111 protein-coding genes and 3 pseudogenes (2 of these 114 only partly in view) are annotated in these 114,786 nt (G+C 54.3%); 44 read left to right on the top strand and 70 right to left on the bottom strand.

Annotation, left to right across the window (positions count from 1 at the left end; translation table 11 throughout):
* Window positions 1–293: the start of a 3-phosphoserine/phosphohydroxythreonine transaminase gene (gene serC / locus GXP72_RS07555; RefSeq protein ID WP_024907796.1), read on the bottom strand. 796 nt of this gene lie to the left of the window's left edge; 293 of the gene's 1,089 nt are visible here — the first part of the coding sequence; the start codon lies at window positions 291–293; its stop codon lies off the left edge, out of view.
* Between the two features lie 162 nt (window positions 294–455).
* On the bottom strand, window positions 456–1,148 hold the full coding sequence (locus GXP72_RS07550; protein WP_023310994.1) for a DUF421 domain-containing protein: 693 nt from the start codon (window positions 1,146–1,148) through the stop codon (window positions 456–458).
* A gap of 127 nt (window positions 1,149–1,275) precedes the next feature.
* On the opposite strand from GXP72_RS07550, the gene ycaO reads away from it, so the two are divergent.
* The 4 genes from ycaO (at window position 1,276) to pflA (ending at window position 7,578) form a co-directional block, all read left to right on the top strand.
* A complete protein-coding gene (ycaO, locus tag GXP72_RS07545) occupies window positions 1,276–3,036 on the top strand; it encodes a 30S ribosomal protein S12 methylthiotransferase accessory factor YcaO (protein ID WP_208763689.1) in 1,761 nt (586 codons plus the stop codon).
* 406 nt (window positions 3,037–3,442) lie between these two features.
* Window positions 3,443–4,300, top strand: coding sequence for a formate transporter FocA (gene focA / locus GXP72_RS07540; RefSeq protein WP_008499974.1), 858 nt, complete (start codon window positions 3,443–3,445; stop codon window positions 4,298–4,300).
* A gap of 51 nt (window positions 4,301–4,351) precedes the next feature.
* Window positions 4,352–6,634: a formate C-acetyltransferase gene (pflB, locus tag GXP72_RS07535; RefSeq protein WP_024907798.1), complete on the top strand. Its 2,283-nt coding sequence runs from the start codon at window positions 4,352–4,354 to the stop codon at window positions 6,632–6,634.
* 203 nt (window positions 6,635–6,837) lie between these two features.
* Window positions 6,838–7,578 (top strand): pyruvate formate lyase 1-activating protein, encoded by a 741-nt coding sequence (gene pflA / locus GXP72_RS07530; RefSeq protein WP_024907799.1) that lies wholly within the window; start codon window positions 6,838–6,840, stop codon window positions 7,576–7,578.
* Window positions 7,579–7,613: 35 nt separating this feature from the next.
* Here pflA and GXP72_RS07525 read toward each other — a convergent pair whose 3' ends face one another.
* The 10 genes from GXP72_RS07525 to lrp all read right to left on the bottom strand — a co-directional run bounded on the left by GXP72_RS07525 (window position 7,614) and on the right by lrp (window position 21,631).
* Window positions 7,614–8,135, bottom strand: a complete 522-nt coding sequence (locus tag GXP72_RS07525) for an anti-virulence regulator CigR family protein (protein WP_090417534.1) — start codon at window positions 8,133–8,135, stop codon at window positions 7,614–7,616.
* Between the two features lie 123 nt (window positions 8,136–8,258).
* Window positions 8,259–9,407 carry an MFS transporter gene (locus GXP72_RS07520; RefSeq protein WP_208763688.1) on the bottom strand — a complete coding sequence of 383 codons (1,149 nt, stop codon included), beginning with the start codon at window positions 9,405–9,407 and terminating at the stop codon, window positions 8,259–8,261.
* Window positions 9,408–9,682: 275 nt separating this feature from the next.
* On the bottom strand, window positions 9,683–10,546 hold the full coding sequence (locus GXP72_RS07515) for a dimethyl sulfoxide reductase anchor subunit family protein (RefSeq protein ID WP_157188856.1): 864 nt from the start codon (window positions 10,544–10,546) through the stop codon (window positions 9,683–9,685).
* A gap of 1 nt (window position 10,547) precedes the next feature.
* Window positions 10,548–11,165: a DMSO/selenate family reductase complex B subunit gene (locus tag GXP72_RS07510; protein ID WP_048990987.1), complete on the bottom strand. Its 618-nt coding sequence runs from the start codon at window positions 11,163–11,165 to the stop codon at window positions 10,548–10,550.
* Between the two features lie 10 nt (window positions 11,166–11,175).
* The gene (gene dmsA, locus GXP72_RS07505; RefSeq protein ID WP_208763687.1) at window positions 11,176–13,620 is read right to left on the bottom strand and encodes a dimethylsulfoxide reductase subunit A; all 2,445 of its coding nucleotides are present in this window, start codon (window positions 13,618–13,620) and stop codon (window positions 11,176–11,178) included.
* A gap of 210 nt (window positions 13,621–13,830) precedes the next feature.
* Window positions 13,831–15,123 carry a serine--tRNA ligase gene (serS, locus tag GXP72_RS07500; RefSeq protein ID WP_208763686.1) on the bottom strand — a complete coding sequence of 431 codons (1,293 nt, stop codon included), beginning with the start codon at window positions 15,121–15,123 and terminating at the stop codon, window positions 13,831–13,833.
* 92 nt (window positions 15,124–15,215) lie between these two features.
* The gene (rarA, locus tag GXP72_RS07495) at window positions 15,216–16,559 is read right to left on the bottom strand and encodes a replication-associated recombination protein RarA (protein ID WP_029739490.1); all 1,344 of its coding nucleotides are present in this window, start codon (window positions 16,557–16,559) and stop codon (window positions 15,216–15,218) included.
* 9 nt (window positions 16,560–16,568) lie between these two features.
* Complete coding sequence (gene lolA / locus GXP72_RS07490; RefSeq protein WP_024907806.1) at window positions 16,569–17,183, bottom strand: outer membrane lipoprotein chaperone LolA; 615 nt, start codon at window positions 17,181–17,183, stop codon at window positions 16,569–16,571.
* Between the two features lie 128 nt (window positions 17,184–17,311).
* Complete coding sequence (locus GXP72_RS07485; protein ID WP_208763685.1) at window positions 17,312–21,001, bottom strand: DNA translocase FtsK 4TM domain-containing protein; 3,690 nt, start codon at window positions 20,999–21,001, stop codon at window positions 17,312–17,314.
* Window positions 21,002–21,136: 135 nt separating this feature from the next.
* Window positions 21,137–21,631, bottom strand: a complete 495-nt coding sequence (gene lrp / locus GXP72_RS07480; protein WP_000228469.1) for a leucine-responsive transcriptional regulator Lrp — start codon at window positions 21,629–21,631, stop codon at window positions 21,137–21,139.
* Window positions 21,632–22,176: 545 nt separating this feature from the next.
* On the opposite strand from lrp, the gene trxB reads away from it, so the two are divergent.
* From trxB to infA, 5 genes are all read left to right on the top strand, one after another.
* Entirely contained in the window at window positions 22,177–23,145 is a 969-nt protein-coding gene (trxB, locus tag GXP72_RS07475) for a thioredoxin-disulfide reductase (protein WP_024907808.1), read from the top strand.
* Between the two features lie 114 nt (window positions 23,146–23,259).
* Window positions 23,260–25,026 (top strand): cysteine/glutathione ABC transporter permease/ATP-binding protein CydD, encoded by a 1,767-nt coding sequence (gene cydD, locus GXP72_RS07470; RefSeq protein ID WP_208763684.1) that lies wholly within the window; start codon window positions 23,260–23,262, stop codon window positions 25,024–25,026.
* Window positions 25,026–26,747, top strand: a complete 1,722-nt coding sequence (gene cydC, locus GXP72_RS07465; RefSeq protein WP_208763683.1) for a cysteine/glutathione ABC transporter ATP-binding protein/permease CydC — start codon at window positions 25,026–25,028, stop codon at window positions 26,745–26,747. Before cydD ends, cydC begins: the two co-directional genes overlap by 1 nt.
* A 45-nt stretch (window positions 26,748–26,792) precedes the next feature.
* On the top strand, window positions 26,793–27,497 hold the full coding sequence (gene aat / locus GXP72_RS07460) for a leucyl/phenylalanyl-tRNA--protein transferase (protein ID WP_024907811.1): 705 nt from the start codon (window positions 26,793–26,795) through the stop codon (window positions 27,495–27,497).
* Between the two features lie 284 nt (window positions 27,498–27,781).
* Window positions 27,782–28,000 (top strand): translation initiation factor IF-1, encoded by a 219-nt coding sequence (infA, locus tag GXP72_RS07455; RefSeq protein WP_002211347.1) that lies wholly within the window; start codon window positions 27,782–27,784, stop codon window positions 27,998–28,000.
* A 71-nt stretch (window positions 28,001–28,071) separates the two neighbouring features.
* Here the strand turns inward: infA and GXP72_RS07450 are convergent.
* From GXP72_RS07450 to clpS, 3 genes and pseudogenes are all read right to left on the bottom strand, one after another.
* Window positions 28,072–28,520: pseudogene (locus tag GXP72_RS07450) on the bottom strand (hypothetical protein).
* Window positions 28,521–28,771: 251 nt separating this feature from the next.
* A complete protein-coding gene (gene clpA / locus GXP72_RS07445) occupies window positions 28,772–31,051 on the bottom strand; it encodes an ATP-dependent Clp protease ATP-binding subunit ClpA (protein ID WP_023335109.1) in 2,280 nt (759 codons plus the stop codon).
* A gap of 27 nt (window positions 31,052–31,078) precedes the next feature.
* Window positions 31,079–31,399 (bottom strand): ATP-dependent Clp protease adapter ClpS, encoded by a 321-nt coding sequence (gene clpS / locus GXP72_RS07440; protein ID WP_006174393.1) that lies wholly within the window; start codon window positions 31,397–31,399, stop codon window positions 31,079–31,081.
* Window positions 31,400–31,666: 267 nt separating this feature from the next.
* Here clpS and cspD point away from each other — a divergent pair, with 267 nt between their 5' ends.
* Complete coding sequence (cspD, locus tag GXP72_RS07435) at window positions 31,667–31,888, top strand: cold shock-like protein CspD (protein ID WP_006809408.1); 222 nt, start codon at window positions 31,667–31,669, stop codon at window positions 31,886–31,888.
* Window positions 31,889–31,958: 70 nt separating this feature from the next.
* On the opposite strand, the gene macB is transcribed toward cspD, so the two are convergent.
* Window positions 31,959–33,899 (bottom strand): macrolide ABC transporter ATP-binding protein/permease MacB, encoded by a 1,941-nt coding sequence (gene macB, locus GXP72_RS07430; RefSeq protein ID WP_208763682.1) that lies wholly within the window; start codon window positions 33,897–33,899, stop codon window positions 31,959–31,961.
* Entirely contained in the window at window positions 33,896–35,011 is a 1,116-nt protein-coding gene (gene macA, locus GXP72_RS07425) for a macrolide transporter subunit MacA (RefSeq protein WP_032649222.1), read from the bottom strand. Before macA ends, macB begins: the two co-directional genes overlap by 4 nt.
* A gap of 159 nt (window positions 35,012–35,170) precedes the next feature.
* Here macA and GXP72_RS07420 point away from each other — a divergent pair, with 159 nt between their 5' ends.
* Complete coding sequence (locus tag GXP72_RS07420) at window positions 35,171–36,127, top strand: VirK/YbjX family protein (RefSeq protein ID WP_148769492.1); 957 nt, start codon at window positions 35,171–35,173, stop codon at window positions 36,125–36,127.
* On the opposite strand, the gene GXP72_RS07415 is transcribed toward GXP72_RS07420, so the two are convergent.
* Entirely contained in the window at window positions 36,124–37,782 is a 1,659-nt protein-coding gene (locus GXP72_RS07415) for an ATP-dependent endonuclease (RefSeq protein WP_061715652.1), read from the bottom strand. The two genes, GXP72_RS07420 and GXP72_RS07415, sit on opposite strands and share 4 nt — an antisense overlap.
* Window positions 37,783–38,073: 291 nt before the next feature.
* Here GXP72_RS07415 and aqpZ point away from each other — a divergent pair, with 291 nt between their 5' ends.
* The 4 genes from aqpZ (at window position 38,074) to hcr (ending at window position 42,616) form a co-directional block, all read left to right on the top strand.
* Window positions 38,074–38,769, top strand: a complete 696-nt coding sequence (aqpZ, locus tag GXP72_RS07410; protein ID WP_023335104.1) for an aquaporin Z — start codon at window positions 38,074–38,076, stop codon at window positions 38,767–38,769.
* 171 nt (window positions 38,770–38,940) lie between these two features.
* The gene (locus tag GXP72_RS07405) at window positions 38,941–39,840 is read left to right on the top strand and encodes a lysine exporter LysO family protein (protein ID WP_024907818.1); all 900 of its coding nucleotides are present in this window, start codon (window positions 38,941–38,943) and stop codon (window positions 39,838–39,840) included.
* A 144-nt stretch (window positions 39,841–39,984) separates the two neighbouring features.
* Window positions 39,985–41,637: a hydroxylamine reductase gene (hcp, locus tag GXP72_RS07400; protein WP_061715653.1), complete on the top strand. Its 1,653-nt coding sequence runs from the start codon at window positions 39,985–39,987 to the stop codon at window positions 41,635–41,637.
* Between the two features lie 10 nt (window positions 41,638–41,647).
* On the top strand, window positions 41,648–42,616 hold the full coding sequence (gene hcr, locus GXP72_RS07395; RefSeq protein WP_061715654.1) for an NADH oxidoreductase: 969 nt from the start codon (window positions 41,648–41,650) through the stop codon (window positions 42,614–42,616).
* Window positions 42,617–42,675: 59 nt separating this feature from the next.
* Here hcr and GXP72_RS07390 read toward each other — a convergent pair whose 3' ends face one another.
* Window positions 42,676–43,110 carry a DoxX family protein gene (locus GXP72_RS07390; protein ID WP_061715655.1) on the bottom strand — a complete coding sequence of 145 codons (435 nt, stop codon included), beginning with the start codon at window positions 43,108–43,110 and terminating at the stop codon, window positions 42,676–42,678.
* A gap of 151 nt (window positions 43,111–43,261) precedes the next feature.
* Between GXP72_RS07390 and poxB the strand changes: the two genes are divergently transcribed.
* The 4 genes from poxB (at window position 43,262) to GXP72_RS07370 (ending at window position 48,574) form a co-directional block, all read left to right on the top strand.
* On the top strand, window positions 43,262–44,980 hold the full coding sequence (gene poxB / locus GXP72_RS07385; protein WP_024907822.1) for a ubiquinone-dependent pyruvate dehydrogenase: 1,719 nt from the start codon (window positions 43,262–43,264) through the stop codon (window positions 44,978–44,980).
* A gap of 38 nt (window positions 44,981–45,018) precedes the next feature.
* On the top strand, window positions 45,019–46,020 hold the full coding sequence (ltaE, locus tag GXP72_RS07380) for a low-specificity L-threonine aldolase (protein ID WP_048990963.1): 1,002 nt from the start codon (window positions 45,019–45,021) through the stop codon (window positions 46,018–46,020).
* A 10-nt stretch (window positions 46,021–46,030) separates the two neighbouring features.
* The gene (locus GXP72_RS07375) at window positions 46,031–47,467 is read left to right on the top strand and encodes an SDR family oxidoreductase (protein WP_208763681.1); all 1,437 of its coding nucleotides are present in this window, start codon (window positions 46,031–46,033) and stop codon (window positions 47,465–47,467) included.
* 93 nt (window positions 47,468–47,560) lie between these two features.
* Entirely contained in the window at window positions 47,561–48,574 is a 1,014-nt protein-coding gene (locus GXP72_RS07370) for an NAD(P)-dependent oxidoreductase (RefSeq protein ID WP_024907825.1), read from the top strand.
* Window positions 48,575–48,692: 118 nt separating this feature from the next.
* Here the strand turns inward: GXP72_RS07370 and GXP72_RS07365 are convergent, their stop codons facing one another.
* The 15 genes from GXP72_RS07365 to gspC form a co-directional block, all read right to left on the bottom strand.
* Window positions 48,693–50,513, bottom strand: coding sequence for a chitinase (locus GXP72_RS07365; protein WP_208763680.1), 1,821 nt, complete (start codon window positions 50,511–50,513; stop codon window positions 48,693–48,695).
* A gap of 133 nt (window positions 50,514–50,646) precedes the next feature.
* Entirely contained in the window at window positions 50,647–51,087 is a 441-nt protein-coding gene (gene iagB / locus GXP72_RS07360) for a type III secretion system invasion protein IagB (RefSeq protein WP_024907827.1), read from the bottom strand.
* Between the two features lie 106 nt (window positions 51,088–51,193).
* Window positions 51,194–53,905 (bottom strand): glycosyl hydrolase family 18 protein, encoded by a 2,712-nt coding sequence (locus GXP72_RS07355; RefSeq protein WP_208763679.1) that lies wholly within the window; start codon window positions 53,903–53,905, stop codon window positions 51,194–51,196.
* 256 nt (window positions 53,906–54,161) lie between these two features.
* Window positions 54,162–54,959: an A24 family peptidase gene (locus GXP72_RS07350; RefSeq protein WP_208763678.1), complete on the bottom strand. Its 798-nt coding sequence runs from the start codon at window positions 54,957–54,959 to the stop codon at window positions 54,162–54,164.
* Window positions 54,956–55,441, bottom strand: coding sequence for a type II secretion system protein M (locus GXP72_RS07345; protein WP_208763677.1), 486 nt, complete (start codon window positions 55,439–55,441; stop codon window positions 54,956–54,958). The genes GXP72_RS07350 and GXP72_RS07345 overlap by 4 nt, the downstream gene beginning before the upstream one ends.
* On the bottom strand, window positions 55,438–56,565 hold the full coding sequence (gene gspL / locus GXP72_RS07340; RefSeq protein ID WP_208763676.1) for a type II secretion system protein GspL: 1,128 nt from the start codon (window positions 56,563–56,565) through the stop codon (window positions 55,438–55,440). Before gspL ends, GXP72_RS07345 begins: the two co-directional genes overlap by 4 nt.
* A 15-nt stretch (window positions 56,566–56,580) precedes the next feature.
* Window positions 56,581–57,591: a type II secretion system minor pseudopilin GspK gene (gspK, locus tag GXP72_RS07335; protein WP_208763675.1), complete on the bottom strand. Its 1,011-nt coding sequence runs from the start codon at window positions 57,589–57,591 to the stop codon at window positions 56,581–56,583.
* Window positions 57,588–58,199 (bottom strand): type II secretion system minor pseudopilin GspJ, encoded by a 612-nt coding sequence (gspJ, locus tag GXP72_RS07330; RefSeq protein ID WP_208763674.1) that lies wholly within the window; start codon window positions 58,197–58,199, stop codon window positions 57,588–57,590. The genes gspK and gspJ overlap by 4 nt, the downstream gene beginning before the upstream one ends.
* Window positions 58,196–58,576, bottom strand: coding sequence for a type II secretion system minor pseudopilin GspI (gene gspI / locus GXP72_RS07325; RefSeq protein ID WP_208763673.1), 381 nt, complete (start codon window positions 58,574–58,576; stop codon window positions 58,196–58,198). Before gspI ends, gspJ begins: the two co-directional genes overlap by 4 nt.
* Window positions 58,569–59,054 (bottom strand): type II secretion system minor pseudopilin GspH, encoded by a 486-nt coding sequence (gene gspH / locus GXP72_RS07320; protein WP_208763672.1) that lies wholly within the window; start codon window positions 59,052–59,054, stop codon window positions 58,569–58,571. The genes gspI and gspH overlap by 8 nt, the downstream gene beginning before the upstream one ends.
* Entirely contained in the window at window positions 59,054–59,503 is a 450-nt protein-coding gene (gspG, locus tag GXP72_RS07315; RefSeq protein ID WP_024907836.1) for a type II secretion system major pseudopilin GspG, read from the bottom strand. The genes gspH and gspG overlap by 1 nt, the downstream gene beginning before the upstream one ends.
* Window positions 59,504–59,506: 3 nt before the next feature.
* Entirely contained in the window at window positions 59,507–60,715 is a 1,209-nt protein-coding gene (gspF, locus tag GXP72_RS07310; RefSeq protein ID WP_090417572.1) for a type II secretion system inner membrane protein GspF, read from the bottom strand.
* Window positions 60,715–62,193, bottom strand: coding sequence for a type II secretion system ATPase GspE (gene gspE, locus GXP72_RS07305; protein WP_157188833.1), 1,479 nt, complete (start codon window positions 62,191–62,193; stop codon window positions 60,715–60,717). Before gspE ends, gspF begins: the two co-directional genes overlap by 1 nt.
* 15 nt (window positions 62,194–62,208) lie before the next feature.
* Entirely contained in the window at window positions 62,209–64,134 is a 1,926-nt protein-coding gene (gene gspD / locus GXP72_RS07300; protein ID WP_208763671.1) for a type II secretion system secretin GspD, read from the bottom strand.
* 13 nt (window positions 64,135–64,147) lie between these two features.
* Entirely contained in the window at window positions 64,148–64,879 is a 732-nt protein-coding gene (gene gspC, locus GXP72_RS07295; RefSeq protein WP_208763904.1) for a type II secretion system protein GspC, read from the bottom strand.
* 300 nt (window positions 64,880–65,179) lie between these two features.
* On the opposite strand from gspC, the gene GXP72_RS07290 reads away from it, so the two are divergent.
* Window positions 65,180–66,730, top strand: a complete 1,551-nt coding sequence (locus GXP72_RS07290; RefSeq protein ID WP_208763670.1) for an ExeA family protein — start codon at window positions 65,180–65,182, stop codon at window positions 66,728–66,730.
* Complete coding sequence (locus GXP72_RS07285) at window positions 66,730–67,353, top strand: hypothetical protein (protein ID WP_208763669.1); 624 nt, start codon at window positions 66,730–66,732, stop codon at window positions 67,351–67,353. Before GXP72_RS07290 ends, GXP72_RS07285 begins: the two co-directional genes overlap by 1 nt.
* Here the strand turns inward: GXP72_RS07285 and GXP72_RS07280 are convergent, their stop codons facing one another.
* The 3 genes from GXP72_RS07280 to GXP72_RS07270 all read right to left on the bottom strand — a co-directional run bounded on the left by GXP72_RS07280 (window position 67,354) and on the right by GXP72_RS07270 (window position 69,396).
* A complete protein-coding gene (locus GXP72_RS07280) occupies window positions 67,354–67,977 on the bottom strand; it encodes a helix-turn-helix domain-containing protein (RefSeq protein WP_148768982.1) in 624 nt (207 codons plus the stop codon). It abuts the gene before it with no gap.
* Window positions 67,978–68,245: 268 nt separating this feature from the next.
* Window positions 68,246–69,076 (bottom strand): N-acetylmuramoyl-L-alanine amidase, encoded by an 831-nt coding sequence (locus GXP72_RS07275; protein WP_061715670.1) that lies wholly within the window; start codon window positions 69,074–69,076, stop codon window positions 68,246–68,248.
* Window positions 69,073–69,396, bottom strand: a complete 324-nt coding sequence (locus GXP72_RS07270) for a heavy metal-binding domain-containing protein (protein ID WP_023310944.1) — start codon at window positions 69,394–69,396, stop codon at window positions 69,073–69,075. The genes GXP72_RS07275 and GXP72_RS07270 overlap by 4 nt, the downstream gene beginning before the upstream one ends.
* Before the next feature lie 97 nt (window positions 69,397–69,493).
* On the opposite strand from GXP72_RS07270, the gene GXP72_RS07265 reads away from it, so the two are divergent.
* The 6 genes from GXP72_RS07265 to artJ all read left to right on the top strand — a co-directional run bounded on the left by GXP72_RS07265 (window position 69,494) and on the right by artJ (window position 74,013).
* A complete protein-coding gene (locus tag GXP72_RS07265) occupies window positions 69,494–70,012 on the top strand; it encodes a lipoprotein (RefSeq protein ID WP_208763668.1) in 519 nt (172 codons plus the stop codon).
* A 226-nt stretch (window positions 70,013–70,238) separates the two neighbouring features.
* Window positions 70,239–70,967 carry an arginine ABC transporter ATP-binding protein ArtP gene (gene artP, locus GXP72_RS07260; RefSeq protein ID WP_023310942.1) on the top strand — a complete coding sequence of 243 codons (729 nt, stop codon included), beginning with the start codon at window positions 70,239–70,241 and terminating at the stop codon, window positions 70,965–70,967.
* 19 nt (window positions 70,968–70,986) lie between these two features.
* Window positions 70,987–71,718, top strand: a complete 732-nt coding sequence (artI, locus tag GXP72_RS07255) for an arginine ABC transporter substrate-binding protein ArtI (RefSeq protein ID WP_048990934.1) — start codon at window positions 70,987–70,989, stop codon at window positions 71,716–71,718.
* Between the two features lie 6 nt (window positions 71,719–71,724).
* The gene (gene artQ, locus GXP72_RS07250) at window positions 71,725–72,441 is read left to right on the top strand and encodes an arginine ABC transporter permease ArtQ (protein WP_024907846.1); all 717 of its coding nucleotides are present in this window, start codon (window positions 71,725–71,727) and stop codon (window positions 72,439–72,441) included.
* Entirely contained in the window at window positions 72,441–73,109 is a 669-nt protein-coding gene (gene artM / locus GXP72_RS07245) for an arginine ABC transporter permease ArtM (protein ID WP_208763667.1), read from the top strand. Before artQ ends, artM begins: the two co-directional genes overlap by 1 nt.
* Before the next feature lie 172 nt (window positions 73,110–73,281).
* Window positions 73,282–74,013: an arginine ABC transporter substrate-binding protein ArtJ gene (artJ, locus tag GXP72_RS07240; RefSeq protein WP_208763666.1), complete on the top strand. Its 732-nt coding sequence runs from the start codon at window positions 73,282–73,284 to the stop codon at window positions 74,011–74,013.
* Between the two features lie 79 nt (window positions 74,014–74,092).
* Here the strand turns inward: artJ and GXP72_RS07235 are convergent, their stop codons facing one another.
* The 11 genes from GXP72_RS07235 to nfsA form a co-directional block, all read right to left on the bottom strand.
* Window positions 74,093–75,562 carry an ATP-binding protein gene (locus GXP72_RS07235; RefSeq protein ID WP_208763665.1) on the bottom strand — a complete coding sequence of 490 codons (1,470 nt, stop codon included), beginning with the start codon at window positions 75,560–75,562 and terminating at the stop codon, window positions 74,093–74,095.
* On the bottom strand, window positions 75,546–76,253 hold the full coding sequence (locus tag GXP72_RS07230; protein WP_024907851.1) for a response regulator transcription factor: 708 nt from the start codon (window positions 76,251–76,253) through the stop codon (window positions 75,546–75,548). Before GXP72_RS07230 ends, GXP72_RS07235 begins: the two co-directional genes overlap by 17 nt.
* 72 nt (window positions 76,254–76,325) lie before the next feature.
* Window positions 76,326–77,453 carry a 23S rRNA (uracil(747)-C(5))-methyltransferase RlmC gene (gene rlmC, locus GXP72_RS07225; RefSeq protein WP_208763664.1) on the bottom strand — a complete coding sequence of 376 codons (1,128 nt, stop codon included), beginning with the start codon at window positions 77,451–77,453 and terminating at the stop codon, window positions 76,326–76,328.
* 40 nt (window positions 77,454–77,493) lie between these two features.
* Window positions 77,494–77,967, bottom strand: coding sequence for a YbjO family protein (locus tag GXP72_RS07220; RefSeq protein WP_024907853.1), 474 nt, complete (start codon window positions 77,965–77,967; stop codon window positions 77,494–77,496).
* A 65-nt stretch (window positions 77,968–78,032) separates the two neighbouring features.
* Window positions 78,033–78,878 (bottom strand): putrescine ABC transporter permease PotI, encoded by an 846-nt coding sequence (gene potI / locus GXP72_RS07215; RefSeq protein WP_023310934.1) that lies wholly within the window; start codon window positions 78,876–78,878, stop codon window positions 78,033–78,035.
* Window positions 78,875–79,828, bottom strand: a complete 954-nt coding sequence (gene potH, locus GXP72_RS07210; protein ID WP_208763663.1) for a putrescine ABC transporter permease PotH — start codon at window positions 79,826–79,828, stop codon at window positions 78,875–78,877. Before potH ends, potI begins: the two co-directional genes overlap by 4 nt.
* 9 nt (window positions 79,829–79,837) lie before the next feature.
* Window positions 79,838–80,971 (bottom strand): putrescine ABC transporter ATP-binding subunit PotG, encoded by a 1,134-nt coding sequence (gene potG, locus GXP72_RS07205; RefSeq protein ID WP_148768830.1) that lies wholly within the window; start codon window positions 80,969–80,971, stop codon window positions 79,838–79,840.
* 102 nt (window positions 80,972–81,073) lie between these two features.
* The gene (potF, locus tag GXP72_RS07200) at window positions 81,074–82,186 is read right to left on the bottom strand and encodes a spermidine/putrescine ABC transporter substrate-binding protein PotF (RefSeq protein ID WP_024907856.1); all 1,113 of its coding nucleotides are present in this window, start codon (window positions 82,184–82,186) and stop codon (window positions 81,074–81,076) included.
* Between the two features lie 351 nt (window positions 82,187–82,537).
* Window positions 82,538–83,014, bottom strand: a complete 477-nt coding sequence (locus tag GXP72_RS07195) for a YbjN domain-containing protein (RefSeq protein ID WP_003858385.1) — start codon at window positions 83,012–83,014, stop codon at window positions 82,538–82,540.
* A gap of 63 nt (window positions 83,015–83,077) precedes the next feature.
* Complete coding sequence (gene rimK / locus GXP72_RS07190; RefSeq protein ID WP_024907857.1) at window positions 83,078–83,980, bottom strand: 30S ribosomal protein S6--L-glutamate ligase; 903 nt, start codon at window positions 83,978–83,980, stop codon at window positions 83,078–83,080.
* Between the two features lie 69 nt (window positions 83,981–84,049).
* A complete protein-coding gene (nfsA, locus tag GXP72_RS07185; protein ID WP_121425696.1) occupies window positions 84,050–84,772 on the bottom strand; it encodes a nitroreductase NfsA in 723 nt (240 codons plus the stop codon).
* 184 nt (window positions 84,773–84,956) lie between these two features.
* Between nfsA and GXP72_RS07180 the strand changes: the two genes are divergently transcribed.
* Window positions 84,957–85,226 carry a GrxA family glutaredoxin gene (locus GXP72_RS07180; protein ID WP_006809455.1) on the top strand — a complete coding sequence of 90 codons (270 nt, stop codon included), beginning with the start codon at window positions 84,957–84,959 and terminating at the stop codon, window positions 85,224–85,226.
* A 34-nt stretch (window positions 85,227–85,260) separates the two neighbouring features.
* Here GXP72_RS07180 and GXP72_RS07175 read toward each other — a convergent pair whose 3' ends face one another.
* Window positions 85,261–85,635, bottom strand: coding sequence for an inner membrane protein YbjM (locus tag GXP72_RS07175; protein ID WP_032649308.1), 375 nt, complete (start codon window positions 85,633–85,635; stop codon window positions 85,261–85,263).
* 273 nt (window positions 85,636–85,908) lie between these two features.
* On the opposite strand from GXP72_RS07175, the gene GXP72_RS07170 reads away from it, so the two are divergent.
* From GXP72_RS07170 to GXP72_RS22605, 3 genes and pseudogenes are all read left to right on the top strand, one after another.
* Entirely contained in the window at window positions 85,909–87,594 is a 1,686-nt protein-coding gene (locus GXP72_RS07170) for an aspartate:alanine antiporter (protein ID WP_014169303.1), read from the top strand.
* 333 nt (window positions 87,595–87,927) lie between these two features.
* Window positions 87,928–88,527, top strand: a complete 600-nt coding sequence (locus tag GXP72_RS22610; protein WP_244319945.1) for a GIY-YIG nuclease family protein — start codon at window positions 87,928–87,930, stop codon at window positions 88,525–88,527.
* Between the two features lie 143 nt (window positions 88,528–88,670).
* Window positions 88,671–89,337 (top strand): annotated as a pseudogene (locus GXP72_RS22605) (capsid portal protein); the annotation flags it as partial.
* Window positions 89,338–89,406: 69 nt separating this feature from the next.
* Here GXP72_RS22605 and GXP72_RS07160 read toward each other — a convergent pair.
* Entirely contained in the window at window positions 89,407–90,078 is a 672-nt protein-coding gene (locus tag GXP72_RS07160; protein WP_208763662.1) for an HNH endonuclease, read from the bottom strand.
* 2 nt (window positions 90,079–90,080) lie between these two features.
* Window positions 90,081–91,307, bottom strand: a complete 1,227-nt coding sequence (locus GXP72_RS07155) for an AAA family ATPase (protein WP_208763661.1) — start codon at window positions 91,305–91,307, stop codon at window positions 90,081–90,083.
* A gap of 523 nt (window positions 91,308–91,830) precedes the next feature.
* Here GXP72_RS07155 and GXP72_RS22600 point away from each other — a divergent pair.
* From GXP72_RS22600 to GXP72_RS07135, 5 genes and pseudogenes are all read left to right on the top strand, one after another.
* A pseudogene (locus GXP72_RS22600) lies at window positions 91,831–92,100 on the top strand (hypothetical protein); the annotation flags it as partial.
* 480 nt (window positions 92,101–92,580) lie between these two features.
* Entirely contained in the window at window positions 92,581–92,901 is a 321-nt protein-coding gene (locus tag GXP72_RS07150; RefSeq protein ID WP_208763660.1) for a metalloregulator ArsR/SmtB family transcription factor, read from the top strand.
* Between the two features lie 40 nt (window positions 92,902–92,941).
* Window positions 92,942–94,231: an arsenic transporter gene (locus GXP72_RS07145; RefSeq protein ID WP_208763659.1), complete on the top strand. Its 1,290-nt coding sequence runs from the start codon at window positions 92,942–92,944 to the stop codon at window positions 94,229–94,231.
* A gap of 12 nt (window positions 94,232–94,243) precedes the next feature.
* A complete protein-coding gene (gene arsC, locus GXP72_RS07140; protein ID WP_208763658.1) occupies window positions 94,244–94,675 on the top strand; it encodes a glutaredoxin-dependent arsenate reductase in 432 nt (143 codons plus the stop codon).
* Between the two features lie 117 nt (window positions 94,676–94,792).
* Complete coding sequence (locus tag GXP72_RS07135) at window positions 94,793–95,563, top strand: SDR family oxidoreductase (protein WP_208763657.1); 771 nt, start codon at window positions 94,793–94,795, stop codon at window positions 95,561–95,563.
* Here the strand turns inward: GXP72_RS07135 and GXP72_RS07130 are convergent.
* Window positions 95,560–96,111, bottom strand: a complete 552-nt coding sequence (locus GXP72_RS07130; RefSeq protein WP_208763656.1) for a TetR family transcriptional regulator — start codon at window positions 96,109–96,111, stop codon at window positions 95,560–95,562. The genes GXP72_RS07135 and GXP72_RS07130 overlap by 4 nt on opposite strands.
* Before the next feature lie 81 nt (window positions 96,112–96,192).
* Between GXP72_RS07130 and GXP72_RS07125 the strand changes: the two genes are divergently transcribed.
* Together GXP72_RS07125 and GXP72_RS07120 are read left to right on the top strand one after the other, a co-directional pair.
* Window positions 96,193–97,407 (top strand): MFS transporter, encoded by a 1,215-nt coding sequence (locus tag GXP72_RS07125; RefSeq protein WP_208763655.1) that lies wholly within the window; start codon window positions 96,193–96,195, stop codon window positions 97,405–97,407.
* The gene (locus GXP72_RS07120; RefSeq protein WP_208763654.1) at window positions 97,397–98,209 is read left to right on the top strand and encodes a Cof-type HAD-IIB family hydrolase; all 813 of its coding nucleotides are present in this window, start codon (window positions 97,397–97,399) and stop codon (window positions 98,207–98,209) included. Before GXP72_RS07125 ends, GXP72_RS07120 begins: the two co-directional genes overlap by 11 nt.
* Window positions 98,210–98,695: 486 nt before the next feature.
* Here GXP72_RS07120 and GXP72_RS07115 read toward each other — a convergent pair whose 3' ends face one another.
* Complete coding sequence (locus tag GXP72_RS07115; RefSeq protein ID WP_032649341.1) at window positions 98,696–99,928, bottom strand: MFS transporter; 1,233 nt, start codon at window positions 99,926–99,928, stop codon at window positions 98,696–98,698.
* A gap of 168 nt (window positions 99,929–100,096) precedes the next feature.
* On the opposite strand from GXP72_RS07115, the gene GXP72_RS07110 reads away from it, so the two are divergent.
* From GXP72_RS07110 to deoR, 3 genes are all read left to right on the top strand, one after another.
* The gene (locus GXP72_RS07110; protein ID WP_032649342.1) at window positions 100,097–100,825 is read left to right on the top strand and encodes a phosphatase PAP2 family protein; all 729 of its coding nucleotides are present in this window, start codon (window positions 100,097–100,099) and stop codon (window positions 100,823–100,825) included.
* Between the two features lie 7 nt (window positions 100,826–100,832).
* The gene (ybjG, locus tag GXP72_RS07105; RefSeq protein ID WP_024908675.1) at window positions 100,833–101,441 is read left to right on the top strand and encodes an undecaprenyl-diphosphate phosphatase; all 609 of its coding nucleotides are present in this window, start codon (window positions 100,833–100,835) and stop codon (window positions 101,439–101,441) included.
* A gap of 67 nt (window positions 101,442–101,508) precedes the next feature.
* Entirely contained in the window at window positions 101,509–102,267 is a 759-nt protein-coding gene (gene deoR / locus GXP72_RS07100) for a DNA-binding transcriptional repressor DeoR (RefSeq protein ID WP_008503427.1), read from the top strand.
* Window positions 102,268–102,334: 67 nt separating this feature from the next.
* On the opposite strand, the gene dacC is transcribed toward deoR, so the two are convergent.
* Window positions 102,335–103,540, bottom strand: a complete 1,206-nt coding sequence (gene dacC / locus GXP72_RS07095; protein ID WP_047653218.1) for a serine-type D-Ala-D-Ala carboxypeptidase — start codon at window positions 103,538–103,540, stop codon at window positions 102,335–102,337.
* A gap of 241 nt (window positions 103,541–103,781) precedes the next feature.
* Between dacC and GXP72_RS07090 the strand changes: the two genes are divergently transcribed.
* Complete coding sequence (locus tag GXP72_RS07090; RefSeq protein WP_024908678.1) at window positions 103,782–104,408, top strand: glutathione S-transferase family protein; 627 nt, start codon at window positions 103,782–103,784, stop codon at window positions 104,406–104,408.
* Here the strand turns inward: GXP72_RS07090 and GXP72_RS07085 are convergent, their stop codons facing one another.
* The 5 genes from GXP72_RS07085 to GXP72_RS22590 all read right to left on the bottom strand — a co-directional run bounded on the left by GXP72_RS07085 (window position 104,409) and on the right by GXP72_RS22590 (window position 107,426).
* On the bottom strand, window positions 104,409–105,527 hold the full coding sequence (locus GXP72_RS07085; RefSeq protein WP_208763653.1) for a PQQ-dependent sugar dehydrogenase: 1,119 nt from the start codon (window positions 105,525–105,527) through the stop codon (window positions 104,409–104,411).
* Window positions 105,528–105,633: 106 nt separating this feature from the next.
* On the bottom strand, window positions 105,634–106,017 hold the full coding sequence (gene bssR, locus GXP72_RS07080; RefSeq protein ID WP_024908680.1) for a biofilm formation regulator BssR: 384 nt from the start codon (window positions 106,015–106,017) through the stop codon (window positions 105,634–105,636).
* A 371-nt stretch (window positions 106,018–106,388) separates the two neighbouring features.
* Entirely contained in the window at window positions 106,389–106,610 is a 222-nt protein-coding gene (locus GXP72_RS07075) for a DUF2188 domain-containing protein (protein WP_072051591.1), read from the bottom strand.
* A gap of 91 nt (window positions 106,611–106,701) precedes the next feature.
* A complete protein-coding gene (locus GXP72_RS22595) occupies window positions 106,702–107,118 on the bottom strand; it encodes a hypothetical protein (protein ID WP_228117509.1) in 417 nt (138 codons plus the stop codon).
* Window positions 107,119–107,195: 77 nt separating this feature from the next.
* Entirely contained in the window at window positions 107,196–107,426 is a 231-nt protein-coding gene (locus GXP72_RS22590; RefSeq protein ID WP_228117510.1) for a hypothetical protein, read from the bottom strand.
* 41 nt (window positions 107,427–107,467) lie between these two features.
* On the opposite strand from GXP72_RS22590, the gene GXP72_RS07065 reads away from it, so the two are divergent.
* Entirely contained in the window at window positions 107,468–108,154 is a 687-nt protein-coding gene (locus GXP72_RS07065) for a hypothetical protein (protein ID WP_090417608.1), read from the top strand.
* Between the two features lie 71 nt (window positions 108,155–108,225).
* Here GXP72_RS07065 and tnpA read toward each other — a convergent pair whose 3' ends face one another.
* The 3 genes from tnpA to GXP72_RS07050 form a co-directional block, all read right to left on the bottom strand.
* Window positions 108,226–108,660 carry an IS200/IS605 family transposase gene (gene tnpA / locus GXP72_RS07060; RefSeq protein ID WP_090417610.1) on the bottom strand — a complete coding sequence of 145 codons (435 nt, stop codon included), beginning with the start codon at window positions 108,658–108,660 and terminating at the stop codon, window positions 108,226–108,228.
* Between the two features lie 153 nt (window positions 108,661–108,813).
* On the bottom strand, window positions 108,814–109,107 hold the full coding sequence (locus tag GXP72_RS07055; RefSeq protein ID WP_090417612.1) for a hypothetical protein: 294 nt from the start codon (window positions 109,105–109,107) through the stop codon (window positions 108,814–108,816).
* A 47-nt stretch (window positions 109,108–109,154) separates the two neighbouring features.
* Window positions 109,155–109,439 carry a hypothetical protein gene (locus tag GXP72_RS07050; RefSeq protein WP_090417614.1) on the bottom strand — a complete coding sequence of 95 codons (285 nt, stop codon included), beginning with the start codon at window positions 109,437–109,439 and terminating at the stop codon, window positions 109,155–109,157.
* A gap of 501 nt (window positions 109,440–109,940) precedes the next feature.
* Here GXP72_RS07050 and GXP72_RS07045 point away from each other — a divergent pair.
* Entirely contained in the window at window positions 109,941–110,693 is a 753-nt protein-coding gene (locus tag GXP72_RS07045; protein WP_090417616.1) for a hypothetical protein, read from the top strand.
* A gap of 19 nt (window positions 110,694–110,712) precedes the next feature.
* On the opposite strand, the gene GXP72_RS07040 is transcribed toward GXP72_RS07045, so the two are convergent.
* From GXP72_RS07040 to GXP72_RS22585, 8 genes are all read right to left on the bottom strand, one after another.
* Window positions 110,713–111,018: a hypothetical protein gene (locus tag GXP72_RS07040; protein WP_090417618.1), complete on the bottom strand. Its 306-nt coding sequence runs from the start codon at window positions 111,016–111,018 to the stop codon at window positions 110,713–110,715.
* A gap of 270 nt (window positions 111,019–111,288) precedes the next feature.
* On the bottom strand, window positions 111,289–111,483 hold the full coding sequence (locus GXP72_RS07035) for a hypothetical protein (RefSeq protein ID WP_090417620.1): 195 nt from the start codon (window positions 111,481–111,483) through the stop codon (window positions 111,289–111,291).
* 549 nt (window positions 111,484–112,032) lie between these two features.
* On the bottom strand, window positions 112,033–112,392 hold the full coding sequence (locus GXP72_RS07030) for a hypothetical protein (RefSeq protein WP_090417622.1): 360 nt from the start codon (window positions 112,390–112,392) through the stop codon (window positions 112,033–112,035).
* 314 nt (window positions 112,393–112,706) lie between these two features.
* Window positions 112,707–113,027, bottom strand: coding sequence for an HNH endonuclease signature motif containing protein (locus tag GXP72_RS07025; protein ID WP_090417624.1), 321 nt, complete (start codon window positions 113,025–113,027; stop codon window positions 112,707–112,709).
* A gap of 76 nt (window positions 113,028–113,103) precedes the next feature.
* A complete protein-coding gene (locus tag GXP72_RS07020) occupies window positions 113,104–113,253 on the bottom strand; it encodes a hypothetical protein (protein ID WP_175557786.1) in 150 nt (49 codons plus the stop codon).
* 203 nt (window positions 113,254–113,456) lie between these two features.
* Complete coding sequence (locus tag GXP72_RS07015) at window positions 113,457–113,627, bottom strand: hypothetical protein (RefSeq protein ID WP_153257551.1); 171 nt, start codon at window positions 113,625–113,627, stop codon at window positions 113,457–113,459.
* A gap of 191 nt (window positions 113,628–113,818) precedes the next feature.
* The gene (locus tag GXP72_RS07010; protein ID WP_139210883.1) at window positions 113,819–114,076 is read right to left on the bottom strand and encodes a hypothetical protein; all 258 of its coding nucleotides are present in this window, start codon (window positions 114,074–114,076) and stop codon (window positions 113,819–113,821) included.
* 568 nt (window positions 114,077–114,644) lie between these two features.
* Window positions 114,645–114,786 carry the end of a hypothetical protein gene (locus tag GXP72_RS22585; RefSeq protein ID WP_244319944.1) on the bottom strand. Its footprint extends 149 nt past the window's final position, so 142 of the gene's 291 nt are visible here — the last part of the coding sequence; its start codon lies off the right edge, out of view; the stop codon is at window positions 114,645–114,647.

Below are 114,786 nucleotides of genomic sequence, written 5' to 3'. Positions count from 1 at the left end.
TCAACGTAGTCAGCCGTCGTTTTGTCACCGAGGATATTCAGCGGAATACCCGCAAACTGGCCGCGTCCACCGCCGTGACAGAACAATACTTTGTAGTTCGAGGGAATATTCAGCAGATCGCGAAAATCCTTTTCTGCCTCTTCCGCCACCTGAATAAACTCTTTACCCCGGTGGCTGATTTCCATCACCGACGTACCGAGACCGTTCCAGTCACAAAGTTCCTGTTGAGCCTGTTTAAGCACGTCTGCCGGTAACATTGCCGGACCTGAACTGAAATTAAAGACTTGAGCCATTTCCCCTCACCACGCTAAAAGCCATAAGTTATAACTGTGGATATCGGTTTTATCATTCAGTGACACGCGCCGCAATGTCTAAAACTTATGACCCGTGAAATGTGCCCCGCGTCACACAAAACAATCTGCCGCCTCGTTAAGACAAAACCGACAAAATGGCTGTCAGGTGATGCGTTTGGCCCGGCTAACCTTCGTCCATTCCGGATTTGCACAGCGAGGGCATAATTGACGATCCCCCGGCTGCATCGCCACAACATGGCTACATCTTACGCAAGCATACTCGCCTGATTCAGGCACCGTTCTGAAACGCTCAATGAGCATATCCGGCAGGATACACAGCCCCGGCTTCACCTCGTCGTCAGAATAGTAATAGACGCTGATCTGCCCGTTAGTTTCCATGATCGCCAGACGCACCTGCCCGAGCTGTTCCACGCTGTTCAGGCGTAGCTCCATAAAGAACTCAAACTCGGTCATATTGGCGCTTTGTACATTTTCCCAGGCCAGCTGTCCGTCCTCGACGATAACGACCGGCTTCCCTTCAAGCAGATCTTCCAGCTTTTCACTTTTCGACATCAGCCACATGACAAGACGGTAAAGTAGCGCCAGTGAGACAAAAACGATAAACACCGGCACCATCGGCACATCATCATAGAAGGCGACGTCCCCCGCCGCTGAACCCAGCGTCAGAATAATCAACACCTCAAAGAGCGACATCTGCCTTACGCCGCGACGGCCGGTGATTTTAAGAAACAGGAAGACAAGTACGAAGGTATACAGGCTGCGCAGCGCCACTTCGCCCAGAAATTCAGGAGGAACTTTATCAAACGCCATCCGCTGGAGATCAAACGCTTTCATTTTTCTATGCCTTAACAGTAGGTTACTGAGTGTAAGCATAGCTCAGGCATTTATTTTCGCCGAAGATAGCACCCGTCACGCAAAACCCGTATCATTGCGCGCTTTACGTACGATAAAAGTGAACGCCATGACTCAAACGTTTATCCCCGGCAAAGACGCCGCTCTGGAAGATTCCATCGCTCGCTTCCAGCAGAAACTGACCGACCTGGGTTTTAACATCGAAGAAGCCTCCTGGCTCAATCCGGTGCCTCATGTCTGGTCCGTGCATATTCGCGATAAAGACTGTGCCCTGTGCTTTACCAACGGTAAAGGCGCGACGAAAAAAGCGGCACTGGCCTCCGCGCTGGGTGAGTATTTTGAGCGTCTGTCCACCAACTATTTCTTCGCTGACTTCTGGCTGGGCGAAACCATCGCCAACGGCCCGTTCGTTCACTATCCGAACGAAAAATGGTTCCCACTGACGGAAGACGACGAACTGCCGGAAGGTATTCTCGACGCGCGTCTGCGCGCTTTCTACGATCCGGAAAACGAACTGACCGCCAGCATGCTGATCGATCTGCAGTCCGGAAACGACGATCGCGGTATCTGCGCCCTGCCCTTTACCCGTCAGTCTGACGAGCAGACCGTCTATATCCCGATGAACATCGTCGGCAACCTGTATGTGTCTAACGGCATGTCCGCCGGTAACACCCGCAATGAAGCGCGCGTGCAGGGTCTGTCTGAAGTCTTCGAGCGTCACATCAAAAACCGCATTATTGCCGAATCCATCAGCCTGCCTGAAATTCCGGCAGACGTGCTGGCGCGCTACCCGGGCGTGGTGGAATCCATCGCCAAACTGGAAGCAGAAGGTTTCCCAATCTTTGCCTATGACGGCTCTCTGGGCGGTAAGTACCCGGTTGTCTGCGTCGTGCTGTTTAACCCAACCAACGGCACCTGCTTCGCCTCTTTCGGCGCGCACCCGGACTTCGGCGTGGCGCTGGAGCGTACCGTTACCGAACTGCTGCAGGGCCGTAGCCTGAAAGATCTCGACGTGTTTACGCCGCCAACGTTTGACGACGAAGAAGTGGCCGAGCATACCAACCTCGAAACCCACTTCATCGATTCCAGCGGCTTAATTTCCTGGGATATGTTCAAGCAGGACGCCGACTATCCGTTCGTGGACTGGAGCTTTGCCGGAACCACGGAAGAAGAGTTCGCCACGCTGATGGCGATCTTCAACTCGGAAGATCAGGAAGTGTATATTGCCGATTACGAGCATCTTGGCGTCTACGCGTGCCGCATTATTGTTCCGGGCATGTCCGACATCTACCCTGCTGAAGATCTGTGGCTGGCGAATAACAGCATGGGTGCGCACCTGCGCGAAACGCTGCTGGCACTGCCGGGCAGCGAATGGGAGAAAGAAGATTACCTGAACCTGATCGCCCAACTGGACGAAGAAGGCCACGATGACTTCACCCGCGTACGCGAACTGCTGGGTCTGGCGACCGGTAAAGACAACGGCTGGTATACCCTGCGTATTGGTGAGCTGAAAGCAATGCTGGCCCTGGCGGGTGGCGATTTGGATCAGGCTCTGGCCTGGACCGAGTGGACCATGGAATTCAACCAGTCGGTCTTCTCTGCCGAGCGCACCAACTATTACCGTTGCCTGCAAACCCTGCTGCTGCTTGCACAGGAAGAGGATCGCGAACCGCTGCAATACCTGAATGCTTTCGTGCGTATGTACGGTGCTGAAGCCGTAGAAGCAGCCAGCGCGGCCCTGAGCGGCGAAGCGCCGTTCTATGGCCTGCAGGCTGTTGATAGCGATCTGAAAGCCTTCCCGGCGCATCAGTCACTTCTGAAGGCCTACGAAAAGCTGCAGAAAGCAAAAGCCGCTTACTGGTCAAAATAAGCGCACATAACATTACCAGCAGTAGGCGTATTCAATCGTCTGGGCTATATTACGGGGCAATTTCATTGCCCCGTTTTTTATTTTCTTCGGCAATGATTGTTGATTGTAATAATAAAGTTAAATACGGGTAAATATAATAATATTGATCTGGGCTTTACTGTTACTTTTTATGGTTAATACTCCATATTAATTAACTGCTTCAGAGGTGGCTGAACGAAAAAATTCAACTCTTTTCATAACTTTTAAAATTTATTTTTATACGGATAATCAAATACTTACTCCGCATTTGTCGTAAAACCATACACACTGCGGGCCTATAAGCCAGGCGAGATATGATCTATATCAATTTCTCTTCTATAATGCTTTGTTAGTATCTCGTCGCCGACTTAATAAAGAGAGAGTTAGTGTGAAAGCTGACAACCCTTTTGATCTTTTACTCCCCGCTGCAATGGCTAAAGTTGCCGAAGAAGCGGGTGTCTATAAAGCAACGAAACACCCGATGAAGACGTTCTATCTGGCGATCACGGCTGGTGTGTTCATCTCTATCGCTTTCGTCTTCTATATCACCGCCACCACCGGTACTGCCGGAATGCCTTTCGGCATGGCCAAACTGATTGGCGGCATTTGCTTCTCACTGGGTCTGATTCTCTGCGTCATCTGCGGCGCCGACCTCTTCACCTCAACGGTGCTGATTGTCGTGGCCAAGGCCAGCGGAAGAATTACCTGGGGTCAGCTGGCACGTAACTGGCTTAACGTCTACGTGGGTAACCTGGTTGGCTGTCTGCTCTTTGTTTTGTTGATGTGGCTTTCTGGCGAGTACATGACCGCCAACGGTGGCTGGGGCCTTAACGTCCTGCAAACCGCCGACCACAAAATGCACCACACATTTATCGAAGCCGTTGCTCTCGGCATCCTCGCTAACCTGATGGTCTGCCTGGCTGTATGGATGAGCTACTCGGGTCGTAGCCTGATGGACAAAGCCTTAATTATGGTTCTGCCGGTTGCGATGTTCGTTGCCAGCGGCTTTGAGCACAGTATCGCGAATATGTTCATGATCCCAATGGGCATTGTTATCCGCGACTTTGCGAGCCCGGAGTTTTGGACCGCAGTTGGTTCATCCCCGGAAAGTTTCTCTCACCTGACTATTATGAATTTCATTACTGATAACCTGATCCCTGTCACTATCGGGAACATTATCGGTGGGGGTCTGTTAGTTGGGTTGACATACTGGGTCATTTACCTGCGTGGCGACGATCATCATTGATGGTTTTCTCAGGCAGTAAATAAAAAATCCACTTAAGAAGGTAGGTGTTACATGTCCGAGCTTAATGAAAAGTTAGCCACAGCCTGGGAAGGTTTTGCGAAAGGTGACTGGCAGAATGAAGTAAACGTACGTGACTTCATTCAGAAAAACTATACCCCGTATGAAGGTGACGAATCCTTCCTGGCTGGCGCAACTGACGCGACCACCAAGCTGTGGGACAGCGTAATGGAAGGCGTTAAACTGGAAAACCGCACTCACGCGCCAGTTGATTTTGACACCTCCGTTGCTTCCACCATCACTTCTCACGATGCTGGCTATATCAACAAAGCCCTTGAGAAAATCGTTGGTCTGCAGACTGAAGCACCACTGAAACGCGCAATCATCCCGTTCGGTGGCATCAAAATGGTTGAAGGTTCCTGCAAAGCGTATAACCGCGAGCTGGACCCAATGCTGAAAAAAATCTTCACCGAATACCGCAAAACCCACAACCAGGGTGTATTCGATGTTTACACCAAAGACATTCTGAACTGCCGTAAATCTGGCGTTCTGACTGGTCTGCCAGATGCGTATGGCCGTGGCCGTATCATCGGTGACTACCGTCGCGTTGCGCTGTACGGTATCGACTTCCTGATGAAAGACAAATACGCTCAGTTCGTGTCTCTGCAGTCCGATCTGGAAAACGGCGTAAACCTGGAAGCGACTATCCGTCTGCGTGAAGAAATCGCTGAACAGCACCGCGCGCTGGGTCAGATCAAAGAGATGGCAGCTAAATATGGCTGCGATATCTCTGGTCCTGCTACCAACGCTCAGGAAGCTATCCAGTGGACCTACTTCGGCTACCTGGCCGCAGTTAAGTCTCAGAACGGTGCAGCAATGTCCTTCGGTCGCGTATCCACCTTCCTGGATGCGTACATCGAACGTGATATCAAAGCAGGCAAAATCACCGAGCAAGACGCTCAGGAAATGATTGACCACCTGGTCATGAAACTGCGTATGGTTCGCTTCCTGCGTACTCCAGAATACGATGAGCTGTTCTCCGGTGACCCAATCTGGGCAACTGAATCCATCGGCGGTATGGGCGTTGACGGCCGTACTCTGGTAACCAAAAACAGCTTCCGCTTCCTGAACACCCTGTACACCATGGGTCCTTCTCCGGAGCCGAACATCACCGTTCTGTGGTCTGAAAAACTGCCTCTGAACTTCAAGAAATTCGCCGCTAAAGTGTCTATCGATACCTCTTCTCTGCAGTACGAGAACGATGACCTGATGCGTCCGGACTTCAACAACGACGATTACGCTATCGCTTGCTGCGTAAGCCCAATGGTTGTTGGTAAACAAATGCAGTTCTTCGGTGCGCGTGCAAACCTGGCGAAAACCATGCTGTACGCAATCAACGGCGGCGTTGATGAAAAACTGAAAATGCAGGTTGGTCCTAAGTCTGAGCCGATCAAAGGCGACGTTCTGAACTTCGATGAAGTCATGGACCGCATGGATCACTTCATGGACTGGCTGGCTAAACAGTATGTCACTGCGCTGAACGTTATCCACTACATGCACGACAAGTACAGCTACGAAGCCTCTCTGATGGCGTTGCACGACCGTGACGTTATCCGCACCATGGCGTGTGGTATCGCTGGTCTGTCCGTTGCTGCTGACTCCCTGTCTGCAATCAAATATGCGAAAGTTAAACCAATTCGTGACGAAGACGGCCTGGCTGTAGACTTCGAAATCGAGGGTGAATATCCGCAGTTTGGTAACAACGACTCTCGCGTTGATGACATGGCGGTTGACCTGGTAGAACGTTTCATGAAGAAAATTCAGAAACTGACTACCTACCGTAACGCTATCCCGACTCAGTCTGTTCTGACCATCACCTCTAACGTTGTGTATGGTAAGAAAACCGGTAACACCCCAGACGGTCGTCGTGCTGGCGCGCCATTCGGCCCAGGTGCTAACCCAATGCACGGTCGTGACCAGAAAGGTGCGGTTGCCTCTCTGACCTCCGTTGCTAAACTGCCGTTTGCTTACGCGAAAGATGGTATCTCTTACACCTTCTCTATCGTGCCAAACGCGCTGGGTAAAGACGACGAAGTGCGTAAAACTAACCTCGCGGGTCTGATGGATGGTTACTTCCACCACGAAGCGTCCATCGAAGGTGGTCAGCACCTGAACGTGAACGTTATGAACCGTGAAATGCTGCTCGACGCGATGGAACACCCTGAGAAATATCCTCAGCTGACCATCCGCGTATCTGGCTACGCAGTACGTTTTAACTCCCTGACTAAAGAACAGCAGCAGGACGTTATCACCCGTACTTTCACTCAGTCCATGTAAGTGGAATTGACTGAAATCACGCGTTAACAAGCGTACAATAAAGGCTCCACGTCAGTGGGGCCTTTTTAGCACCCTCTCCACCTCAGTCTCTTTTGTCCGCTATCTATACTGAATGGATAACAGCCAAAACAGACTTAACACAGCCGGCTTTGAGCTGTGCATACACAGGCCCGGGACGGGCCGATGATGGAGATATCACCGCAATGTCAACTATTGGTCGTATTCACTCCTTTGAATCCTGTGGCACCGTCGATGGCCCGGGTATCCGCTTTATCACTTTTTTCCAGGGCTGCCTGATGCGCTGCCTGTACTGCCATAACCGCGACACCTGGGACACGCACGGCGGTAAAGAAGTCACCGTCGACGATCTGATGAAAGAGGTGGTGACCTATCGCCACTTTATGAACGCCTCCGGCGGCGGCGTCACCGCATCCGGCGGTGAAGCCATTCTGCAGGCTGAATTTGTCCGCGACTGGTTCCGCGCCTGCCGCAAAGAAGGCATTCATACCTGTCTCGATACCAACGGCTTTGTACGTCGCTACGATCCGGTTATCGACGAGTTGCTCGAAGTGACCGATCTGGTGATGCTCGATCTCAAACAGATGAACGATGAGATCCACCAGAACCTCGTTGGTGTTTCAAACCACCGCACGCTGGAATTTGCCAAATACATTGCCGATAAAGGCATTAAAACCTGGATCCGCTACGTGGTGGTGCCTGGCTGGTCAGACGACGACGACTCCGCGCACCGCCTCGGGGAATTTACTCGCGATATGGGCAACGTCGAGAAAATCGAGCTTCTGCCCTATCACGAGCTGGGTAAACATAAGTGGGTGGCAATGGGTGAAGAGTACAAACTCGATGGCGTGAAGCCGCCGAAGAAAGAGACGATGGAACGCGTCAAAGGTATTCTTGAACAGTACGGCCACAAGGTAATGTATTAAAGAAAGGCCCGGTGAGAACCGGGCCTTTTTATATTCTATTTAAAGACGCCGTTAATAACGGACGTCACAATAGCTGTACTCAGTGCAATTAAGACCAGGTCGTCACCCACTACCCGCCACTCATAGCCTGGATAGGAAGGAAGCTGACCCAGCATTGAGGCTGGCACGGCCTTCTTCGCAATACCTGGAGGCAGTGGTTTACCGCGCGCCAGGTTTTTTGCGATCCCCGGAGGCAGTGACTTATAGCCCGTTAAGCCGTAATTCACGGCCAGATGGCGGGCATGATCGAAACTCACGCGAGCGTCGACATCGCTACCGACATCTTTACTGCTTTTAACGCTCTTATCCGATTTTCCAGGATTATCCTGACCGTTATTTTGCTTATTGCCATGGTTACCAGAATTCCCGTTACCATGACTGCCGCTGTTACCCTGTCCGCCACCGTTTCCGTGACCATTGCCATTCCCGTTTCCAGGATTAGCCATGACCGGAGCCGTTGCAAACGTTAAAGACAACACTACGGCAAGTGCGGTAGTGGAAAAACGACGAGTAGACATGATTGCTGCCTTATTGTGGTAGGACTCACCTGAATTATCGTCCGGCGCAATAAACAAACAATAAGTAAAACTCTGAGTTGTGATGGGGACAAAAAAGCCTGTCATCGACAGGCTTTTAATTCATCAGGCATGTGCCACAGGCGTTGGATGTTCGCCCGCTTTACGCAGCAGCATTAACAGATAAATAAACGACACGCTGGCGATCATGATAAACAGTAAATTGTCGGAGTAATTCTGCATCAGCATCGCGGTAAACGTCGGCCCTAACAGGCTGCCGATGGTATAGCTCAGTAACAGCGCCTGGTTCATTGCCACCAGTTGGTGATGTTCAACTTTCTCACAGGCCCAGGCCATCGCGACGGGATAGAGCGTAAAGCCAGCAGCCCCGAGAATGAACAGCGCAGTTGCCATCGCGGCGTTGCTGAGCATAGCAAGACAGCCCATGATCACCACGAAGACCTGAACGCGCAGCACCAGCAGACGGCCAAAGCGGTCCGCCAGGCGGCCAATTGGCCATTGTCCCACAATACCCGCACTCACCATCACCGCCATCCAGAAGCCAATTCCGGAGTCGCTGACGCCCTGATGGTTCAGATAGAGCGGCATCAGGCCATAGAGCGAGCCGAGGACAATCCCCGAGATAATGCAGCCGTTAACACCCAGACGCGCCTGACGCAGCCTCAGCATTGGCCAGACGTGGGTTGCTTCCTGGTGTTCGCTGTTCTGGTTCACAATGCGCGTAAAGAGCAGCGGCAGGATCGCGGCCAGCACCATACCGGTCACCCACGGCAGAACGCTCATCAGGTCGGTTGGCAGCTTGCTTACCATCAGTTGTCCCAGCACGGTGCCGACGTAATAAACCATCATGTAGGCAGCCAGCAGGCGACCGCGGTTGCGGGAGGTGCCGCTGCACATCAGCGCACTTTCAACGACCACCCAAATCATCGCGCAGCCGACACCGGCGATAAAGCGCCATGCCATCCAGCTCCAGAAGCCGACCATCAGGCCCAGCCCCGCACACCCGGCAGCGAAAATCAGCGAAGCCAGATAATAGCTACGGTTAAAGCCAAAGCGCTTGATCAGGCTCCCGGTCACCAGCGTACCCAGCAGGTTCCCGGTAAAAAAGGATGAGCTGACCATACCCACCTGCCAGGTCGGTAAGTTTTCATGGGCGAGCCACAGCGGGACGAGCGTATTTAACACTGCGATCGCCAGGGTCAACAGAAGCAGGCCACAGAGCAACAGCAGCACTGGCCGGGTATAGGTGGTCATGGATTAAAAACCGTGAGGAAGTTCAGATTTCGTGCGCATCATGCCACTGGCAAAAACAAAGTCAATCCACTGATTTAGCCGCCTCGCACAATATGTTCCCTGTCGATTTAAAAAACTTATCCTGCTAATGCCACGCCTGCTATAGATATTAATTATGTCTCTGTTTTCATTTATTAATGGGCAAAATTAAAACAAAACGACAGTCGAAAAATTTCATGATCGAAAAAAGAAAAAGCCGGGCACTCAGGCCCGGCTTGATATAACCCAATACACCGTTAACTGGCGACAGCCATACCTACGGTCATATGCAACCCGTAGAACACGCCGCGACCAATCAGTTCACCCGCCAGTACCAGTACGAAAGCCAGTGACAGCAGCGGTAGCGCAGGCTGATAACCTTTGAGCTGAGGGGCAATCCAGAATACCAGCGCGGCGACCAGCAGAACGATACGCCAGGCCATCAGAGAACCGTAGTCCGGCACCAGGGCAGAGGCCTGCTGGATAGAGCTGTGAATGGTTGCCAGTTCAGAACCCTGCATCAGGGCAACCATCGCACTCACTACCAGCGCCAGCAGCGAAACCGCGGGCAGCAAACGCATTGCCCACCCGTCTACGCCCGCCACGCGCAGCAGCAGGTAGCCCAGCAGCGGCCCGCCGATAAACATCGTCAGGAAGAAGCTCATTGGCGTCCAGACGCTGTACCAGGTGGGGACGGTATCAATGGTGTTATAGACGCGCACCATCATCCACACGAACACCACGCCCAGCACCATGGTCACGATCAGCCACAGGCTGCGCAGACCCGCAGGTAATTTCTTCATCGCGGCCAGCAGCCAGCCTAGCCCACCGACAGCAAAGAAAATTGCCCCGCTGGCAATCTCGTTACTGAGGGACGATGCGCCCACGCGGTTCAGAGAGTTAAACGCGCGCATCGGTGAACCCAGGTGCAGCGTTGAGGCGATAAAGCCAATCCCCATCAGCACCCACAGGCCAAACATGCTCAACACCAGACGCTGCTGCTGTTCAGCATTGAGGTTCCCTTTTAACAACGCCAGCGCGAGCACAATGAAACCGCCCGCCACGCACTGACCAAAGACCGTGAAGATCATCAGCGGCCATTCATGCCATCCACTTCCCATCTCACACCTCCTTCGGATTTGCCAGGTAGCCGGTGGTGTCACCTGTAGGACGGCTGTTGGCGTTAGGTTTAATCACAATACTCGGCTTCGTGAAGTGCGCAGACGGCAGCGGCGCCACGGCGGCAAGCTGACCATGTTTTTGACGCAGCTCTTCAATGGTACCAAAGTCCAGCGCGCGCAGCGGACAGGACTCGACGCAAATCGGCTTTTTGCCATCCGCCACGCGGGTGTGGCAACCGTCGCATTTGGTCATATGGCCCTTGGCGGCGTTGTACTGCGGCGCGCCGTACGGGCAGGCCATATGACAGTACCGACAGCCGATGCAGACATCTTCGTCCACCACCACAAAACCGTCTTCACGCTTGTGCATCGCCCCGCTCGGGCAGACCTTGGTGCAGGCCGGATCTTCACAGTGGTTACAGGCAATCGACAGGTAATACGCAAAGACGTTCTGATGCCAGACGCCGTTATCTTCCTGCCAGTCGCCACCGGCGTATTCGTAAATGCGGCGGAAGCTGACGTCCGGGGTCAGGTCTTTGTAATCTTTACAGGCCAGCTCGCAGGTTTTGCACCCGGTGCAACGGCTGGAATCAATAAAAAATCCATACTGGGTTGTCATCGGCTACTCCTTAAACCTTTTCAACCTGGACAAGGTTTGTGTGGGATGGGTTGCCCTTCGCCAGCGGCGACGGACGCTGCGTGGTCAGCACGTTAATACTGCCCGCCTGGTCGATGCGGTTGGCATCAGGGCTGTACCAGGCCCCTTCCCCCAGCGCCACCACGCCTGGCATCATGCGCGGCGTCACTTTGGCCTCAATGTGCACCTCGCCGCGACCGTTGAAGATGCGTACGCGATCGCCATTGCTGATGCCGCGTGCTTTAGCATCCATCGGGTTGATCCACATCTCCTGACGGCAGGCGGCTTTCAGCACGTCGACGTTGCCGTAGGTGGAGTGCACGCGCGCTTTGTAGTGGAAACCGGTCAGCTGCAGCGGGAATTTCGCCGTCAGCGGATCGTTGTAGTTTTCGAAACCTGGCGTGTAGATCGGCAGCGGATCGATAACGTCTCCTTCCGGCAGCTCCCAGGTCGACGCGATTTTTGCCAGCTCTTCGGAGTAGATTTCGATTTTGCCCGACGGCGTGGTCAACGGGTTCGCCTGAGGATCTTCACGGAACGCTTTATACGCTACGTGATGCCCTTCCGGATCGCGCTGTTTGTACATACCCTGCTTGCGGAAGGTGTCGAAGTCCGGCAGTTCAGGGATCGCTTTACGGGAGAGTTCATGCAGATGACGCATCCACCCTTCCTGAGTACGTCCCTCGGTAAACTGCTGCTCAACGCCAAGACGTTTCGCCAGCTCAGAGGTCATCTCATAGATGGTTTTGCACTCGAAGCGCGGTTTAATCGCCTGGTCAGTAAAGATCACGTAGGACATGTTGCCGCAGGAGGCGTCCAGCGCGAAATCCATCTGCTCAGAGGCGGTGCAGTCCGGTAGCAGGATATCGGCATATTTCGCCGAGGAGGTCATGTGGCAGTCGATCACTACAATCATCTCGCACTTCTTGTCATCCTGCAGGATTTCATGAGTGCGGTTGATTTCTGAATGCTGGTTGATGAGACAGTTACCGGCATAGTTCCAGATCATCTTGATCGGCACGTCCAGCTTGTCTTTGCCGCGTACGCCGTCGCGCAGGGCGGTCATTTCCGGACCCCGTTCGATCGCATCGGTCCACATAAACATGGAGATGCTGGTCTGAACCGGGTTATCCAGCGTCGGCATACGTTCGAACGGCACTTCATATGAGCCTTCACGCGCGCCGGTGTTACCGCCGTGAATGCCTACGTTGCCGGTCAGAATGGAAAGCATGGAGATGGCACGTGTCGCGATTTCACCGTTCGCATGACGCTGCGGCCCCCAGCCCTGGCTGATATAGGCCGGTTTGGCTGAGCCAATCTCACGCGCCAGCTGAACGATACGCTCTGGCGGGATGCCGGTGATGGTGGACGCCCATTCCGGCGTTTTTGCTACACCATCGCTGCCCTGACCGAGGATATACGCCTTGTAGTGACCGTTTGCCGGCGCGCTGGCGGGCAGGGTTTTCTCGTCATAGCCGACGCAGTATTTATCCAGGAAAGACTGATCGACAAGGTTCTCTGTGATCATCACCCACGCCAGGGCGGAGACCAGCGCCGCATCGGTACCCGGACGAATGGGGATCCACTCATCTTCGCGTCCGGCACCGGTGTCGGTATAGCGCGGATCGATGATGATCATGCGGGCATTGGATTTAGCGCGGGCCTGTTCGAGGTAGTAGGTCACCCCGCCGCCGCTCATGCGGGTTTCGCCCGGATTGTTACCAAACAGGACGACCAGCTTACTGTTTTCGATATCAGACGGGCTGTTGCCGTCCGCCCAGCCGCCATAGGTGTAGTTCAGGCCAGCAGCGATCTGCGCCGAAGAGTAGTCACCATAGTGATTGAGATAACCGCCGCAGCAGTTCATCAGGCGCGCCACCAGCGTTTTTCCCGGTGGCCAGGAGCGGGTCAGCGTGCCGCCAAGCGTCCCGGTACCGTAGTTCAGGTAGATAGATTCGTTACCGTACTCTTTAATCAAACGCTGCATGTTGGTGGCGATGATGTCGTAGGCTTCGTCCCAGCTAATTCGCTCGAACTTCCCTTCCCCGCGCTTACCGACGCGCTTCATCGGGTATTTCAGGCGGTCCGGATTATAGACACGACGACGCATGGAGCGACCACGCAGGCAGGCACGGACCTGATGTAACCCTTCGTAGTTATCGTCCCCGGTATTGTCGGTTTCGACATATTTAATTTCACCATCCACCACATGCATACGTAGCGGACAACGGCTACCGCAGTTTACGGTACAGGCACTCCACACCACTTTTTCCGGGGCAGTGGCCGGGGACAGAGCCTCTGCCGCCGACGCCAGTCGGGTAAAGGGGAGCGTGAAGGCACTGCTGGCTACGGCCAGGCCGCCTATGGCCGTGGTTTTCATCAACCCACGGCGAGTGACCTCGGCAGCCATTAATGCTTCAGGCGCGTTGATTTTCATAGAGACTCACTTTGGTTGCTCACAAAGAAAAGAGAGGCGGCGCATACCGCTATGTAGTTTTATATATAACGAATATCTTCGTTATCAGCTTTTTGTGCTGACTTTCATTCGGAGGAGTATTACTACTTTAGAGGGAGAGGTTATTGCTTCGTATCAAATCAAAGGCATAAAAAAAGCGCCCTGAGGCGCTTTTTTGTTTTAAGACAAATATTAGCCGATGTACTGCTGGCCTTTCATGTATGGACGCAGCACTTCAGGGATCTCAATACGACCGTCTGCCTGCTGGTAGTTTTCCAGCACGGCAACCAGCGTACGGCCTACAGCCAGGCCAGAACCGTTCAGGGTATGCACCAGACGGGTTTTCTTGTCAGATTTGCTGCGGCAGCGAGCCTGCATGCGGCGCGCCTGGAAATCCCAGACGTTAGAGCAGGAGGAGATTTCACGGTAGGTGTTCTGCGCAGGAACCCACACTTCCAGGTCGAAGGTTTTGCAGGCGCCAAAGCCCATATCACCGGTGCACAGCGCCATACGACGGTACGGCAGACCCAGCAGCTCCAGCACTTTCTCAGCGTGGCCGGTCATCTCTTCCAGCGCGTCCATGGATTCTTCAGGACGGACGATCTGCACCATCTCAACTTTGTCGAACTGGTGCATACGGATCAGACCGCGCGTGTCGCGACCGTAAGAACCGGCTTCAGAACGGAAGCACGGAGAGTGCGCCGTCAGTTTGATTGGCAGGTCGTCTTCGTCGATGATCTCATCACGCACGAGGTTAGTCAGCGGCACCTCCGCGGTTGGGATCAGCGCGTAGTTGCTGCTGTCGGCTTCCTCGTCCAGCGGACGGGTGTGGAACAGATCGCCAGCAAATTTAGGCAGCTGGCCCGTACCGTACAGCGTATCGTGGTTGACCAGATACGGCACGTAGGTTTCGCTGTAGCCATGCTGCTCGGTGTGCAGATCCAGCATGAACTGCGCCAGCGCACGGTGCAGATGGGCAATCTGGCCTTTCATCACCACGAAGCGAGAGCCGGTCAGCTTAACCGCTGCCGCAAAATCCAGGCCCGCGTGCATTTCGCCCAGCGTCACGTGATCGCGTACCTCGAAGTCAAACTCACGAGGCGTGCCCCAGCGTTTCACTTCAACGTTGTCGTTTTCATCTTTGCCGACAGGCACGCTGTCGTCAGGAATATTCGGGATAGCCAGGGCAATATCACGAATCTCGGCCTGAAGAACGTCCAGCTCAGCTTTCGCCTGATCCAGTTCTTCACCCAGTTTGTTCACTTCCAGGCGTAATGGCTCAATATCTACCCCGCGCGCTTTCGCCTGGCCGATGGATTTCGATCGAGAGTTACGCTCTGCCTGCAGATTTTCAGTTTGTACCTGCAGAACTTTACGACGCTCTTCAAGAGCGCGCAGCTTATCTACATCCAGCTTAAAGCCCCGGCGTGCCAGTTTTTCAGCGACTGCGTCTGGCTCATTACGCAGCAGATTGGGATCGAGCATGCTTATCCTGTGCTTATCGAATTAAAATAGGAAAATGTGACCACAGCCTGCGGCCACAAGGATACATTGCCAACATTACCGCAACGATTGAACTAACGGTAGCGTTTTATAGGGCTATTTTGATCCTGTCCGGCGAGCCAGGTGAGCTTTTCACCAATCTTGCCCTCAAGACCTCTGTTTGTGGGGTGATAATAGCGCGTTTGTGCCATCTCCTGCGGGAAATATTCCTCCCCGGCAGCGTAGGCATTGGGTTCGTCGTGAGCGTAGCGATACTCCTGCCCGTAACCCATCTCTTTCATCAGCTTGGTCGGCGCGTTACGCAGGTGAACCGGCACATCGTAGTCCGGCCGTTCGCGCGCGTCGGACATCGCCGCTTTGAAGGCGGTATAAACCGCATTGCTTTTCGGCGCGCAGGCCAGATAGACAATCGCCTGCGCTATGGCACGTTCGCCTTCCGCGGGTCCAACGCGGGTGAAGCAGTCCCAGGCCGAAAGCGCGACCTGCATGGCGCGAGGATCGGCATTGCCGACATCTTCTGACGCAATCGCCAGGCAGCGACGCGCGACGTATAACGGATCGCCGCCCGCAGTGATAATGCGCGCGTACCAGTAAAGCGCCGCATCCGGCGCGCTGCCGCGCACGGACTTATGCAGCGCCGAGATCAGGTCGTAAAAACGGTCGCCTTTGTTATCGAAACGCGCGCTGCGCTCCCCGGCAATTTCGGTGAGCAGCTCCTGCTTCAGCACCCGCTTTCCGGCATCGTCGACTTCGGCCATATCGGCCATCATTTCCAGCGTATTCAGCGCCCGACGCGCATCGCCGTTGACCAGCTCGGCAATCGCACGACGCGTGTCGTCAGGCAGAACGATATCCTGCCCGCCGTAGCCCCGCGCTTTGTCGTCCATCGCCTGGGTGAGAACCTTTTCGATATCCTCTGTGGTCAGCGATTTGAGCAGGTAAACGCGCGCGCGGGAAAGCAGCGCCGAGTTCAGCTCAAACGACGGGTTTTCGGTGGTCGCGCCGATGAAGAAGATCGTGCCGTCTTCAATATGCGGCAGGAAGGCATCCTGCTGGCTCTTGTTGAAGCGGTGGACTTCGTCCACGAAGAGGATGGTGCGCCGCCCGGCATTGCGGTTCTGCCGCGCACGCTCGATCGCCTCACGGATCTCTTTCACGCCGGAGGTGACCGCCGAGATACGTTCGACGTCCGCGTTGGCATAACGGGCGATCACTTCTGCAAGCGTGGTCTTGCCGGTGCCAGGGGGCCCCCAGAGGATCATGGAGTGAAGATGCCCGGCCTCAATGGCGCGCGGCAATGGCTTACCGGCAGCCAGCAGGTGTTGCTGGCCGATGTACTGCGCTAAATTTTCTGGCCGCATGCGAGCGGCCAGAGGTTGAAACGCGTTATCTGAAAAATCGAGCGACAGATTGCCCACTCACGCCTCTTACTTATTGCGTTGGTCGTCCACCGTTACGCCCTTCGGCGGGGTAAAGGTGAATTTCGATGCATCAACGGCGCCGTTCTGCTGAGATTTAAGCTGGTAGCTGCTGCGCTGATCGTCCTGCTCAACCGCGCCGAACTGATTAATGGTACCGTTGGTGCTTACGTTAATGGTGAACTGCTTCAGGTTGCCGTTGCTGCCTTTCGGCGTCAGGACAAACTCGTCACCCGTCTGTTTAATATTATACTGCTGCCAGTCGCTGGCCTGGTTACGGGCAATCAGCATAAACGGCGTATTGCTGGTGGCATCCTTCAGCCAGGTCGCCGTAGCCTGCTCAACGAACGGGTTGAAGAACCATAAGGTTTTGCCGTCAGACACCAGGATGCTCTCATCCGGCTGGGTCATGTGCCAGTTGAACAGATTCGGGCGTTTTACCCACAAATCTCCCTGGCCTTCCTGCACCGCGTTGCCGCTGCCGTCAGTCACTTTTTGCGTGAAGCTGGCGTGGAAGCTGCTTACTTTATCCAGTCGGCTTTTAAGGTCGCTGGCGGCATCAGCCCAGACGCTGCTGGCGACAAAACTGGTGAGTAATGCACAGGCGATGGCGATTTTTTTCATTGTTATTCCTTAAAATACGTCTTCCCGATATGGGGTTTCCGTCTTCTATTCTGGACCTGCCCGAAGGCAGGCGACAGAAGAAAATGCTTAATTTTGGCTGATTTACCCTTCTTTGCAATCGCTGAAGGTTAATCAAACGGCGGCGGTGCCAGCACCTCGCGGTTACCGTTATGCCCCTGCTCGCTCACAATGCCCTGCGCTTCCATCTGCTCGATGATACGCGCCGCGCGGTTATAGCCGATGCGGAACTGACGCTGCACCCCAGAGATGGAAGCTTTGCGTTTTTCGGTAACGAAGCTAACCGCCTGATCGAATAACGGATCCAGCTCTTCGCCGCCGTCGAAGCCACCGCCGCCGCCTTCGCTTTCCGTATCGCTGGTAATGCCGTCAACATATTGTGGACGACCGCGCGCTTTCCAGTCCTGGACGACGGCGTGAACTTCCTCATCGCGGACGAACGCACCGTGGACACGCACCGGAGAGGTGGAGTTCGGGCCGGAATAGAGCATGTCACCCATACCCAGCAGCGACTCTGCACCGCCCTGGTCAAGAATGGTACGGGAGTCAATTTTACTTGATACGGTAAAGGCGATACGCGTCGGAATGTTCGCTTTGATAAGGCCGGTAATAACGTCCACAGAAGGACGCTGGGTCGCCAGCACAAGGTGAATACCGGCCGCACGCGCTTTCTGCGCCAGACGGGCAATCAACTCTTCCACTTTCTTACCGACGGTCATCATCAGGTCAGCGAATTCATCGACCAGCACGACGATATAAGGCAGTTTTTCGAGCACCGGATGCTGGGCATCCATGCTGTCACCCGGTTTCCAGTAAGGATCCGGAATCGGACGTCCCATGCGCACCGCCTGGGCGATTTTCTCGTTATAACCGGCCAGGTTACGCACGCCCAGCGCAGACATCAGCTTGTAGCGGCGTTCCATCTCATTGACGCTCCAGCGCAGGGCGTTGGCAGCATCTTTCATGTCGGTCACAACTTCGGTCAGCAGATGCGGGATGCCTTCATAGACCGACAGTTCGAGCATTTTCGGGTCGATCATGATGAAACGCACATCTTCCGGCTGCGCTTTATACAGCATGCTGAGGATCATGGCGTTCACACCGACAGACTTACCGGAACCGGTAGTACCCGCGACCAGCAGGTGAGGCATTTTCGCGAGATCCGCCACCACCGGATCGCCCGCGATATCTTTACCCAGCACCACGGTCAGCGGAGATGGGTTATCGCGGAATTTGGTGTTATCCAGCACTTCACGCAGGTAGACGGTCTGACGTTTCTTGTTCGGCAGCTCAAGGCCAACGTAAGGTTTGCCCGGAATCACTTCCACCACACGTACCGCCACGGTCGACAGAGAACGCGCCAGGTCGCGGGACAGGTTGGAAATGCGCGCGGCTTTAACGCCAGGCGCCAGATTCAGTTCAAAACGGGTGATAACAGGACCCGGCGAGTAGTTCACCACGTCCGCCTTGATGCGGAAGTCAGCCAGACGGGCTTCGACCAGACGCGCCATTTGTTCGAGCGCGAAGGTATCGACCGGTTCCACTTCTGACGGCGGCGGCGTTAACAGATCCAGAGACGGCAGCGGCGTGCTTGGACGCTGCAGCGGACGGCTGTCACCGTTACGCATCAGCAGCGGGTGAATCAGGCTCTCCTGCGGCTGAGGCGCAGGCTGCTGGAACTGCGGCGGCTGTGGTGCCTGCTGCGGTTGAGCATACGGCTGCTGAACAGGTTGTTGAGGCTGCGAGTATGTCTGTGGTGCTGGCTGCTGGCGCAGAGGCGCTGCTTCCGGCATCACGCTCGGGGTAAATAAAGGCTCGCTCGGGCCATCATCCACCAGATCCTTCATCGGCGAAAATTCAAAATCAGACAGCGAGAACGGGTTTGCACCCGCCGGTTGCTCACCGGAATAGCGCTGCTGCTGGGTGGCGGCAAACTGGCGCGCCAGTTCTGCTTCTGCCGCGTCCTCTTCATCTTCCAGCACCGGTTCATCGTGCTGGTATTCTTCACCGTAGCGCTGATTCTGCTGCGCAGCGAACTGGCGGGCCAGCTCGTCCTGCTGCATTTCATCGGCGTCATCTTCGTAGTCAGGCTCGCGCGCTTTCTCTTCAGCCATACGCTGGGAAGGCAGCTTGATACCATAAGAGGCAAGCTCTCGGCGGGTTGGAACGCGAACGCGGTTAGGGCGAGGCAGTTGCGGACCAATCCCCTCCTTCACCTGAGGACGTGGCGCGCCCCCTGTTGCCAGACTAAAGACAGGTGCAGCTGCGGCAGCGGCCGCGGTAGCCTGCTTCACGCTTTCCGCTACGGGTGCGACTGCAGGCGTCGGGTCGATCGGTGGAACGGAAACAGAAGGCGCTTTCGTCACCGGCTCCTGCACCGGTTCAGGCACCGGCTGGTACCAGGCCGCCAGCTGCTCGCGTTCACGCGCACGTCGCTCTTCGACTTCTTCGAAATAGTACAGCGGTGGACGGGCGGGCTTCACCTCTTCCACGATTTCAGGTTCAGGCTGCGGCTCAACATAAGGCTGCACAGGTTCAACCGGTTCAGGCACATACTCCTGATAAGGTTGGGCCACCGGCTGTTCATCGTGCGGGTAATTTTGCGGTTCATACGCAGGCTGCGGCGGCTGATAAGGCTGCTGCCACTGCTCCTGCTGAACAGGGACGTAGCTTTCAGGTTCAGGCGCGATAACGGGCTCCGGCGTGTGAACACCGGGCGCAGTCTGCCAGTCAACCTGCGGCTGCTGAATAACGGATTCCGGCGGCGAAACCGGCGCGGATGGCATCACAGCGTCGACCGGCGCGGCATACGCCTGCGCAGCGGTCGTCGCGGCTGCTGCTGCCGCAACCGGCTCGGTAACCGAGTGGCCATTTAACAGCGGATCGTATTCGTCGAAGTCACCCGGCATGGCCCGGCTGCCGGAGAAGAGCACATCGTCAGGATCGACGGCGACACCCGCCGCGCGATACGCCACCTGCTCGTCTTCATCCATGCGTTTACCGGAGAAGAGCGCCGCATCGGTTTTACGGCCAAGCGGGTTGGCAAATTTCTCAGCAACACGCTGACGACGCGCCAGCGCGCCGCGCAGGATACGCGCACGACGAGACTCGCGACGCTGCACAGGCGCGTCATCTTCCTCTTCCTCTTCGTACTCGTCTTCATCAACCCACGTATCGTCACGACGGGTACGGTTGCTGGCGAAGGTCAGAATAGTGAGGATAAAACTGCCGATTTTCTCGGCAATGCTCACCCAGGACCAGCCGGTAAACAATGTCAGCCCGGCCGCCCAGATGCAGAGCAATGCGAGCGTGCCGCCGCTGCTGTGCAGCATCGGTTGTAGCGCAGAGCTCAACAAACTGCCGATCACCCCGCCAGAGGCGAAGTACCAGATATCATCCGCATTAATCGCTGCCAGCCCGCACGAGGTGAGGATCAGCGCCAGCGCGCCAATCAGGCGCAGCGACACGGCGAAATAGTCGATGTAATCATCGTTCTGACGATGACGCCACGCAAACCAGCATCCGCCAATGATAATGACGGGAAGGGTATAGGCCATCACACCGAAAATGAAAAACAGCGTGTCCGCAAGCCAGGCACCGGGGACACCGCCTAAATTATGGATAGGCTCATGCCATGCAGTTTGTGACCAGCTGGGATCCGAGGGGTTGAAACTGAGTAAGGCTGCCATCAGCCAGACGGCAAAAAGGGCAATAACAATCAGCAAAGCCTCGAGGAGACGACGTCCGCTGCTTAGCTTCGATAGTGTGACTTCTTTGTCTTCAGTGTATTCCTGGCTCAAGAAAGGCTCTCCAGGTATCAGGCATATCCTGCCTGTTTGCTAAAACGGACAACAGTGCCGGGACTCCCCGGCACTGTTGCTGTATGGATTAACAGGAGTGTAATCAAACTACGCTGATTTTGCACCTGTTCCGTGTTAGCGCGTCTTAATAACCAGACGATTGCTCTGTTTGACCTCTTCCATCACCACATAGGTACGGGTGTCGTTCACGCCTGGCAGACGCAGCAGGGTTTCACCCAGCAGCTTACGGTAGGCGGACATATCAGGCACACGGGTTTTCAACAGGTAGTCGAAATCACCGGATACCAGGTGACACTCTTGAATTTCTTCAAGTTTCTGTACAGCGGCGTTAAATTGCTCAAACACATCCGGCGCACCACGATTCAGAGTAATCTCAACAAATACCAGAAGTGAGGCATCCAGATAATGCGGGTTCAGCAGAGCCGTATAGCCCTGAATGAAACCCTGTCTTTCCAGTCGACGCACACGCTCAAGGCACGGCGTCGGGGAAAGTCCCACACGTTTTGAAAGCTCGACGTTGGAAATACGCCCATCCTTTTGCAATTCATTAAGAATGTTACGATCGATACGGTCGAGATCTTTGCCAGGGCGCTTCTTGCTATCTACCATTATTATTGTCTCTCTGTATTCCTTCCCTACTCCTGCCTGGACCCTGTGCACATCACTGTTCAGAGCCTGTACCCGTTAGTCATCACATCGCCTGATTATGTATTAGACGCGATGCGGATTCGGGTTCTGTTGGTAAGAAGACCGTTGCCCGAAGGCAGTCACCGACATCACGTATGGCGTCTGTCCACGCCATGCGTAGATTTCACTGACCCGGTAAAAATGGCATTTACGTGCATGCCTATGCGGCATACGGTTAACACGGTTTTTTCTTCTTCCTTGAATGTTTTCGCAAAAGCGCAGGGGATTGTCAAAGCAAAACATCGTTTTTTAGTACAACATGCCGGATATTCATTGCGGCAGGGTATTAATCCTCATTTTATTGCCTTACAAACGACCGGTTTTCAGGAGAAAGCGTGATGTTATCGCGCGCTATTCATCGTCCGTGGCTATTACACAGATTGATATCAAAATTGCTGCGCTCTTTTTTTACGACAACAAATTCCCTACAATCCAGCCAAATGTCTGCCAACAACAATGGGGATCTCATGGGCACGGCCAAACACAGTAAGCTGCTAATCCTTGGTTCTGGACCTGCGGGATATACCGCGGCGGTCTATGCTGCACGCGCTAACCTGCACCCGGTACTCATCACCGGCATGGAAAAAGGCGGTCAGCTGACCACCACCACCGAAGTGGAAAACTGGCCAGGGGACCCGAACGACCTGACCGGGCCGCTGCTGATGGAGCGTATGCACGAGCATGCTGCTAAATTCGAAACCGAAATTTTGTTCGATCATATCAATAAGGTCGATCTGCAGAACCGTCCGTTCCGCCTGACGGGCGACAGCGGCGAATACACCTGTGACGCGCTGATCATCGCCACCGGCGCCTCTGCCCGTTACCTCGGTCTGCCATCCGAAGAAGCGTTCAAAGGCCGCGGCGTTTCTGCCTGCGCCACCTGCGACGGTTTCTTCTACCGCAATCAGAAAGTCGCGGTCATCGGCGGCGGCAACACCGCCGTAGAAGAAGCGCTCTACCTGGCGAACATTGCCTCTGAGGTGCATCTGATCCACCGTCGCGACACCTTCCGCGCGGAGAAGATCCTGATCAAACGTCTGATGGATAAAGTGGCAAGCGGCAACATCGTGCTGCACACCAACCGTACCCTGGAAGAGGTGACGGGCGACCAGATGGGCGTTGCCGGTCTGCGTATCCGTGATACCCAGAACACCGATAACGTCGAAACGCTGGAAGTGGCGGGTCTGTTTGTGGCGATCGGTCACAGCCCGAACACCGCGATCTTCGACGGTCAGCTGGAGCTGGAAAATGGCTACATCAAAGTGCAGTCCGGCATTCACGGTAACGCGACCCAGACCAGCATCCCGGGCGTGTTCGCGGCCGGCGACGTGATGGACCATATTTACCGTCAGGCGATCACCTCTGCGGGTACCGGCTGTATGGCCGCGCTGGACGCTGAACGCTACCTCGATGGGCTGGCTGAACAAGGTAAATAATCTTTACAAGTCAGTAACAAACGTAAATAAAGGCGGCGATAAGTCGCCTTTATTGTCTCCCCGTTGTAACATTGCGCTGCCCAATTTCTAATAACGTCACCTGCAAAGTACGCAATGGAAAAAACCCGTCAACAAGAGTTAACACGCTGGCTGAAACAGCAAAGCGTTATTTCCCGCCGCTGGCTTACGATCTCCCGTCTCCTGGGATTCGTTAGCGGCCTGTTGATTGTTGCCCAGGCATGGCTGCTGGCCCGCATTCTTAATCACATGATCATGGAGAACATTCCACGCGAAGCGCTCCTGCTGCCCTTTATTGTCCTGATCCTGATTTTTATCCTGCGCGCATGGGTGGTGTGGCTGCGTGAGCGGGTCGGTTTTCACGCCGGACAGCACATCCGCTACGAGATCCGCCGTCAGGTGCTCGACAGGCTTCAGGAAGCCGGGCCCGCGTGGATCCAGGGTAAACCAGCCGGTAGCTGGGCGACGCTGATCCTTGAGCAGATTGACGATATGCACGACTACTATGCGCGCTATCTGCCGCAGATGGCCCTTGCCGTCTTCGTTCCGCTGCTGATCGTGATCGCCATCTTCCCGGTGAACTGGATGGCTGCGCTGATTCTGATGGGCACCGCCCCGCTGATCCCACTGTTTATGGCGCTGGTCGGGATGGGGGCTGCGGATGCCAACCGCCGTAACTTCCTGGCACTGGGTCGCCTGAGCGGCCATTTCCTCGATCGTCTGCGCGGCATGGAGACGTTACGCATTTTTGGCCGCGGTGAAGCGGAAACCGAAAACATTCGCCAGGCGTCACAGGACTTCCGTCAGCGCACCATGGAAGTGTTACGCCTCGCCTTCTTGTCTTCCGGCGTACTGGAATTCTTTACCTCTCTGTCGATTGCCCTCGTGGCGGTCTACTTCGGGTTCTCCTACCTCGGCGCGCTGGATTTCGGCCATTACGGCACGGCGGTGACCCTTTCTGCCGGGTTCCTGGCGCTGATCCTGGCCCCGGAGTTTTTCCAGCCGCTTCGCGATCTGGGGACCTTCTATCACGCCAAAGCCCAGGCGGTTGGCGCAGCCGATAGCCTGAAAACGTTCCTGGAAACGCCGCTGGCACACCCGGAGCGCGGTGACGTGACGCTGAATGCTAAAGAGCCCGTGACCATCGAAGCGCAGGACTTTTCCATTCTGTCACCCGAAGGCAAAGTGCTTGCGGGTCCGCTGAACTTTACCTTACCTGCCGGACAACGCGTGGTGCTCGTCGGCACCAGCGGTTCCGGGAAAAGTTCTCTGCTGAATGCGCTATCCGGATTTATGGCCTATACGGGTTCACTGCGGATCAACAGAACCGAACTGCGTAACCTCGATCCTGGCGCCTGGCGTAAACAGCTCAGCTGGGTGGGCCAAAACCCGCAGCTTCCCGCCGCTACGCTGCGTGAAAACGTCCTGCTGGCGCGCCCGGATGCGCGTGAAGATGAACTGCAATCGGTTCTCGACCGCGCCTGGGTCAGCGAGTTTCTGCCGCTGCTCCCGCAAGGGGTAGATACCGTGGTCGGTGACCAGTCCGCCGGGCTGTCGGTCGGGCAGGCGCAGCGTGTGGCCGTTGCCCGCGCGTTGTTGAATCCTTGCCAGCTGATGCTGCTGGATGAGCCCGCCGCCAGCCTGGATGCCCACAGCGAGCAGCGCGTAATGGAAGCCCTGAACGCCGCCTCCCGGCAGCAAACTACCCTGATGGTCACCCATCAGCTGGAAGGCATTGCCGACTGGGACCAGATCTGGGTCATGGAGAACGGCCGTATTGTTGAGCAAGGCGATTACGCCTCTCTCGTTGCCGCGCAGGGACCGTTTGCCGCCCTGCTGTCGAACCGTCAGGAGGACATCTGATGCGTGCTCTGCTGCCTTATCTTGCGCTCTATAAACGCCACAAATGGATGCTGACGCTGGGGATTGTGCTGGCCATTGTCACGCTGCTCGCCAGCATCGGCCTGCTCACGCTTTCCGGCTGGTTCCTGTCGGCCTCGGCCGTCGCGGGGTTCGCCGGATTATACAGCTTCAATTACATGCTTCCGGCTGCCGGGGTTCGCGGTACCGCCATCACCCGTACTGCCGGACGCTATTTCGAACGGCTGGTCAGTCACGACGCCACTTTCCGCGTGCTGCAGCACCTGCGTATCTATACCTTTAGCAAACTGCTGCCCCTCTCCCCTGCCGGGCTGGCGCGTTTTCGTCAGGGTGAGCTACTCAACCGTGTCGTTGCGGATGTCGACACGCTGGATCACCTGTACCTGCGCGTGATCTCCCCGATCGTGGGCGCATTTGTGGTGATTGTGGTGGTCACGCTGGGGCTGTCTGTTCTGGATGTTCCCGTGGCGCTGACGCTGGGCGGGATCATGCTGCTGACGCTCATCATTTTGCCGCCGCTGTTTTACCGCGCCGGGAAATCCACCGGGGAAAACCTGACGCGTCTGCGCGGGGACTACCGTCAGCAGCTGACCGCCTGGCTTCAGGGGCAGGCTGAGCTGACCATTTTTGGTGCCAGCAAGCGCTACCGCGCGCGGATGGAAAGTACGGAGCTGAACTGGCATGAAGCCCAGCGCCGCCAGTCGGAGCTGACGGCCTTCTCTCAGGCGCTGATGATGCTGATCGGCGGCGTGGCGGTGATAGCCATGCTGTGGCTGGCCTCCGGCGATGTCGGGGGGAATCCACAGCCGGGTCCGCTTATTGCCCTTTTCGTCTTCTGCGCGCTGGCGGCGTTTGAAGCGCTGGCCCCGGTGACGGGCGCCTTCCAGCATCTGGGTCAGGTCATCGCCTCTGCCCTGCGCATCACCCAGATTGCGGAGCAGGAGCCTGAAGTTACGTTCAGTGCCGGGCAAACCGCTGTTCCAGAGCAGGTTGCGCTGACGCTGGAAGAGGTCACTTTCGCCTACGACAAACAGGCGCAGAACGCGCTGGACGGTATCAATCTGTCAGTTAATGCAGGACAGCGGATTGCGATCCTCGGCCGTACCGGCTGCGGTAAATCGACGCTGCTGCAGCTGCTGACCCGCGCCTGGGATCCGCAGCGCGGTCAGATTCGTTTTAATAATACGTTGCTAACTGATTTCAGCGAGCAGGCCCTGCGCAAGACAGTGAGCGTCGTTCCACAGCGCGTGCATCTGTTTAGCGCCACGCTGCGCGATAACCTGCTGCTGGCCGCGCCAGTGGCCACGGATGATGCGCTTCGCGCCATGCTGGAACAGGTCGGTCTGCATAAGCTGCTTGAGGACGAGGGATTGAACAGCTGGCTGGGCGAAGGCGGTCGTCAACTCTCCGGCGGTGAACTGCGCCGTCTGGCGATTGCGCGCGCGCTGCTGCACGATGCGCCGCTAATGCTGCTTGACGAGCCCACCGAAGGGCTGGATGCCACGACCGAGAGCCAAATCCTTGATTTGCTGGCCAATGTCATGACCGGTAAAACCGTGCTGATGGTCACGCACCGCCTGCGCGGACTGGCGAGTTTTGATCGGATAATTGTGATGGACAACGGACACATTATTGAGCAAGGTAGTCACGCAGAGCTGTTGGCGAAACAGGGTCGCTACTACCAGTTTAAACAGCGTCTGTAGACTATATTTGTAGCGTCCTCACTCGCGTACTGGAGTTTTGCTGTCATGCGCCTGGTCCAGCTTTCTCGTCATAACATCGCGTTCCCTTCTCCGGAAGGGGCGCTGCGTGAGCCCAACGGGCTGCTGGCCCTTGGCGGTGACCTCAGTCCCGCTCGACTATTAATGGCGTACCAGCGCGGAATATTCCCCTGGTTTTCCCCCGGCGATCCGATTTTATGGTGGTCTCCCGATCCGCGTGCCGTGCTGTGGCCAGGGCAGTTTCACCTGAGCCGCAGCATGAAGCGTTTCCATGCGAAATCACCTTACCGCGTCACCCTCAACCACGCCTTTGGTCAGGTCATTGAAGGCTGTGCTGAAGACCGTTATGAAGGGACATGGATAACCCGCGATATCATTACCGCCTACCACCAGCTCCATGAGCTTGGCTACGCCCACTCCATCGAGGTGTGGGAAGGCGGAGCACTCGTCGGCGGCATGTACGGCGTGGCGCAGGGGACGCTGTTCTGCGGCGAGTCGATGTTCTCTCGTGCGGTTAACGCCTCGAAAACCGCACTGCTGGTCTTCTGCCAGGCGTTTGCCCAGCGCGGCGGACGCCTGATCGATTGTCAGGTGCTCAACGAGCACACGGCCTCCCTGGGTGCTATTGAAATCCCGCGACGCCAGTACATCGAACAGCTTGATGCCAGCCGTCAGGAGAAGCTCCCGCGCGACTTCTGGATACCGAGAACGCTCTTTATGCCCAATGCCTAAATGTTTTCCGCATATTTTTTGTGAGGGTGTTATAATTACGCCGCAGAGTAGCTTCTGCCTGTTGCCCCGCCGCCGTTTGGGACCCTCGCTTCAGATAACGTCCTGACGTTTATCCTGTCGTCTCCCCTTTACGAATGCGCTTCCTGTTCGGTTGTACCGTGACGCTTGGGCAATGCGCCGAAACTGTTTTGCTGCGTTTTAATCGCGCAATTCTTTACTTAATTGATGAATTTCGGCATTATCTTGCCGGTTCAAAACTTGGTAGTGATACCCCAGAGGATTAGATGGCCAAAGAAGACAATATTGAAATGCAGGGTACCGTACTTGATACGTTACCTAATACCATGTTTCGCGTAGAGCTGGAAAACGGTCACGTGGTAACTGCGCACATCTCCGGTAAAATGCGCAAAAACTACATCCGCATTTTGACGGGCGACAAAGTGACTGTTGAACTGACCCCGTACGACCTGAGCAAAGGCCGCATTGTCTTCCGTAGTCGCTAATTGTTTTCGCCTGTAATGGCAGATGAATATTTAAAAGGTCGGGATTATCCCGGCCTTTTTTATTTATGGCTTTAGTGTTGCTGCGTCGGAAGATGTATTGTCATCCATGGTTGTACAGGAGCGATTAAATCTCCTGCCATAGAATGCGCCATGTCGTGAAGTAATCCCGTAAGATGCGGCAGCATATCGCGGTCAAAATGCGACACCAGCAGCACGTGGTTTAACGCCCGGCAGTAGTCACATTTCGTTTTTGTATCTTCCAGCAGCCACTCTTTTTGTCGCGGCTGTGCCGCTTCTTCCTCAAATTCCAGTATCTGAAAATCACGCATGGATTCCGTGAGGCCGGTTTTCACCTCTTCCAGATAAGCCCCCAGGCAACGGCATACGGCTGCGTTTGAGGGAGTGATTTGCAGTCGAGGAGGATTTCGGTGAGCAGTTTGCAGCGCTCGGCGAGGGTGGGGAGATCGGGGTTGAGGGAGAGTTCGCTGTAAAGTTGGGCGAAATTATTAATATCAGTCATATGTGATCCTTTATGCACGTAAGATTGTTTGTGCACACTTTCAGGACGCCAATCCCGGCACCTGATTTTGCAGGTGCGCCGCTATTTTATTACTGTGTATTTATCCAGCAACTAACTTCGAAAGAAACTGGAAAGCGCCTCGCAAAATTCCTCTGCGGCCTGTTGCCCTCACCCCGGCCCTCTCCCACGGGGAGAGGGAGAAAACAAAAAAAACGGCAACCGAAGTTGCCGTTTTGCTTTTATCTTTCAACTCAGTGAGCCGCTTCCGGCTTGTGCTTCGCCGCACTCTGGAAATCGTACGTCAGTTCGTTCTTCGCCTGGTCCAGCGCCACGGTCACCTGGCCGCCGTCCACCAGCGAGCCAAACAGCAGCTCGTTCGCCAGCGGTTTCTTCAGGTTGTCCTGAATCACGCGCGCCATCGGACGGGCCCCCATCGCACGGTCGTAGCCTTTTTCGGCCAGCCAGTTGCGGGCCTCCTGGCTCACTTCCAGCGACACGCCTTTCTGATCCAGCTGAACCTGCAGCTCGACGATGAACTTGTCCACTACCTGATGGATCACGTCGGTAGACAGGTGATCGAACCAGATAATGTTGTCCAGACGGTTACGGAACTCCGGCGTGAAGATCTTCTTGATCTCCTCCATCGCATCGGTGCTGTTGTCCTGGTGGATCAGGCCGATGGATTTACGCTCGGTTTCACGCACCCCGGCGTTGGTGGTCATCACCAGCACCACGTTGCGGAAGTCCGCCTTGCGCCCGTTGTTGTCGGTCAGCGTCCCGTTGTCCATCACCTGCAGCAGGATGTTGAACACGTCCGGGTGCGCCTTCTCGATTTCATCGAGCAGCAGAACCGCGTGCGGATGCTTGATCACCGCGTCGGTGAGCAGGCCGCCCTGGTCAAAGCCCACGTAGCCCGGAGGCGCACCAATCAAACGGCTGACGGTGTGACGCTCCATATACTCGGACATATCAAAGCGCAGCAGCTCAATGCCCAGCGCTTTGGAGAGCTGAACCGTCACCTCGGTTTTCCCCACGCCAGTCGGACCAGCGAACAGGAAGGAACCGACAGGCTTGTGGTCATGCCCCAGTCCGGCGCGGGCCATCTTGATCGCTTCGGTTAAGGCCTCAATGGCTTTATCCTGACCAAAGACCAGCATTTTCAGGCGATTGCCGAGGGTGCGCAGCGTGTCGCGGTCGCTCTGAGAAACGCTCTTCTCAGGGATACGCGCGATGCGGGCCACCACGGACTCAATATCCGCCACGTTAACGGTTTTCTTACGCTTGCTGGCCGGCATCAGACGCGCACGCGCCCCTGCCTCGTCAATCACGTCTATCGCCTTATCAGGCAGATGACGATCGTTGATGTATTTCACCGCCAGCTCCACCGCCGCACGGACCGCCTTCGCGGTGTAACGCACGTCGTGGTGCGCTTCGTACTTCGGCTTCAGGCCGTTGATGATCTGCACCGTTTCCTCGACGGACGGTTCGGTCACGTCGATTTTCTGAAAGCGGCGCGCCAGCGCACGGTCTTTCTCAAAGATGTTGCTGAACTCCTGGTAGGTCGTGGAGCCAATCACGCGGATCTTGCCGCTGGAGAGCAGCGGTTTGATCAGGTTAGCCGCATCCACCTGGCCACCGGAGGCCGCACCTGCGCCGATTATGGTGTGGATCTCATCGATAAAGAGGATGCTGTTGGTGTCCTGCTCCAGCTGTTTTAACAGCGCCTTGAAGCGTTTTTCAAAATCACCGCGGTATTTGGTGCCCGCCAGCAGCGAGCCGATATCCAGCGAGTAGATGGTGCAGTCGGCAATCACTTCCGGCACGTCGCCCTGCACAATGCGCCAGGCAAGACCTTCGGCAATCGCGGTTTTACCCACGCCTGATTCCCCCACCAGCAGCGGGTTGTTCTTGCGGCGACGGCACAGCACCTGGATCGCGCGCTCCAGCTCTTTATCGCGACCAATCAGCGGGTCGATACCGCCAACGCGAGCAAGCTGGTTAAGGTTGGTGGTGAAGTTTTCCATACGATCCTCCCCGCCTGCTTGCTCTTCATTGTTATTGACCTGATTGCTGGAGTCCGATGCCTGGTTAGGCTCGTCTTTGCGCGTTCCGTGAGAAATAAAGTTAACAACGTCGAGGCGGCTGACTTCGTGTTTACGCAGCAGGTAGGCAGCCTGTGACTCCTGCTCGCTGAAGATGGCGACTAAGACGTTTGCGCCAGTCACTTCGCTACGTCCGGAAGACTGGACGTGGAAAACCGCGCGCTGCAGCACGCGCTGGAAGCTGAGCGTCGGCTGCGTGTCGCGCTCTTCTTCACTGGCTGGCAGCACCGGTGTGGTTTGTTCGATGAAGGCTTCGAGTTCCTGACGTAGCGCCACCAGATCCACGGAGCAGGCTTCCAGCGCTTCGCGGGCAGATGGGTTGCTAAGCAGTGCGAGCAGTAAATGCTCGACGGTCATAAACTCATGTCGGTGCTCACGCGCTCTGGCGAAAGCCATGTTTAAACTGAGTTCCAGTTCTTGATTGAGCATAGGCACCTCCCCCAATTTTATGCCTTATCAGGCCTTTTCCAGCGTACACAGCAACGGATGCTCGTTCTCCCTCGCATAGTCGTTCACCATCGCTACTTTGGTTTCCGCCACTTCGGCTGTGAAGATGCCGCAGATAGCTTTGCCACGATAATGAACGGTAAGCATCAGTTGCGTTGCACGTTCTACATCATAAGAAAAGAACTTTTGTAGCACGTCAATAACAAATTCCATCGGCGTGTAATCATCGTTCATTAACATAACTTTATACATAGATGGCGGTTTTAGCGCGTCGCGCACTTTATCTTCCGCCAGCTGGTCAAAATCCAGCCAATCGTTGGTCTTACCCATTATGCATAACCACTTTGAATCTACCTCAGATGTTAGATAACAATCATCTATTACTGTCATCCGCGATGTCTGTCACAAACTATTGCAATAGCGTTAACTGCTTCAAACTTTGGTTGATTATTGTCCCATCTCCAGCGCCAAACGCTTGACGACTTCTTTCGTTTCTCTAAATTGTACAAGCGTGAGATGGCGAGGTTTTGAACAGCCCCCACTCCACCACCGGTTCATTCCATCTTAACTTATAAGATTTACGAAGGATGTCGAAGCATGGAAATGGGTACTGTTAAGTGGTTCAACAACGCCAAAGGGTTTGGCTTCATCTGCCCCGAAGGCGGCGGCGAGGATATCTTCGCTCACTATTCCACCATTCAGATGGATGGTTACAGAACGCTCAAAGCCGGGCAGTCCGTCCGGTTCGATGTACACCAGGGACCAAAAGGCAATCATGCAAGCCTAATCGTACCCGTTGAAGCAGAGACGGTTGCATAGCTCTCTGTTTTATTGTGTACATCCCGCAGTCAAAATGCCAGCCCGATCGGCTGGCATTTTTATTTTCGGGTTATTCCCGAGCCAGCGCGTCCACCGGATCCAGCCGCGCCGCATTGCGGGCGGGCAACCAGCCAAACAAAATGCCGGTAAAGGTCGAACACAAAAATGCGGTAATAATGGCAACCGGCGAGAAGCCAATCTCCCAGCCGGGTAAAAAGAGCTGGAGTGCAAACGCGATCATCATCGAGAGCGCAATGCCCATCGCCCCGCCGACCAGACACACCAGCACGGCTTCAATCAAAAACTGCTGCAGCACGTCGCTGGCCCGGGCCCCGACCGCCATGCGGATGCCGATCTCCCGGGTGCGTTCCGTTACCGACACCAGCATGATGTTCATCACCCCGATGCCGCCGACGACCAGCGAAATCACCGCCACCAGCGTGAGGAACAGCTGAAGAGTACGTGTGGTCTTTTCCGCCGTTTTCAAGAGGCCGTCCATATTCCAGGTGAAGAAATCTTTCTTCCCGTGGCGCAGGATTAACAGCCGCTCAAGCTGCTGTTCGGCGAGCGCGCTGTCGTAGCCCTCCTTCACGCGCACGGTGATGGAGTTGAGCCAGGACTGCCCCATAATCCGCCCGGAGATGGTGGTGTAGGGCAGCCAGACGCGCAGGATCTTGCTGCTGCCAAACATCGACTGCTTCTCTTCCGCCACGCCGATGACCGTGGCAGGCATGTTGCCGACCAGGATCACTTCGCCTACCACGTTGACTTTATTGGGGAAGAGCTGCCTGCGCGAGTTCGCGTCCAGCACCACCACCTGCGCCCTGCCCGCCAGCTGTTCGGCGTTAAAGGTAGCGCCTTCACTGAAGGTCATGCCGTAGACGTTGAAATAGTCTCCGCTAACGCCGTTCGCACTGGCGGCAACGTCGACATTGCCCACGCGCAGGCGCAGGTTCTGCGACACCGCAGGCGTGGCGGAGTTGACCCACGGCTGCTTCTGAATGGCCGCCAGATCGTCGTATTTCAGCGCCTGCTGATACTGCGGCTCGTCGTCGCCAAAGTCTTTGCCGGGATAGACGTCAATGGTATTGGTACCGATGGCGCGGATATCGGCCAGCACCAGCTGCTTGGCCGCGTCGCCCACCACCACAATCGACACCACCGAGGCGATACCGATGATGATGCCGAGCATCGTCAACAGGGTACGCATTTTGTTGGCCGCCATCGCCAGCCAGGCCATGGTCAACGCTTCACGAAAGCCGCTGGAAAACTGTCCCCAGCCGGTTGATGCCGGAAGCGCTTCTTTCGGCGCCGCTGCTCTGGACTCACGCGGCGGCGGATTGCTGACCAGCTCGCCGTCGTGGATCTCAATAATGCGTTCCGCCTGCGCCGCCACCTGCGGATCGTGGGTAACAATGATGACCGTGTGCCCCTGATCGCGAAGCTGATGGAGGATCGCCATCACCTCTTCGCCGGAATGGCTGTCGAGCGCGCCGGTCGGCTCATCCGCGAGGATCACCTGCCCGCCGTTCATCAGGGCGCGGGCAATACTCACGCGCTGCTGCTGGCCGCCGGAAAGCTGCGAGGGCAGGTACTCCACCCGCTCTGCCAGCCCCAGACGCGTCAGCAGCATCTGCGCGCGCTCGAGGCGTTTTTTACGCTCGACGCCCGCATAGACCGCAGGTACTTCCACGTTCTGCGCGGCATTGAGGTGAGAAAGCAGATGGTAACGCTGGAAGATAAAGCCGAAGTGTTCCCGGCGCAGCTTCGCCAGCGCGTCGCCATCCAGCGTGGAGACATCCGTCCCGGCCACGCGATAGGTACCGCTGGTGGGTTTATCCAGGCAGCCGAGAATGTTCATCAGCGTCGATTTACCGGAACCCGATGCGCCGACAATCGCCACCATCTCGCCCGCTTCCACGCGCAGGGAGATGCCTTTCAGCACCTCCACCGGACCGTCGCCGGAGGGATAGCTGCGACGAATGTTATTCAGCTCAAGCAGCGCCGTCATTTGGCGGCTCCGGGCAGGCTTTCGCTGACAACAACCTCCTCGCCCTCTTCCAGCCCTTTCACCACCACCACGTCAGTGTCGTTGCGCGCGCCAATCACAACCTCGCGCTCGCGCGTTTCGCCGTTGCGCAGCACTTTCACTTTATAACGGCTATCCCCGGCGGATTCGCCGAGCGCAGAGAGCGGAATGGTCAGCACGTTCTTCACGCCGGTCAGCTGGATATGCACCTGTGCGGTCATGTCTAGACGCAGCACGCCCTGCGGGTTTGGCACTTCAAAACGAGCATAGTAGAAAATAGCGTCGTTCACTTTTTCCGGCGTCGGCAGAATGTCTTTCAGCACGCCTTCGTAGCGCGTCTGCGGATCGCCCAGCACCGTAAACCAGGCGTTCTGCCCCGGCTTAAGATGGATCACATCCGCCTCTGAGACCTGGGCTTTGACCAGCATGGTGCTCATGTCCGCCAGCGTCAGAATGTTTGGCGCCTGCTGTGCGGCAATCACCGTCTGCCCCTGGAGCGTGGTGATCTGGGTCACTTCGCCCGCCATCGGTGCCACAATTTGGGTGTAGTCGAGGTTGGTTTTCGCCGTATCCAGCGAAGCCTGATTGCGTTTGATTTGCGCGTCAATCGTGCCAATCTGCGCCTGTTTCACCGCCAGTTCAGTGGTGGCGGTATCTAAATCTTGTTTTGAAATAGCCTGAGTTTTAGCCAGCGCCTGCTGACGGGTTAGCGTCACCTGGGCCAGGTTACGTTCTGCCAGCGCCTGCGCACGCTGCGCGCGCAGTTCCATCAGCGTGGCTTCCACCTCGCGGATCTGGTTCTCAGCCTGTTCTGGATCGATAACGCCGAGCAGCTGGCCTTTTTTCACCTTGTCACCAATCTCAACCGACAGCGTTTTCAACTGGCCGCTGACCTGAGCGCCGACGTCAACCTTGCGCAGCGCGTCAAGCTTGCCCGTCGCGAGGACGTTTTGCTGCAGTTCGCCCGGACGAACAATCAGTGTCTGATACTGCGGCACCGGCGCGTTCAGCACCTGCCATAGCCAGTATCCACCGGCTAAAACCACGACCGCCAGCAGCAGAAACAGCGTTCTGCGTTTTCCCTTGAGGTTCATAAATAATCCAAATAAATGTTCTGGCAATGATAAGTGTTGATTCTATCTAAACGACTCCTCAACGAAACCCCTTCTTCTTGAAATCGTCACAATTTGTTTACGAGACGTTGAACGTTCGCCTGCTGAAATGGAGATCTTCATCAAGAAGCAGGATCTATCATGTCTTCCATCGTCGATACACCTTTTTCAAACTTGCCTCAGCCTAAATCTGGCTGGCAGCTCTTTAAAAATCTGGCTTTCGGTAAGCTCAAACCAGGACTGGCGTGGCAAAACCCCGCCTATCGACGTAAATTCATGTTACGTTCACTGGCGACACCCATTAGCACTGCGCGCCTGTTAACAAGTCTTGCAAAACAACCACGTCTGATGCAGATGCTGCAGGTACAACCAGGGCTACCGTGTCGGTTGCATCGTCCCTGGTTGACGGTGAATATGGATCGACAGCATGCGCTGGAATCCCTCAACTGGCACTATCAGACGATGAGCCGCCAGCTTCCGGTGACGCTGCTAACGGGTTATTTTTCGAAGAAGGGCTTCACCCTGCTGACCTTAACCGGCAAAGATGAACAGCAATTTACCGTCCGTCTGTGCGCCGATGCGTTTCTGGATAAAGAAGGGGAAGCCACCCTCGCCTTCTGCGACCATCAGAATACGGTGCTGGCCGAGATGACCTTCACCCTGTGCCAGTTTGAGGGAAAATCGACGCTGTTCATTGGCGGTTTGCAAGGGGCAAAAGCGCATGTTCCCCATGAGCTGATCCAGGGTGCGACGAAAGCCTGCCATGGTCTGTTCCCGAAACGTCTGTTGGTCGAGGCCGCCATGACCCTCGGCACCGCCTTCCCGGTAGAACAGATTATCGCCGTCAGTAACGATACCCATATTTATCGCAGCTGGCGCTACCGCAAGAAAAAAGAGGGGAAGCTGTTGGCCGATTACGACAGTTTCTGGATCTCTATCGGCGGCGAAAAACAGGATAACGGTAACTTTATGCTGCCGCTCGTCATGCCGCGTAAACCGATGGAAGAGATCGCCAGCAAAAAACGCTCCGAATATCGCCGCCGCTACGAGCTGCTGGATAGCCTGATTCAGCAGGTGAAACAGGCGGCCCAACGCTAATCCGCTTTCCCGCGTGCCAGCCACAGCACGCGGGAAAACATCTTCCGCAGCAGGGTCGGTACCGCCTCTACGCCCCGCCTTCCCGCTTCCGTCGCCACTTCAATGGCTAAATCCGGTTTTGACGAACGATGAATGGCTTTGGCGATCACGCGCCGCATGTTCATCGGGACATCGACCGGCACCATGGCAATGCGGTGGAAGACGTCATCGAACCCCTGACGGTACATAAAGTGTTCCATGTCCATCGCAGGGAGCATGGTTAAATGGTCGCGCTCTTCCTCACGCTCGTTATTCAGCAGGCTGCGTACGGTCGAGGCATATTTTTTGCCCGCCTCATCACCGTCGACCAGAACGTGCCACTCGATCCCCATCCGGCGAGCAAATTTTATCAGCGGCTTTAGTCCCGACTGGGCGAATTCAATCACCTTAATGCCTTCCGCATCAAAATGGTGGCCGCACTGGCGCGCCAGTTCGTTGATGACCCAGGTTTCCGTTTCCCCCTCCACCAGCAGCCAGCAGCGGGCAAAGAGCGACGACGCGCGGTTAAAGCGAATATGAAACGCGATGCGTCGCCCGTCTTCCGCGTTCAAACCACCCGGCCCAAGCCGGAAAGCGGAGACGCGGGAGGACTCACGGACCAGACGACAGACGTGTTCTACCGGCGTCAGCGATAATAATTCACCGGAATTGGTGGTCGTAATGCGCTGGAGCGGCAGCAGATTCAGCAGATGCCATGCCACGGAGAGCATGATGGGATGCAGCCGCGTTTCCGGGTCTTCCACCAGCAGCAGAGGCCGGGCGTCCCGGTCAAGACGAACGGTGCCTTTGGCCTGCAGAAGCGTTGAAAACAGCCCCAGCAAAATCACCCGATGGGTACGACCACCGGGCCGGTCGATCATTCGGTTAATGATGTCGAGGTAACGCCAGCTGCGCTGCTCATCATGAGAACGGCGGCGCATCAGACGATGACGCGACTCAGAGGTTCCCTGCTCGGAAAAATAGTGCTCCAGGAGTTGCACCATTGCGGACAACCCCTGACGGATTTGACCATCGGTCAGATTCTGCGGACGCGACACCAGCTCTCTTGCCAGAAAATCCAGCTCGCGGGCGGTGACTTCCACGTCCGGCATATTGGGTACGGTACCGTTACGAATACGCCGCATAAAACGCGCATCGCGCAGGCGTAACACCGGCGTCAGGCGAATCAGGTGGCGGGCCAGATCGTCGATATAGTCAAGCGGGATCGGGTTGGCTTTCTCATCGAGAAAATCACGCAGGGTGAGTACCCCCTCGTTCTCCGCCATCTCCCCTTCCAGCCGATAGAAAATCCGGTGGAAACCGTCATCGCACGGCACCCAGCAGGGTGACAGCGGGCGGAAGCGACGCACGCGATGACGTCCGGGCTCGGATTCGCGGAAGGTCAGGATGATATGCAGGTGCTTCTCGCGCCCCGTCACGTCGCCGGGCGGGAACCAGAAATCGTCGCGGACGAAGTGATACAGATCGTCTTCGGGCGAAAGCAGTAATGTCAGCGCATCCAGCAGGCTGGACTTACCCCACGCGTTCTCGCCGATCAGGACGTTGTTCTGCTCCAGCTGCAGCGACAGACGGTTAATACCGCGAAACCCGACAATTTCCACACGTTCGAGAAGCATAAATCCCCCGACAAATGATCACTTTTTCCTTCAAGTTATCAGCAGTATAGCGGGAGGCGTTCTGTCACGACAGCACAACGTTCACCCTTGCGAGAATTAGTCTATGCTCTATTTACCGCTAATTTGAACAAGGATTGACATCGCATTGCCTAAAATCAAACCAACAGAATTTATTTAAGTGGCGAAGGGGTGTTGTTATTTTTTAGAATAGAGACTCTTTGAGTCGTCATCCCTTTATGACGATATATCCCGCGCGCGGGAAAGCGTGCGGATAATTATTTTGAGGTGGTTATGTTTAGAAAATTAGCGGCAGAATGCTTTGGTACATTCTGGCTGGTATTTGGTGGCTGCGGTAGCGCCGTTCTGGCAGCAGCATTCCCGGAATTGGGTATTGGTTTTGTCGGCGTCGCGCTGGCGTTTGGTTTAACCGTATTAACCATGGCGTTTGCCGTGGGACATATTTCCGGCGGTCATTTTAACCCGGCAGTGACATTAGGTTTATGGGCAGGCGGCCGTTTCCCGGCAAAAGACGTGATTGGCTACATTGTGGCGCAGGTGGTTGGCGGTATTATTGCAGCTGGCGTTCTGTACGTGATTGCCAGCGGTAAAGCCGGGTTCGACGCGGCGGCCAGCGGCTTTGCCTCTAACGGCTTCGGCGAACACTCTCCGGGCGGTTACTCCATGCTGTCTGCCATCGTGATTGAAATTGTGCTGACCGCCGGCTTCCTGCTGGTGATCCACGGCGCAACGGACAAACACGCGCCAGCCGGTTTTGCCCCGATTGCGATTGGCCTGGCGCTGACGCTTATCCATCTGATTTCGATTCCGGTCACCAACACCTCCGTTAACCCGGCACGCAGCACCGCCGTCGCCATCTTCCAGGGCGGCTGGGCGCTTCAACAGCTGTGGCTGTTCTGGGTGATGCCAATTATCGGCGGTATTCTGGGCGGCGTGCTGTACCGCACCCTGCTGGAAAAACGCGATTAATCGAGCGCGGTGTCGGGTGGCGCTAACGCTTACCCGACCTACGTTAGAGTGCACTTTGTAGGCCGGGTAAGGCGTAGCCGCCACCCGGCTTTTTTATTGCTCCTTTACCTGACAGCCTTTATTGGGTAGTGTCTCTGGCGCTCAACAGATACTCAAAAGGACCGGCTGTTCATGTTTTCAGGACTCCTCATTATTCTGCTGCCCCTGATTGTGGGCTACCTTATCCCGCTGCATCAGGAATCTGCATTACGGCTTATCAACCGTTTTCTCAGCTGGATTGTTTACGTTATTCTTTTCTTTATGGGGATAAGCCTGGCATTCCTGGATAACCTGTCGGCGAATTTACTCTCCATCCTCCATTATTCTGTCGTCACCGTGGTGGTTATTTTACTGTGCAATATTGCCGCGCTGCTGTGGCTGGAACGCACTATTCCATGGAAAAATCACCATCATCAGGAAAAACTCCCTTCACGAATTGCCATGGCGCTGGAATCATTAAAACTGTGCGGCGTCGTGGTGCTCGGTTTTCTTCTTGGACTGACCGGTTGGGCATTTTTACAGCACGCGACAGAGGCCAGCGAATATACGCTTATCTTCCTGCTGTTCCTGATCGGTATTCAGCTGCGAAATAATGGCATGACCCTGAAGCAAATTGTCCTCAACCGTCGGGGAATGATGGTTGCCGTGATTGTTGTCGCCAGTTCAATGGTCGCGGGTGTCATTAACGCCTTTATTCTCGATCTGCCGCTGAAAACCGGCCTGGCGATGGCGTCAGGTTTTGGCTGGTACTCCCTCTCCGGTATTCTGCTGACCGAATCATTCGGCCCGGTGATCGGCAGCGCCGCTTTCTTTAACGATCTGGCGCGAGAGCTGATTGCCATCATGCTGATCCCAAGCCTGGTTCGCCGCAGTCGTTCCACCGCGCTGGGCCTGTGCGGCGCAACGTCGATGGACTTTACCCTGCCGGTACTACAGCGCTCCGGAGGGCTGGAGATGGTGCCCGCGGCTATCGTACACGGCTTTATTTTAAGTCTGCTGGTTCCGGTCCTGATGGCCTTCTTCTCTGCCTGATACTTCTTTGGCGGTAGGTTTCCTGCCGCCAAAATTGCGCTAAATCAATCTCCCTCTATTTTGTAGCAGAAAGCCCTTTTCACCGTTCTGGCACAAGCATAACCTTAAACATGTATATCAAATATAACTTTAACAGGTGTGATTATGTTTTGTGTGCAATGTGAACAAACCATCCGTACCCCGGCAGGCAATGGCTGCTCTTACGCACAGGGTATGTGCGGCAAAACCGCAGAAACATCTGACCTGCAGGACCTGCTGATTGCGGCCCTGCAAGGCCTTTCCGCCTGGGCGTTCAAGGCCCGCGAATACGGCATTGTCGACCACTACGTCGACAGCTTCGCCCCGCGCGCCTTCTTCTCCACGCTGACCAACGTTAACTTCGACTCCCCGCGCATTGTCGGCTATGCCCGCGAAGCGATTGCCCTGCGTGAAGCGCTGAAAGCACAGTGCCTGAAGGCGGACGCCAGCGCCCGCGTGGAAAGTCCGATGTCAGAACTTCAGCTGATCAGCGACGATCTGGGCGACCTCCAGCGTCAGGCGGCAGAATTCACCCCGAATAAAGACAAGGCGGCGATTGGCGAGAACATTCTCGGCCTGCGCCTGCTGTGCCTGTACGGGCTGAAAGGCGCGGCGGCCTATATGGAACACGCGCACGTGCTCGGGCAATACGACAATGAGATTTACGCCCAGTACCACAAAATCATGGCGTGGCTGGGCACCTGGCCTGCCGATATGAATGCCCTGCTTGAGTGCTCAATGGAAATCGGCCAGATGAACTTCCGCGTGATGAGCATTCTGGATGCCGGTGAAACCAGCACCTACGGCCACCCGACGCCGACGCAGGTCAACGTCAAGGCGACCGAAGGCAAGTGCATCCTGATTTCCGGCCACGACCTGAAAGATCTCTACAATCTGCTGAAGCAAACCGAAGGCACCGGCGTTAACGTCTATACCCACGGCGAAATGCTGCCCGCGCACGGCTACCCGGAGCTGCGTAAATTTAAGCATCTGATCGGTAACTACGGCAGCGGCTGGCAGAACCAGCAGGTGGAGTTCGCCCGCTTCCCGGGCCCTATCGTGATGACCTCTAACTGCATCATCGACCCTACCGTCGGCGCGTATGACGACCGCATCTGGACCCGCAGCATCGTCGGCTGGCCGGGCGTGAGCCACCTCGAAGGCGACGATTTCGGTCCGGTTATCACCCAGGCGCAGCAGATGGCGGGCTTCCCGTACAGCGAGATCCCACACCTGATCACCGTCGGCTTTGGTCGTGAAACCCTGCTGGGCGCCGCTGATTCGCTGATCGACCTCGTCAGCCGTGAAAAGCTGCGCCATATCTTCCTCGTTGGCGGCTGCGACGGCGCGCGCGGCGAGCGTAACTACTTCACCGATTTCGCCACCCGCGTGCCGGAAGACTGCCTGATCCTGACCCTGGCGTGCGGCAAATACCGTTTCAACAAGCTGGACTTCGGCGACATCGAAGGCCTGCCGCGCCTGATCGATGCGGGCCAGTGTAACGATGCTTACTCAGCCATCATTCTGGCGGTCACGCTGGCGGAGAAACTGGGCTGCGGCGTGAACGACCTGCCGCTGTCGCTGGTGCTGTCATGGTTTGAGCAGAAAGCGATTGTCATCCTGCTGACCCTACTCTCTCTAGGCGTCACCAACATCGTGACCGGCCCGACCGCGCCTGGCTTCCTGACGCCGGACCTGCTGGAGGTGCTGAACGAGAAATTCGGTCTGCGTTCCGTGACCAACGTTGAAGATGATATGAAGCAGCTGCTGAGCGCGTAAGGAGTAACTCATGACCATGCCAACCCCACAATGTCCGTGGCGGATGCAGGTTCATCACATCCATCAGGAGACGCCGGATGTGTGGACGCTGTCGCTGCTGTGCCATGACTACTATCCGTACCGTGCGGGTCAGTATGCGCTGGTCAGCGTACGCCATTCGGCAGACACCCTGCGCGCCTACACCCTTTCTTCCACGCCGGGCGTGAGCGAGTACATCACGCTTACCGTCCGCCGTATTGATGACGGCGCGGGCTCGCAGTGGCTGACGCGGGACGTGAAGCGCGGGGATTATATCTGGCTGTCTGACGCACAGGGGGAATTCACCTGTGACGATAAGACGGAGGATAAATTCCTGCTGCTGGCGGCGGGCTGTGGCGTAACGCCGATTATGTCGATGCGCCGCTGGCTGGCAAAAAATCGCCCGCAGGCTGACGTGCAGGCGATCTTCAGCGTGCGTTCACCGGAAGATGTCATTTTTGCCGATGAGTGGCGGAATTATCCGGTAACGCTGGTGGCGGAGCACAACGCGACCCACGGCTTTGTGCCCGGTCGCCTGAGCCGCGAGCTGCTGCAAAGCGTGCCGGATATGGCGAACCGCACCGTGATGACCTGCGGCCCGGCGCCGTACATGGATAGCGTGGAAAAAGAGGTGAAAGCGCTTGGCGTGACCCGCTTCTTCAAAGAGCAGTTCTTCACGCCGGTGGCGGAAGCGGCAACCAGCGGCGTTAAGTTCACCAAACTGCAGCCTGCGCAGACCTTCTTTGGCCGCGTGGGGACCACGCTGCTGGAGGCGCTGGAAAGCAATAAGGTGCCGGTAGTGGCTGCCTGCCGTGCGGGCGTGTGCGGCTGCTGTAAGACGAAGGTGGTTTCGGGGGAGTATACCGTCACCAGCACCATGACGCTGTCCGACGCGGAAATTGCCGAGGGTTACGTGCTGGCGTGCTCGTGCCATCCACAGGGCAATCTCGTCCTCGCATAAACGTTAAATGTTAGATCGTAGGCCCGGTAAGCGTCAGCGCCACCGGGCTTTTGTTATCCTCACCGCCACGCCGGACCTTTCCCTACCGCAAACCGCCCTGCCCCTAAAAACGCGACAGCCAGCGAGCCGATAAAGAAGTACACCAGGCTTTCAATCGCCCATGCGCCTACCTTATCAAGGGCGAGCGTTTCCCCCATTCCCACCATCAGCCACGCTACGATCATCGTAAACGCCAGCACCAGCGCGGCCGGACGCGTAAAGAGCCCGGCAATAATCAGGATCGGCGCCACCACTTCGCCAACCAACACGCCGTAGGCGATAAATCCCGGCAACCCTTTTTCCACCAGCATGCCGCTGATAAAGCCCACGCCGCCAAAAAGCTTGTGCAAACCGTGAAAAAGCATCAGCCCGCCGACGGCAAGTCGTAACAAGAGTTTGCCAAGATCGTCGCACGATAGCTTTTCATTAACAGCAATTAACAATGATTTAACCATTTGAAATGATTCCTGTTTTCACCGAGGTATTGCCAGATTATGCCGAATAATTGCGCGTGAAAAGCACCTTTTAATTAGGGGGAGATGACGGGCAATACGGAGACTTTCTTCTAAGCTTGTAAGCGATATCACAAAAAGGAGACGGACAACCATGAAACAAACCGTGGCTGCATATATTGCGAAAACGCTCGAACAGGCTGGCGTGAAACGTATCTGGGGCGTAACCGGCGATTCCCTGAACGGACTTAGCGACAGCCTCAACAAGATGAAGACAATCGAATGGATGCCCACCCGCCATGAAGAGGTTGCCGCCTTCGCCGCAGGCGCTGAAGCACAGCTCACGGGAGAACTGGCCGTGTGTGCCGGATCGTGCGGGCCGGGTAACCTGCATCTGATCAACGGGCTGTTCGACTGTCACCGTAACCACGTGCCGGTGCTGGCGATTGCCGCTCATATCCCCTCTTCCGAAATCGGCAGCGGCTATTTTCAGGAGACGCATCCGCAGGAGCTGTTCCGTGAATGCAGCCACTATTGCGAGCTGGTTTCATCCCCGGAGCAGATCCCGCAGGTGCTGGCGATCGCCATGCGCAAGGCCGTGCTGAACCGCGGCGTTTCGGTGGTCGTTATCCCGGGCGATGTGGCCCTCAAGGCCGCACCGGAAGGTGCCAGCACCCACTGGTATCACGCTCCGCAGCCGGTGGTGACGCCAGCCGAGGAGGAGCTGAAAAAGCTGGCACAGCTGCTGCGTTACTCCAGCAATATCGCCCTGATGTGCGGCAGCGGCTGCGCGGGGGCGCACAAGGAGCTGCTTGAATTTGCCGGTAAGCTGAAATCGCCCATTGTCCACGCCCTGCGCGGCAAAGAGCACGTCGAGTACGACAACCCTTACGATGTGGGGATGACCGGTCTGATCGGTTTTTCCAGCGGCTTCCACACCATGATGAACGCCGACACGCTGATCCTGCTCGGCACCCAGTTCCCGTACCGCGCGTTCTACCCGACGGATGCGAAAATCATCCAGATTGATATCAACCCGGCCAGCATCGGCGCGCACAGCAAGGTCGATATGGCGCTGGTGGGCGACATTAAATCCACCCTTGCCGCCCTGCTGCCGCTGCTGGAAGAGAAAACCGATCGCAAGTTCCTCGATAAAGCGCTAAGTGACTATCGCGATGCGCGCAAGGGGCTGGACGATCTTGCCAAACCGAGCGACAAAGCCATTCACCCGCAGTATCTGGCGCAGCAGATCAGCCATTTCGCCGACGACGATGCCATCTTTACCTGCGACGTGGGCACGCCAACCGTCTGGGCCGCTCGCTATCTGAAGATGAACGGCAAGCGCCGCCTGCTCGGCTCGTTCAACCACGGCTCGATGGCCAACGCCATGCCGCAGGCGCTGGGCGCAAAAGCGACAGCGCCGGAGCGTCAGGTAGTGGCGATGTGCGGCGACGGCGGGTTCAGCATGCTGATGGGGGATTTCCTGTCGGTGGTGCAGATGAAGCTCCCGCTGAAAATTGTGGTCTTCAACAACAGCGTGCTGGGCTTCGTGGCGATGGAGATGAAGGCTGGCGGATATCTGACGGACGGCACCGAGCTGCACGATACCAACTTCGCGCGTATCGCCGAGGCCTGTGGCATCACCGGTATTCGCGTGGAGAAAGCCTCCGAGGTGGATGAAGCCCTGCAGCGCGCCTTCTCCATCGACGGTCCGGTGCTGGTGGATGTCGTCGTCGCCAAAGAGGAGCTGGCGATCCCACCGCAGATCAAGCTTGAGCAGGCCAAAGGCTTTAGCCTCTATATGCTGCGCGCGATCATCAGCGGGCGCGGTGACGAGGTGATCGAACTGGCAAAAACCAACTGGCTCAGGTAAAACATCTGGCATCGCCTTTTTAATAATAAGGACATGCCATGATCGATTTACGCAGTGATACCGTTACCCGCCCGAGCCGCGCCATGCTCGAAGAGATGATGGCCGCCCCGGTCGGGGACGACGTCTACGGTGACGATCCGACGGTAAACGAACTGCAGCGCTATGCCGCAGAGCTCAGCGGAAAAGAGGCCGCCCTGTTCCTGCCAACCGGTACGCAGGCTAACCTCGTGGCGCTGCTCAGCCACTGCGAGCGCGGTGAAGAGTACATCGTGGGCCAGGGCGCGCATAACTACCTCTACGAAGCCGGCGGTGCCGCGGTGCTCGGCAGCATTCAGCCGCAGCCGATTGACGCCGCGCCGGACGGCACCCTGCCGCTCGATAAGGTCGCGGCGAAAATCAAAGCCGACGATATTCACTTCGCCCGCACCCGGCTGCTCAGCCTTGAAAACACCCACAACGGCAAAGTGCTGCCGCGCGAATACCTGAAAGCCGCATGGGAATTTACCCGCGAGCGCAGGCTCGGCCTGCACGTGGACGGCGCGCGCATCTTCAACGCCGTGGTGGCGTACGGCTGCGAGCTGAAAGAGATTACGCAATACTGCGACTCGTTCACCATCTGCCTCTCTAAAGGGCTGGGTACGCCAGTGGGTTCCCTGCTGGTGGGCAATGCGGACTACATCAAACGCGCGAACCGCTGGCGCAAAATGACCGGCGGCGGCATGCGTCAGGCGGGTATTCTGGCGGCAGCGGGGCTGTATGCCCTGAAAAACAACGTGGCGCGCCTGAAGGACGATCACGACAACGCCGCGTGGATGGCGGCTCAGCTGCGCGAGATTGGCGCCGACGTGATGCGCCACGACACCAACATGCTGTTCGTTCGCGTGGGCGAGGATCGCGCCGCAGCGCTGGGGGAATTTATGAAAGCCCGTGGCGTGCTGATCAACGCCTCACCCGTCGTGCGTCTGGTCATGCATCTTGACGTCAGCCGCGAGCAGCTGGCCGACGTAGTGAAACACTGGCAGGCGTTTTTACAGCGATAAGGAGCATCACGTGCCGCAACGCATTCTGGTGCTCGGCGCCAGCGGATATATCGGTCAGCACCTCACCGCGGCGCTAAGCCAGCAGGGACACCGGGTGCTGGCAGCGGCACGCAACACGGAGCGCCTGCAAAAGCTCAGTTTACCTGGCGTCACCTGCCACAACGTTGATCTCAACTGGCCGAGGGAGCTTCCCTCGCTGCTGGAAGGGGTCGACACGCTTTACTACCTGGTGCACAGCATGGGCGAAGGCGGGGATTTTATCGCCCACGAGCGTCAGGTGGCGATGAACGTCCGCGATGCTCTTCTGCAAACGCCGGTGAAACAGGTGATTTTTTTAAGCTCGCTCCAGGCGCCCGAACATGAGCAGTCCGATCACCTGCGCGCCCGCCAGCTGACGGCTGAAACCCTGCGCGGCGCTGCTATTCCCGTCACCGAACTGCGCGCCGGAATTATCGTCGGCGCGGGCTCCGCCGCCTTCGAAGTGATGCGTGATATGGTGTATAACCTGCCGGTGCTCACGCCGCCGCGCTGGGTCCGTTCTCGCACCACGCCGATTGCGCTGGAGAACCTGCTGCATTATCTGGTGGCATTGCTGGATCACCCAACCGACCAGCACCGCGTGCTGGAGGCCGCCGGGCCTGAAGTCCTGAGCTATCAGGAGCAGTTCGAACATTTCATGCGCGTCAGCGGCCGCCGCCGCTGGCTGATCCCCATCCCCTTTCCAACCCGCTGGATCTCGGTGTGGTTTTTGAATGTGATCACCTCCGTGCCGCCGACGACCGCCAAAGCGCTGATCCAGGGGCTGAAGCACGATCTGCTGGCGGACGATCGCGCGCTGCGGGCACTCATACCCCAGGACCTGATCCGCTTTGACGATGCCGTGCGTAATACGCTGAAAGAGGAAGAGCAGCTGGTGAACTCCAGCGACTGGGGCTACGACGCCCAGGCGTTTGCCCGCTGGCGCCCGGAGTATGGCTATTACCCGAAACAGGCGGGCTGCACGGTGAAAACCCACGCCAGTCTGGCCGCGCTGTGGGAGGTAGTGAACCAGATTGGCGGCAAAGAACGTTATTTCTTCGGTAATCTCCTCTGGCAAACGCGCGGGGCAATGGATCTGCTGGTGGGGCACAGGCTGGCAAAAGGCCGCCCGGCACGCCCGTATCTTGAGGTGGGCGATGCGGTCGACAGCTGGAAGGTGATCATCGTCGAGCCGGAAAAACAGCTGGCGCTGCTGTTCGGTATGAAGGCCCCGGGGCTAGGCCGACTCTGCTTTACCCTGAAAGACAAAGGCGATCACCGTGAGCTGGACGTCCGCGCCTGGTGGCATCCGCACGGAATGCCGGGGCTGTTCTACTGGCTGTTGATGATCCCTGCCCACCTGTTTATCTTCCGCGGAATGGCGAAACGCATTGCGCAACGGGCAGAACAAAAGACGGAAAAGATATAAATAAAACTCTCTTTCTTTCACCTTTCCCATTGCATAGCGCCGTAATTCACGAAAGAATGCGCACGAAATTCTTTTTCAACACAGTGGATAGCTATGAAGGTACTGGTTACCGGGGCGACCAGCGGCTTAGGCCGAAATGCGGTCGAATTTCTGCGCAATAAAGGCATCAGCGTCAGGGCTACCGGTCGCAACGAAGCGATGGGTAAACTGCTGCAAAAAATGGGCGCAGAGTTCGTCCATGCTGACCTGACGGAGCTGGTCTCCTCTCAGGCAAAGGTGATGCTCGCCGGTATCGACACGCTATGGCACTGTTCCAGTTTTACCTCCCCGTGGGGGACCCAGGAAGCCTTCGATCTCGCCAACGTGCGCGCCACCCGTCGTCTGGGCGAATGGGCCGTTGCCTGGGGCGTGCGTAACTTTATTCATATCTCGTCACCGTCACTCTATTTCGACTATCACCACCATCGTGACGTGCAGGAAGATTTCCGCCCTGCCCGTTTTGCCTGTGAATTTGCCCGCAGCAAGGCGGCCAGCGAAGAGGTGATTGACCTGCTGGCGCAGTCAAACCCACATACCCGCTTTACGGTCCTGCGTCCGCAGAGCCTGTTCGGGCCGCACGATAAGGTGTTTATTCCCCGTCTGGCGCAGATGATGCACCACTACGGCAGCGTGCTGCTGCCGCGCGGCGGCGATGCGCTGGTGGATATGACCTATTACGAAAACGCCGTTCACGCTATGTGGCTGGCAAGCCAGCCGGACTGCGATAAGCTGATCTCCGGTCGCGCCTACAACATCACTAACGGCGAACCGTGCACGCTGCGCAGCATTGTGCAGCGGCTGATCGACGAACTGCAGATCGACTGCCGTATCCGTTCCGTGCCCTACCCGATGCTGGATATGATTGCCCGCAGCATGGAGCGTTTTGGCAGTAAATCGGCCAAAGAGCCTGCGCTGACGCATTACGGCGTCTCTAAACTCAACTTTGACTTCACGCTGGATATTTCGCGGGCGGAGAATGAGCTGGGGTATAAACCGGTTGTGACGCTGGATGAAGGGATTATGCGCACCGCGGCGTGGCTGCGGGATCACGGGAAGCTTCATCGCTAGCCTTTTTGCCCGGTGGCGACTTCCGCACCGTACTGTCCCCTCGCCCCTTTGGGGAGAGGGTTAGGGTGAGGGGAAAGAGCAAACACTAAAACGGCAACCTTTCGGTTGCCGTTTGCTTTTACAGTGCCGTCCAGGCATCAGCCCATGCCAGACCTGCGCCTGGCTCATAGTATGCCGGGGCGTTGTTACACCAGCCGCTGTACGGGAACGGTTTGCACTGGAACAGTTTACCGTGGTTGTTCACGATATCACCTGCCTTGTACTTGCTGTTCGCGCTCCACGCGGCGTAAGAGCCGGAAGTGCCTTCGTCCTGAGACGGTGCCGCTTTCGCCTTCACGTTCAGAAGGTAAGAGGTGGTGCTGCTCAGTTCGCCATCGCTAACGGTCAGACTCACTTCAATCTGCTGTGCTGTGGCGGATTCTGGCGCCCTGAAGGTCACAACCGCTTTGTCCTGACCGGTCACGGTCTGACCATCCTGTGAACGCCAGGTGTAGGTCAGCTTGTTACCGTCGGCGTCTGTGGAACCTTCCGCGCTCAGAGAAACCTGCGCACCGGCTTCAACGGCGCCAATTGGACCCGCAATATGCGCGACCGGGGCGTGGTTCACCGCCACCGGCTCAGCCGGGGTTTCATCCGGCGTCGGCGCTGGCGTTTCATCTTCTGCTGGCGTCGGCGCTGGCGTTACCGGGGTTTCGTCCGGGGTGGTGGCAGAGCCATCGTCGTTCACGATGTTGACGTTAAAGAACTTCTGCACGCACTTGCTGTAGTCACCCTCTTTAAAGGCGCTGAACGGCGTCTGGTAGCCCACCAGCTGGCAGGAGTAGGTCTGGCCAGTTGGGGTATCCGCGCTCCATCCCCAGTCCTGTTCCCAGTAAATCTTCAGGGCACCAGCACCGCCTTCATCGAACTGCTTCATGTTAGCGCAGCCCAGCACTTCGTTCGCCGGAACGGGCACTTTCAGGTAGTTCGCGAACTCTTTGTAGTACTTGATACGGTTTTGCGACTGGGCAATTTCAGTCGGGCCGCCGCACTCTACGCCACCGTTGATGATCTGGGTGGTCACGCCGAAGCCAGGGACCAGACCGTTGGCTTTATCGTGAGCGTTCGGCTGCCAGGTGCCGTCGATAACCTGCAGCATGCTTGGTTTTGGCGGCTGCGGGTAGGCGAAGAAGAAGATCGCACTCGCCAGGTTCAGCCAGGTGTCCGCCACCAGCTCAGGTTTTTCGAGTAGGGTACGCACGTCGCCGTACATCGCCTCAGAGAACGGACCGTAGTTGTAGTTGTAGGACAGCTGCTTCGCACCGCGACCGAAGTAGCTCAGGAAGTCGCCGTCTTTATCTTTCCCGCACGGCCAGGTCTGCCCCTGCCAGACGTCAGGGTTACATTCGCCGTTATAGCCGCCCTTCTGGCCTTCGCTCCAGCCCATTTCACGCACGTGAACCAGCGCCTGACGCCATTCGGCCTCCGGGCGCCAGCTCTCGTGGCCGCCGGTTTCCTGGGCAAAGTGGGCAAACATGGTAGCCAGCTCTTTACGACAGATGGCGTCGCTGTCGCGACCGTCGTTATAGGTCTTACACAGCGCCGGGAATTTACCTACCGCCTTCAGGAAGTTGCTGTAGGTGTACGCCTGCGCGCGCAGTGGGAAGAGATATTCCCAGTCGCTGGCCTTGACGATCCCTTCTACGCGCTTCACGTTTGCAGGGTTCGCCGCGCGGCCTGGCTCAATCATTTCTACCTGAGCATTGTCCAGCGTCTGAATAGTCTCTTTTACGGAGGCCATCAGCGGGAAGCTGGTCAGTTCTTTTTCCTTCTTCGCCAGATCGCTGGCTTTCATGGTGTACGGCTCACTGGGGGTTGCTTGCAGCGAGGCAGCCTGCACCATAAACGGGGCGACGCATGCGCCGGCAACGAGTACACTCAGTAACGTCCTTTTGTTCATTTCTGTATTCCTGTTAATAGAAGTTAAATTATAAAATCCCGGCTTATGTATTAATCCGTTAATAAATAAACCACAGACAGCTGTTTTCACTTTTCGAAGAACACCCTCGGGAATTCTTCAAAAATAAAAAACCTTAATAACGTGCCGCTAATTTCAATTGCTGATATTTCGCCCAGACTTTATGGGCATATTTCATGCGTTGCGGATAATTTTCTTTTTTTAACCCGGCGTTATACGCACCTACCGCCTCCCAGTTATAGCCATAGACCTTAATCATCCCGGACAGGATGGAAGCGCCGACCATGATGGAGGTACAGGGCTCGGTCATCAGCCGGTATTCATCGATCCCCCTGCTCTCAAGCTGCGCAAAATGGGAGCTGTTAATTTGCATTAGCCCAACATCACGCGTGCCGTCATGGTTTTGACCAACCGCGTACGGGTTCATGCCGGATTCAACGTTGGCGATGGCATATAATAAGTACGGATCGACATGATAATAATGCGCCGCTTTATCCCAACAGTTTGCCAGCGCGCTTTGGCTTATTATCAATAACAACAACATTACCTTTTTCATATTTACCTGCTGTAAGCGTCAGTGATTTCTCCTTAGCAACATCCTGTAAAATGAATTTTGAATCACTCACCACCCCAAAAGGGTGGTGAGTGATTACTGGGCTATATTATTTGCAGTCTGTTGATGGGCCTTCTTTCACCCATACATCGCTCTTAGCCGGGTTATCACCGCGGGTCCACCATTTGGCACGGTAAACGTTGCCCTGATAGGTTGTGGTTTCGCCGCCGTTGTAGACCAGGTCAGAACGCCAGTTCATCTTCACATTGCTGACCAGCTCCCAGGCATCCACACCGAAGCCAGGCTGGTTGCCCTGGGTCCAGTACTTCGCTTTCCACACCAGATGGTCGAAGCTTACGGTATCGCCATTGTTGTAGATTTTGCTGGCATCCCACGCGGCATATTTGCTGGCGTTAGCATCGACAGGCGCGTCGCAGCTACCGTTTGCAGTGCCTTCATCAGATGGCGGAGTCACCTCATCAGCCGGAGGGGTAACCTCGTCAGCAGGTGGGGTCACGTCATCAGCCGGCGGCGTAACCTCAGCCGGTTTCGGATTCACGGTAACCTGCACGTTAGACTGCACGCTGGTTTTACCATCACCGACAACGACGCTCAGCGTGTAAGTAGACGTTGAAGTCACCTCTGGCGCAGTGATGGTCACGTTCGCGCTATCGGTTCCGGTTGCGTGCATATCCGCCGGAATGCTCCAGGCGTAGGTCAGCGCGTCGCCGTCAGGATCCGCCGCCTGGGCATGCAGAGCATAGGTTTCACCCGCCTGCAGCGTTACCGCTTCCATCTGATTGACTACCGGCGCCTGGTTCGCTTTTGGCGCTTTGTTCACGACCTGCACATCAATTGCGTTGCTCAGGCCTTTCGCATCCGTTACCGTCAGGCGGAACGCCAGGGTCTGGTCGCTGGTCACGGCCGCAACGTTGAAGGTCGCTTTGGCTTTGGTACTGTTGGTGAGGGTCACCGATGGACCAGAAATCTGGGTCCACTTGTAGGTGATAGCATCGCCATCCGGGTCGGTAGAGGCAGAGCCATCCAGCGTAACGGTTGCCGGGCCTGAGACGTTCTGATCGGAAGATGACGCGATTGGCGCATGGTTAGTCACCACCGGATCAACCGTTGTAGCGCTGCCCAGTAGGCTTTCGTTCATCGCGTTCAGGATATCGCCGTTGTCAGCATCAATAGACCAGGAGAACAGACCACCCAGTTTGTTGGCCAGGACGTATTTGCCTTTCGCGGCCGCGGAGCGGGCATCTTCATAGGAGATCAGATCGCCCGTTGATTTGTTGAAGACGTAAGGCGCTTCTTCAGTCGCGTCGTAGCCATACTCCCAACCCGGCTTGCCTTTGTACTCATTTACGATCTGGCGATAGTCGACAACACCCGGTTCCCAGGTGCCTTTCACCATACCGGTTGCAGTACCGGTGAATGGATTATCGCCGGTGTAGCCGTGCACACCGGTCCAGCCACGGCCATACATACCTGTCCCCACGACGATCTTACCTGGCTGTACACCCTGCTGAAGCAGCGCATTCACGCCGTTTTCGGTGGTGTAGTTGGTATCTGGTCGCCATGACGGTGCACGCAGTGCGGCCTGGTGGCCCAGGTCGGTGTTGCTCCAGCCGCCGTAGAAGTCATAGCTCATAAGGAAGATGTGATCGAGATACTGCTGAGCGGTGGTGTAATCCACATCCTCAACTTTATCTTTACCGGCGCCAATGGCGCTGGTCAGCTCGTAGGAACGGCCCGTTTCGCTTGACAGTTCATTGAGCATCGCACGGAGATCGTGCATCAGCGCAGTGTAGGTCGCTTTATCCTGCTGCGGATTACCGAGGTTTTCACTCACACCGCCGCCGCCTGGGAATTCCCAGTCGATATCCACACCGTCAAAGAACTTCCAGGTTTGCAGGAAATCTTTTACAGACGATACAAAGCGAGCGCGGATCGCAGGATCGCCCATGTGGAAGAACGGATCGGACAAGGTCCAGCCACCGATGGATGGCAGGACTTTCAGGCCGGGATGCGCTTTTTTCAGCGCCATCAGCTGGCCGAAGTTCCCTTTGTAGGGGTCATCCCATCCAGACACGCCAGCCTGCGGTTTTTGCAGGGCAGCCCATGGGTCGTGGATAGCCACGGTATAGTCCGGGCGGCCTGCACAATCACGCTGCAATACGGCGAAGCTGTTACCACCTTCAACGGTTTTCAGACCATCGTTGATGCCATCGCCACCGCAGATTGGAATAAAGCCGTACAGGATGTGGTTCAGGTTAGCGGCAGGGATTTTATCAACCGGGAAGTTACGGCCGTATACGCCCCACTCAGGGAAATAGGCCCCGACGACCTTATCGGTATGCTCAGAGAAGGTTTTATTGTTCTCTTTCATGGTTGTATTCAGCGGCAGCAGATGGCTGCCGTCGGTGTCCGCCACAATAATCAGCTTGCTGGCACTTTTGGTACAGCCGCTGGCGTTACACAACTCAACCTGTTCCTGGTAACGGCCACCTTTTTTCACTTTAAACGTCGCGGAGCCGGAAGCGCTACCGGCCCCGGTCCAGACAGGGGTGCCATCAAGCAGAACTTTTGCAGACGTTGGCGCAGCGCCACTCCAGACATTCCACTCAACTTTCACATCCACGCCATCTTTATGCACTTTGACAAGGCTGTTGTAGTCCTGAGCCGCCTGGTCTACCTCTACCAGCGCAAATTTATCATTGCCGCTGCTGATAGTAGGTGTACCCGGTGCTGCTGCAAATGCGGAGCCGGATGCCGCCGCAATGAAGAGCGCCAGATATTTAGGCTTCATAAATTTCATTTTTATTTCCTGATAAATTTATTCGTGACGTTAATAATCCATGTCTTCCTTGAGAGCATGGAATCTATTTGCATAATGCGTATTTAACTGACCTTACAACCGTGACAAGAAAATATTTTTCTGCGTTGTATTCCTCCATAAAAAGATACAAGCCAAAATTCCGTATAGCTTATATCCCTTACGATACACTGGGCGCAAAGAGACGTCCTGCTCTTACACCGCCGAAAAAATTGACAAAAAAACTTGACCGAAATATTTAAAATATGAAAGCAAACTGCTGCGCAATAAATACCACTATTCCAGCAAATGAGAGATAGGGTCCGAAAGCAATAATGAGGTTATTTTTATTTAAGATATTCAGGATGAAATAACCGACAATACCGCTTAAGGCGGCGACTAATACCAGCGTGGGTAACGCCTGCCAGCCGCACCAGGCCCCCAAAGCCGCCAGCAGCTTAAAATCGCCATAGCCCAGCCCTTCCCGCCCGGTACCAAGCCGAAATGCCCAGTAGAGCAGCCAAAGAGAGAGATAACCTGCCACGGCACCAAAAAGCGCATCGCGTAGCGGCATCGTATGGTCAAACGTATGGAGCAACAGGCCAGCCCACAGCAGAGGCTGCGTCAGGCAATCCGGCAGCAGCTGATGCCGCCAGTCGATCAAGGACAGAGGCAACAAGAACGCCGCCAGTACCCACAGGGAGAACAAGACCTGTACGTTTGGCATACACCAGGCGGTGACGCCAAAAAACAGCGCGGAAAAAAGTTCGATCAAAAATATCCTCAATGGGATACCCACGCCGCAGCGGCTACAACGTCCACGCAGGAGAAGCCAGCTGACCAGCGGAATATTCTCCCAGGCGGCCAGGGTGTGCTGACACGCCGGGCAGTGCGACGCCGGAAAGAGCAAATTACCGCCGTCCTCTTCCTCCATCACCATGCCCGGTACGCGCTCGGCGACGACGCCCAGAAAGCTCCCCACAATGCCGCCCAGAATCGCACTCATTAGCGGGAACCCCACCGGGTAGACCTCCCGCATCAGCGCGAAGGTGTTCATGCGGCTTTGCTCCAGGTGAGCTGGACTTCCGCTTTTACATCACTGAGGCGATCGACCGGCGTGAGGTTCATTTTTTGCAGCCTGACGCCTGAGGTCTGGTTTATTTCCCGCAGCCAGTTCTTTAATTCGTAGACGTTAACGCGATTTACGACGAACGATAAGGTTTGTCCATCCTGACGCACATCCGTCAGAGGAAGATTAATTTCCTGTGCGCTACTCTCCACCACCGTACGCGGATTATCTGTTTTGACAATCTGGACCTGGATATGGTTTTTATCTATTTCACTGCGCATCCAGTTCAGCGTCTCTTTTTGTCTGCTCAGCGTGGCTTTACTGTTCAGAATCATATTATCCAGCGGGATCATGCCTGCGTAATAAACGGCCGTCCCCGCAAGGGCAACGGCACATATTTTTATAATGACTTTTTCCCTGGTGCTGTAATTCTGATAACGAGACTTAAGCTGCGAGATTCGCTCTTTCATTTATATTTCCCTGCGATCATGGCGGTATAAGGTGCAGCGGTAGAAACAGGCTGCAGGGTAAAATCAAAATTTTCCCCCGCCTGATCCACAAACGTCTGCAACGCGGTTTGGTTTTGCGCACTGACGCTCAGCGTCAGCGTGTTCTGTTGGGCGTCGTATTCCAGCAGATCGATTTCCATCGCCGGCACGGCCTGCCTGGCTTTCTCCAGCGCTTCAAGCTGCAAAAATACCCCTTTGGTCTGCTTTTTCATGTTTTGATCAAAGTGGTATTTGATGTTGGTCTTCTGACGCATACTCGGAAAATGGTGCTGAAAAACCTGAGCGATCTCCTGCTGATTAGCATTCTCCTGCTGCACCAGCATCCAGGCCATGGCGACGCGCGGGCCGAGCAACAGGCCGAGAGACAGCAGGCCCGCTGCGGCCATTGTCGCTTTCATGCCTTTCGTGGCTTTACCCGAGCCCGCTTTCGCGCTGAATTCACCGTGCATGATATTCACGCGGCAGGTTTGCCACTGCGGCTGGATCAGTACCAGCGGATGCTGCCAGGGCTGCAGGAGGTCAACGTCAACTCCTTCAGGCTGTGCGCCGTAGCAGCACACCTCGCCCGCTTTTTGCATCAGCAGCGGCAGCAGGCTGGCCTCCATCTCCCCAGCGGTGTGGGTAGATAAACGCAGCCAGTAGCTTTCATCCTGCTTAACCAGCGTGCTTCCTCCCTCTGCTACCGGCAGCAGCCAGGCATCCGGCAACGCCTGGATCACCTTCATTCCGGCGGCCTGAAAACGGGTTAACCATCCGCGCAGCAGGTCGGCATCAATCGCCACCGCATCGACCTCGGCGCCCTTTTTGTTGAGCACCGTCCAGTGAAGATTATCCACGTCACCAATCAGCGTCTCTTCCGCCATCCACGAGAATGCCGTCGCCTGCGAGGCAACTTTCTTCGGCAGCGTAAAGTGGCGGAAGATCATGTTGCTGGCAGGCAGCAGCAGGCAAACGCGTGCCGCCAGGGGATGGTTAATCAGCGCATCCAGGCTATCCAGCGTCTCAACCTGCTCGCTGCCGGAGACACACCACATTATTTTCCCGCCCTCGCGGCTGTCGGGACGAACAAAAAGGACCTGTTTCATAGCGTTCTACTTTTCTTATTCAATCATTCGGTAACGGCGCTGCCACGTCACGATCTCACCGGCTTCGTTATTGACCTGAAGCTGGCTCACCACGCGAAGCGTTAATTCATCGGTATTGCCGGTATAATTGACGCGGAAATACCGGCTGTTAATGGAGAGATAGTCGGCCACCTGCGGAAGGTCGTCTTTCAACTGCGGGAAGGCCTGCTCCAGCGCTTTGCTGAAGGTTTCCATACTTTCCCAGCCGGTTTCAGGACGCGATTCAATCAGGCGAACGGCATCATCTTCATTGAGTTTTCCCGGGAACAGCGCGGCCAGTAAGGCGGCCTGCTCCGGTTTCAGGGTATTCACATCCACCTTGCTGGCGGCGTCCGGCAGCGCGCACAGCAGCTTGCTCACCTTCGGGTAAGCGGCAGCCGGAAATGCGGGCAGCAGCGTGATCTCGGCAATGGTGCGCATCATCTGGTTCGCCGGTTGGCGAGCGGGCACCACGCCAGCCCAGGCATCGGTCTCAGCGCCCTCTTTGGCCGTCGTCGTGTCGCCATCGAGATAGTCCACCAGCTGCAGATACACCTCTTCCGCATTGGTCTGGCTCAGGCCGCTCTGCGTCAGAAGCTGTTCAACAATCTGTTCTCTGCGGGGCTTTTCCGGCACCGCCGGGGGGTTTTGCCCCTGGGCAACTTTCTCGACCGCCAGCAGGTTGTTGACGTTAAAGCAGTCCTGCGCGTCTTCCACCTGGCCGACCACCGTGTAGTCTTCGCCCCGGGTTTCCAGCGGCTGATGCCAGTCGCCGTCGGGGGAGAGCGCTTTGCTTTCCCCGCTGGCGTCGGCCTGCAGCCGGTCCTTCGCCACCTTTTCCTGGGCCTGCATCGCCCAGCGCAGCTGCTGCTGGCTTACCTGGTAATGCGTTTTTTGCAGGTTGCGGCAGAACTGCTGGCTGATTTTGGCAGCCAGCGCCGACATCATCACCAGCAGGATCAGCACCACTAGCAGAGCTACGCCTTTCTGTTTACGCAATGCACTCATGATTTTGCTTCCGGTGGCGGTACGGGGGCGTTTTCAGGTGCAGCCGCTTCAGGCAGATCGCCCGGCGTCGTAAAGACCCAGCGCCAGGTATCGCCATTTTCCATGGTCAACGTCAGCTCCACGCCGTCCGGCAGATGCGCCGGGTCGCTCCATCTTTTCTGCCAGCCCTGACGGTAAAAACGCCACTGCAGGGATTTCACGTCGCTGACAATCGGCACCTCGTCGGGTTTCGCGTCCGCCGGGCCGTCAATCACCGGCCAGACGTCGCGATACAGATGCCCTTGTTCCAGCCGCCAGCGCACGCGCTCCAGCTGGACCGTGCCGCTCACGCCGTTCAGCGTGGTCAGCTCAAGCGCATCGTCCACCTGACGGAACAGATCCGGCTCGTTGCGCGGCGCGCGCGCCTGCAACTGGTAGAAATCACGTTCCATCAGGTTCCAGGCGCGCTGCAGCTGATTGAGCTTCGCCGCGCTGGCGTCGGTGGCCGAACTGGTGCGCATCGCCCCGTCCAGAATTTGCCAGGCCAGGGTGCTGATCACCGCAAAAATGGTCAGGGCAATCATGATCTCCAGCAGGGTAAAACCGCGCTGGCGTCGGGTTCTCTTCACTGGCTCTCTCCTGGCCCAACGATCTGCAGCGAAATTACCGGCTGGCTGTCGTCGCCTTCCGCATACACGCGAATCGCGTTAGCCCAGCCCTTGTCGGCGGTTTTGACCCGCTGCTTGCGCCAGTTCCAGCTTCGCCCGCCCATGATTTCCGTTCCCTGCTCCTCAGCATCCGGGAAGTCGGTTTTCGCGAGCTGCGCTTCCGCCAGCTGGTTCTCGGCCACCCAACTGGCCTGCAGCGTGTCGGCCAGCCCGTGGGTAAAACGCACGTTCAGAGAGACCGAGTTCATCAGCGCCAGCGCGGCGGTGGAGAAGATGACCAGCGCGACCATCACCTCCAGCAGCGTCATCCCGTTCTGCTTAACCTTGCCTTTAGTCATCGTTCTCTACCGATACCGGGGCCGCGCCCTGCGACACCACGCGGAAATGGTGCTGTTTGTCGTAGCTTTGCAGCGTCAGCGTAAAGCGGCCAATCTCACCGTCCGGCAGAAAGAGGATCTGGGGATCGGCCTCGACGGTGGCCGCCAGGCGCTGGGGCGACAGCGATACATGCATCTCCTGCGGAAAATCGCCTTTGGTGGTAATTCGTCCGGCAGATAAAGGCACCCAGTGACGCACGCCATTTTTATCGTCGAGCGTGACCAGCTGATATTTATCGGTGGTGATTACCAGCCCAACGATATTTCCGTCCATTACCGCGCGGTCTGAACCATAATCAACGAGGGCTTTTAATTGCTGGCCAAATATATCCGCACCGCTGCGTGAGGGTATTGTTGACACCACCATCATGGCGCAGCTGGCAAATATCACCAGCGCCAGAATAATTTCCAGCAACGTAAAGCCGCGTTGATTTTTCATTATTTCTCTTTCTTATCCAGAGACCAGTTCGTAATATCATCGGCGGTATTGGCTTCGCCGTCTGGACCGGCAGAAAAGACGTCTACGGCGCCGTGTTCGCCCGGGCTGACGAGCAGATAATCGTTTCCCCACGGGTCCTGCGGCAGGCGGCGAATATAGCCGTCAGCGCGGTAGCCGTTCGGGATGGGTGCGATTTCAGGCTTGGTCACCAGCGCCTGCAGGCCCTGCTCTGTTGTCGGGTAGCGGTGGTTATCGAGCTTATACATATCCAGCGAGCCTTCGAGCGCGACAATATCGCTGGTCGCTTTTTGCGTATCCGCTTTTTCTTTATTGCCCATTAAGTTTGGTACCACCATACTCGCTAAAACGCCGAGAATAACGATCACCACCATTAATTCGAGCAAGGTGAAGCCCGCCTGGCGAGCCAGGTTTTTACGTTTTATAGCCATGATTTAACCTACCATATTATTAAGTTGCAGAAGCGGCTGTAATATTGACAGCACGATAAATAAAACAATCGTCGCCATAGAGACCACCAGCGCCGGTTCAAATACCGACAGCGTTAACGTAATTCGATGCTGTAATGCCGACTCCTGGTTTTCCGCCGCGCGGTCCATTAAATTGCCGAGCTCCCCGCTCTCTTCGCCGGAAGCAATCATGTACAGCATGGTCGGCGGGAATAATTTCGCCTGTTCAAGCGCGGCATATAAAGATGCCCCCTGGCGCACGGTATCGGCGGCCTGCTCCAGCACCTGCCGGGCGTAGAGGTTTTCGATACCGTCCATCGCGATATACATCCCTTCGAGCAGCGGCACGCTGCTGGCCTGCAGAATGCTCAGGGTTCGGATATAGCGGGCGCTGTTGATGGCGCACATCAGCTTTTTAATCGGCGAGCCGTTCACCAGCCAGCTGTGCCAGCGAAAGCGGTTTTTGGCATTTCTGAGCCAGGTCTTAAAGCCGATAAACCCACCGGCCAGGATCCCGACAATATAGATGCCGTACGCCTGCAGGAAATCGCTCACTGCGATCAGCGTGCGGGTGGTGATCGGCAGCTGCTGCTTCATGTGGGTGAACTGCTCGATCACCTGCGGGACCACCGCCACCAGCAGAATGCCGATCACCGCGATGGCCACCACCGTCAGGGTAATCGGGTAGACCATCGCCTGCGTCAGCTTGCTTTTCATCTTCTGACGCTGCTCGTTGTACTCCGCCAGCTTCTCCAGCACGTCGCCCAGGTGACCGGTCTTTTCACCGGCCATCACCAGGGTGCAGTAGAGCTTGTCGAAGGTGCGCGGGAACTGGCTGAAGGCGTCAAACAGCGTGTGCCCTTCCACCACCTTTTCACGGATCTCCACCACCATCGCCGCCAGCTTTTTGTCTTCCGTCTGCTTCGAGATGGCCTTCAGCGCACTTTCCAGCGGCAGCGCGGCGTTGACCAGCGTGGAAAGCTGGCGGGTAAACATCGACAGCACCGGCGTGGAGAGCTTAGCCCCGGTCTTTGCTTTCCCGGACACCGCCGCTTCGCGGGTTTCGGTGATGCTGACAGGCATTAGCTTTTGTTCGCGAAGCCACTGGCGAACCTGTTTTTGCCCCTCGACCTGCAGCGTGCCGCGCCGGGTTTTGCCCGCCGCATCCGTTGCCGTCCAGGCGTAGAAGGCCATTACTCATCCCCTCCACGCTCGGCGGTGACGCGCATCACCTCTTCCAGAGAGGTGATGCCGCTAATCACCTTCAGCAGCCCGTTTTCGCGCAGGCTGTAGGCCTGCTTAAAGAGCTGCGTTTCGATGGACATTTCGTCCTTATCTTCATGGATGGCGCGGCGCATGGTGCTGTCCACCACCAGAAATTCATGAATACCGGCACGGCCCTGATAGCCGCTCTGGCGGCAGTGCTCGCAGCCCACTGCGCGATAGATCGCTTTCGGCGGCGCGTCCATAAAGCTGAACAGCACTTTTTCATTGTCATCCAGCGGACTGGTGATCCGGCAGTGGCTACACAGCCGACGCACCAGACGCTGGGCAATGACACCGAGCAACGATGAACCGATTAAAAACGACTCCAGCCCCATATCCCGCAGGCGGGTTATCGCCCCGGCGGCGCTGTTGGTGTGCAGCGTAGACATGACCAGGTGACCGGTAAGCGAGGCCTGTACCGCAATTTGCGCGGTTTCGCCGTCGCGAATTTCTCCGATCATCACCACATCCGGGTCCTGACGCAGAATGGCGCGCAGCCCGCGGGCAAAGGTCATGTCCACGCGCGGGTTAACCTGCGTCTGCCCCACCCCTTCCAGCTCGTATTCAATCGGGTCTTCAACGGTCAGGATGTTGCGCTCATGACCGTTCAGCGCCGAGAGAATGGCGTACAGAGTGGTACTTTTCCCGGAGCCCGTGGGCCCGGTGACCAGGATGATGCCGTGCGGGCGGTCAATCAGCCCTTTTAACTTCTCCAGCTCTTCATCAATCAGGCCCAGCTTGTTGATGTCGGGCTTCAGGTTGCTTTTATCGAGCAGGCGCATGACCACGCGCTCGCCGTACTGGGACGGAATGGTCGAGACGCGCACGTCGATGGCCTTGCGGCCGATGCGCAGAGAGATACGGCCATCCTGCGGCAGGCGCTTCTCGGCGATGTCCAGTTTCGACATGACCTTGATGCGAGACACCAGCAGCGGTGCCAGCTTGCGCGCCGGCTGCAGCACCGGGCGCAGCACGCCGTCAACGCGGAAGCGAATGCTCAGCGTGCGCTCGAAGGTTTCGATATGAATATCCGACGCGCCGTCCTTCACCGCCTCGCCGAGAATGGCGTTGATCAGGCGGATCACCGGCGAGTTCTCGTCGTTATCAAGCAGGTCTTCGTTATCCGGGATCTCCTCGGTTAACGCCATCAGGTCGATATCCGCGTCCATATCATCCACCAGCTGCTGCGAAACGCCGCTGCTCTGCTGCCAGATCTTGGCCAGCAGCTCGTCAAAGGCTTCAGATGTCAGGGTCACCGGGACGAACGCGCGTCCCAGCACCCGGCGCACTTCCAGCAGTGCTAACGCCGGGGTGTTATCACGGATATAGACGTCGTTGTTGTAAAACAGAACGCCGTTATCTTTTGCGTAGCTGCTGCTACACAGGGTTTTAGTCAGTTCGTCCACGGTGCCCTCACCGCCTTAGTGTTTAAACGGATTGCGCGGTGTGCTGGCGCTGGTTTTTACCGGCGCGGCGCTGGCGTCGACGGGAAACGCGGGCAGTACCGCGTTATCCGTTGGTTCGATAATGCCGAGTTTTTTCTCTTCCACGCGCTGCTGCTGGCGGGCGCGGATCTGGTCATATTTCTCTTTCGACGCCGCGCTGTAGTTGTCGTCGTCGCGCAGCACGGTTGTATGGATAAACACCATCAGATTGCGTTTCGACGTATCCTGCGAGGTATAGCGGAACAGCTGGCCGACCAGCGGGATATCGCCCAGCAGCGGCACTTTGGAGACCGATTGTTTGGTGACGTTCTCCACCAGGCCGCCGAGCACCACCGTCTGCCCGCTGTGCACCATCACTTCGTTGTTGATGGTACGGGTGTTGAAGGTTGGGCCGAGGCTGGCATCTTCCGTCGCGCTGTTGTCGACGCTGGAGACTTCCTGCTCAATCTTCAGGTGGATCATGTCGCCGTCGTTGATCTGCGGCACAATTTTCAGCTTGGTCCCGACCGTCTTGCGCTCAACGGAGTTAAAGACGTTGTCGCCGCTGGTGGTCTGGGAGCCGGAAAGCACCGGCACGTCCTGACCGACGTTGAACGACGCCTCTTTGTTATCCAGCGTGACCACGCTTGGCGTGGAGAGAATATCGTTTTTGCCGTCGGTGGAGAGCGCGGTCATCAGCGCCCCGAAATCGCCGTTAAAGAAGCCGGTCGCAAGGCCGGTGAAGCTCGCCCCCTTCATGGTGCCGTTTTTAATCTGGCTGATTGGCAGGCCGGTGGAGCCGAACTGCACGCCGCCGTGCTTGCTGGTCCACTGCACGCCGAGATCCAGGCCGTTACCGTCCTGCACTTCAGCAATGATCGCTTCCACCAGCACCTGCGGACGACGGATGTCGAGCTTGTCGATCACCTTCTCAAGGGAGTTCATCACGTTAGGCTGAGCGGTGATCACCAGCGAGTTGGTGGCCTCGTCGGCGGTAATGTTCAGATCGCTGGACGCGGTGGCGGTTTTCGCCTTCGGCGTACTGGCCTTGTCCTTCAGCTGTTCACCTATCCCGGTCAGAACCGGCACCACCTTCGTGGCGCTGGCATATTTGAGGTAGAAGACGCGGGTATTCCCCTCGTTGTTCTGCTCGCGGTCCAGCTGATGGATCAGAGAGCGGGTACGCATGCGCGCATCTTCCGAGCCGCTGATCACCAGGCTGTTGGTTTCGTCATCCGCCACCACTTTTGTGGCCAGCTGCGGCGCGTTCTGCCCCTTCTGCTCTTCATTGTTGAGGTTGTTCAACATGTCGGAGAGCTCTTTGGCGGAGGCAAAGCGCAGCGGCACGATCTCGCGGCGCTGAATCCCGTCTTTGTCCACGCGCTGAACCAGATCCACCAGGCGGTTCACCACCGAGGCTTTACCGGTCAACAGCAGCACGTTGGACGGTTCAAAGTGCACCACGTTGCCGATGCCGGTGGCATCGTTGAGCTGGCGCAGCAGCGGGGCAAGTTCACGTACCGGCACATTTTCCATGCGCACGACGCGGGTGATGATCTCATCACCTTTACCCGGGTTTTTGCTGTCTGCCAGCGGCGCGCCGGCGGTACGGGCCACGCTGGAACGCACTACTTTAATCATACCGTTGTCCATCGGGATCACCGACAGGCCGTACAAATCCAGCACGCTCAGGAAGAACTGGTAATACTCATCTTCCGTCAGCACGTTGTAGGTTCGCACCGACACCGAGCCCTGCACGGACGGATCGACGAGTATGGTTTTATTCAGATTGCGGCCTACCGTATCGATAAACTCGCGGATATCGGTATTTTTGAAGCTCGCGCTAAAGTTGGCTGCAAGCAGCGAACTTGAATATAACGACAATGCGGTCAGCGCCACGCACGCCCAGGGAAATTTCTTCATGTCTGTACACTTGTTAATTGTTTAGAACATTAACCCGAATATTTTCAAGGTGAGCGTGACGTCTGACGACGACCTCCGCCTCTTTCATTTTCGACCAGTTGGCAATAATACTTTTTGCCTTTGCTTCATCGGTCATATCGACAGAATTCACTTTTACCGCCACATCACCTTTTTCGAGCCCTGAATGGCTGTAGAAGGAAGAGGCATTCCTTGGATTAATGTTGTAGCCTTCCAGCTGGCCTTTTTCGATTAACGGCTTTAACACCAGATAATCATTCAGATGCACACTTTCCGCGCCTGCATCTTTCGTCGATTTGCTTACCGGGCCGCTGTCAACGCCGCCCTTAAAATAATCAGGTTTATTTAATGCCAGTACCTGCGTAGCACCTTCGTAATTAACCACCACATTGTCTTTGTTAATTTCCTGAATATAGGCATCGTTAAAACCGGTCAGCGGCTCGCCTTCACGGTAGCTCTTCTGACCACCCGGCGTTTTGATCACGGCGAAAGAAAGCCAGGCGTCATCGCTGCGCACAATACCTTCGATCTCCGCTGCCAGCGGGACTTTCGCGGCGGCGGGCAGGTTGTCCTGACGCACGGCCGCCGTGAAAAGGGTGAATGTCTTTTCATCACGACGCGTTTTCAGCGGCTGCGCATCAGCGTTAGCCAACTTATTCGTAACTTTTTTATAATCTTTAAACGTCAGATACCCTTGCTGGCCGCAAAAAATTGACAGCACAAATATAATGCAAGGCGTTACCCACCGTGACAGAAATGAGAACCTCATTTTTCATCTGGCCTTTAGCAAAGCGAAAATAAGCAGCGTCGCGCTGCGCAAATATGTGAGCAAAGCGTAATTTCCCGCTGTAAAAACGACCACTCACTTTGCCGCTAACTTTCATACAGAAAAATATTGACCGCATAAAATCCAGATGTTAGGCCTCATCGGCAGGATATTTTTACCCTGTGCGCAAATTGACCACCCTATAGCGTTGCTTTACTTTCTCGTCCTGTTGCTATTCCTAATCAGAGACGGTAAGTCGTTATGTATCAAAGCCACTTTAATTTTAAAAACCCGCCCTTTCGGAAAATAACCGGGTTATCCGGGGATTTTCTGGTGCCTTATCATCAGGACGTATTCAACCTGCTGAAAGAGAAAACCCAACAGGCGGGGATTATTGGGCTCTTTGCTGACGATGCCCCGCTGCTGGGTCAGTTCAGCGACGCCCTGAAATCCGCTAATCCTGACGTTTTTGCCATTAACGCGTTTCCAAAACTGAGTGCCAGTAGTCTGCTGTATAAACTCAACCCGGGAACGAAAGAGAGCAAAAACCGGCTTCAGGCGGTGGATACCATCCTGCACCAGTGGCAAGGGGGAAAAACCAGGACGAAAGTGCTGGTGATTAGCCACACCGAAGCCATGAAGGACACCTGTCAGGAGGTGCTGGCTATGCTACTGACGCGCGCCCAGGAGCTGGGGTTTTGCCTCTCCATCGTGCTGATGGGCGCAGCGGATCGGGAAGCCGTCCTGATGCAGCAGCCCGAGCTGCGTGAATATGCGCATACCCGTCACAGCCTGCGTCCTCTTACCTGCCGGGAATCTCTCCGCTACGTTGAGGCGCAGTGTGAAGAGCACGGATGCGAGAGCTCACCGTTAACCCCGGCGCGCGTGCGCAAGATGCATACGCTGACCAGAGGGAATATCAGCAAGCTGAACGAGCTGGCCCACCTGTCGATGCTCGCCGCCTGGACCGAGCGTGCGGATCAGGTCAGCCCGCGTCATTTACGTCTGGCCTCCGGCGAGACGCTGCCTGCGAAAAAACACGGTAAGCGCCTGGCTACCGTCGGTTTGTTCGCATCCGTGCTGTTTGCCGCCTGCGGCTGGTATTTGACCTCCTCGATCGGTGCAAAACTTCCGGTTCAGCTCCCGGTGCCTGCTAGCTGGAAACAGCAGACGCCACATGTTCAGGCCCCGGTGGTGCCGGTTATCGACAATGAAATGGTCAATCAGCCGGATGCCATGCATCAGCTCTATCTGATGTGGGGGTATGACGCCTCAGCGGACGATGCCCTGTGTCAAAACGCCGCAAAGGTGAACCTGATGTGCAGGCAGGGTAACGCCTCACCGGACGCGCTGGCGCAGGAAGGGTATCCGTGGGTAAGTGAACTGAAAACCGGCAACCACCTCAATTATGCCGTGGTCGCCCGCGTCGGGGATAACTCACTCGACCTGCTGATGAACAACCGTACCTGGCAGGTAAGCCGCAGCTGGTTTAACCAGCATGCCACCGGCAACTTTACGCAATTGCACCGCCTGACGCCGGAAGGTAAAGACGTCATCAGCGGCGCCAGCGATGCGAAGGACATGGGTTGGCTTGACCAGCAGCTGAGCGTAGCCCTTAACCAGCCGGAAACCCATTCCCGGACCTGGACAACGGAGATGATGAAACGCACCCGCGAGTTCCAGCAAAAAATGCATCTGCATGTGGATGGCATTCCAGGGGAAGATACATTGATGCAGTTAATGCGTGAAACCCATTCCACGCCGAGCGTGCTGATCCAGACCTCCCCGAAAATGCAGGAGAAGAAAGCCTGATGTCTACCATCTGTCTTGCGGCCCAGCGCAGCTACGCTACCGGGGAGGCGGTCTGGTTTTCGTATCGCCTCCCCAGCCTGAGAAAAATCGTCGGCAACGCCTTTTTAGGGATGTTGGGTCTGTGCGTCATGTTGACGGCGGGCCTGTACGCGCATACTTACTGGAATCTGCGTCATCCTGCGCCGGAACCGGTAACAAAAGCGAGCGTCGCGAAACCTGAAACGCAGCTTTCTGATATGCACTACGTGTATGTGAGCAAGCCGTTCCCGCATCCGAAACCCGCACCGGTGCAGGCAGACATCCCTGCCATGCAGGATCTGCCGATTAACAGCGACGATGCCGACTGGCAGCAAGCGCCCGACGGCGCGGAACCGCACGATACGTCGCGGGATACGTTACCCGGCACCGAAGCGCATGATGTCGCGCCCGCCAGTACAGGCAGTGAGGATGCTTCTTTAACCGAGTTGTTTAAGCAGGCGTTAAAAGAACAGGAGCAAGATTATTCGCAAGGCAAAATTCCCGCGCCACCGGTGGATGAAACGCAGGATAATTCGCAGACGAGAGTGCAACATAACGTGGGATCCCGATCTCCTTTGAGTGAAAAAGGAGATCGGCTGGAATAGTTAGTATTTTTCAGGCAATGTGTTCAGATTAAGGAGTCGACCTTTTTCCACCACAATATATTGACCTTTTTTGAGGTCGGAGAGGATTTTAATGATGGTACTGCGCGCCAGATTGGTATATTCCTGAATATAATCGTAAATATTGATATCACGCTGATGATGAACAATCAGCTCATTAATCTCGTATAAAAACTCGCGCACTACAGAATAAGCGCTGCGGGCAACCAGCACATCGTCACGTTTGCTCAGCATGCAGATGTACCAGGCCAGCACTTTGGTGAGTTCAGGCCATAAATTGTTATCGGTCATCAGCTGCGCGAAGACCTCTTTTTTGATTGAGCGCACCACAGTGTTAGCGCGAATGAGGCCGTACATATGGGTTGCGTTATAGTACATCGACGAGAGGCCAAAAATGCACTGGCCCGTTACCGTGAACATACACAGTTCGTCGGATTCGCGTCGGAATTCAACTTCACCGCTGACGATAATATGAATATATTGTGAATCGGACGTGGAGAGTTTCTGCCATTTCTTTAAGATCTTCTCTTCAAAACCTGATGTAGCAGAAATAATGGCTTCCATTTCATATTGCGGACGTAATTTTTTTGCATAGATGCTTAACATTGTTATACCCGATTTAAGATGTGAAATTTAAAAATGCAGGCATAGGGCAAAAAAGCCTTAAGCCCTGAATATGTTCCTGTGAAATTCTCAATGAGAGAAATAAAGAATAAATGCGATATATTTATTTGCTATATTAATTAGCAAGCTATGTGTCTATCTTAAATCCGGATAATTTTAAGTCAATTAACTAAAAATGAATTGAGTTTGTACTTAAGATTAATCTGAAGAAAATCAGAATGCGTTAAGGCATTCGGGGTAGTCCGAAGGATTACCCCTGCCCGTACTTCTCCAGAAGCGCTTCGGCAATGGCCATCGTTTCGACGTCCGCAATACCGTTCCACAGGTCAGGCCGGAAATGCATCTGGAACGCCGTGATGATGCGCTTTTGCTGCGCAGGGGTGCTGTCAACCGGCACCTCATAGCCATACCGCGCGAGGAGATCGAGTAATGCCCCGGTCTCCACCTGCTGATAGCGCGGACGCCCGTTAATATAGAACGCGACGCGCGCCGGATCGGGCCATGCGCCAATGCCCTGCTGAGCAAGCTGTCGCCACGGGAACAGCGGGCCGGGATCGTCTTTGCGCTGCGGCGCGATGTCCGAATGGGCCACCACGTTTTCAGGTTTGATGTTGTAGCGGGTAATAATATCTTTGGCGAGCGGCACCAGCGCCGCAATTTGCGCAGGCTCAAACGGGGTAAAGCGCTTAACGCCCGATGTTTTTTGCCAGCCGCGGTTCTCCAGCTCAATGCCGACAGACGTATCATTGATGCGGTTTGTGCCGCGCCAGAAGCTAATGCCCGCATGCCAGGCCAGTTCGCTCTCGGGCACCAGTTGCCAGATGCGCGGCTTACCGTCCGGTGCCGGGGGTTTAGCCGGGATCAAATAGTGAGAGCTGACGTTCTTATCCGTCAGCGTGGCCAGCGAGCTGTCAAAATCATCCGCGGTATAGTGGATAACCAGCACCTTGATGCGCGGGTAAGCCGCCTGAGCCTGATGACGCGTATCCAGCTCGTAGGCACCTTTATCGATGATTCCCTTTTCCGCGGCACACCCTGCCAGCAGCAGCGCCAGCAGGATTGTGGCAAACGAACGCCTCATCGAAGGGTTTTCACCGCCGTACCGCTTACGCTCACCATCAGCATGCTGGCATCTTTCCCGACCGTTTCGTAGTCGATATCGATCCCCACGACCGCATCGGCGCCGAGGGCTTCCGCCTGCTCGCCAAGCTCTTTAAAGGCGATTTCGCGCGCTTTGCGCAGCTCTTTTTCGTATGCACCCGAGCGGCCCCCCACGATATCGCGGATACCGGCAAAAAAGTCACGGAAGATATTGGCGCCGAGAATCGCTTCGCCGGTGACCACGCCGCAGTACTCGGTTATTGTCTGCCCTTCCAGGGTTGGCGTTGTTGAAAACTGCATGGTTTCTCTCCTTCTTTAGCGTTCAATGCCTTAGGCACAGCATTATCGGTTCGTTACGCTATGATTGAAAGGATAGTTAATAAATAAGGAAATCAACATGCGCTATTCTGCTTTAACACTTTTAGTGCCCTGCGCGCTGGTGCTCAGCGCCTGTACCACCACGGTCACGCCAGCCTTTAAGGATATCGGTACCCGCAGCGGCCCCTGCATAGAGGGCGGCCCGGACACCGTGGCGCAGCAGTTCTATGATTATCGCATTCAGCACCGCAGCAACGACCTCACCGGGCTGCGCCCGTATCTGAGCGATGGCCTGGCAAAACTGCTTAACGACGCCACCCGCGATCCACAGCATAACGCCCTGCTGAAATCCGATCCGTTCTCCAGCCGCACCACCCTGCCGGACAGCGCCGAAGTGGCGAGCGCGTCAACCATCCCGAATACGGACGCCCGTAATATTCCGCTGCGCGTGAAGCTGACGCAGGGAACCCAAACCTGGCAGGATGAAGTGCTGATGATCCGTGGAGGTCAATGCTGGGCAGTGGACGACGTACGCTACGTGGGCGGCAGCGTTCATGCCCCGGCAGGCACGCTTCGCCAGTCGATTGAGAATCGCTAAATCCGCCGATATTCCCTGGTAACCCCCGTAAAATGTGCGGCATTTCATGCGGAATGCCGACATTTATACTCGCCGACCTTGCCGTTCGCTATTTTGTGCTATGTTTAAGAGGAAATACGGGTTATATTTAACTTTTAACGCAGAAATATTGCATAACTATTCTGTCAACGGTACTATCTGCGGCCTCAATTGCTATAGATTGCCTGGATGAGTAAAGACTGCCCCGATGAGTATTAAACTAAACGGCATTAACTGCTTCTACGGCGCACACCAGGCGCTGTTTGACATCACGCTGAACTGCCCGGAAGGCGAAACGCTGGTTTTGCTTGGCCCAAGCGGTGCAGGCAAAAGCTCCCTTCTGCGTGTCCTTAATCTGCTTGAAATGCCCCGTTCAGGTACGCTGGCGATTGCCGGTAACCATTTTGATTTCGCGAAAACGCCGTCTGATAAAGCGATTCGTGAGCTGCGTCAAAACGTCGGCATGGTCTTCCAGCAATACAATCTCTGGCCGCACCTGACCGTCCTGCAAAACCTGATTGAAGCCCCGTGCCGCGTGCTGGGGTTAAGCAAGGATCAGGCCATTGCGCGTGCCGAAAAGCTGCTGGACCGCCTGCGTCTTAAGCCCTACAGCGACCGCTATCCGCTGCATCTTTCTGGTGGTCAGCAGCAGCGTGTGGCCATTGCCCGTGCGCTGATGATGGAGCCTGCGGTGCTGCTGTTTGATGAACCCACCGCGGCGCTGGATCCGGAAATCACCGCCCAGATCGTGAGCATTATTCGCGAGCTGGCGGAAACCAACATTACGCAGGTCATCGTCACCCACGAAGTGGAAGTGGCGCGTAAAACCGCCAGCCGTGTGGTCTACATGGAAAACGGCTATATCGTTGAGCAAGGTGATGCGAGCTGCTTCGCGAACCCGCAAACCGATGCCTTCAAAAACTATTTATCTCATTGATTGTGTCAGGGGAAATATAATGAAAAAAGTATTACTTGCCGTGCTGCTTGCTGGCGTTACCCTTTCCGCTACCGCAGCCCAGACCATTCGTTTTGCCACGGAAGCCTCTTACCCTCCGTTTGAGTCCATCGACGCGAACAACAAAATTGTGGGCTTCGACGTGGACCTGGCTAACGCCCTGTGTAAAGAGATCGATGCGACCTGTACCTTCAGCAACCAGGCGTTTGACAGCCTGATCCCAAGCCTGAAGTTCCGCCGTATCGACGCCGTGATGGCCGGTATGGATATCACCCCGGAGCGTGAAAAGCAGGTGCTGTTCACCACCCCTTACTACGACAACTCCGCCCTGTTCATTGGTCAGAAAGGTAAATTCACCTCTGTCGATCAGCTGAAAGGCAAAAAAGTCGGCGTGCAGAACGGCACCACGCACCAGAAATTCATTACGGATAAGCATCCGGAAATCACCACCGTTCCGTATGACAGCTACCAGAACGCGAAGCTGGATCTGCAAAATGGCCGTATCGACGGCGTTTTCGGTGATACCGCGGTCGTGACCGAGTGGCTGAAAGCCAACGACAAGCTGGCGCCAGTGGGCGACAAAGTGACCGATAAGGATTACTTCGGTACCGGTCTGGGGATTGCCGTTCGTCAGGGCAACACTGAGCTGCAGCAGAAATTCAACGCTGCGCTGGAAAAAGTGAAGAAAGACGGCACCTACGAAACCATCTACAAAAAATGGTTCCAGAAGTAATTCCTGATGAATGAAATTTTTCCTTTAGCAAGCGCCGCCGGGATGACCGTCGGCCTTGCCGTTTGCGCACTGATTATCGGCCTCGTGCTGGCGATGTTCTTTGCGGTGTGGGAATCCGCGAAATGGTTCCCCGTCGCCTGGACAGGCTCCGCGCTGGTCACCGTGCTGCGTGGGCTACCGGAAATTCTGGTGGTCCTGTTTATCTATTTCGGCTCTTCGCAGCTGCTGCTCACGCTGTCTGACGGCTTCACCCTCAATCTCGGCTTTGCGCAGATCCCGGTGCAGATGCAGATTGATAACTTCGACGTCAGCCCGTTCCTGTGCGGCGTGATTGCTCTCTCCCTGCTCTACTCCGCGTACGCGTCGCAAACCCTGCGCGGTGCGCTGAAAGCCGTGCCGCAGGGGCAATGGGAGTCGGGTCAGGCGCTAGGGTTGTCGAAATCCGCCATCTTTTTCCGTCTGGTGATGCCGCAGATGTGGCGTCATGCCCTGCCGGGGCTCGGCAACCAGTGGCTGGTGCTGCTGAAAGATACCGCGCTGGTGAGCCTGATCAGCGTTAACGATTTGATGCTGCAAACCAAAAGCATCGCCACCCGTACCCAGGAGCCGTTTACCTGGTACATTGTGGCGGCGGCGATCTACCTGGTGATCACGTTGCTCAGTCAGTACATCCTCAAGCGTATTGACCTGCGTGCGACGCGCTTTGAACGGAGACCAGGCTGATGCTTGAATACTTTCCCGAGTTGATGAAAGGGCTGCACACCAGCCTGACGCTGACCGTGGCGTCCATTATCGTGGCGCTGATCCTGGCCCTTATCTTCACCATCATCCTGACGCTGAAAACGCCGGTGCTGGTGTGGATTGTGCGCGGTTACATCACCCTGTTCACCGGTACGCCGCTGCTGGTGCAGATCTTCCTGATTTACTACGGCCCGGGCCAGTTCCCGTCGCTGCAGGACTACCCGGTTATCTGGCATCTGCTCTCTGAGCCGTGGCTGTGTGCCCTGATTGCCCTTTCGCTGAACAGCGCGGCCTATACCACCCAGCTGTTCTACGGGGCGATCCGCGCCATCCCGGAAGGCCAGTGGCAGTCCTGCGGGGCGCTGGGCATGAGCAAGAAAGACACGCTGGCGATCCTGCTGCCGTACGCCTTTAAGCGCGCCCTCTCCTCCTATTCCAACGAAGTGGTGCTGGTGTTCAAAAGTACCTCGCTGGCCTACACCATCACCCTTATGGAAGTGATGGGTCACGGACAGCTGCTGTATGGACGCACCTATGACGTAATGGTGTTCGGCGCGGCGGGCGTGGTGTACCTGGCGGTGAACGGTCTGCTGACGCTGATGATGCGCCTGATCGAGCGTAAAGCGTTAGCGTTTGAGCGCAGAAATTAACCACGCGAATGCATAAAACGGTATTCATAAAGCGGGTAACCTGATGGGTTATCCGCTTTTTTTGTAACAAACACAATATTTAATCATTTTTATTGCATACAAATTCATTAACTGGCATTGTACATCCAGGCCGCAGACACGGCGCATCAATAAGACAGACGGGAGCATTACAATGAAAAAGTTAGTTCTGGCCGCATTACTCGCCACCTTCGCCGCTGGCGCATCCGCTGCGGATAAAATCAATTTCGGCGTGTCCGCCACCTATCCGCCGTTTGAGTCGCTGGATGCCAGCAACCAGATCGTCGGTTTCGATATCGATCTGGCGAAAGCGCTGTGCAAACAGATGCAGGCCGACTGCACCTTTACCAACCATGCCTTCGACAGCCTGATCCCGTCGCTGAAGTTCAAAAAATACGATGCGGTGATCTCCGGGATGGACATCACGCCTGAGCGCAGCAAGCAGGTCGCGTTCACCGACCCGTACTACGCCAACTCGGCGGTGGTGATTGCAAAGAAAGGCGCTTATACCTCTTTCGATCAGCTGAAAGGCAAACGCATCGGGATGGAAAACGGCACCACGCACCAGAAATACCTGCAGGACAAACATCCGGAAGTGAAAACCGTGGCCTATGACAGCTACCAGAACGCCATTATCGACCTGAAAAATGGCCGTATCGACGGCGTCTTCGGCGATACCGCCGTGGTGAACGAATGGCTGAAAACCACCCCGCAGCTGGGCACCGCAACGGAGAAAGTGACCGATCCACAGTACTTCGGTACGGGCCTCGGCATCGCGGTACGTCCGGATAACAAAGCCCTGCTGGAAAAACTGAACGGCGCGCTGAAAGCGATTAAAGCGGACGGTACGTACCAGAAAATCAGCGAGCAGTGGTTCCCGCAGTAACCTTTTTTGCCGGGTGACCTGGCCTACGGGGGTGGTAGTCTGTAGGCCGGGTAAGGCGAAGCCGCCACCCGGCAATTTCTCAAAGCGGCACAAAGAACCTGAACCGTGCCCCGCTCACCGACTCCATCAGCCTGATCCCACCGCCGTGCAGCTCCAGCATCCGTTTCACGATTAACAGCCCCAACCCGCCGCGATTCTCTCTCGACGCCTGGGTATTGAGCGCCGATGGCCGCTGGAACAGATCGTCGCGCAGCGAGGCATCCACGCCCGTTCCATTGTCAGCCACTTCGACCTGCAGCCGTTCATTCTCCTGCCAGACCGCCAGACGAATTTCCCCTCCAGCTGGCGTATGGCGCATCGCGTTATCGAGCAGGTTGGTCACCACGCGTTCGATCATCGACACATCGGCGTTTATCAGCGGCAGCGGCCCCGGCACGTCAATATGCAGATTGACCTCTCGCGTGCGGGCGGTGAGCTCAAACTTCTGCGCCACGTCGGAAATCAGCTCTCCCATCGCGAACCGTTCGCGCTGGGGTTTAATGCCGCCGTGCTCAAGGCGCGCCAGCTCAAACAGCTGCTGCGAAAGATGACGGACTTTTTGCCCCTGACGCAGCGCGGTGGCGAGATACTGCTGGTGCTCCTGCGGCGTCAGCGTGGCGGATTTTAGCGAAAGGGTTTCCAGATAGCCCAGCAGCGAGGTCAGCGGCGTGCGGAGATCGTGCGAAATGTTGGCGATAAACTCCCGGCGCTGGCGATCGCTGTCGGCCAGCTGATCCCACTGGCGGGTGATTTTGCGCGCCAGCTCGATAAAGCTGTTGCGCAGGATCGCCACTTCATCTTTTGCCGCCGCGTCCGGCGTCTGTGCCGCCAGCAGCCTGATTGCGCTTATGCTGTCCTGCTCCAGCCCGGCCACTTCCACCGTCAGCTGTTTGACCGGACGCGTAACCCAGTACCAGACCAGCAGCCCTGCCAGCAGCCCAAACAGCGCGACCCACAGCAGTGACCACAGGACGGTACTCCACAGCGCCTTGTGCCAGGCCATTTCCGCCAGAGCGTTTGACTCCTCGCCCTGCAAGATAATGTACAGATAGCCTTTCAGCTCGCCGTCCTGCCGTAGCGGCGTGGCGCTGAAGACTTTTTGATTTTGACTGCGCGGATCGTCGCCCAGTACCGGCATGGCGGTGCCGCTCAGGAAGCTCTGCACCGGCGCCAGGTCGATTTTTTGCCGCTGAATATGACCCGGCGGTGCGGCATCGGCGAGGATATCGCCGTCAGGAGAGATAACGTACAGCTCAACGCTCGGATTAAAGGTCATCAGCCGGCTAAACAGCGGTTTCAACGCGCTGCGATCGACCCGGCCCTGCGCGTCCAGAATCGGTTCGCGCTGGACGATCTGCTGCGCCAGCCCACCCGACAAACGCTGCACCATCGCGTTACCGTACTGCATGCTGCTGTAGAGCTGTACCGCGCAGGCGACGGCGGCGCAGAGCATCATCAGCAGGATGAAGAGCAGCGTCAGGCGCTGGCTCAGGCTAAAGCGGCGCATCATGATTTGGCTCCGCAAATTTATAGCCCTTGCCCCAGACGGTGCGAATGATCTCCGGCTCGGCGGCGTCCTTCTCAATCTTAATGCGCAGGCGGTTGATGTGGGTGTTAACGGTGTGTTCGTAGCCCTCGTGCTGGTAGCCCCAGACCTGCTCCAGCAGCGCCAGACGGGAAAACACCTCGCCGGGATGACGGGCAAAGAAGTACAGCAGCTCGAACTCGCGCGGGGTGAGGTCCACCACCTGGCCGTGAAGCAGCACGCTGCGCGCCAGCGGATCGATGGTCAGTCCGTGGGCCTGAATGTGTCCGTCGGTTTGCGCCTGCCCCATCGCCTGCTGACGACGAAACAGCGCTTTGATGCGCGCAATTAATTCCTGCACTGAGAACGGCTTAGCCAGATAGTCGTCGGCGCCGGTTTCCAGCCCGGTGATGCGGTCGGTTTCGCTGCTGCGGGCGCTGATGATGATCACCGGCAGGTAGCGCGTCATCTGACGGATGCGGCGGCAAATCTCCAGACCGTCCACGTTGGGCAGCATCAGGTCGAGGATCACCGCATCCCACGGCTGTTTTTCAAGACGCTGCAGGGCGTTGCCCCCGTCGGGCTCGTGGGTGATGGCGTAGCCTTCGTCTTCTAAATTGAGTTGCAGAAGCGCCGCGATATCGTGGTCGTCTTCCACCAGCAGGATCTGCTTCATGAGTAAGCCTTCATTCATTTCTTATGACGTAAGCTTACCTGATTTCGCCGGGATGAAGAGTTCACATTTTGTTTAAGATTTTACGAGCAACGTCAGCACTTCATAGTGCGCGGTATGCGGGAACATATCAAAAAGCTGAACGCGTTCAATGCGATAGCCCGGTAGGTGCGCAATGTCTTTCGCCATGGTCTGCGCGTTGCAGCTGGAATAGATGATGTACTCTGGCGCCATCTGGCTCAGGTAGTCGCACAGCGCATTGCCGATGCCGCGGCGCGGCGGGTTGACCAGCACCAGCTCAGGCACGTTGCCCTGGCCGGTCGCGAACTGCGTGGAGTCCAGCGCCTGGAAGCGCAGGTTCGTTAACCCCAGTTCGGCGGCAGACTGTTTCGCGCAGGCAATCGCTTCGGCAGAGATCTCAATCCCGGTGAGCTGCATCTCCGGCGTCGCGCAGTGCAGGCCAAACCCGCCCACGCCGCAGAACAGATCCCACATGTGGTGAACGTTCAACGCTCGAACCCAGTCGCGGGCGGTAGCGTACAGGCCGCTTGCCACGGTCGGGTTCGTCTGGAAGAAGCTTTGCGGGCGGATCCACAGCGGCACGCCGTTGAAGCTCTCCGCCAGCGCGTGCTGGTCGGTGAAGAAAATCTCTTTCTCCCCTTCCATAATCGCCATATGCACCGACTGAATATTCGCCGTAATGACCTTCAGCTGCGGGAGTTGCGCCTGCAGCCACGGCAGCGCCGCGCGAAGCTGCGCCAGCTTGGTTTCAGAGCGCAGCACAAAGCGCAGCATCATGCCGCCGTCGATCTGGCTTTCGGTCAACAGAAGGTACTTCAGCTCGCCGCGCTTGCGGGCCACGCTGTAGGGCGTTAACCCCGCCCGCGCGATAAACGGCTTAAGCGCCGCAAAGACCGGCGCAAAGGAGGCGGGATAAAGCGGGCAGTCGGTTAAGTCTTCCGGCGTGCCGTCGCGGTGCAGCATCCCCAGCAGCGGTTTTTCAACGCTGCCGCTGACCACCATTTTGGCTTTATTACGGAAACCCTGCTCCGGGCCGCTGACGGGTGCGCACCATTCGCCCACCGCGTGCGCTGCCAGCAGCTGTTGCAGGTCGGCCATTTTGGCGGTGAGTTGTTGAGAGACCGGCTGTTCTATCCACTGACAGGAGCGGCAGCGTCCGGCGTCATAGAGTGCGCACTGCATATGAAAACCTTAAGAATCACGAGGGCTGCGATTATACACATTATTGCAGGCGGAAGAACCGCCGACTGGAAGCCGGAACGAAGAGTAGAAAGAGCACCAGCATGTCCGGCAGTTTTTGCATAAACAGCGCGCGCAAGATCTCGCGTTTGGATTCACCGGCAATGCTGAACAGCTCCGGGTAGCCATACCCCAGCGAGGCGGCCCACAGATAGCTCGCCGCGGTAATCTGCGTCAGCAGATAGACCCAGCGCGCCCAGTTGCGCCCTTTGACCAGCGAAAACGCGCAGTAGATCTCGATAAACACCAGCACCAGGCTGCTCAAAAAGACCAGCGTCAGATTCCACGTCTGCACGCTGCGGTGAATGAATTCACCGATGCCGCGCACGCCCAGGGTATTCAGAATCATCAGCACGTCCAGGCAGCGGATCATAATAATGGCGAGCGCCGCCACCTGAACCAGTGCAGGTACGTTAGGACGCGCGTGCGTAATACGTGATTTTTTTAATAATCCCAATGTTTTACTTCCCTGAAAAACAGTGCCGCGTCATGCGCGGCACATCACTGGAAATTTTAAATCCTTCAGCCGCGTCTTGCACGCTGGATATCGCGCACGCGCTGTTTTTCCGCGCGCGCCATCAAATACCAGGCGATAAATCCGACAATTCCGACCACGCCGAGGATGATAGAGGCCAGGGCGTTGATCTCCGGGTTGACCCCCATACGCACGCTGGAGAAGACCAGCATCGGCAGCGTCGTCGCGCCCGGGCCGGAGACAAAGCTGGCGATAACCAGATCGTCCAGCGACAGCGTAAACGCCAGCAGCCAGCCGGAGATCACCGCCGGCATAATCATCGGCAGGGTGATGATGAAAAAGACCTTCAGCGGCGTCGCGCCAAGATCCATCGCCGCCTCTTCAATGGAGCGATCCAGCTCGCGCAGGCGCGAGGAGATCACCACCGCCACGTAGGCCGTACAGAAGGTGACATGCGCCAGCCAGATGGTGAGCATACCGCGATCCGCCGGCCAGCCGATGGCGTGCGCCAGGGCCACGAACAGCAGCAGCAGCGCGAGACCGGTGATCACGTCCGGCATGACCAGCGGCGCGGTGATCATAAAGGCGAAGCCGTTCGAGCCGCGAAAACGCCCGAAGCGCACCATCACCAGCGCGGCGATCGTACCCAGCACCGACGCCATGGTCGCCGCCAGCGCCGCAATGGTCAGGCTCAACCCCACCGCGCTCATCATCGCATCATCGTGGAACAGCTCGCTGTACCAGCGCGTCGACCAGCCTGCCCAGACCGTCACCAGTTTGGAGCTGTTAAACGAGTAGATCACCAGCATCAGCATCGGCGCATACAGGAAGGTAAAGCCGATCACCAGGATCGCAATTCGCCACGGGGAGCGTACTACCGGTAAGTTGTTCATCCGTGATCTCCCATCTGTTTCTGCTGATGCTTGTGGAACCACATGATCGGCACGATCAGCAGCAGGAGCATCACAATCGCCACCGCAGAGGCCACCGGCCAGTCGCGGTTATTGAAGAACTCCTGCCACAGCACGCGGCCAATCATGATGCTGTCCGGGCCGCCAAGCAGTTCCGGGATCACAAACTCCCCCACCGCCGGGATAAAGACCAGCATCGACCCGGCGATGATGCCGCCTTTGGTCAGCGGGACAATGACGCTGAAGAAGGTTTTTAACGGACGCGCGCCGAGATCGAGCGACGCTTCCACCAGCGAATAATCAATACGCGTCAGCGCCGTGTAGATCGGCAGCACCATAAACGGCAGATAGGCGTACACAATGCCGATATAGACCGCGAGGTTGGTGTGCAGGATGGTCAGCGGCTGATCGATAACCCCGAGCCACATCAGGAAGTTATTCAGCACGCCGTTGTTTTTCAGGATCCCCATCCAGGCGTAAACGCGGATCAGGAACGAGGTCCACGACGGCAGGATCACCAGCAGCAGCAGGATGTTACGCGTCGACGGCTTGCTGTGCGCCACCGCCCACGCCAGCGGGTAGCCCATCACCAGACAGCAGAGCGTCGAGATCGCCGCCACCTGCAGCGACTGCAGATAGGCTTCGAAATAGAGCGGGTCGTCGGTGAGCTGCAGGAAGTTGCCGAGATTAAGCGTCAGCGTCAGCTGCCCGTCGGCCCAGTCCAGCAGGTTGGTATAGGGCGGTATCGCCCGCGCCATTTCCGCCAGGCTTATCTTGAAAACAATCAGGAACGGCAGCAGGAACAGCAGGATCAGCCACACGTACGGCATGGCGATCACCAGCTTGCGGCCGTGTTTCATCTGCATGCGCGTCATTAAACCGGCAATGGCGCCCGGCTTTTCTACGCGGGCTGGAGGTTCAAGTGTGCTCATGATCGCTCCTTATACCGTCAGCACGACGCAACTGTCAGCGTCCCAGCAGAGGCGCACTTCGTCGCCCCAGGTCGGCTGCCCCTTGCGATAGCGATGTTCGTTCTGCAGCTGCGCGCTGAGCATCTGCCCACTTTTCAGGCGCACGTGGTAGATGGACAGATCGCCCAGATAGGCAATGTGCACCACTTCGCCCACGGCAAAGTTATAGCCATCGGCGGGCGGATCCTCACAGAGCATGATTTTCTCCGGACGCAGCGCGACGTAGACCGGCACGTTATCCACCACCGAGTTATCAGGATCGACCTTAAGCGGATGCTGCAGCCCGGGCGATTCGATAACCAGGCCATCCTCCTGACGATCTTTCAGCAGCCCTTCGAAGACGTTAACCGAGCCAATGAACTCCGCGCTGTAGCGGGTAGTCGGATGCTCATAAATCTCTTCCGGCTCGCCAATCTGCACGAACTTGCCGCGGTTCATGATCGCGATACGTCCGGCCATGGTCATGGCTTCTTCCTGGTCGTGGGTCACCATCACGCAGGTCACCCCCACGCGCTCGAGGATATCGACCACTTCGAGCTGCATACGGTCGCGCAGTTTTTTATCCAGCGCGCCCATCGGTTCATCAAGCAGCAAGAGTTTCGGGCGTTTTGCCAGGCTGCGGGCCAGGGCCACGCGCTGGCGCTGGCCGCCGGAGAGCTGGTGCGGCTTACGCTTCGCGAACTCCTGCATGTGCACCAGGCTCAGCATCTCGGCCACGCGCGCGGTAATTTCCGCTTTCGGCAGTTTGTCCTGCTTCAGGCCAAAGGCGATGTTCTGCTCCACCGTCATGTGCGGGAACAGCGCGTAAGACTGGAACATCATGTTGATCGGGCGCTGATACGGCGGCACGCTGGAGAGATCCACGCCATCAAGCATGATCTGCCCGGCAGTGGGCTGTTCAAAACCGGCCAGCATACGCAGCAGGGTCGATTTACCGCAGCCAGAGGCCCCCAGAAGGGCAAAAATTTCGCCTTTAAAGATCGTCAGGCTGACGTCGTCCACGGCATGCTGGCCATCGAAAGATTTGGTGAGGTTACGTATTTCAAGAAGCGGGGTCAGCGCTTTACGGACTTTCGCCTGCGGGCGGGGGATCGCGTCATTCACGGGGTGTTCTCCGGTAGAGATCAAATCATGGTGCAGGCGCACCAGAACGGTGCGCCTGTTGCCGGACACGCTTCGCTTGCCCGGCCTGTGACTCACGGTAACTTATTTACCGCTTTTCACCTTGGTCCACGCGCGGGTACGCACGCGGTCGATTTTTGGATCCTGTACTTTCAGGGTGAAGAGCTTGGCGAACACATCCGCTGGCGGATAGATAGCCGGGTTATTGCGGATCTCTTCGCTCACCAGCGGCACGGAGGCCTTGTTACCGTTCGCGTAGTAAACGTGGTCGCTGATGTGGGCGATCACGTCAGGACGCATCAGGTAGTTGAGGAACTGATACGCTTCGTCTTTGTTTTTAGCGTCAGTCGGCATCGCGAAGACGTCAAAGAAGGCCAGCGCCCCCTCCTTCGGAATGAAGTAAGAGACGTTCACGCCGTTTTTCGCCTCTTTCGCGCGGTTAGCCGCCTGCCATACGTCCCCTGCCCAGCCGATCGCGACGCAGATATCGCCGTTCGCCAGGTCGTTAATGTACTGGGACGAGTGGAAGTAACGAATGTTTGGACGCAGCTTCAGCAGCAGATCGGTCGCCGGACCGGTGTAATCATCGGCTTTACTGCTGTTCGGGTCTTTGCCCAGGTAGTTCAGCACGGTGGCGAAAATCTCTTCCGGCGCATCTAGGAAGGAGACGCCGCAGCTTTTCAGCTTTTCAAGGTTTTCCGGCTTCAGCACCACGTCCCAGCTGTCCAGCTTCACGTCCGGGCCCAGCACCGCTTTGACTTTATCAACGTTGTAGCCGATACCGGTAGTCGCCCACAGGTAAGGCATGGCGTATTTGTTGTCCGGGTCATGCTTAGCCACCAGCTTCAGCACTTCCGGATCGAGGTTTTTCCAGTTCGGTAATTTGCTCTTGTCCAGCGGCTGGAAGACGCCTGCCGTCAGCTGACGCTCCAGGAAGCTTGCGGAAGGCACCACGAGGTCAAACCCGGTGCTGCCCGCCATCAGTTTTCCTTCCAGCACTTCGTTGGAATCGAACACGTCATAGACCACTTTAATGCCGGTCTCTTTTTCAAAATTTGCCACCGTGTCCGGCGCAATATAGTCAGACCAGTTATAAACGTGCAGCGTTTTTTGTTCCGCAGCGAGCGTGCCGGCAGAGACGGCCATCAGAGCACCCGCAACCAGACCCGATAACCATTTTTTATTCAAGGCGATCATAGTGTTATTCCTTCTGAAAGCTCGTTAACAAACGAACTAAAACTGTGCAATCTGAAGATATGCAATAATCATGCATAGTTTGTCGCTCTGCCCAAAATAAAAAGAAACCTCTTTACCCGGCAGTTTCCGCTCGCTTTTTTAAGCATCGCAAGAATAACTGTAGCCCGTGTCCCCGGCTATAGCCCAGACGAAAAAACGCCTTTTATCAATTTTTTATGCAGGTTATGTCTACGTGATAAGCCGAAACGGCCTTCAGGGAGGTGAATAATTCTTTAAAGAAAGGTTAAAAGCAGCAGAAAAAATGGCCTTCTGCAGCCGCCATGGCAGCGACTGCGCAAAAGTCAGACAGGCTTAGTGAAGAAAATTGGGAGATGCATCATTATTCTCTGCATCATCTTCCGCGCTATACAGCAGATGGTGTGCATTGGCTTCCATCATCACCATCGAAATTTGCTCTTCGCTCAAGCGCATAAACCAGGCGAACTGCTTGAACGACAGCCCTGCCCCGGAGAATAAAGACTGGCAAACGACCAGTTTTGGCAGATTATCGTCCTGTATGTCGAGAAATGCCTTCACCGTCAAAGAACTGGCATTGATGGCCGACAGGTCGGAGGCCAGCGCCAGCAGCGCGGACGGCTTCACTTCGGCCAGCGCGGAGAAAAGGATCACGTCGTTAATGAGATCGATTTTGGCATCGAAAATGCCGTCGAAATTCTGCATATGAGGCAGATGCAGCGCCTGGCAGGAATCGCATTCGAAGAACGTAATTCCGGCATCATCAAGCCATTGACGTAACGTATCCAGTGTAGGTACGACCTGTAAATCCATCGCGATGCAGCCTCTTTAATAAAAACTTCGCATAGGGTACTCAAAAAGCGCGCGGTAATCCATTTAACCACCCGTTTTCAGACAGTAGCCCGGCGTGGCATGACGCTCGATCCATGAGATCATTTTACCCGCAATATCGACCCCGGTGGTTTTTTCCACGCCTTCCAGCCCCGGCGAGGCGTTCACCTCCATGACCAGCGGCCCGCGCGTCGCGCGCAGAAGATCTACACCCGCCACGTCCAGCCCCAGGGTTTGCGCGGCTTTCACCGCAATTTCCCGCTCGCGGTCACTGATATCAGCGATTCTTGCAATGCCGCCCCGGTGAAGATTAGAGCGGAAGTCGCCCTCTTTCGCCTGACGCTCAATGGCCGCTACCACCTCGTTTCCCACGACGAAGCAGCGGATGTCGCGCCCTTTGGCCTCTTCAATATACTCCTGCACCAGAATGTGGGCATTCAGCCCGCGGAAGGCGTCAATCACGCTCTCCGCTGCCTGACGCGTCTCCGCCAGCACCACGCCAATGCCCTGAGTGCCTTCCACCAGCTTGATCACCAAAGGGGCGCCGCCCACCATGTCGATCAGATCGCTGGTGTCGTCCGGTGAATGGGCAATCCCCGTGACGGGGAGATCGATCCCCTGACGAGCAAGGAGCTGCAGCGAGCGCAGCTTGTCGCGGGCACGGGAAATAGCAACGGATTCGTTGAGCGGATAACTGCCCAGCATCTCGAACTGGCGCAGCGCGGCGGTGCCGTAGTAGGTAATCTGGGAGCCGATGCGGGGGATGACCGCATCAAAATGCGGCAGCTTGCGGCCTTTGTAGTGAATCGACGAGGCGGCCGGGTCGATGTTCATGTAGCAGGACATCGGGTCGAGGATCTCAACCTGATGCCCGCGTTTCGCCGCCGCTTCTCTCAGGCGCTTACATGAATAGAGCGTTCCATCCCGGGACAATATGGCAATTTTCACCCTGCACCTCTCTGAAGACATGGAAAAAGCCTGCGTATCATATACGCAGGCAGGCACAGGATAAATGGACTATCGCGTCGCCCAGCCCTGTTTGTGCAGATAATCAAGAATAAACGGGCGATTTTCTTTAATGATGGTGCGACGAATATGGTCGGTCCAGGTATCACGACGGTTATTGCTGCCGCGCGTCATGTAGTAGTTCGCCAGCTCTTCATCGTATTGATTCAGGACATCTTGATCGACCGGCTGGTAGTGGTTTTCATGCACCAGCATCGCCGCAGGAATGCGCGGCTTCAGATCCGGGTTATCCGCCGGCCAGCCGAGGCACAGGCCAAACAGCGGCAGCACATGTTTTGGCAGCTTCAGCAGCTCGGTCACGCTTTCGATGTTATTACGCAGGCCGCCGATGTAGACACCGCCTAACCCCAGCGACTCCGCCGCCGTGAAGGCGTTTTGCGCCATCAGCGCGGTGTCCACCACGCCCAGCAGCAGCTGTTCGGCCAGCCCCAGCTCGGCCTCAGGGCAGATCTGCAGATGACGGTTAAAGTCGGCGCAGAACACCCAGAACTCCGCCGCCTGCGCCACATGCTTCTGCCCGCCGGTCAGCGTCACCAGCTGCTCGCGCATGGCCGGGTCGGTGATGCGGATAATGGAGCTGCACTGCAGGAAGCTTGAGCTCGAGGTCGCCCTGGCGCTGTCAATAATCGCGGCACGCTGCGCCTCGGTAATCGGCTCATCGGTGAAGTGGCGAATGGAACGGTGGGAACGGAGCAGGTCAATCGTGGGTGTCATCTTGTCTCTCTTTGTCGTGCTTAATACGTATTGCAGCCAGTATAGGCAATGATCTGTGCGATGTAATTGGCGAAACATAGCCTGACTGTATCAAAGCGACAGGCGAAACCTTCTTTAATGGCGGCAGGTTATCGGGCACTATATGTCCTATTCGCCGTCAGGCTTGTTTTTTGAGGAGAGAGAAATGTTTGCAGTAATTTTTGGTCGTCCAGGGTGCCCTTACTGTGTGCGCGCGAAAGAGCTGGCTGAGAAACTGACCGAAGAGCGCGATGACTTCAACTTCCGCTACGTGGATATCCACGCGGAAGGCATCACCAAAGCGGATCTCGAAAAAACCGTCGGCAAGCCGGTTGAAACCGTACCGCAGATCTTCCTCGATCAGAAACACATCGGCGGCTGCACTGACTTTGAAGCTTACGCCAAAGAGCATCTGGGCCTGTTTGCTGCCCAGTAATGAAATGAAAGACGCCCTCACCGAGAGGGCGTTTTTATTTGTGGTGTCGTCGGTGCTGAAGCAGACTGCGCACAAATAAGTAGCAAAGCGCGCCAAGGGCGCACCAGAATACGGCGCTCATCAACCATGCCAGTTCCTGCCAGAAACTCCGCGTTGATATATAGAGCAAGCGCATCAGCAGCAAACAGAGCGGCGCGGCCAGCATGGCGCCCAGCAGCGGCTTCACCACCTCCCCTTTACGGGAGAGAAAACTGGCAGCAGCCCCCGGCAGCGTAAAAAAGAGCAGCCCCAGCTCCGGATGACCCGACGCCCTGAATGCCCCTTTCACGTTAAAAGCAAGCGACATGCATACGACCGTGAACAGCAAAAAGCAGCTGATCACCCCCGCCCAGTTTCGTTTAATGTTCAAACTATCCTCCTGACTTATCTCTATCAAATACACTTTCGTCGGGTAGACGCCCAGTCAGATAAAGCAATGCGGCAATCCTTGCCAAAGTACGCACAGGGTGATGCGATAATCAGTAGCTGTCAGTAGCTAATGCGATTAAACTACACGCCAGCTAATGTTTTAGGGAATAAAGCAGGAAACAGGGAGCGTTAACGCCTTTCCCTGACCCAGAAAACAGTAGCCCAAAAAGTCCTTTCATTCAACAACTTACTGGTAAACAAGAAGTTAGCCTCCGTGAATATAAACGTCGCAGACTTGTTAAATGGGAATTACATCCTGTTATTATTTGTGGTACTGGCGCTGGGCCTTTGCCTGGGTAAATTGCGCCTGGGTTCAGTTCAACTTGGTAATTCCATTGGCGTTTTAGTCGTCTCCTTATTATTAGGCCAGCAGCACTTCAGCATTAACACGGACGCGCTCAACTTAGGTTTTATGCTGTTTATTTTTTGTGTTGGCGTGGAAGCGGGACCGAACTTTTTTTCAATTTTCTTCCGCGACGGCAAAAATTATCTGATGCTGGCGCTGGTGATGGTCGGCAGCGCGCTGCTGATCGCGTTAGGGCTGGGTAAACTGTTTGGCTGGGATATCGGGTTAACGGCCGGTATGCTGGCAGGCTCCATGACCTCCACCCCCGTGCTCGTGGGTGCCGGTGATACCCTGCGCCATTCCGGCATGGCCGGCGCACAGCTTTCTACCGCACTCGACCACCTGAGTCTTGGCTATGCCCTGACCTATCTGATTGGTCTGGTGAGCCTGATCGTTGGCGCACGCTACCTGCCAAAACTGCAGCACCAGGATCTGCAGACCAGCGCCCAGCAAATCGCCCGCGAGCGCGGTCTGGATACCGATTCCAAACGTAAAGTCTATCTCCCGGTGATCCGCGCCTATCGCGTCGGGCCGGAGCTGGTGGCATGGGCTGACGGCAAAAATCTGCGCGAGCTGGGGATTTACCGCCAGACGGGCTGCTACATCGAACGTATCCGCCGCAACGGCATTCTGGCGAACCCGGACGGCGACGCGGTGCTGCAGATGGGTGACGACATCGCGCTGGTGGGTTACCCGGACGCCCACGCCCGTCTCGACCCGAGCTTCCGTAACGGCAAAGAGGTGTTCGACCGTGACCTGCTCGACATGCGTATCGTCACCGAAGAGATCGTGGTGAAAAACCATAACGCCGTGGGCCGCCGTCTGGCGCAGCTGAAGCTGACCGACCACGGCTGCTTCCTCAACCGCGTGATCCGCAGCCAGATTGAGATGCCTATCGACGACAACGTGGTGCTCAACAAAGGCGACGTGCTGCAGGTCAGCGGCGACGCCCGCCGCGTGAAAACCGTGGCCGACCGCATCGGCTTTATCTCGATTCACAGCCAGGTCACCGACCTGCTGGCCTTCTGCGCCTTCTTTATCGTTGGCCTGATGATCGGGATGATCACCTTCCAGTTCAGCAACTTTAGTTTCGGCATCGGTAACGCCGCCGGTCTGCTTTTCGCCGGGATCATGCTGGGCTTCCTGCGAGCCAACCACCCGACCTTCGGCTACATTCCGCAGGGCGCGCTGAACATGGTTAAAGAGTTCGGTCTGATGGTCTTTATGGCAGGCGTCGGCTTAAGCGCGGGCAGCGGGATTGGTCACAGCCTCGGTGCCGTCGGCTGGCAGATGCTGGTTTCCGGACTTATCGTCAGCCTGGTACCGGTGGTGATCTGCTTCCTGTTCGGCGCCTACGTGCTGCGCATGAACCGCGCCCTGCTCTTCGGGGCGATGATGGGGGCGCGTACCTGTGCGCCTGCGATGGAAATCATCAGCGACACCGCGCGCAGCAACATCCCGGCGCTGGGGTATGCGGGCACCTATGCTATCGCTAACGTGCTGCTGACGCTGGCGGGTACGCTGATTATCATCATCTGGCCAGGACTCGGATAACTCCTAAGAATGCGCGTGGCGGAAAATATTTTTGTTACGCGCAGAACTTTTTTATCAGGGGGCAGTCATAACTAGTGCCACTGCTTTTCTTTGATGTCCCCAATTTGTGGAGCCCATCAACCCCGCCGTTTTGGTTCAAGGTTGATGGGTTTTTTGTTGTCTGAAATCCACTCACTCACAGAATCAATCGCTTACAGCCACGCTTTCTGACGTTGGGCGTCAGCTCCGGAAAAAAAACCTATCCCATTACTTTCTCCTTCCAGGCTTCATAAAACTATCGCTCCCTGACAGCAAAAGAATAAAATCAGGAAAAACGTCAGCAAGGAAAGCCGCATGTTCGATTTTTATCCCGAGAAAACCTACAGCAGAACAGAAGTAATGAGCAAACCATCGCCAGTTCCGCCATTAAATGGCGTCTACTTCTGGTGGTTTAAGGAGATCCCTCCAGGTGTGCCGACAGAGGGCTGCATTACCTTAGACGGTTACACGCTGCTATACGTTGGTATTTCACCCGACCAGAGAGGGAAACCTAACAGCCGTTCGAACTTAAGGAAACGAATCAAAACGCATTACAGCGGCAATGCGGCTGGATCAACACTCAGGCGCACGCTAGGTGTGTTATTGAGTGGTTTAAGTGGCTTTCCCCTGCGCCGTGTGGGTTCTGGATCCAGAATGACATTTACTCGCCCTGGCGAGCAGTGGCTTGACGCCTGGATGGAAAAGAATGCCAAAGTTCACTGGCATCCTGTCGAAGCGCCCTGGGAACTTGAGGATATGCTGATTGCATCGCTTTGCTTACCACTAAACATTCAGGGAAATGCTCATGGCTTTAAAATGACGCTTTCAGGAATGCGTAGTCAGGCTGCTGCGGAGGCAAGACGGATGGAGATTGCTGATGAGCGGGGTTTAAAAAGACGGTTAGCGACGCAGTAAAACCGCGTCGCCCGTTTAGAGTCAGTAAGCAAATTGCTCCTACAAACCTTTGGGATGAGGCGGTGCTGCGCTGATTTTTGCGTACGGCATACTGTCCGGACAAAATTCTCATGCGTCACGAAAGTATGCCTTCAGTAAGCGATGTCCTCTCGCTTGAGCATCACTGGCGAAAGACACCTACCAAGGGATCGATCTCGATACCTGCTGATTTGCGCAGTACGTTATAACCAAACAGCCTTTGAATTTACCAAAGGCAACCTCTTTCACCTGAAGGAGACAAATCTAAACTAGAATATTTACGGCCTAACGGAATACTGTCCGCCATTTCCTCCGCCCTGCTTAACGAGCCCACCACTCTGTTCCGTCGCAAATATTACATCAGCGACAACCATACCGTATCCATCACTGAGCAGAATCAGGAGGACGCGAAAAACATCCGGCAGGCGATGAAATGTGCCAAAGGTCGAGCAACTTCCGTCCCCTGTTTATGTACTCGCGAATGCTAAAAAGAACGACATTCAGATCATCCCACTGTCAGAGGTAGTAGCGAAGGATGAGTTTCTTAACATTAAGATCGTGATCCGCGATGACATGATGGCAGCGCACCGCGTTCCGCCGCTAAAGATTGGGCTTACGCCAAGTAATATTGGGAGGTTGGATGTGGAAAAAGCGAGTCGTTCTTTGTACGAAATACACTAATTCCACGTCAAGAAAGAATGAAAGAATGAAAGAATGAAAGAAATAAATTATCTAATAGCCGAGCAAATAATCGACTTCGCCCTTTATGATAGAAAGGACGATGCCACTTAATAAAATAACAAAAAATACTATATAAATGAAATCAAAAATTGCGCCCCACATAGGGGCGCGACATCTAATTCAAACATTAATTAAATTCAGTACTTCAGGACGCAATTCGTGCAGACGTGTATCAAGTTTAAAGTGCCATATCCAAAACACAGAAAATGGGAATGTATTTTTGCACATGATTTTCAAAGTTTCTATTGCTTCGTCGACCTTGACCGGCAAACTTGTTCTTGTGATCAACACCCTTCTAGCGTTTATATATTCATAATAATAATCAAAAATACTTTCCATTAAGTTTTCACGCGTAATTCCACGCAACCCTGTATTCTTCAGATTATAACAATCATCAAGCAATGCCACTGTATTGATGGTTTCCTGACTAGGTGTTGGGTAATGAGGCCTAATAGTAACTCTCTCAGTACTCATCCCAGGTAAAATATGTTCAATTTCCATTGTAACATTAATGCTCGAGTCCGTGCAGTTCAATAAATTAATATGCCGGGCTCCTTTGACACTGTTACAGCGGCCGCATGCGTAAAAAAGATTATTCCAATCAAATTTTAGTGCATCATCATCTTTATGAGGAACAAAATGTTCAATTTCAGGATCCGAAAGATCAATTTGTTCACATAGATAGCACTTCCCAAAGAACATAGGCTTTAAAATTGCGATAACACTTGGGTCATTATAAACTTTATCAGCTAAACAAGCAGGTGCTGGAGCAACTCTCGAAACATTGAACATGATTAATCATCTCCCAATATTTCTACTATCTTGTTCTGCGCCAAAGCTATTTTTATTTTTGATGCAGCATCCATTTTCTCTATAAATGGCTCAAGTTCATTAACGGCACGCTGTAATGAAATTATATCATTTGTTGCATTATTGTATATAGATTCAAGCATGTTAATTTTTTCTTTTAACGCATCTGATTCTGATGTTTCTCCTAATAACCCCTTGATAATTGAGGTATACGAATACATAGAGAGATCTTTCATGCTTTCTAATGTTGTTAAATTAAAAACAATGCAATTAGATACTGATTGGACAACAAATGGAGAATGTGTCGTTATTATAAACTGTACATTTGGAAATGCAGAATTGAAAAATGAGAAAACTTTTTTCTGTAGAGTGACATGAAGATGCGCATCAATCTCATCAATTAAAACGATCCCTGACAAATCATGACGAGAAAGTTTTTCAAGCTCAACTTTAATAAGGAGATCTGCATAAATTGACAATACCGATGAAAAACCTGATGAAAGCTGGTCTAGCCTAAATGGTAATTTATTAATTTGGTTTAAATAAATACGCAGTTCAGAAAGGTTAAAGTCTAATTTCAACGAATCATCTTCGAATAATATTTTCAAATCAGCATTAATTTTATTAATCCAGCTAAATACACGCTCCGCCTCTTCAATATTATCACTACCTTTTTGAAGCAACCCATAATTCCAATAAGAGACTAAATAACGTTCGAATAAAACCCCTGAGTCTGTTGTCAGAGATAGCTGCTTGTGTTCCTGAAGCAATTTCTCCATCCCAGATATAGAACCGTCCCCTTTAATGCTTGCTTGCCGCGTTGCTTCAAAAAATCTAATGATAGACTTTCTTTTATGAATCGAAACTTTTAGCATTCTCTCATCATTGAAAGATAGTGAAAATCGTTTTTCGCTATCTATTTTTCTTTGAGCATCATCTTTCTGATTATTATAATAGTCATACAATGAATCTCCAGGCATCCTATTTTTCAATTGCTGCTCAGCTTCTTGCAATTTATTTATGGCATGCTCTATACCACTATCACCTGTACTTATTAACTTCTGTTCTAAACGAGAGTGCAACTGCCTTAAAAAATTTGTCTTCCCTGAACCATTATTTCCTGTAATAATTAAGTTTTTCCCTTCAAGATCTATTTCGAAATTATTACCGAAATCATCTTTATGAATTATTTTATCTATTGAAAACCTCATATTACCCCCTCTATATTCTCTAAAATTAGTTTATGAACAATAACAATAACGCAGCTATGTCGATCTTTACAATAAGTTGTTGCGCGCGCTCGTATCCCCGCCATACTTGCCAGCTTTATCCAGTAGTTTTCATGCACTGCATGAATCGAGGAGTAGCCCGCCAACACTGCCGGATATCTGCATTACAGCTGCAATTGCGATCATGCAAACCATGCACAAAAATGCACATTTAGTGCGGAACTGCTTGGCCCAACGAACGCAGGTCCCGCCTACACCCAAGAATCTCAGGGCATTGATAGACAGTCTACCCGTATAGAGATTAAAAGCGAACCTTATAAACTACTTACTGATGTGGCTAAATCATAATCACTAATGTCACCTTCAGTCATGAAGGAAAAACATGGAAGCGAATGATCCGGGAAAGCTGATACGACATGTTGCCTATGTTGAATTAGGTATAGATGGTCATCGGTTTTATGGTTTTGGGAACCTATGGATGAAGTATTAGAGGCGTGGAGACTTCGTGCGCATCATTCGTAAGCTGAGGGAAAAGCACAGTTGTGATGATGAGATTAAATGGCAAAAGCTAGTCAAAGCGCAATACCGCCTTCTATCATAATGTCCTAAAGACCTTCTTTAAAAATAAATGGATGGCCTTCCACTGCATCATCGTTGAAAAGTCGAAGGTCGAAAAATCCTGTCATGGCAGTGATTATGCCCTTGCTATGCGTAAGCATTTTGGTAAATCGATCGAAACTAAAATTGGAAATTCATCAAGGCTCACCCAAACCGATAATGCGAGAGAATCAAATCACTAAAATTTTGGTCAGTATTTATGGCAATATGAATGATGAACACAACAAAAAGCTATAGCAAACGCTCATCAATTTATTTCAAAACAAGAGTGCATAGTTGATTTATCCATCGCTGAAAGAACACCTATTTGGGGAGAAATACAAGTCCCTGCATGATATATGAACTAATAACAGCGTGAAACTTTCAAGTCTAAGATTAGAAGTTACCAACGCAAGAGATACTGTCTCAAAAAGTTTAAGTGGCTAGAAACTGACGGCAGCGGTTGGCAATTCTCCGAATCGTCACTTAGCCCCCAAACTAGCGCAATGATTATCCTACAAGACATTGTTTTTACTAACCCATTTACATAAATGTTTTTTGTTGCCTGAAATTCGCCTTCCACTAATCATTTCTTCTCGCTTGCCATCAAAACATATATGATTAAACGCATATAAAAACCGCACCTGCAGGAACACCCATGCTCCACCCACTCCAGCTCTTCAAAACCCTCTCCGACGGAACACGGCTCGCCATCGTCATGCTGCTCCGAGAAGCCGGCGAGCTGTGCGTCTGCGATCTCTGCTCCGCCACCGCCGAATCTCAGCCGAAAGTCTCCCGCCATATGGCCCTGCTGCGCGAGTCCGGGCTGGTTGTCGACCGTCGCGAGGGCAAATGGGTCCATTACCGCCTCTCTCCCAACATGCCTGCGTGGGCGGCAACCGTTATCGACACCAGTTGGAACTGCCTGCGGGAAGAGACGCGTCTGAAGCTGAAAAACCGACTTCCGGGCTCGTGCTAACCCAAACATATTCACAAAAACAGATATAACGGAGTAAACAATGTTTCTGGCAGGGGCTATTTTTCTGTTTACGCTGGTACTGGTCATCTGGCAGCCCAAAGGACTGAGTATCGGCTGGAGCGCGACCATCGGCGCCGTGCTGGCGCTATTCAGCGGTGTGATCCACGTTAGCGATATTCCGGTAGTATGGAATATCGTCTGGAACGCCACGGCAACGTTCATTGCCGTCATCATCATCAGCCTGCTGCTGGATGAGTCCGGCTTTTTCGAGTGGGCGGCGCTGCACGTTGCCCGCTGGGGAAACGGTCGCGGGCGATTGCTGTTTACGTATATCGTGCTGCTGGGCGCAGCCGTGGCGGCGCTGTTTGCCAATGACGGTGCGGCGCTGATCCTGACCCCTATCGTTATCGCCATGCTGCTGGCGCTGGGGTTCAGCAAGCAGGCCACGCTGGCGTTTGTGATGGCGGCGGGCTTTATCGCCGATACCGCCAGCCTGCCGCTGATTGTGTCCAACCTGGTCAACATCGTGTCGGCAGACTTCTTTAAGCTGGGGTTCAGCGAATACGCCTCGGTGATGATCCCGGTTGATATCGCCGCGATTGCCGCAACGCTGGTGATGCTGCATCTGTTCTTCCGCAAGGAAATTCCGCCGGAATATGACCTGGCAAAACTCCGCGAGCCCGCGCGTGCCATTCACGACCTCCCGACGTTCAGAACGGGCTGGATCGTCCTGCTGCTTCTGCTCGTCGGTTTCTTTGTGCTGGAGCCTCTGGGTATTCCGGTCAGCGCCATCGCGGCCGTCGGCGCGCTGATTTTGTTCGCTGTCGCAAAACGCGGGCATGCGATAAACACCGGAAAAGTGCTGCGCGGCGCACCGTGGCAGATCGTCATCTTCTCGCTGGGGATGTATCTGGTGGTGTATGGCCTGCGCAATGCCGGGCTGACGGAATATCTCTCAGGCGTACTGAATAGCCTGGCCGGACACGGGCTGTGGGCCTCCACGCTGGGAACCGGGTTCATCACCGCGTTCCTGTCATCCATAATGAACAATATGCCCACGGTGCTGATTGGCGCGCTCTCCATTGACGGCAGCACGGCAACTGGGTTGATCAAGGAGGCGATGATTTACGCCAACGTGATTGGCTGCGATCTGGGGCCGAAAATCACGCCTATCGGCAGCCTCGCCACCCTGCTCTGGCTCCACGTGCTGGCGCAGAAAAACATGACGATTACCTGGGGCTACTATTTCCGGACGGGCATCATTATGACGCTGCCGGTCCTGTTTGTGACGCTCGCCGCGCTGGCGCTACGTCTCTCCTTCACACTGTAATGAGCCACTGCTATGAGCCACATCACCATTTATCACAACCCCGCCTGCGGCACTTCGCGCAACACGCTGGAGATGATCCGCAACAGCGGCACGGAGCCTGAGATTATCTTCTATCTGGAAACCCCGCCGTCGCGCGATAAGCTGACCGCCCTGATTGCCGAGATGGGCATTTCAGTGCGGGATCTGTTGCGTAAAAACGTGGAGCCCTATGAACAGCTCGGCCTTGCCAAAGATAACTTCACCGACGACCAGCTTATCGATTTTATGCTGCAATACCCGATTCTGATTAACCGTCCGATCGTGGTCACGCCGCTGGGCACCCGCCTGTGCCGCCCGTCTGAAGTCGTTCTCGATATTCTGCCGGACGCGCAAAAAGGAGCGTTTACGAAAGAGGATGGCGAAGCCGTCGTAGACGCCGGCGGGAAAAAAATCTTGCCAAAGTAACCCATTGATAATGGCACGGTAAGATCTGCCAACCGCATGCCCCACTCAACGGCCAGGTTGCATCAGCCGAAACCCGGCACATACTTTTGAGGGTTAAGTCTGTTGAGGGTATGCGGTATGGGCTTTAAAAACAAAACCGCCGTCATCTTCGGCGGCAGCGGCGCCATCGGCAGTTCAGTGGCACACGCTCTGGCGCGTGAAGGAGCGGATGTATACCTCGCCGCACGTGGCCACGCCAGGCTGGAGCAGATCGCCAGCCGTATTCGCGCAGCGGGCGGTTCTGCCAGCACGTTTATTTACGATGCGCTCGAGGAGTCCTCGCAGCTCCCCGACCTTGCCCGTATAGATATTGTCGTCAACGCCACGGGCTTTATGCACGATCAGGGTAAACGCCTTGAGGCGTTAACGCTCGGCGAGTTCAGGCAGGGTTTCGACCCTTTCCTGGCCGCGTACTTTAACATTGCGAAAGCCGTGTCATCCCGCATGGGCGGCGAGCATGGCGGGACCATAATTACCGTCGTCGCCCCCGCCGCAAACATGGCGATGGCGGGCCACCTCGGGCATATCGTCGGCTGCGCGGGAACGGAAGCCTTTACCCGGGCGCTTGCGGCTGAGCTGGGGACTCAAAATATTCGCGTGCTGTGCGTGCGTTCGCACGCAATAGCCGATGCGGCGCAGGCGGGTTCGTATGTGGGTGCCATTTTCGCCGCCAAGGCGCAGGCGATGGGGATAACGGTTGAGCAATTTCTCGGCGGTGCCGCGCAAAGTACCCTGACGCATCGCCTGCCGACGCTGGCACAGGTGGCAGATACAATTACGTTTCTGGCCTCAGATGCGGCAAGCGCCATCACGGGAACCACCGTCAATATGACCGCGGGCGCAACCTAGCGGCCGCCCTCGCCCGCAATCCTCCCCACCATCGCCCGGATCTCTTCGCGGGATAGCGGCGTCCGGTCGGTCACGTAGTGCAGCGTCATCCCTTCGATAAACGCATCCAGCGCGCGGGTGGTGACCGGGTCGAACCACTGCTCCAGCGTGGTCTGGCTCATTCTCATCCAGTCCTGCATCACCGTTTTGAGCGCCGCGCTGCGGTGCATAAAGGCGTAGAGCTGGTACATCAGCGCCATGTTGTGCGGCGTGGTCACCTGCGAGCTGTGGATCAGCGTAGTGATGGATTCGCACGCCATCTCCGGCCCGGTGACGCCGGCAAAGAAATCCCGGTACTGCTGCGACATCTGCCGGGTAAACCACGTGAAGGCCTCCTCCAGCAGCGGCTCCATGCCGTCGAAATAGTAGGTCATCGACCCCAGCGGCACGCCCGCACAGGTGGCGATTTTACGGTGCGTGACGGCGTGGATCCCGTGCTCGGCAATGGTATCGAGCGTTGCCTGCAGGATCTTCTCCCGGCGATGCGGATCGTTCGGTGGTCTGCTCATAAATTCCTCACGTGGTTTGTGTACAAATGTACACAAACTTGCTAGTGTTGTCGCTATTGTTGTACTTCTGGTGCTACCCCAATGACGCTGACCTCTCCCCGCAAAGCCCTGCAGCTCCGCATGTGGGCGCTGTTTATGTTCTTCTTCATTCCCGGCCTGCTGATGGCCTCCTGGGCCACGCGCACCCCCGCCATTCGCGATATTTTGTCCGTTTCTACCGCTGAGATGGGCATCGTGCTGTTTGGCCTGTCGATAGGCTCCATGAGCGGCATTCTCTGCTCCGCCTGGCTGGTTAAGCGCTTCGGTACGCGGGCGGTGATCCGCACTACCATGTGCTTCGCGGTGTTCGGGATGATCGTGCTGAGCGTGGCGCTGTGGTTTGCCTCACCGGTGCTCTTCGCCCTGGGCCTGACGGTATTTGGCGGCAGCTTCGGTTCTGCAGAAGTTGCCATCAACGTTGAAGGGGCGGCGGTCGAACGTGAGATGAACAAAACCGTGTTGCCGATGATGCACGGTTTTTACAGCCTCGGCACGCTGGCCGGTGCCGGCGTGGGGATGGCGCTGACCGCCACCGGCGTGAGCGCCAATCTGCATATTCTGCTGGCGGCGCTGGTGTGCATTATTCCGATTCTGACCGGCATCCGGGCCATCCCGGACGGTACCGGCAAAAACTCCGCTGACGAACAGCACTCGGCCGAAAAAGGGCTGCCCTTCTACCGCGACTTCCAGCTGATGCTGATCGGCGTGGTGGTGCTGGCGATGGCGTTCGCGGAAGGGTCTGCCAACGACTGGCTGCCGCTGCTGATGGTGGACGGCCACGGCTTTAGCCCGACCTCCGGCTCGCTGATCTACGCCGGGTTTACGCTGGGGATGACCGTGGGTCGCTTCACCGGCGGCTGGTTTATCGACCGCTACAGCCGCGTGGCGGTGGTGCGCGCCAGCGCCCTGCTGGGCGGCCTGGGTATTGCGATGATCATCTTTGTCGATGTGGACTGGATTGCCGGCGTCTCGGTGATCCTCTGGGGGCTGGGCGCGTCCCTCGGCTTCCCGCTGACCATCTCCGCCGCCAGCGACACCGGCCCGGATGCCCCGACGCGCGTCAGCGTGGTGGCGACAACCGGCTATCTCGCTTTCCTGGTCGGGCCGCCGCTGCTCGGCTTCCTCGGTGAGCACTACGGACTGCGCAGCGCCATGCTGGTGGTGTTAGGGTTGGTGATCGTCGCGGCACTGGTGGCGCGCGCGGTGGCAAAGCCGGAAACGAATCAAACGACACTGGAGAAGGGATATGAGCGTTAAACTGATCGCCGTCGACATGGATGGCACATTCCTGAGTGATGCCAAGACTTACAATCGCCCGCGCTTTCTGGCGCAGTACGCCCGCATGAAGGCGCAAGGCATTCGCTTTGTGGTCGCCAGCGGCAACCAGTACTACCAGTTAATCTCCTTTTTCCCGGAGATTGCGCATGAAATTGCGTTCGTCGCCGAGAACGGTGGCTGGGTCGTGAGCGAAGGAGAAGATGTCTTTAACGGTGAACTGTCGAGAGCCCATTTCGACACGGTCGCGAACGTGTTAAGCAACGTGCCGGGTATTGAGATCATCGCCTGCGGGAAAAGCAGCGCCTACACGCTGAAATGCTATGACGAGGGCTTTAAGGATATCGCGGCGAAGTACTACCACCGCCTCGAAATGGTCAGCGATTTCAACAACCTGAACGATATTTTCTTCAAGTTCGGACTTAACGTGTCTGACGATGAAATTCCGCGGATTCAGGCGCTGCTGCATGAAAAACTCAGCGACATCATGGTGCCCGTCACCACCGGTCACGGCAGTATCGACCTGATTATCCCGGGCGTGCATAAAGCCAACGGCCTGCGGATCCTGCAACAGCGCTGGGGGATAGAGAACAGCGACGTGTTGGCCTTCGGCGACAGCGGCAACGACGTGGAGATGCTGCGCCAGTCCGGGTTCAGCTTTGCGATGGCGAATGCCAGGCCGCATATTAAAGCGGCGGCGCGTTTTGAAGCACCGCATAATAACGATGAAGGCGTGCTGGATGTGATTGATAAGGTGCTGAACGGGGAGGCGCCGTTTAATTGACCGCGTGCGGTCTGTTGGCTTTACCCTCTCCCACAGGGATAGGAATCCCCAGTCATTTTTTAACCGGAAGCGATGAATATAGTTTCAGGAAAATAAATGGCTTACAGCAACGCCCTGGTCCGGCTGTAAATCGCCGAAGCGTTTCCGTAAGGCCGGGGCGAGGCGCACGGATGCGCCGAGAGGGCGTGGCCTGCAGGGATGCAGGCTCATGCCCGACCCGATAGCCTGAAGGAATAAGCTGAGGGCACCGCGAAGCGGCGATTTACCGCCGGGAGCCCGGGTCGCCAGGGCGGCGGCGATTGAGCCGCCATGGCACGTTCACAGGTCGTGTCGTTAAAGAGTAGCAAGAAACATAAAGTGAACGGAATGACCACCAGAGCCGTATGTTCCCCCTCACCCCTGCCCTCTCCCTCAAGGGAGAGGGAGTCGCCCGTGCAGGCATTATTTTGTGAGGAACCCTCAGCCCACGAGGAGAGGGAATAAAGATCACGGTTGCAGGGCGTTCCCGACGCGTTTGTCCTTCAGGAACACCACCATCAGGCCAACCCACAGCACGCCGTTGGCGAGGTTAAACAGGCTGAACAGCCCGTTGCCGCCCATCGCGTAGGCATGCTTGCTCACCTCGATACCGACGGTAAAAATCAGCATCTGCAGCATCCCCATCGCCGCTGACACCGTACCTTTACTCATCTCGCTGGCAAACAGCGTCAGGCGCACCAGCCCGGCGTTCGCCACGCCAATTCCGAAGGCGTAAATGCTCAGCCCTGCAGTCATCCATAGGTAAGCGTGGGATGACGCGACGGTCGCCACCGCTGCCAGAATCAGCCCTGCGGCAATCGGCCAGCCGCCCATGATAATCAGTGAACGCACGGTGCGTCGTGACGTCAGACGTGCCAGCACCAGGTTGCCGATAATCAGCGCGCCAAAGATCGGCACCTGCAGCAGACCATACTCATAGCTGCTGAGCTTTTCACCGCTGATGATAATAACCGGAGACTGGGCGATCCACGCCAGCAGCGGCAGGCTAACGAACCCGGTCGCCAGCGCGCCCGCCACAAAGCGGCCATTCTTCAGCACTTCTTTGTAATCCCTCCCCAGCTCTTTCAGCGAGAGTTTCTCGCCGATGCGGGTGGCCGTTTCCGGCATCGCACGGTGCAGGCCAAAGAACGCGAAGGCGGCGAGAAGCGCAAAGAGCACAAACATCCCTTCCCACGGCGCAACGTGCACCCACGCGGCCCCCACCAGCGGCCCGAGTAAGGGGGCGATAAGCGCCACGTTCGCCATCAGCGCGGTAATTTTGATGCACACCGCCTCTTCAAACGACTCCTGAATGGCGGCATACCCCACGGCGCCGATAAAGCACAGGCTCACCCCCTGCAGGAAGCGCAGCAGGGTAAATTGTTCAATGTTTTGCGCCAGCAGCGTGGCAAGACAGGTGACGATAAACCACACCACGCCCGTCAGCATCACCGGACGACGGCCAATACGATCCGACAGCGGACCTAACAGCCACTGCAAAAACATGCCGCCGGCCAGATAGGCGGTCATGGAGGTCGGTACCCACTCGATTCCCGCGTTGTACTGCGCCACTACGGCCAGCATACCGGGCTGGATCATATCGTTGCCGATATAGGTAGAAAATTCGTAGAGCACCAGACACAGAGGGAAAAGCAACGCCTGACGACCCAGACGTGAACCAGAAGAAGAACGGTTTAACATGCAATCTCTTTATAATGACAAAATCGCGACGAGTTTAATGAAATGCCGCAGCCCGAGATAGTGATTTATCGAGGATAAACAGAAATAAAGCACATATCGTCTTCGTTTAAGGTTTCCTTAAGTTGACAGATTTATGATAGCCCCATTACTCGTCAACGACCCCAAATTATGGCACTCACTTCCAGCCGTTCAGAATTATCTAACTTACAGACAAATAAGACAAAACGACTTTACCGCTTGCCGGGCCGCTTTTATGGTTATCAGCTTTTCGTACTGGTCGTCCTTGCCGTGCTTTTCACGTGGTTATCACGCAATGAAGCGCTCGACAGATGGATCACCGGTTTTTGGTATGACGCGGCAACGCAGAGCTTTCCGCTGCAGAAAGATCATCTGCTGGATCTGCTGAACCACCGTCTGGCGAAGTACATTGCCATCGCCTTAGGTGCCGTGGCGCTGTTTTACGGCGCTTACAAGCGTAACGCAAGGCTGGTCACGGCGGCGCTGCTGATGGGCGTTGGTGCGCTGGTGGTAGGCGTGCTGAAAAGCGTGAGCCATCACAGCTGCCCGTGGGATCTGGTGGAATATGGCGGTAAGGCTGTCTCTTATCCCCTGTTCAGCGCCGTCCCTGCTGACAGCGGTCCGGGGCGCTGCTTCCCCGGCGGTCACGCCTCCAGCGGCTTTATGGTGATGGGGCTGTTTTTTGCCTTCTGGCGCGAGCGTCCGCGTCTCGCCTGGTGCTTCGTCGCGCTGGGCGTGGTGTTAGGTCTGGTGATGGGCTACGGCCAGATCATGCGCGGGGCACATTTTTTCTCTCACAACCTGTGGGCTGGGTGGTGGGTCTGGTTTTCTCAGGTGGTGGTCTACGGCCTTGTTTCCACCCGGTTTGCTAAAGAGTGATAACGCTATGTTAGAGAATCTGAATTATCAGCTGTTTTATCTGATCAACGCCACGCCGGCCTCGCCTGAGTGGACGATCGACTTTGCCACCTTCCTGGCAAAAGATCTGATCAGTATCGTGCCAGCGCTGGCAGCCATCCTCTGGCTGTGGGGACCTCGTAGCCAGGTGAAAGCGCACCGCCAGCTGGTGATCAAAGTGGCGATGGCGCTGGGCGTGAGCGTTCTGGTGAGCTTCGCACTGGGTCATGTGTTCCCGCACCCCCGTCCTTTTGTGGCTCACGTAGGCTATACCTTCCTGCACCACGCGCCGGATGACTCGTTCCCGAGCGATCACGGTACGGTGATCTTTACCTTCGCGCTGGCTTTCCTGTTCTGGCATCGCCTGTGGTCTGGTGCGGTCCTGATGGTGGCGGCCCTGGCAATCGCCTGGTCTCGCATTTACCTGGGCGTTCACTGGCCGCTGGATATGGTGGGCGGTTTCCTGGTCGGGCTGATTGGCTGCGTGAGCGCGGCTATCCTGTGGAGTCTCTTCGGTGAAGCGCTCTACCGCACGCTGTCTTCGCTCTATCGTGCCATTTTCGCTATCCCGATCCGCAAAGGCTGGATACGTGACTAACCCCAACCTGACAGGTTACACTTGAACCCCCGCCCTGCGGGGGTTCACTTTTTTATCCCGAGGAACTATGGAAACACGTCGCGATGACCGCATTGCTCAGCTGCTACAGGCGCTGAAGCGCAGCGATAAGCTGCATCTTAAGGAAGCCGCCAACCTCCTCGGCGTCTCAGAGATGACCATTCGTCGGGATCTGAACAGCGAGAGCGCGCCCGTCGTGCTGCTGGGCGGGTATATTGTGCTTGAGCCGCGCAGCGCCAGCCATTATCTGATCAGCGACCAGAAGACGCGCCTGGTGGAAGAGAAACGCAAAGCCGCGCGGCTTGCGGCCTCACTGGTACAGCCGCACCAGACGCTGTTTTTTGACTGCGGTACCACTACGCCGTGGATTATCGAGGCCATCGACAGCAGCATTCCGTTCACCGCCGTCTGCTACTCCCTGAACACCTTTCTGGCGCTTCAGGAGAAACCCGAGTGCAGGGTGATCCTCTGCGGCGGCGAGTTTCACGCCAGCAACGCCATCTTTAAACCGCTTAACCTGCAGGACACGCTCAGCAATCTCTGCCCGGATATCGCGTTTTATTCCGCCGCCGGCGTTAATGTGCGCCAGGGTGCGACCTGCTTTAATCTGGAAGAGCTGCCGGTGAAGCACTGGGCGTTGAGCGCCGCGCAGTACCATGTGCTGGTGGTCGATCACAGCAAGTTTGGTAAGGTGCGTTCGGCAAGAATGGGCGAGCTGGCGCAGTTCGATGCCATCGTCAGCGACTGCCGCCCGGACGACGAGATCGTGGCCCACGCGAAGGCGCAGCAGGTGAAGTTGATGTATTGAACGGGGTGCGGTCTGATGCCCTCACCCCGGCCCTCTCCCACAGGGAGAGGGAGAAAACCCATCGAGGTTAGCTAAACCAGCTGCCAAACCACCCGTGGAATTTCATCATCACGAAATCCCACATCCGGCTGAAGAAACCGCCCTCTTCCACCGCTTCCATCACAATCAGCGGACGCTGTTCAATCGACTTACCGTTGAGCTGGAAATCAATGGTTCCGACCACCTGGCCTTTTTTCAGCGGCGCGGTGAGCTGCGGGTCGGTCAGGGTGTAGCTGGCTTTCAGGTTTTTCAGCTGGCCGCGCGGAATGGTCACCGAGCCCGCCTCACCCGCTCCCAGGTTCACTTCGCTCTTGTCACCAAACCAGACGCGCTGGCTGACGAACGTGGCATCCGGTTTAATCGGCGTCACGGTTTCATAGAAACGGAAGCCCCAGGTCAGCAGTTTTTCTGATTCATTAAAGCGAATACGGTCGGTTTTGGTGCCCAGCACCACCGAAATCAGGCGCATGTCGCCCTGGGTCGCGGAGGCCACCAGGTTATAGCCAGCACCCGCCGTGGTGCCGGTTTTCATCCCGTCCACATTGACGTTGCTGCTCCACAGCAGGCGGTTGCGGTTCGGCTGGCGGATTTTGTTGAACGTAAACTCTTTCTCTTTGTGGATCGCGTATTCATCCGGCACGTCGTGGATCAGCGCTTTCCCCAGCAGCGCCATGTCGCGCGCGGTACTGAACTGTCCCGGCGAATCCAGACCGTGAACCGTTTTAAAGGTCGTATTGGTCAGGCCCAACTTTTGCGCGTAGCCATTCATCAAACCAATGAAAGAATCCTGGCTGCCGGCAACGTAATCGGCCAGCGCAATGCACGCATCATTTCCCGACTGAATAATTACCCCTTTGTTCAGATCGGAAACGGAAACCTGATCGCCCGGCTTCAGGAACATCACCGATGACCCGCGCAGCGCCGGGTTGCCGGTCGCCCACGCGTCCTTACCGATGGTTACCATATCGTCCAGCTTGATCTTGCCCGCTTTTAACGCCTGGCCCACCACATAGCTGGTCATGATTTTGGTCAGGCTTGCCGGATCGAGTTTCTCATCCGCATTCCCTTCCGCCAGCACTTTACCGCTGGAATAATCCATCAGGATCCAGGCGCGCGCATCCACAGGCGGCGCTTCGGGCGCAGCCTGTTCAGCTGCGTAGAGCGTTGGTGCAAACAGGAAAAGAAGCGCAGAGCCGGTCGCCAGGCTGCGCAGAGAAGTCATTTTACGCGTCATAAATGCCACCCGAGTGTCCATTCAAAAATTACGTCACATCACCGTGTCGCAAGAAGCGATGAGTAATAGCGCACTAAAACGGTTAAAGAAACCCAACGAGGGTAAAGTTATTAAAGTTTATGCAATAACATTCAGATACGCTTTGATTAAGACGATTTTTTTGTCTTCTGTTGCGTAATTGTTAGGTTTATCTCACCATGGCGAAAGGCTGACTCGGATTCACATCTCATCGGGAGTAAATATGATTACGCTGTGGGGCAGGAATAATTCGACCAACGTTAAGAAAGTGCTCTGGACGCTGGAAGAGCTGGATTTACCGTTCAATCAAATCATGGCTGGCATGTCGTTCGGCGTAAACAAAGAGGCAGACTATCTGGCCATGAACCCGAACGGCCTGGTGCCGCTGCTGCGCGATGATGAAACAGACGCGACGCTTTGGGAGTCCAACACCATTGTGCGTTACCTCGCCGCGCAGTACGGTCAGGGCCGCCTGTGGGTTGAAAACCCCGCCCGGCGCGCTCAGGGCGAAAAGTGGATGGACTGGGCGAACCAGACGCTATCCCCGACCCACCGCGTGATCCTGATGGGGCTTATCCGCACGCCGGAAGCTGAACGCGACTATCCCGCAATTCACGCCGCGCAGGATGCCTGCGAAAATCTGTTTGCGATGATGGATGACGAGCTGGCGAAGCACGCATGGTTCTCCGGCGAGGCGTTCGGCACAGGCGATATCGCCGTGGCGCCGTTCGTCTGGAACCTGACCAACATGGGTCTGAAGTGGACGCCGCGCCCTCACCTTGAGCGCTGGCTTAAACAGCTGAGCGATCGCCCGGCGTACCGCAACGTGGTGATGATCCCGGTCACCTGATTACGCTCCGGACGGGCTGACTTTCAACAGCTGCCCGTCCGTCTCGTCGGTCAGGACATACAGATACCCATCCGGCCCGACCCGCACATCGCGAATACGCTGGTCCCGGTCGCCCAGAATGCGCCCGTCCTCCGTCACCTTGTTTCCCTCCACGCTCAGCACGATCACGTCCTTCTCCTTCAGCGCCCCAATAAACAGCTTGTTTTTCCACTGCGGGAAAACGTCGCTGTTGTAGAACGCCATGCCGCTCACCGCGGGTGAGACTTTCCAGACGAACAGCGGCTTCTCGGTGCCCTCAACGTGCTCGCCTTTGGCTTCCGGGATTTTCAGGCCGCTGTAGTTAATGCCGTGCGTGGCCAGCGGCCAGCCGTAGTTCTTACCTTTCTCCGGAATGTTGATCTCATCCCCGCCGCGCGGGCCATGCTCGTTCAGCCAAAGCGTGTCGCTCCAGGGGTTCATCGCCATCCCCTGCGGGTTGCGAATGCCGTAAGACCAGATTTCGGGCCGCGCGCCGGGGGTATTCACAAAGGGGTTATCCGACGGGACTTTCCCGTCTTCGGTGAGGCGCACCACTTTACCCTGCAATTTATCCAGATCCTGCGCCGTCGGACGCTGATTGTTCTCGCCGAGTCCGATAAAGAGAGAACCTTTGCCGTCAAACACCAGCCGCCCACCAAAATGGTTCCCGGTGGAGAGTTTCGGCATCTGGCGGAACACCACCTGGAAGGCTTCAATGCGCGTAAGATCGTCGCTTAACCGGCCATAGCCCACCGCCGTTCCGGCTTTGCCATCACTCCCTGCTTCGGCGAAGCTCAGCCAGATGCGGCGTGATTTTTCAAAATCCGGGGCGAGGACCACGTCCAGCAATCCTCCCTGACCGTTTGCCCAGACCTTCGGCACGCCGATAATCGGATCGGACAACCCTTTTCCGGCCTGCCAGCGTTTGAGCTGACCGTCCTTCAGGGTCACCAGCAGGCCTTTATTGTCCGGCAGAAACGCCAGAGACCAGGGGTGATCGAGTTTATTTTGCAGCACCTCGACCCTGACCGCCTCTGGCGCAGCAAGAAGCGAAAATGGAATGAATAACGCAGGCAGGAAAATCAGCGAGGATCGAGGCATAACGCGCTCCTTTATCGGCATATGGCATAAAGGTTAGCCACTGCATCCGGGCGCGTTACCACTTTTACAAAAGCTTAATCAGAAGGGGGAGTTGCCTCCCCCGGGATCAGTGCTGTTCAAGCTGTTTGTGCTCGTTCAGACACATGATGCATAGAGAGAGCGTTGTCAGGCAGTTTTCAAGCTTCTCCGCGTTTACGGCGATAAAGTTCGGGCAGTCGTGGCGTCCGTTCATCAGACACACCCCTGCTATGGAGAGCACCTCGGCGGCGCGGCGCAGCGCTATTTCTTCACTTTCGCCGCCGTTCGCCTTCAGGGTCGGTGCTTTTTCACGCATGAAATTACACAGTTCAAACAGGTTATCACGCAGATGTTCGCTTTCGCTGACTGACATATACCCTTTTGCCTTCCTCAACTGCAGGTACGCGGCCAGGTCGATTCGGGCGTTGATCAGCTTGTTCAGCAGATCGCGTTTAAGTCTGTCAACGGTCATGCTCTTTCCTCCTCTGTCAGCCATGGTGCATTGTCAGGATAAGTTCATTTTTTGTACAGTTTAATGCCTGGGATCAATTTTTATTAACTGATTAACATAATTTACAATGTTACAACCTCGGCACGACGCATCCGCCTTGCAAAGAGTGTATAAATCCCCCGCGATACGCTGTAAAATCCCGCCCTGATAACTCCATAATTGATGAATTTTTAACCTATGAGCAATGTTACGCACCAGCCGAAAATCGGCTTCGTCTCCCTGGGCTGCCCTAAGAATCAAGAAATAAAATCCGCCTGATTAATCTTCATTCACCGTTATCTATTGAAAAGACAAAAAAAAGAGGCCATCGGCCTCTTTTGCTTTACTGAAATTTATCCCTTAGGCGGATATGGATCGTTGCCATATGAGTCACGAGAACGAATCTGCCCATCACGTCCATGAATTAACAATTCACTTTGTTGATGTCGAGCTATCTCACGAGCAGCTTCTATAGCTTCAGCTTGCGTTGAATGTACAGAAGTTGCTCGTTCATTACCTTCACCTTTTACAGCCCATCCATCAGGATGCGTTACTACATGTTGGTTCTTACCCATACAAATTACCTGCTGTGTGAAATACACCATGTGGTGCAATAAGTAAGTATAGACACAACATGTAGCGTTACGCTTGCTTAAAATCACATTTTCAGTACTCAACCGTCACAACACCACAGATTACCTTAGTACCGTTCCATTCATCCTTGTAGATACTGGTATCAATACCCACCCCGAGTTGAAACGTGTACCCTGTATCATTAACAAACTTCTGGTACTTGGCTGTGGCTGTCTGTACTGAAGCGTCATAGTACTTATGTCCAGTGTACTTAAACCCTGCTGAACCTTGCGGTACAATCCATGCCCCATTGGATGAGAAAGTACTCGCATGTTCAATCACCTTGTATTCGAATTCTGAGCCTGTGTAACGGCCTGTATACGCTTCTGATGTGTTGATCTTGCTGAAAGGTGGATTGTCATAGGCAACATCATAGAAACGGTCTGGTGAGTACTGGAGAGCGTCACCAATGATCCATTCTGCCTCTGGTAGTACCCTCTTTCCGATCATTACGTACTCTGGATTCAGCTCAGCACAGGTAATGTGTGTTGGCTTGTTTCTCAAGTACTGGTAGTAGCTGAGGCGACCTATACCCGCACAAAGTTCAATACATTACATTGACCAGTACAACCAGCATCAAGTATGAAATCCCATGCGAGCATTTCAGGTATGAAGAAAGCACCAGTAGCCCCTATACCATCGCCTTTGTAGTTGTTGAAGATAAACTCTTTATCGTCTTGGGTTAGTTGCTTATCTGAGTGGATGAGATCCATTACTTGAATGTGTAATGCTGATTCCTTTTTTGTAATTCTTGCCATAAAATACCATTTACCATTTAATGTAAAGGTATTTAGGAAGAATGAAACAGTGGGCTAAAGGACTTTTTAAAAACTTTAAACTGTCCCATATAAGCTGGATGATTGTTGGGGTGTTTCTTACAGAATTTATCACTTGGGTTTTATATAAGACCCCAAAAAAAATTACAGCTCCAGGCTTTTCAGCGATTGTAGCTGCCTGTGCTTTATCTTTGGCTGTGTATTCAGCGTATCAATTGACAAAATGGATAAAAAGCAAAGTAAATGATAAAGGGTTTAAAAAGTGTGAAGCTATCATTGATAAAATCCAAGAAATAGCTGTAGAAGCTGTGAAAATCAATATCATTATTGAGGAGTTGTTTATAACGAAAAAAGTCATTATTAATGAAAGCATTTATAATAAAACTATTGAAAAGTTAAATATTGAAAAGGAAAAACTCAGAGAAGTAATGTTAGAAATGCATGCTCATGAATTGCATTTACAGATTTGGGGATTTGAAATTTCAACAAATTACTCATTAAAAGAGTTCAATGACATCTTAATAAAATATATTTCATCAATTAATAAAACAATTAAAAACTCGAAACAACTGTTGCTAATTGGGGAATATAAAGAAGTAGGTAAAGATAGGGAACAATATAAAGAGGCATTACGAAGAGTTAGCGATTACATGGATACAATTAATGGTTCATCTTTCGATGAAATCTTTGTACCATTTGGTAAGAAGTAAAAGACCACCTTCTTAGAAGGTGGCTTTCTAGAATGCCCCCTGTAAGGGGAGCTATTGTTTCCTTCCTGTTTCTACTCTAGCAATTCCATCTGCTGTTCGTGCGTTTGTTCCGTTTTCTCCTGATGCCGCACATATCGTCTGATGATCTCTTCGTTTACCTCTACCGTATCGACAAAGTAGCCGCGTGACCAAAAATGGTTTCCCCATAACTTCTTCCTGATATGTGGAAAACGATTGTAGAGTCTGATGGCACTGCGGCCTTTCAGATGCCCCATCAGGGTTGATATTGAGATTTTAGGTGGGACGCTTACAACAAGATGTACATGATCTGGTTGAACATTTAACTCCAGAACCTCACAATCTTTTATTCCGCAGAGAATGTAGATTGTCCTGTAAAGCTCCTTACCCAGCTTATCTTGGAGGATCCTGAATCGATATTTTGGCGTCCAGACTATGTGGTATTTGCAACGCCAATATACATGTGATGAACTCCTGTAAAGCCCCATGTCAGTCTGTCTCCTTTTACTTGTGGTGAGTAAGAAGAGATATTCCGACATGGGCATTCTTCAGGCTATAGCCTTACAGGATCAATCACCACCTCCCAAGAGGTGGTTTAGGGATGACAATGAAAAACCACATCATTGTAGTGGTTTTTTAAGTTATTTCGCTACAACCTTCCAGCGTCCACCAGGCTTTGTTATCTCATACTGGTACTGATCATCACACCATACGTCTATGCGGCCTGAGAAGTTCGCATTGCTAAACGTTGTGACTTTATCGCATGTGTAATCACGCTGGATAAGAGCCTGAGCGAAATCCTTAGCATCCTGTAACTCTTGCTCTGTAAGCTTGTTAGATGGTTCTTCGGCTTGTGTTTCATGCTTGTCATCACCACCCGCGAGTTTGATGAATAATGCTATCAACACCAATACAACAGCTATAATCCTTCCCATTGTTAAACCTTATAGATTATCTGTAGTTTATACCGTAACTATTTTCATCAGTCCTTAATGAATTGTTGTACTGAATACCCTACCTCGCCCGAATGACCGAACGACATGAACCCATGATCCATAACCTGTACGTTACGTATCGTCATAGGTTCTTCAACCGTAACGCAACTACCAGCTTTGACCATCTTCAACATCACACCCTGATCTTTAGTCGAGATAGCACTAATCATCTTCATCAGATTTCCGTAGCTGTCACAGTAAAAACCCTCAGAGATAGTAGCGGCCTGTGATGAACCGGCCATGAATAGTACTGCCAATAATAATTTTTTCATTTTCTTCCTTATAAGCTACAAGAAATGATAGTTAGGAAATGAACAACAGATTTCCCATCATGGATAGTATCGGCCTTAAGTGGAATTTCTTTACTTACATGCGAAATGAATAGTAGAAAATCAGTACTGAGGATTATCATGTGATAGCTTCACGCCACACCCACACCTTAAACAAACCTACCCATCGTGGAGGTTGTGAGGTTGTGAGGTTGTGAGGTTGTGAGGTTGTGAGGTTGTGAGTGTACTTGATTGCGTTTACAGTGGTAAAGTACAATAATCGTTCAAATGATTTAGTTGTGGGTTTTATCAACAATGGAATTAAAAAAACAAACTTAGTATTATTGGGAATCAATATAGTGCTGTTTATCGTTGCAATTTTAGTACTAATCAAGGTTCTGTTTTCTGGTTCCCCGGAATAGTTTGGAACCATGACCTCGTTTAGAGTGGCCTCCACTTTAAATGGTTAATATCAAGTTCTTTTATGAAGATAAACGAGTATATATGATCATTTCACGTAATGTTGATTACTTTGAGCTACTCCTAGATAAGACCCGCAATCATAATGGTGTTATTAATGCGGATAATCTGGATATAGAAAAAATTAAAAATGCCTTTGAGAGATCACATGACATACGTAAATTTGAGATTGGTCTTTATTGGCAGCGTTCTGGATACATATTAGGTTTTTTATCAGTGCTTGCTGCTGCGATTGCTTATTGCTTTTCTGTGTATTTCAAAGAAACAACAACTGAAAGCACTAAGTTTATCATGATATTAACAATGACTTGTTTAGCGGTTATCGGAGTATCATTATGTAACTTTTGGCGACGTATAATCAAGGCTAGCAAGTACTGGCAAGAAAACTGGGAATATAATATTGATATGCTTGAACCCTTTGTATCTGGTAATCTTCATAAAATTCACTTCTATAAGACAGACAAACAATATAATAGATTCTCAATTAATGAAGTTGTATTGTCAATATGCAACCGCATTAATATTATATTATACATGATCGTTTTTTTCGTTTTCGCATTGATCATAAATGAACTTTTCCCTTTTAATAAAGAATTTCCAATATCAAAAGCGACTATTTATCTTGTAGGTTCGCCTCTACTTTTAATTTACTTGTTAATTGAATTTGTTGGCTTAGCTATTTTTCGTAAATCGGATAAATTTAGACCGAGGAGTAGAATTATTTCCAAAGATCAATTAAAAGTTACGATTGATAAAATTAACTGTTCAAAAGGTTAATTTATACTAATAGCATGGTTTATTTGTATAGCCATTTATCACTTGGGTAATCATCGGAATATTGCCTCTTTAAATGGCTGTATAATGTCTTCACTGCCCTTATGGTTGTTTCTAGTTCAGGGTTGACGGTTAGCTGCTGGAAGTAAGCAGCCTCATCATTTTGTAGTTCTAAGTAGCAGTACATATCAATAGTTTCTTTTTTATATGTACCATGTAGTTCTAGTACCAAACCACTATCGCCATCAGTTTCTACTCTGATTTTGTCTGTAACATATAGAAAGTAAAATGAATCATCTTCGTAAGTCTGAAATTCTGTTCTAAGCATATGTAAATCTTGTTATTAGATTAGTACCGCTACCCCTTCAATGTATTTACTGATAATGCTTAGATGAGGCTGTAAGCAATTAAATTAATACAATGAATCTTTAAGCATCCCTGCCAACTGGCTGGCCTCTCTACTACTCAGTACCGTCCAGTAGGTATTACACTGTTTGGTAAGTACATATAATTGGGATTATTAGCATACAGGTTATGTCCAGTAAAAAAGCCGCATATAAATTGCGGCTTTATCTTCTAATTCATATCTAGTAGTGAATTAGTTATCGAAAATATCTGAATCACCTTTCCTATTATATGCCTGTTCAAACATTTTCTGGATATCACTAACTGGTAAATTGATTTGTGCATCTGATGGTAATTGCTGGTTAGTAATTCCATCATATAATATAACCGTATCTTTATAATCATCGTTAACGGCATATCGCCCATAAATCTTTGTGTATGTAGTCATTTCTATCATCCTCGTGTGTGTTTGATAAGTTTATTATTCCAGACTAAATAAAAAAGTGAACCCCCTTAGAGAAATATTTAATAAAGTCAATACTGGCCGCGTTTCCAGTTAGGTTTCATTAGATATTCCTTTTTGTTAGTAATGCCCTCTGTGGGCGGCTGCGTGTGCGGGTGACTCGTTCAGGTGTGACTCCGTGGCGACTCACAAATACTTTGAATAATTACTTTGATAGTAGCTCTTGGGGTTTTGTTACTTTGACAGTACTGTTACTTGTCTGAGCGAAAGCGAGAAAAAACGCTTGCGGGTTTTTGATGCGATAGCAGAGAAAAACGCAAAGTTACTAACCAATACTACGAGGAGTTCTCGACGAGTAGTATTCGTGACGCAAGTCACAGTTTCATTGAATACTGATAGAGAAAGAAATACATGGAATGAAATGGAATGGATTTCGTATCTCTATACTTAGTTGCCGTATTGACGATAAGACGCGGGTTTCAGGAGCTTTTTTTTGCCGTATTACGGCATGGAACTATGCGTATTAAGGCACAATTAACGCAAACTCTTTAAGTACTCAATCATGTCATCAATATAGTTACCTTGTTTTCGTAGCTCTAATAGTTTATCTACCTCTTTATACGTTAGCGTTCTTTGTCTATGTGCTGGTGCTGGTAGTGCGTCTGGGTGCTCCATCATATACTGCTCTATTCGTTTTGCTGCATCCATGATCGCTGCCCCGTAGTAGCTTATCATACGTTCTTTTACTTGTTTCTTATTCTGTTGTACTTTAATAGCATTGACAGTACTGAATAGTAAATCATTTCGAATTTCATCCTCATTACTCAATACTGTAAACAAATCATATACACTAATTTTATCTCTCACATTAAGTTTAGCTATTGAATCCTTCATAATGTTCTTGATATTTTCACATGGGATATCTTTATATAGCTTGCACTGACTAATTAGTGCCTTTATACTTCTGTTATCAAAACTTGAATATGTTTTGTCATAATAAACACATTGTAAAAGGTTAATTAATACTGGCCTGATGTGTTCCTAGCATTCAGGCTTTTTTCTTAATTATTTCTAACAATACTACGATAACCAGCACGGGAAATGTTACGATTAAACTTAGTATTGAAGTACTGACATAGTTTCTCACCAACAAATGCAGAATTTCGGATATCTTGCTTCTGTTCTTCCAATAATTTTTGGCGTTCGATTTACTTACGTTTGGCTTTAAGAATATTCTCTGATTGTGTTATCCATCGTAAGTTACTTACTTCATTGTTTAGTGGGTTATCGTCAATATGATCTACAACTAATCCCTTGTGTTGCCCTAAGAATGTTTCAGCTACTAAGCGATGTACCTCATGCGTTACTGTTTTCTTACTACCCTTATTAACAACTGATAGTGATACCTTACGATAACCACTGCTTTTACTGATACCACCTTCTAGTACTTTACCATTTTTAGTATTACGTACAGTACCGTAGTTACTTACTTCATAATTTTCATATTGAGTTTGTTTGAAATATTCCATTTTATAAATCCATTTACAAATATGCTAACTAATCCTTGTTAGTACTGCAAAATATTTTTTACGATAGTATCAAACGTTACTTACCCATAATCATGTACTGATTAACTAAGTAAACTAAAGCACCACTTTGTGACTTTGCTTTTCCTTCATCGACAAATTTTTGTAGTGCTAATAGATGTGACTCAGATAAACGTACATTTATTTGTTTCTCTTTTTTATCTTTCATCGAGTGTACCTTGAATATTGCTATACATTTTTCAGAATAAAATGAACCCAAAAAAACCGCCATTGCGATGGGGTTTACTTTAAGCATTTGGAGGATTTTTATCATGGTAGAACGAATGTTCTATATACTATATAGTATCTCATGATTTTTGAACATCCCAAAAACTGCTAATAACTAGTACCGAATTGTGTTCTTTCTACTTTTTATTTATCTTTTAATTTTTGGGGAAACTGCCAGATACGGGCGATAATCCATAAAACCACTATAATTAGTAGGTACAGCATCCAACCAAGTAATAAGTACTGGATGAATCCTGTACCCATGATGATAACGCCAATGATCAGTACTAAAGAAGTGATTAACCAATCTACCATTTGAATACTCCCGTGATGATTATTATAGGAGTGTTTATTGAATTTACTTCACAAATGGTCTGTTATGTAGTTATAACCAGTAATTAATTCTAATATTTTACCTGCTATCTATTGATTCTTTTGCCACTGTATTTCCTTTAGACGTAAAAAAGCCGTAACGGTGTACGGCATTATTTTTCCATTTTGAATAACTACTTTAATGGTTCAAACTGTGTAATAGTACCATCACACCATTCAACTAATGGTAATCCACTTGGATGGTAACCAATGATAGTACCAGTACGATTACCATCATTAACTTTACCACCTAATTCACCATTACTTATATGAATACCAAAGTAATAACCACATTTATCATTAGTACATTGAATACCAAAGTTATCATTCACTGTCATTACTTCACCACATTCAGTATCACCATTACATTTTGGACATTTCATTTCTAACATAGTTATTACCTTTTCTATTGATTGAATTAAAATATATATTGGAGATTACCCTAAACTACCATATCATTCACCCCAACTATTTTACAGCTGGATAGTAATAAAAACAGTTTGAGGTACTTCTATTGTTTTATTCATTTTCATGTGGCAGGCCTAGCCTATGAAGGTAAGAGGCGACCCGATTACGACAGATAAATCATCAAACCACCGCTTGATGAAATTTATTATCCCAAACATTTTTATTTCGGCAAGCATTATTTTTGGGTTGGAATAGGCCGATCCCCCTCCAGGCCTTTATCCATGCGACTTTCAAACACTTAATTTTTTTAATTGAAAATTTCTAAGAACTATAAATTTCAATAGTATTTGAACAGAATGGTATTGATAAGTATATTCCTCAAAAGTATTGCCAAAGTACATAAACAATAAACCCCGATACTTACGGGCTTAGTACTGTTACTCACGAATTATCTGTTCATTAGTAACCATGAGTATATTTTATTTATGAGAGTGAAAATAAGTACAAAAAGCCCCTAGAGGGGCTTAATAAAAATAGTTGGAGCTATAATGTTTAATGTATTTTGAATTTTTCAATAAATTGTTGACGAGTTAACCCTGTCGTTTCGAGTGCACTTGTAATCGCTTTAGGCAATCTACCATTAAATGAAATAGTGTATACCACACCTTCAAAAGCAATCGTTAATTTCTCGTGC

This window comes from Enterobacter sp. SES19 (genome assembly GCF_011765665.1).
In the GTDB taxonomy this organism is placed as follows: domain Bacteria; phylum Pseudomonadota; class Gammaproteobacteria; order Enterobacterales; family Enterobacteriaceae; genus Enterobacter; species Enterobacter pseudoroggenkampii.
Note: the sequence above shows the minus strand (reverse complement) of the source record. Positions and strands in the feature narration are given on the sequence as shown.

Bases quoted from the DNA above. Each gene is read 5' to 3' on its own strand.
- GXP72_RS07550 (WP_023310994.1), bottom strand. From the start codon at position 1,148: ATGAAAGCGTTTGATCTCCAGCGGATGGCGTTTGATAAAGTTCCTCCT.
- ycaO (WP_208763689.1), top strand. From the start codon at position 1,276: ATGACTCAAACGTTTATCCCCGGCAAAGACGCCGCTCTGGAAGATTCC.
- pflB (WP_024907798.1), top strand. From the start codon at position 4,352: ATGTCCGAGCTTAATGAAAAGTTAGCCACAGCCTGGGAAGGTTTTGCG.
- pflA (WP_024907799.1), top strand. From the start codon at position 6,838: ATGTCAACTATTGGTCGTATTCACTCCTTTGAATCCTGTGGCACCGTC.
- GXP72_RS07525 (WP_090417534.1), bottom strand. From the start codon at position 8,135: ATGTCTACTCGTCGTTTTTCCACTACCGCACTTGCCGTAGTGTTGTCT.
- GXP72_RS07520 (WP_208763688.1), bottom strand. From the start codon at position 9,407: ATGACCACCTATACCCGGCCAGTGCTGCTGTTGCTCTGTGGCCTGCTT.
- GXP72_RS07515 (WP_157188856.1), bottom strand. From the start codon at position 10,546: ATGGGAAGTGGATGGCATGAATGGCCGCTGATGATCTTCACGGTCTTT.
- GXP72_RS07510 (WP_048990987.1), bottom strand. From the start codon at position 11,165: ATGACAACCCAGTATGGATTTTTTATTGATTCCAGCCGTTGCACCGGG.
- dmsA (WP_208763687.1), bottom strand. From the start codon at position 13,620: ATGAAAATCAACGCGCCTGAAGCATTAATGGCTGCCGAGGTCACTCGC.
- serS (WP_208763686.1), bottom strand. From the start codon at position 15,123: ATGCTCGATCCCAATCTGCTGCGTAATGAGCCAGACGCAGTCGCTGAA.
- lolA (WP_024907806.1), bottom strand. From the start codon at position 17,183: ATGAAAAAAATCGCCATCGCCTGTGCATTACTCACCAGTTTTGTCGCC.
- lrp (WP_000228469.1), bottom strand. From the start codon at position 21,631: ATGGTAGATAGCAAGAAGCGCCCTGGCAAAGATCTCGACCGTATCGAT.
- trxB (WP_024907808.1), top strand. From the start codon at position 22,177: ATGGGCACGGCCAAACACAGTAAGCTGCTAATCCTTGGTTCTGGACCT.
- cydD (WP_208763684.1), top strand. From the start codon at position 23,260: ATGGAAAAAACCCGTCAACAAGAGTTAACACGCTGGCTGAAACAGCAA.
- cydC (WP_208763683.1), top strand. From the start codon at position 25,026: ATGCGTGCTCTGCTGCCTTATCTTGCGCTCTATAAACGCCACAAATGG.
- aat (WP_024907811.1), top strand. From the start codon at position 26,793: ATGCGCCTGGTCCAGCTTTCTCGTCATAACATCGCGTTCCCTTCTCCG.
- infA (WP_002211347.1), top strand. From the start codon at position 27,782: ATGGCCAAAGAAGACAATATTGAAATGCAGGGTACCGTACTTGATACG.
- clpA (WP_023335109.1), bottom strand. From the start codon at position 31,051: ATGCTCAATCAAGAACTGGAACTCAGTTTAAACATGGCTTTCGCCAGA.
- clpS (WP_006174393.1), bottom strand. From the start codon at position 31,399: ATGGGTAAGACCAACGATTGGCTGGATTTTGACCAGCTGGCGGAAGAT.
- cspD (WP_006809408.1), top strand. From the start codon at position 31,667: ATGGAAATGGGTACTGTTAAGTGGTTCAACAACGCCAAAGGGTTTGGC.
- macB (WP_208763682.1), bottom strand. From the start codon at position 33,899: ATGACGGCGCTGCTTGAGCTGAATAACATTCGTCGCAGCTATCCCTCC.
- macA (WP_032649222.1), bottom strand. From the start codon at position 35,011: ATGAACCTCAAGGGAAAACGCAGAACGCTGTTTCTGCTGCTGGCGGTC.
- GXP72_RS07420 (WP_148769492.1), top strand. From the start codon at position 35,171: ATGTCTTCCATCGTCGATACACCTTTTTCAAACTTGCCTCAGCCTAAA.
- GXP72_RS07415 (WP_061715652.1), bottom strand. From the start codon at position 37,782: ATGCTTCTCGAACGTGTGGAAATTGTCGGGTTTCGCGGTATTAACCGT.
- aqpZ (WP_023335104.1), top strand. From the start codon at position 38,074: ATGTTTAGAAAATTAGCGGCAGAATGCTTTGGTACATTCTGGCTGGTA.
- GXP72_RS07405 (WP_024907818.1), top strand. From the start codon at position 38,941: ATGTTTTCAGGACTCCTCATTATTCTGCTGCCCCTGATTGTGGGCTAC.
- hcp (WP_061715653.1), top strand. From the start codon at position 39,985: ATGTTTTGTGTGCAATGTGAACAAACCATCCGTACCCCGGCAGGCAAT.
- hcr (WP_061715654.1), top strand. From the start codon at position 41,648: ATGACCATGCCAACCCCACAATGTCCGTGGCGGATGCAGGTTCATCAC.
- GXP72_RS07390 (WP_061715655.1), bottom strand. From the start codon at position 43,110: ATGGTTAAATCATTGTTAATTGCTGTTAATGAAAAGCTATCGTGCGAC.
- poxB (WP_024907822.1), top strand. From the start codon at position 43,262: ATGAAACAAACCGTGGCTGCATATATTGCGAAAACGCTCGAACAGGCT.
- ltaE (WP_048990963.1), top strand. From the start codon at position 45,019: ATGATCGATTTACGCAGTGATACCGTTACCCGCCCGAGCCGCGCCATG.
- GXP72_RS07370 (WP_024907825.1), top strand. From the start codon at position 47,561: ATGAAGGTACTGGTTACCGGGGCGACCAGCGGCTTAGGCCGAAATGCG.
- GXP72_RS07365 (WP_208763680.1), bottom strand. From the start codon at position 50,513: ATGAACAAAAGGACGTTACTGAGTGTACTCGTTGCCGGCGCATGCGTC.
- iagB (WP_024907827.1), bottom strand. From the start codon at position 51,087: ATGAAAAAGGTAATGTTGTTGTTATTGATAATAAGCCAAAGCGCGCTG.
- GXP72_RS07355 (WP_208763679.1), bottom strand. From the start codon at position 53,905: ATGAAATTTATGAAGCCTAAATATCTGGCGCTCTTCATTGCGGCGGCA.
- GXP72_RS07350 (WP_208763678.1), bottom strand. From the start codon at position 54,959: ATGAACACCTTCGCGCTGATGCGGGAGGTCTACCCGGTGGGGTTCCCG.
- GXP72_RS07345 (WP_208763677.1), bottom strand. From the start codon at position 55,441: ATGAAAGAGCGAATCTCGCAGCTTAAGTCTCGTTATCAGAATTACAGC.
- gspL (WP_208763676.1), bottom strand. From the start codon at position 56,565: ATGAAACAGGTCCTTTTTGTTCGTCCCGACAGCCGCGAGGGCGGGAAA.
- gspK (WP_208763675.1), bottom strand. From the start codon at position 57,591: ATGAGTGCATTGCGTAAACAGAAAGGCGTAGCTCTGCTAGTGGTGCTG.
- gspI (WP_208763673.1), bottom strand. From the start codon at position 58,576: ATGACTAAAGGCAAGGTTAAGCAGAACGGGATGACGCTGCTGGAGGTG.
- gspH (WP_208763672.1), bottom strand. From the start codon at position 59,054: ATGAAAAATCAACGCGGCTTTACGTTGCTGGAAATTATTCTGGCGCTG.
- gspG (WP_024907836.1), bottom strand. From the start codon at position 59,503: ATGGCTATAAAACGTAAAAACCTGGCTCGCCAGGCGGGCTTCACCTTG.
- gspF (WP_090417572.1), bottom strand. From the start codon at position 60,715: ATGGCCTTCTACGCCTGGACGGCAACGGATGCGGCGGGCAAAACCCGG.
- gspD (WP_208763671.1), bottom strand. From the start codon at position 64,134: ATGAAGAAATTTCCCTGGGCGTGCGTGGCGCTGACCGCATTGTCGTTA.
- GXP72_RS07290 (WP_208763670.1), top strand. From the start codon at position 65,180: ATGTATCAAAGCCACTTTAATTTTAAAAACCCGCCCTTTCGGAAAATA.
- GXP72_RS07285 (WP_208763669.1), top strand. From the start codon at position 66,730: ATGTCTACCATCTGTCTTGCGGCCCAGCGCAGCTACGCTACCGGGGAG.
- GXP72_RS07280 (WP_148768982.1), bottom strand. From the start codon at position 67,977: ATGTTAAGCATCTATGCAAAAAAATTACGTCCGCAATATGAAATGGAA.
- GXP72_RS07275 (WP_061715670.1), bottom strand. From the start codon at position 69,076: ATGAGGCGTTCGTTTGCCACAATCCTGCTGGCGCTGCTGCTGGCAGGG.
- GXP72_RS07270 (WP_023310944.1), bottom strand. From the start codon at position 69,396: ATGCAGTTTTCAACAACGCCAACCCTGGAAGGGCAGACAATAACCGAG.
- GXP72_RS07265 (WP_208763668.1), top strand. From the start codon at position 69,494: ATGCGCTATTCTGCTTTAACACTTTTAGTGCCCTGCGCGCTGGTGCTC.
- artP (WP_023310942.1), top strand. From the start codon at position 70,239: ATGAGTATTAAACTAAACGGCATTAACTGCTTCTACGGCGCACACCAG.
- artI (WP_048990934.1), top strand. From the start codon at position 70,987: ATGAAAAAAGTATTACTTGCCGTGCTGCTTGCTGGCGTTACCCTTTCC.
- artQ (WP_024907846.1), top strand. From the start codon at position 71,725: ATGAATGAAATTTTTCCTTTAGCAAGCGCCGCCGGGATGACCGTCGGC.
- artM (WP_208763667.1), top strand. From the start codon at position 72,441: ATGCTTGAATACTTTCCCGAGTTGATGAAAGGGCTGCACACCAGCCTG.
- artJ (WP_208763666.1), top strand. From the start codon at position 73,282: ATGAAAAAGTTAGTTCTGGCCGCATTACTCGCCACCTTCGCCGCTGGC.
- GXP72_RS07235 (WP_208763665.1), bottom strand. From the start codon at position 75,562: ATGATGCGCCGCTTTAGCCTGAGCCAGCGCCTGACGCTGCTCTTCATC.
- GXP72_RS07230 (WP_024907851.1), bottom strand. From the start codon at position 76,253: ATGAAGCAGATCCTGCTGGTGGAAGACGACCACGATATCGCGGCGCTT.
- rlmC (WP_208763664.1), bottom strand. From the start codon at position 77,453: ATGCAGTGCGCACTCTATGACGCCGGACGCTGCCGCTCCTGTCAGTGG.
- potI (WP_023310934.1), bottom strand. From the start codon at position 78,878: ATGAACAACTTACCGGTAGTACGCTCCCCGTGGCGAATTGCGATCCTG.
- potH (WP_208763663.1), bottom strand. From the start codon at position 79,828: ATGAGCACACTTGAACCTCCAGCCCGCGTAGAAAAGCCGGGCGCCATT.
- potF (WP_024907856.1), bottom strand. From the start codon at position 82,186: ATGATCGCCTTGAATAAAAAATGGTTATCGGGTCTGGTTGCGGGTGCT.
- GXP72_RS07195 (WP_003858385.1), bottom strand. From the start codon at position 83,014: ATGGATTTACAGGTCGTACCTACACTGGATACGTTACGTCAATGGCTT.
- nfsA (WP_121425696.1), bottom strand. From the start codon at position 84,772: ATGACACCCACGATTGACCTGCTCCGTTCCCACCGTTCCATTCGCCAC.
- GXP72_RS07180 (WP_006809455.1), top strand. From the start codon at position 84,957: ATGTTTGCAGTAATTTTTGGTCGTCCAGGGTGCCCTTACTGTGTGCGC.
- GXP72_RS22610 (WP_244319945.1), top strand. From the start codon at position 87,928: ATGTTCGATTTTTATCCCGAGAAAACCTACAGCAGAACAGAAGTAATG.
- GXP72_RS07160 (WP_208763662.1), bottom strand. From the start codon at position 90,078: ATGTTCAATGTTTCGAGAGTTGCTCCAGCACCTGCTTGTTTAGCTGAT.
- GXP72_RS07155 (WP_208763661.1), bottom strand. From the start codon at position 91,307: ATGAGGTTTTCAATAGATAAAATAATTCATAAAGATGATTTCGGTAAT.
- GXP72_RS07150 (WP_208763660.1), top strand. From the start codon at position 92,581: ATGCTCCACCCACTCCAGCTCTTCAAAACCCTCTCCGACGGAACACGG.
- GXP72_RS07145 (WP_208763659.1), top strand. From the start codon at position 92,942: ATGTTTCTGGCAGGGGCTATTTTTCTGTTTACGCTGGTACTGGTCATC.
- arsC (WP_208763658.1), top strand. From the start codon at position 94,244: ATGAGCCACATCACCATTTATCACAACCCCGCCTGCGGCACTTCGCGC.
- GXP72_RS07135 (WP_208763657.1), top strand. From the start codon at position 94,793: ATGGGCTTTAAAAACAAAACCGCCGTCATCTTCGGCGGCAGCGGCGCC.
- GXP72_RS07130 (WP_208763656.1), bottom strand. From the start codon at position 96,111: ATGAGCAGACCACCGAACGATCCGCATCGCCGGGAGAAGATCCTGCAG.
- GXP72_RS07125 (WP_208763655.1), top strand. From the start codon at position 96,193: ATGACGCTGACCTCTCCCCGCAAAGCCCTGCAGCTCCGCATGTGGGCG.
- GXP72_RS07120 (WP_208763654.1), top strand. From the start codon at position 97,397: ATGAGCGTTAAACTGATCGCCGTCGACATGGATGGCACATTCCTGAGT.
- GXP72_RS07115 (WP_032649341.1), bottom strand. From the start codon at position 99,928: ATGTTAAACCGTTCTTCTTCTGGTTCACGTCTGGGTCGTCAGGCGTTG.
- GXP72_RS07110 (WP_032649342.1), top strand. From the start codon at position 100,097: ATGGCACTCACTTCCAGCCGTTCAGAATTATCTAACTTACAGACAAAT.
- ybjG (WP_024908675.1), top strand. From the start codon at position 100,833: ATGTTAGAGAATCTGAATTATCAGCTGTTTTATCTGATCAACGCCACG.
- deoR (WP_008503427.1), top strand. From the start codon at position 101,509: ATGGAAACACGTCGCGATGACCGCATTGCTCAGCTGCTACAGGCGCTG.
- dacC (WP_047653218.1), bottom strand. From the start codon at position 103,540: ATGACGCGTAAAATGACTTCTCTGCGCAGCCTGGCGACCGGCTCTGCG.
- GXP72_RS07090 (WP_024908678.1), top strand. From the start codon at position 103,782: ATGATTACGCTGTGGGGCAGGAATAATTCGACCAACGTTAAGAAAGTG.
- GXP72_RS07085 (WP_208763653.1), bottom strand. From the start codon at position 105,527: ATGCCTCGATCCTCGCTGATTTTCCTGCCTGCGTTATTCATTCCATTT.
- bssR (WP_024908680.1), bottom strand. From the start codon at position 106,017: ATGACCGTTGACAGACTTAAACGCGATCTGCTGAACAAGCTGATCAAC.
- GXP72_RS07075 (WP_072051591.1), bottom strand. From the start codon at position 106,610: ATGGGTAAGAACCAACATGTAGTAACGCATCCTGATGGATGGGCTGTA.
- GXP72_RS22595 (WP_228117509.1), bottom strand. From the start codon at position 107,118: ATGATCGGAAAGAGGGTACTACCAGAGGCAGAATGGATCATTGGTGAC.
- GXP72_RS22590 (WP_228117510.1), bottom strand. From the start codon at position 107,426: ATGGCAAGAATTACAAAAAAGGAATCAGCATTACACATTCAAGTAATG.
- GXP72_RS07065 (WP_090417608.1), top strand. From the start codon at position 107,468: ATGAAACAGTGGGCTAAAGGACTTTTTAAAAACTTTAAACTGTCCCAT.
- tnpA (WP_090417610.1), bottom strand. From the start codon at position 108,660: ATGGGGCTTTACAGGAGTTCATCACATGTATATTGGCGTTGCAAATAC.
- GXP72_RS07055 (WP_090417612.1), bottom strand. From the start codon at position 109,107: ATGGGAAGGATTATAGCTGTTGTATTGGTGTTGATAGCATTATTCATC.
- GXP72_RS07050 (WP_090417614.1), bottom strand. From the start codon at position 109,439: ATGAAAAAATTATTATTGGCAGTACTATTCATGGCCGGTTCATCACAG.
- GXP72_RS07045 (WP_090417616.1), top strand. From the start codon at position 109,941: ATGATCATTTCACGTAATGTTGATTACTTTGAGCTACTCCTAGATAAG.
- GXP72_RS07040 (WP_090417618.1), bottom strand. From the start codon at position 111,018: ATGCTTAGAACAGAATTTCAGACTTACGAAGATGATTCATTTTACTTT.
- GXP72_RS07035 (WP_090417620.1), bottom strand. From the start codon at position 111,483: ATGACTACATACACAAAGATTTATGGGCGATATGCCGTTAACGATGAT.
- GXP72_RS07030 (WP_090417622.1), bottom strand. From the start codon at position 112,392: ATGAAGGATTCAATAGCTAAACTTAATGTGAGAGATAAAATTAGTGTA.
- GXP72_RS07025 (WP_090417624.1), bottom strand. From the start codon at position 113,027: ATGGAATATTTCAAACAAACTCAATATGAAAATTATGAAGTAAGTAAC.
- GXP72_RS07020 (WP_175557786.1), bottom strand. From the start codon at position 113,253: ATGAAAGATAAAAAAGAGAAACAAATAAATGTACGTTTATCTGAGTCA.
- GXP72_RS07015 (WP_153257551.1), bottom strand. From the start codon at position 113,627: ATGGTAGATTGGTTAATCACTTCTTTAGTACTGATCATTGGCGTTATC.
- GXP72_RS07010 (WP_139210883.1), bottom strand. From the start codon at position 114,076: ATGTTAGAAATGAAATGTCCAAAATGTAATGGTGATACTGAATGTGGT.